The following is a 115,343-nucleotide window of genomic DNA, read 5'->3' as shown; positions in this document are numbered from 1 at the left end:
TTCAGCCAGCGGAATTCGTAAAGTTTACGATGGTCGTCTATTTTGCATCTGTTTGCGGAAAAAGACATAAGGCACTTACAAGTTTCAGAAAAGAATTATTACCGCAGCTATTACTATTAGGTATGGTATTCTTGCTCATTCTTATGCAGCCGGATTTAGGAACTGCTACTTCTATAGCGATACCTTGTTTCTTTATTTTGCTATGTGCGGGAATCAAGAAACGTCACGTGTTCGCAATCGCTGGAGTGGGTGTGTGTGCTGTTATTTATCTAGCGGTATCTGCTCCTTATCGTTTAGCGCGTATCATGTCTTTTCAAAACCCATTCAGTGACCCGAATGGTAAGGGTTATCAGCTGATTAATGGTTATGAAGCAATCGCTTCTGGAGGTGTGTTTGGCAAAGGTGTGGGAGGGAGTGTTCAGAAACTTGGATTTCTTCCCGAAGCGCATACTGATTTCATTATGGCTGTAATTTTGGAGGAACTGGGAAGTTTGGGGCTGGCTGTAGTGTTCTTCCTTTATTTTGGGCTTTTAATAAAAGGGGTCTCCATAGCTTTGCGAGCAGAGAATCCATACGGAACTTTATTAACGATTGGGTTTTTATTTCAAATTATGGTCCAAGTAGTTTTTAACCTAGGTGCAGTTGCCGGTCTTTTGCCTATCACAGGGATACCTTTGCCTTTTATCAGTTATGGAGGTTCCTCCCTTATTGTGAATTTATTTACGATGGGGATAATTTTGCAGATATCGAGGAATGCCAAGAAAGTCCGCGTTCCTCTCGTGGAAGGAAGGCGTTAAACTATGTTTGTAAAGAAATTGCGGTTGGACGAGCTGGATAAGCCAATCTTAATTATATTATGTTTGTTATGCGGAGTCAGTATCTTATTTATTTTCAGTACACAATCTGGTGGACAATTTGGTGCCCAGAATTTTGCGCTGAAACAATTTATCAATTATGTGGTTGGCTTTACTTTGTTGTTATTGATCAGACTTTTGGATTTGAATCAACTTCGTTTACTAGCTTGGCCATTCTACATCGTTTCAGTTTTGTCGTTATTGTTTCTTACTATTGCACCAGAATCAATTGCTCCTAATATTCTAGGTGCGAAAAGATGGTTTAGTATTCCTTTTTTAGGTTCGATACAGCCGTCAGAGTTTTTCCGAATTAGCTTAATTGTATTGGTGGCAAAATTGATAGCTGATCGCAAAGAAGGGCATAAAAATATACAGGAGGATTTGCTTTTAATAGGCAAAATATTTCTCGTGACGATTCCTCCTAGCTTACTCGTTTACCAGCAGCCAGATACAGGTATGGTAATGCTCTATTTATTTGCGATAGTGGCAATGTTAGGTATGGTAAAGCTTAATAAGATTGTAGTGACAATTGGTATACTTTTACCTTTACTTGCAGTCAGCATAGTTACATGCTTATTCTTATTTAAACCAGAGATTATTTATGAGGACTTAATACCTAAGCTGAAACCCCATCAGCAGGATCGAATCATAGGCTTTCTGGATCCAAGTAACAACAGCAATCAAGCCTTTCAAAGCCGAAGGTCAGTTTTGGCAGTCGGGACAGGAGGTCTGACAGGAAAGGGAATAGAACAAGGAAACGTGTATGTTCCTGAAAAGCATACTGATTTTATCTTTGCTTCTGTAGCGGAAGAGGGAGGATTTCTGACGGGTGCTGCTGTAATTTTACTCTTTTTCCTGCTTATTTCTCGGGTTCTGGAGGTGGGTTCAAAGAGTAATGATCCCTTGGGAACGATTATCTGTGCTGGCTTGGCATTGAGTCTTACTATACAAATAGTTCAAAACATTGGCATGGTAGAGGGAATGTTACCGGTCAAAGGAATTGCCCTTCCTTTTTTGACATATGGAGGGAGCTCTCTATTTTCAAATATGATCCTGCTTGGAATCATTATGTCTGTTCGAAATACATATGCCCATCAGTTCTTTGGGAATACAGAGAAAGCTATATAAAGAAAGAAAAGTTTTAATCCTAAAAGGAACACCTCCAAAATAGGGGGTGTTCCTTTTAGGGTGGGACTTCCGGCCTGCGTGCAGAACCCTCCTGTTATACATTCTTGTTTATGACAATAGAGAGTTTATAGTTGGCATACTGATTCAATGCTTCCAAAAATGCATTCATCGTTTCATTCGACTGAAATTTGCATTCCAGAAGGTAGCAGCCATCCCCGCTTATTTTGTAGTTCTGAATAATACTTTCTTTTTGTGTATCTGCAAAGGAAAGGTAAGGCCTGTGATTCGTATTTTGTGTAAAGATGGTTATAAACGCATGTATGTAAAATCCCATTTTAACGTCATTAATTCTTATTGTATAAGCTTCAATGATTCCGCTATCTTCCAATTTTGCTACTCTGGCCGAAGCAGCAGGACTGGTCAAATGGACTTTTTCTCCTAATTCCTTCATGGTAATACGACTATTCTTGGACAGTTCCTCCAGGATTTGCAAATCCGTGTGGTCTAACATGGTTTAACTCCTTTCATAAATAAAGTCATCCAGCAAAAAGACTTTATTTAGAGTATGTATCTGCAGGTAGGTCATTATATAGAATATTTATAGAGCTAAGATAAGTACAAAAAGAGGAGAGGACTTTTTATGAAAATAACGCAAATCCGTAATGCAACAATCGTAGTTGAATATGCAGGCAAAAAGTTTTTAATAGATCCTATGTTAGCACACAAAGGTGCATTTCCGCCTTTTCCAAATTCACTTAGGCAGGATCAAAAGAATCCCCTAGTGAGCTTGCCGCTTTCTATCGATAGTATCATACAGGATATCGATGCAGTTATTGTGACGCACCTTCATCTGGATCATTGGGATGATGCAGCTAAAGAGGCGTTACCCAAAAAGATTAAGGTATTCTCCCAAAACGAAGAAGATGCAGAAGCGATACGAAAAGCTGGTTTTGAGAATGTTGAAGTACTTACGAATGAAACTGTCTTTGAGGGTATCCAGTTAATTAAAACAAATGGTGAACACGGCAGGGGAGAAATATTGAAGATGGCCGGGCTTGTTTGCGGCGTTGTGTTTAAGCATGAAAGTGAACAAACCTTATATGTTGCAGGCGATACAGTCTGGTACGAGGAAGTTGGAAATACAATTGATAACCATAAGCCAGAGGTTATAGTGGTGAACGCTGGGGATAATCAATTTTTAGAGGGCGGATCTCTGGTAATGGGGAAAGAAGACGTTCATGAAGTTTACAAAGCAGCCAGCAATGCAAAGATTATTGCAGTGCATATGGAAGCGGTCAATCATTGGACATTGTCTAGGGAAGAATTGAGAAACTTTTGTCATGAAAAAGGTATGGAGACAAATGTGTTCGTACCGAATGATGGCGACTCATATACGTTCTAAAGTGCATAGATTAAAAAAGGAGAACAGCTCAGCTGTTCTCCTTTCATTTATATTACTGAGCTAGGTAACCGCCATCTACTACAAGTGTTTCACCAGTTACGAAGTCGTTTTCAGTCAGGAAAACGATAGCGTGTGCGATTTCATCCGCTTTGCCAAGACGGCCAATTGGGTGTTTCGCTACAAGTCCGTCATAGAAGTCGCCAAGAGCTTCTTTGTTCACCATTCCTGATTCAACGAATCCTGGGTTTACAGCGTTTACGCGAATGCCTTTATCGCCATATTCCACAGCAAGGGATTTAGTCAATGTGTTAACAGCACCTTTGCTGGCATTGTAAGAGAAAGCGCCAGGCTGTGCAACGAAGCCTAGAACAGAAGACGTATTGATGATGACACCGCCGCCTGATTTCAGCATTTCCTGGATAGCGTACTTGGAAGCCAGGAAGATACCATCTTGGTTGATCGCGATTACTTTACGGTAATCTTCGTAAGATAGCTCGTGTGTTGCGCCCATGCCACCGATACCTGCATTGTTTACAAGGATATCAACTTGACCATAGTGTGCTACTGTTTGGTCAATCAAATTTTTAATAGAATCTTCTTCAGCAGCGTTGAACTCAATGAATAGAACGTCTCCGCCAGCTGCTTTCAGTCTGTCAGTTTCTCTTTGTCCTGCTTCAGCGTTATAGTCTGCAATGACTACTTTACCACCTTTATTTACATAAGCTTCAGCAGTCGCCAGACCAATACCGGATGCTGCTCCTGTAACGATTGCTACTTTTCCTTCGATTGTTGACATATACGTTACCCCCAGTTTGTTTAGGTAAATTATCCTACAACTTTATGATGAACTTTTGGACTATATAAGTCAAGGAATTGACACATTATTAGCATTTTTTTCATATTAAAAGAGGAGTTGTCCGATAGACACTCCTCTTTTAATATCTCAACTATTTTACATACTTATACACAATTGCTTCGTGCGGTCTTAACATATTCCGATTATCCACATGTGGATAATTGCTAATGACACAATGCTTGTTATCCCAATCATCCACACAAGCCCTGGGGATATCGTAGTGTGCTTCTTCATCCGTCATATTCAGCAGAATAACCCATTCCTCATCAGCCAGCCTGCGTATATACCCAAAGATTTGCTCGTGGTCGTTAAGGATAATCTCAAACTCTCCATATACCATGATGGAATTTTCTTTACGCAACCGAATTAGTTTTCGATAAAACTGCAGAACAGAATCTGGATTATCAACGCCTGATTGTACATTGATTTCCTTGTAATTCGGATTGACCGGAAGCCAAGGAGAACCTGTTGTAAATCCTGCGTGATCAGATGTGTCCCACTGCATTGGGGTTCTTGCATGGTCACGTGTCTTCTCCTGTATCCGATCCATAATTTTCGTTTCAGACTCACCTTGCTCGTTCACTTTCAAATCGTAATAGCTTAGTGCTTCCTGGTCATCAATCGCATCAACAGAATCGAAATGCGGATAGTTGGTCATACCAAGTTCTTCTCCCTGAAAGATGAACGGCGTTCCGCGCAAAGTATGCAGCATTGTAGCTAACAGCTTTGCGGATGGAATCCGATATTCTCCATCATCTGCAAAGGTAGAAACCATCCGCGGTGCATCATGGTGGCTAAGGTATAAGCCGAACCATCCACCGCCGTCGCCGACATCCTTCTGCCATTTGCGTAGTACCTCTCGGAAATCATGTACAGTCCAATCCTTACTCTTGTATTTATCTTCATCCTGATCAGCAAGCTCAGATGCTTCAGCTGACAATACCATATCCAACTCTTCCCGTTCAGGCTTTGTATACCGAAGTACATCGTGATTATGTACGGCAGAAGTTTCACCTGCTGTGAAGAATTCAAAATCCTTTTTCAGCTCTTTGTTCATCTCATGCAGATAGTCGTGGATGTGCGGACCGTTTTTAAAGTATTCTTCACCTTTAGCCTGCAAGGTCTCTTGATCAGAATCTGGGTAACGCCGATCCTTTGAGATGACATTAACTGCATCAATACGGAAGCCGTCTATTCCTTTTTCCAGCCAGAAACGCATAATATCATATATTTCTTGGCGGACTCGCGGGTTATCCCAATTTAGATCAGGCTGTTTATCACTGTACAGATGCAAATAATATTCTTCTGTCTGCTCGTTCCACGTCCAAACAGGACGTCCAAGATGGGAGCGCCAATTCGAAGGTGGGGAGCCATCAGGATTTCCTTGTTCCCAAATATAATAATCATGATAAGGGTTATCCTTGGAGGATCTCGCTTGCTGGAACCATTCGTGCTCAATGGAGGTATGATTCGGGACAATATCGAGTACAAGTTTGATGCCGCGACGATGAAACTCTGCCAGTAAGATATCAAATTGTTCCATTGTCCCGTACTCTGGCTGAATAGCCCTGAAATCCTTTACATCATAGCCGTGGTCGACATCCGCAGATACATAGATTGGCGGAAGCCAAACAGTATCCACTCCGAGATATTCCAAGTAGTCAATCTTCTCTAATATACCGCCAAAATCACCAATTCCGTCTCCATTGCTGTCTTTAAAGCTACGGGTATATAATTCGTAGATAACACTTTCTTTCCAGTACTTCTTCTCCATCTGATCACCTGTCCTCCAAAATTTACATGTAGGACTATTCCCTTACTAGGGATAAATGAAAACCGCCTCGCTTAGAGAAAGCAAGGCGGTTAAGCATCAGCTGCGAATCTTCTTGATGATGTAATAATTATATGCTGCAGTGATCCCTGCTGAAACGAAAGGGGAGATTTCAAGCTTTATTTTCATGGATAGTTTCATTGCCTTATCCTCCCTTTAGAATCGGTAGAAGTTATTAAAAAGAGTTCACACGATATGCTGAGCTATTTCGATTATTCTTTAGGCTCGACTTTAGTCACAGCTTGCTTCTTTACTCTGCGATACAGTAATAATCCAGCCAGTCCATAAACTAATCCAAGTACAACGAAAGCAATTCCTAAGTAAAATTTATCACTAGCCCAAATCATCACACCAATTCCTGCGAGGATACAGAGTATACCAAGGAAAAGTATATAAAGGGCATTCTTTTTCAGCATAAGTAAAAGTCCTCCTAAGCGGTGTTGAACTCGTACTATTATAACAGAAAAGCCAGATCATTTTGATGCGTAATCTATTAAACTGGAAGCCATTCCGATAAAAGTGGAACTAAGACATATTGCTGGGGGAGACAGCATGCTGAGTTTGGTTCCATTAAAGATTGAACGGGTAGGTATCATCCTGATAACGGTTTTCCTGTTCTCCCAATCGAAAGCGTTTCGACGGCTTATTCTGCATAACCAATCAATGAAAGAAAAACTTCTTTTGTTGCTTATTTTCGGATTCCTTGGAGTTTTGAGCAACTATACAGGTGTGGAAATACATGGTGACAGCCGAATGGCCAATACTTGGTTATTGGACATTGAGACGGATAGTGTCATTGCGAATACTCGAATTCTTGGAGTGACGATCGGCGGCTTGCTGGGGGGACCTTTTGTAGGGCTGGGGGTTGGCTTGATTGCTGGGGTGCATCGATTATTCCTGGGAGGATTCACAGCGGAGGCCTGTGCCATCTCAACTGTATTAGCTGGTTTAGCGGCAGATTATTTCGGACGTTGGCCACCTATAGTCTTGTGATGAAGGATGGCTCCAAGGTACCGATGTCAAAGAAGTGAAGGGGCGATTTGGGTTATGAAGGAGCTGTCTGATGCGATTCGATTAAGAGAAGCAGGCAAGCTGGCGGAAGCCAATGAAAGGTTGACTAAACTTGCTTCTGCTTATCCTCATGAAGCGGAAGTGCAATACCAATGTGCGTGGAGCTTTGATGTGCTTGGAGAGGAGACAGCTGCTGTACCTTATTATGAAAGAGCAATTGAACTTGGGTTATCAGTTGATAATAAAGAAGGAGCTTATTTAGGGTTAGGAAGTACATACCGGACACTCGGTCAGTACAAAAAAGCTGAGCAAATTTTGAAAGAAGCAATGAAGCAATTCCCGAAAAATAATGCTTTTCCAGTTTTCTACGCTATGGTGCGATACAATCAGAAAGGGCATGCGGAAGCAATGCGTATTCTTCTCCAATTAATAGCTGAAACAACTTCTGATCAGGATATTTTGGAATATCGAAAAGCAATTTCTTTTTACTCGGATAAGCTGGATATGATTTGGGATAAATAAGTAAAACAGCTCACCCTTCAATTAGGATGAGCTGTTTTATTATTGTGCTGTATAACCGCCATCAACAATCAAGCTGTTACCAGTCATGTAAGAAGAGTCATCGGAAGCTAGGAACAATACAGCTTTCGCCATTTCTTCCGCTTGACCAAGACGCTTCATTGGTGTCATCGTGGAAAGTACCGCTTTGTCATCTTCCGGGATGATTGGTGTGTCAATGAAGCCAGGGCATAGTGCGTTTACACGGATATTTTTGTCCGCATACTCAAGTGCAAGAGAACGTGTAAGGTTCACGACACCGCCTTTAGCTGCATTATATGCTGCGGATCCAGGTGAGCCGACCCAGCCATACATGGATGCTGTGTTTACGATATTGCCGCTGCCATTCAAAAGCATAACGCGAAGGGCTTCGCGGGCAACTAAGAATACACCATCCAAGTCAACGTTTACGGTGTTGCGCCATTCAGCATAATCCAATTCATGTGAAGGATGCACACGTCCGATTCCTGCGTTATTGAACACAATATCAACTTTGCCGAAAGCAGTAACAGCTTGTTTGAACAAATCAGCTACTTCGTTTTCGCTTGTGATATTTGTTTTGATGAAGATTGCTTCAGTACCATTGGACTTCAGCTCTTCCTCCACCATTTTTCCTTTTTCTTCGTTCAAGTCGACTAATACGAGCTTAGCGCCCTCTGCTGCAAAAAGACGAGCTGTAGCAGCGCCAATCCCTGATGCTCCCCCTGTGATTAGTGCAACTTTATTTTCTAATTTCCCCATTCTTGTTTCCCCCAGTATAATGGAATTAAATCGGTAACAATTTAATTGTAATACTTTGGACACATTTCTCAATCAGTAGCTGAATAGCGGATGTCTAATTATTAGACAGGTAATCCAATAATGTCTGACTAAGGGGGGATTTTTTTATGGAACATGAACAAGATTCGACATCCAGACGGCGCAATCGGACAAAAGAGCACTTTCGTAAGGCGTTGATCGAGCTGATTAAGAAAAAGGGGTATCATGCGGTCACAGTGAAAGATATCGTCGAAGAAGCAGCTTACAACCGCAGTACATTCTATTTTCATTATCAAGATAAAATAGAGTTGGCAGAGGATCTGCTCGATAAGATGTTTACAGGCCTTGAAGATGCTGCGGGAATGATGTACACACCAGGGAGAAAAACATCTACAAAAGATATAGATGTCCCTTCCTTTTCGCTTATAGCATATATTTATGAGAACAAGAGCTTTTTTGAATTAATTAAATATGAAGACACACTGCCGGGCATGCATACCCGCTTCCCGAATGCTATTAAGAACATTTATGAAAAACAATTTGAATTTGAGACAATTAATGGAATGCACGTGAATATGAACTATTTCAAGATTTATACGGGATATGGATTCTACGGACTTGTCCGCAACTTGATAGCAGAAGATTTTCAAATACCTGAAGAACAATTCACAAAGGATGTTATCGAGTTATCACAAACGCATATCCAATCTTTTAAATACATTGGTCGTTAATAAAATAAGACAAGCTCAACCTGGAGGTTGAGCTTGTCTTATTTACTCTCATGATAATGCACATTAAGTGGAGCATATTACACAGGTTTATTTTCTTCTTGTTCTGCTTTCCACCATAGGGCATCCTCTGGATTCTCAACAGCTTCTTTGTATTCAGACTTCGTAGCAACTGTTGGATAAGATCCTTTTAGGGATTTACCCGACGTGCTCTTGAATAAGAATAGGATAACAAGGAAACCGATGATGCTTACGATGGTTAAATACCAGCCAGGAGCTAAGTTATTCCCTGTTTGGTGTACAAGCCATGTGGAAACCAATGGTGTCGTACCACCGAAAATGGAAACCGAGACGTTAAATGTGACAGATAATGTTCGATAGCGTATATCGGTATAGAACATTGTTGGTAATGAACCAGGAATGGAGCCTTCATATGTTGCAAGGAGCACACCCAGAATAAGAATACCTAACGAAATAAACACTAAACCATTCAAGTTCACTAAATAAAAAGCAAGCGCGGAAAGAAGCGTTAATCCGCCTAATCCAATTAAGAAGACAGTTTTATTCCCGATTTTATCACTGAGTCTGCCGAACAGTAATGTAAGTGGCACCATTATGACCATGACCAGCGTAATCAATACAGTACCTGTAGTGCTGGATAGGCCGATGATTTCATCCAAGTAGGAAGGCATGTACGATAACAGCATATAGTTTGTAACGTTAAAGAATGCTACAGCTACGAAACAAACAATGATATCTTTTTTATGATTTTTCAGTATGGACAGGAAGCCTTCTTCCTCTTGTTCCTGCCCTTCGTTGGCAGAAAGTTCATTTTCAAAAATAGGTGATTCCTCTAAGCTCTTTCTCAGATACAATCCGATAAGTCCAAGCGGTAAACCAAGCAAGAACGGGATTCTCCATCCCCAAGAAGCCATCTGCTCATCCGATAAAGCGATAAAAAGGATGCTGGCAACAAGTGAAGCCAATATATACCCTGTCAATGTACCGATTTCCAATCCGCTTCCCAGGATATTACGCTTGTTATCTGGAGACGATTCGGCGATATACACCATTGCACCAGCGTATTCACCACCGGTTGAGAAACCTTGGATAATTCTGGCGACTAACAACAGTATCGGTGCCCATATCCCGATTTGTTCATAAGTAGGCAGTAACCCGATTAGCAATGTGGAAAAGGCCATTAAGATTATGGTGGTGGTTAAAACGACTTTTCTTCCTGCCCTATCCCCGATCTTACCAAAAATAATGCCGCCTAAAGGACGCATTAAAAAGGCAATTGCAAAGGTCGCAAAAGTAAACACTAATTTTAGCTCGTCATTTTGAACTGCAGTAAAAAAGTTTTGGCTAATAATAACTGCTAAGTAGGAATATAAACCAAAATCGAACCATTCCATTGCGTTTCCTACCCCGGTAGCAAACACACTTTTCTTCGCCGTTTGAATATCAACAACGTTAATTTTCTTCTTGTTAAATTTCATTTTTGTCAACTCCATGGTATACGGTTATACAAGGACAACAAATACAGTTAAACTGGCTTCAAAATCACTGCATCACCCTATGGGAACCAGGGGAAGAACCAGCATAGCTGTCATATGAGGAAAATGTATCTAACTGTAAACACCTATACTTTTTGATTTAAGGTTGATCCATTGTTTGTTTACATGTATTGTGCACAAATGCTTTTTAACCATACTGATACAGATTTAAAAAATGTAATTAAAAAAGCTTTCAAACAGTATTTGAAAGGTTTTTGATTCAGACGAGTTAAGTTGTATCAACCTTAATAGACCATCAAGCAAAGGAGAGTACATACATTCCTCCTTTCCTTCTGCACATATTTCCATCTAATCAATAAATACACAGCCATGGTTATCATCTCAACTAATGATGACCCCTTGTATTACCTCTATTATTTAACTCATATCAAATACCCTAACAAACCATGGATTAAACATAAAATATTTTGCTTTTGACGATTTTTATGAAATATCCAATTTGTAACACGGTGTACTTCTCTTATTTTTTTCTATATAATACCGACATGCAATATATGTATGCTATATACATATTGCAGCTTCTATCAGGTGCGATGTCAGCATTTGTACAAGAAGCAAAACGGGTAAAAAAGAGGGGCCGCAGGATGAAATTCAGCGAATTTGAAGCAGGACAGCGCTACGAAACGAAAAGCATCAAGCTTTCTAAAGAAGACATTATTGAATTTGCCAAGGTGTACGATCCGCAATACATGCATATAGACGAAGAAAAGGCGAAACGGGGACGCTTCGGCAACTTAATTGCGTCAGGTATGCAAACAATGAGCGCATCCTTTAAATTGTGGGTGGAAGAGGGCATTTACGGAGAGCACGTTGTGGCTGGAACGGGAATGAATAATATCCAATTCATTAAGCCTGTTTTTCCGGACGATGAGCTTCGTGTTGTTGTTGAAGTAATCGATACAGTCCCAAAACGTCGCGGCAATGGTATAGTGACGGTACAGCTAAGCACGTTCAATCAAGATGAAGTAAAAGTGTTTCAAGCAGAACTTAGCGCACTTATTGATAATTAAGAGAAGGAGGCATCTATAGATGCCTCTTTTTTAGCTTCCGCTTATTTCATTAACAGCTTTCTCGAAGCAGATATTCACCGTCCGCTGTTTGGAACGGGTCCGATGGATGACACCAGCAGGTATAGTGAATAAATCTCCAGGCTGTAAGCTGATTGTTTTTTCTTCCAGATCGATGTATAGCTTTCCTTCGAGAACAAAGAACGCTTCATCACAATCATCATGCTTATGCCAATGATAGTCACCGTCAATGACAGCAAGGCGCACGACGTGATCATTCACTTCACTAACGATTTTATTCGCATATGACGCAGAATTATTCGTCAGGTCAAGCAAACGCAGCAGCTCGAGCTGTCCGATTTGTTCAGCTGAGGAAGTAGAGCGAAATTCGGAGTGAAGCAGGCTGAAGAGAAGCACATCCTGAAACTTCCCGTCCCACTTCCGACCTTGGCGAATGGTGCCCTCCTGGCGGAAGCCCGCACGTCTGACCAAGCGCTGAGAAGCGATATTGTCGGCGTTGACTTTGACCTCAAGCCGATTCAGCTGCAGCCTGTCAAAGCCGATGTGGAGAAGCTCCTGCAGGGCTGCCGTCATGAAGCCTTGGCGCCAAAAGGTACTGCTGAGCTCGAATTCGATTTCGCCTGTTTCATGCAGGAAGTTCAAGCGTTTAAATCCGCAAGTACCGATGATGGACAAGTCATCGTGCTGTCGAATTGTATACCGGCTTGTGTGTTTCGTTTGTTCCAGCTGTTTGATTCTGGTTCTCGCTTCTGATAATGATTGTAAGATAGGATAACGCGTCCACTTCGTAACTGCAGCGTCTGACCAGATTGGCAGCAATGCGTGGGCATCTTCCTCGGAAATCGGCTTTAGTAAGACTAATTTTTGAGACATATGCTCCTCCTTATAGTGATACTTCTGCCGTTTCTTGTTGTGTGTTTCGGTGTATTAAGATTGTAAAGAAAGCTTATAGTAGTAGATAGCCAAATCGTCTTGTCCGGTTTCTGTAAAATAAGCGGCCAGTTCACTTGCATAGGTCCGTACATTGAACTTATCGCCTTGTTCCAGAAAGAATGCAATTCCTTCTGTCCAAACTGTTTCAAAATTGGCGCGATCAACAAACTTCTTGTGCAGCATGGCAAATTCCCACTTAAATATGTCGTCCTTCTCGGTGATGCTCAGCTGGAAGCCCTCCTGATAGGCTTCCACTGCCTTGTCATGTTGTCCAGTTTTCCAGTATGAGCTTGCCAAGAGGAATAAAGTCTTCAAATAGGCAGGATAAGTCCGATATTTCCGGGCAGCTGTTAAATATGGAATAGCTGCTAAAGGCATTTGCTGTACAGCATATAAGTATCCGATATTATGCTGAATCAAAGCAGCCAGGGCGCCTTCCTTTTCAAAATCTGTATGAGAAAGGGCATCATTCAAGGTGTTCTCTGCATGCGTGAACTCTTTCTGATCAATAAGGTTCAGCCCTCGCATCAAAAGACTGCGTGCAAGCAGATACCGGTAATCGGGGTGTTTTTCGAATACTTTCACAGCATATTCCGTATGTAAAACAGAAAGAGAGGAAATATCCAAGTAGAAATAGGTCATCGCTTTGCGGAAGTGGAAATCACCTTGTTCCACTTCATCGTCAATAGAGGAGAGATATTCCTCTGCCTGTTCAAACGAAGCAAGTGCACACATATATTCCTTTTCTTCTCCTAGACGCATTCCTTCTGCAAGATGATAATAATAATGTAATGCTGGTACAAAAGCATGCTTATATTTGCCTGCTTCCTCATGAAAATGTTTACTTTTCTTCAAATCTGAAACCAATACATGAAATCTGCAGGAGAGCAGTAAATAAACGATGTAAAGCAAATCCTGCTGCTTCAATTCCTCTACCCGTTCTGACAGTTCATGATACATATCCGATGCTTCCTGCCGCTTCCCAAGCCGGATATGCATATACCAATCCTTCATAGCCGCCGTCAAATCCTGATCTATTACGAGTAAACTACTATCCATACGCGTCCCCTTTATCGTCGTCTTTCGTTATATTTTACCATTTCCGTCGAAATTTGTAGATGAAGATGCATTAAAATGTAAATTACAAGAAGATTACATATCGAAAGAAAGGGGAAAGTATGTACAATATCTCAGGAAGAGCGTGTATAATACTGCTATAGATAGAGACGAAAAATTCACAGTAAGGTGATGAGTGACATAGCAAGCATGGAAGAATTGCAGCAGGAAAATGAACAGCTGAAGAAGAAACTTGCAGAATATGAGGGAATGATCAAGGATTTATCGGCACCGATGATTCCATCTATCGTACCGAATACGATACTTGTTCCGCTGACTGGTACATTTTCTGTGGAGCGTTTCACATATATACAAGATAAAATTGTAAACAGTGTCGTTAATGTGGATGCAGACACAGTCATTATTGATCTTACCGGCATCAATTACTTGGATATAGATACAATAGGCTACAGGGAACTTAGTGCCAATATAAAGAATCTGACAGAGGCGCTGAAGCTGATGGGCGTCGAAACCATATTCGTCGGCTTCTCAGCTAAATTGGTACAAAAGCTTGTCCTTTCCAATTCGGGATTCCAAGGATTCAAGTCGTATTCCACCTTCCGCGCAGGCCTTAAAAGCTTGTTGAAGCAAAAGGGTATGGAGATTAAGGAAATTGATAAATAAGCCAGCGTAGAGCTCTCGCAAATCTGAGGGCTCTTTTTCTATACTTTTCCATTATATTGACAGATTTCTTACAGTTGCTTTATCAAGGTCGTAATAGGAGCTTAACCGCTTACTTTCTATCTTATTTTTTTGATATAATGCGAGGTAATCAAAGGTATTTATAAAGTAAGGTGATGATCATAAAAAAACTGAAGAACATCCTATTCTTCCTGCTTGGAACCATTTTCTTGGGCTTTGGAATCGCAGGGATCGTTTTGCCGGTACTGCCTGGCGGCCCGTTCTTGATGGCAGCAACATTCTGTTATGCAAAAAGCTCCAAACGAATTGATGATTGGTTTAAAAGCACCACTTTCTATACAAAATATGTACTTGCAATCAAAGAAAACAAAGGGATGACCCTCAAAGAAAAAATCCGCATCAATATAATCGCGGATGCTTTCATCCTGTTTTCTGTATTATATATTGATATATGGCTAGTGAAGATTGTGTTGATTATACTTGGTCTGATAAAGCATTATTATTTCATAAAGAAAATTAAAACGATTAAGCCAGAGGAAGTTAGCGGCGTTAAGAATCGCGCATAGCGTTTATAGATAAAGAGAAGGACCGTTTTCAATGGAAAACGGTCCTTCTTATTTTATCTTGTTCCCGACCGCTATCCATCTGCCATCTATATCTTCAAAAACAAACTCCTTATTACCATAGTCGGTCACCATTAAAGGGCGGACAATGTTAATTCTTTTCTCTGCGAACTCCTGCAGCATGGCTGCCTGCTTTTCCGTGATGAAATACGCATCATATCCGTAGCCATACTGTATACGGTTTGGGAAGATTTTATCCAGAACAGACTGCGTCAAAATGAGTTCGATGGTATCACGGTACAAGCATATATGCGGTTCTGCACTATTAAGATAAGGAACAGACTGGAATCCTAATTTTTCATAAAAAGCTGCAGTTTCCATTATGTCAGGACATGGGAAAATCTGCAGGACATGTGAAAAGGATGCTTGTGTCATGAGGACACACCAGCAGGATAAACAAGTTTAGTTTGAAGTAATGTGTGTTTGATATGTAAGGTATTCATGTTCTTTCCTCCTTCATTTATCTATACGCTTTTTTCTGTTTCTTTTCCTTCTGCTTTATCTGTATAAGAGTGATTTTCAAATAACAACCTTTTCCATATATATTTCGTATAAACGCTATCAGAGCCAAAGGAGGATAAGTATGGCAAACGCGTTACTCATAATTGGTGGTATTGCAATCATAAATGGTGGAATATTTACGGGTGCTCTAACTAGTGGTCCAGCAGCGTGCGAACTATCATACCGAGACGAAGGAAGATAGATTGTTGCGGTTTAAGAACGGAAGAATTGGTTGGAGTGCTGGTGATAATCTTGGCAATATTTCCTTATTGGCATCTATGCCGTTTCAATCAAAAGCAGAGATGAAGAAGTTTAGGAGGATTTAAACTTATATTATGCTCGGATTCTTTATCACAGCTGTTTTAATTTATACTGTACCCGTAGCTTTCTTGTTTTAAATAAGATGGATCGGTCTCAAGCAGCGGGCTACAATGTATTGAACGGTGTTCAAACTATTATCATGCTTGTACTTGGACTTATCATCATGGTGACTGCTGTCCGTAATTGGCTGCAAAATTGGAATCGACCAGATGTAGCGTTGAGAAGAGAGTCTGTATAAAAGGGGAAAGACCGGTCATTCATACCGGTCTTTTTGTTTATAAAAAAATATTGGGAAAAGCCTGTTGACAGATGAAATTAATTTGATATATAATTATCTCGAATTCGAGATAAAAAACCACTTCTAGTAAGCGCCTATTTTTTTAGCCTAATGTCTCGAATTCGAAATAAATGGTTGGATGATATTTTTTTAATCATATATCTCGAATTCGAGGTAAGTGGCGTAGGGCGATTTAAAGGGTTAGTGAAAGAGCGGAGAGCGGCAAGTAACATTCTTCCAAACAACCAGATTACCAAAAATGAAATGGATGAAAGCAAAGACCAGAAAACCAAGAGGATATCAAAGACCTGTTAGTGAATTTGTTAGTTATGAATAGAAAAAAAGGAGTGAACAGAAATGACAAAACAAACGCAAGGAATTCACCACATTACAGCAATTGTTGGCCATCCACAGGAAAATACAGATTTCTATGCTGGTATATTAGGGCTTCGCCTCGTGAAAAAAACTGTGAACTTCGATGATCCAGGCACATACCACCTTTACTTTGGAGATGGAAAAGGGAAGCCAGGCACGATCATTACCTTCTTTCCTTGGCCGAACGCATACCAGGGCAGAATCGGCGACGGTCAAGTGGGCGTTACATCTTATGTAGTACCAAAAGGCGCACTTTCTTTCTGGGAAAACAGACTGGCGAAGTTTGATATTGCTTTTGAGAGAACGGAACGCTTTGGCGAGACATATTTGCAGTTTGATGATGTACACGGATTGCATTTGGAAATCGTGGAAAGAGAAGAAGGGGAAACGAATACATGGACGTTTGGCGAAGTGACAGCGGAAGTTGCAATCAAAGGGTTCGGCGGAGCTACACTTTATTCTAAGCGCCCTGGTGCAACAGGACAGCTTCTCGAGCAAATGGGCTTGGAGAAAGTTGGAGAAGAAGGCGAGTATGTCCGCTTCCGTGCAGCTGGTGACATCGGGAACGTAATCGATATCAAACAGACAACAAGCGGAAGAAGCCAAATGGGAGTTGGAACTGTACACCACATCGCATGGCGTGCGAGTGACGATCAAGATCAGCTTGATTGGAGCAGCTACGTAGACAGCTTGGGTTATGGCGTTACACCTGTCCAGGACCGGAACTATTTCAATGCCATCTACTTCCGCGAGCATGGCGAAATCCTCTTTGAGATCGCAACAGATCCTCCAGGATTCGCGATTGACGAAGCACAGGAAGCGATGGGTGAAAAATTGATGCTGCCTGCGCAATACGAGCAGCACAGAGGGAAAATTGAAAATCACGTCCTGCCGTTTGAAGTAAGAGAATTGGATTAAGACTGCAGAGGAGAAAAATCAAATGAGCTTTCTAACTAAACTATTCGGAAAAACAAAGGAGAATGAAACAATGGAAAACGTTAAATTAGCAGTAGTGTATTACAGCATGGGCGGCACGAACTATCAGATGGCAAAATGGGCAGAAGAAGCAGCAAAAGAAGCTGGCGCAGAAGTAAAAGTACTGCAAGTACAAGAACTCGCACCACAATCCGTCATTGACGCTAACCCAGCATGGAAAGCACAAACTGAAGCAACGAAAGATGTACCTGTCGCATCTTCTGCAGATTTGGAATGGGCTGACGCTATCATCTTCAGCGTACCGACACGCTTCGGCAACATGCCATCTCAGATGAAGCAATTCCTTGACCTTCAAGGAGGTCTATGGGCAAATGGCAAAACAATCAACAAAGTAGTCAGTGCCATGACATCTGCACAAAACCCGCACGGCGGACAAGAAGCAACATTGCTTTCCCTATACACATCTATGATGCACTGGGGAGCAATCATTGCAACACCTGGCTACACGGATCCTGTATTGTTCGCAGCTGGAGGAAACCCTTACGGCACAAGCGTAACAGTTGGCCAGGACGGAAAAATGATTGAAGATGTAGAAGCAGCTGTAAAGCATCAGGCTAAGCGTACAGTGTCTGTTGCAGAGTGGGTTAAAAAAGGAAATCAATAATTAGGAAAGGGACACTTCGCTTAATGAAGTGTCCTCTTTTATTATCATTATTTGCTAATTTCCACACCCATTTGTCTTCTAGCCTGATCGAGTATCTCGATTGTGATAATTGAATTTTCCCATGTATTGATAGATGACTGTTGTTTATTATTTTGGATAAGCTGAATGAACTCAGCGATTTCGTAGTACATAGGGTCATATTTTTGCAGTCTGCTTATGTCTTCACTAGTTCCGTCCGGATAATGTATTTCAGCTTTCTTTGGACTGGAGATATGGTGAATGACAATCGTACCTTTTTCGCCGATAATTTCAGTAGGAAGATAGGAGTTCGTGATGCAGGAGAACATGACACTCGCTTTGACTTCTCCATAGTCAAGCAGCATATGCCCTTGTCCATCGACACCCGATTCCAAAAGGGTGCCAGTCGCTTGTATAGATGTTGGTCTGCCGAACAGCGCAACCAATGGTGCAATGGTGTATACACCAAGATCCATTAAAGCCCCGCCAGACAATGCTGGATTGAACAGATTTGGCAGTGATCCGTTTTTCAAATCATCGTAGAACGTTGAGTAACGGCAGCTTGAAGAAAAATAGGAGCGTACAGGACCGATTTTATGCAGATGTTCTTTAACTGCTAAGAAGTTCGGCATAAAGGTGGATTTCATCGCTTCCATGAGAACGACACCTTCCTGTTCTGCCTTTTTGATCATATGTGATACTTCCATGCTGTTGGAGGCAAAAGGCTTTTCGCAAAGTACATGCTTGCCATTTTCCATAAATAATAAAGCCTGTTCCGCATGTAAAGCATTGGGGCTGGCTATGTAGACGGCGTCTATTTCCTTATGCTCAGCCATCTCGCTGATATCGCTAAAAGCGAGTTGAAGCTGATGCTTCTCCATAAATGCTTGTCCTTTTTCTTTCGACCGGGAATACACTGCTGTGATGTTGAAATCCTCATGCTGTTTACCAGCTGCAATGAATCTCTCCGTAATCCAATTTGTCCCGACAATACCGAATCTTATCATGCGTCCACATCCTTTTTAGGGCGGTATACTATTTCTCTTATAAGACAATATTACTTCATATCCGTGTGAAATAGCAGAGAGATCTTTGACTAGAGTGACGGTCGAACAAATTTTAGGCCCTTATAAGGAATTAAATGAGAGGTTAGGGTGACTTATATTGAAAATCACAGCAGCAGTTACACATGCACAAGGAGAAGATTTCAAGATAGAGGAAGTTGACTTGCAGGAGCCAAAAGCCAATGAAGTATTGATCAAAGTTGTGGCTTCTGGTGTTTGTCATACAGATGCAGTAGCAAGAGATGCAGGGTTATCACCTTTTCCAGTAGTACTAGGCCATGAAGGATCCGGTATTATTGAGAACGTGGGGAGTGGTGTACGCAATTTTGAGCCTGGTGACCATGTGGTTTTATCATTCGCATCATGCGGTGAATGTGAAAATTGCTTATCTGCACACCCGGCAGCTTGTGTCCGATTCAATGAATTGAATTTTGATGGCAAGATGGAGGACCATACACATCGTCTGAGCCAGCATGACCATGTGGTTTCTACATTTTTCGGGCAATCTTCCTTTGGTACATATGCCATTGTGAATGAGCGTAATGTTGTCAAAGTAGACAAGGATGTTGATCTGGCACTGCTTGGACCGCTTGGCTGCGGAATTCAAACAGGGAGCGGTACCGTGTTGAATAAATTGAAACCAGAATTCGGTTCAACAATCGCCATTTATGGCTGCGGAGCAGTTGGTCTAAGTGCTGTCATGGCAGCAAAAATTGCTGGGTGTGAGCGAATCATTGCTGTGGATGTACATGACAGGCGATTGGAGTTAGCGAAAGAATTAGGCGCTACAGATGTATACAATGGCTCAAAAGTGGATGTAGTCAAGGAAATCAAGGCTATTACAAACGGCGGAACCAACTATGCGATTGATACAACCGGTGTACCTCCAGTTGTCCGCCAGTCCTTACATGCACTTCGTCCGCTTGGAATAAGTGCTGTCGTAGGGGTGACCCCAACAATGGAGATAGATGTGCACAATGACATCATGGCTGAAGGAAAAGCAATGATTGGTGTCATTGAAGGAGACGCGGTACCGAAACTGTTCATTCCAAAACTGATCGATTACTATAAGAAGGGATTATTCCCATTCGACAGGCTGGTGAAGTTCTACGAGTTTGACCAAATCAACGAAGCATTTGCTGACTCTAAAGCTGGCGTTGCATTGAAACCGGTGTTGAAGATTGGCTGAAGAATTCCTTCTGAGAGTCAAAGTTCATTAAGTAGGTTGGAATGATAAACAAAGAACGGACATCTGTTTCATATGATGTCCGTTCTTTCACTCAATATGGTGCCAGCTTCTTTTAATGCTTAATTATCTTTTAGTAGAAATACTGCGCTGCCAAGATCGGTTGGCTTTTCTGTAGTAACATGATGATTTGCATATCCGACTAAGCTACTTATCACAATAGTACCCATCAGTACCAAAGAAAAAATAACCTTCTTCAAACAAATCCTCCTCTTCTCAAGTAAGAGTCAACAGATAGTATTTCATTGCAAGATCATGCTGGTTCTTATCTGCATAGTATTGAGCTAGTTCTTTCGAAAAAAGCCTGACATTATAAGTATCCTCTATTCTTTGAAAATAATTTATCCCCTCCTGCCAGACTATTTCAAAATTCAGCCTGTCTTCATATTTTTTATGCAGCATTGCGAATTCCCACATCTTTGTCATATTATTTTCTTCAATGCTGGCTTGAAATCCTTCTTTATAAGCTTCTATAGCTTTCGAGGGTTGATTTGTTTTCCAATAACAATCGGTTAATAAATATAGAATCTTTAATTGGATACGTTTTTGATTCCCTTGCAGTGCTGCATGAAGATAGGAAATCGCTACTGCTGGCAAACCGCGTTTCACATAAAGCACGCCAAGGTTAAGATTTGTAGAGGAGATAAAATTTTGATTTTTGTTCTTCTTAAAAATTGTTAACGCCTTGAGAAGAGTTTTTTTGGCTAAGTCGTAGTTGAGTTGATCTACGTAATTCATTCCCTGCAGCATCTGTGTCCGTGCCAGCAGGAACTCCAGTCGTTTAGAAGTTTTAAATACCTTGGCAGCTCTTGCGCAATGAAGAACAGACAGATTGGTAATATCGAGAAAATAGTAGGTCATGGCTTTCCGAAGGTGGAATTCACCTATTGCTATAGGATCCTCTAGCTGTTCAATGTAAGCCTCAGCTTCCTCATAATACTGAAGTGCTTTTTGGTAATTCCCTCCATCATAGAATAAAATGCCTTTTGCCAAGTGCAGAAAATACCAGTGGATATCACGGAAGTGGTCTTTGTGTGCTTTTGCATTATCAAGCGATATAGCGCTATTTACAGCATCTTTATGCATTAGGTAATAGCGGCTCTCAAACAGGTAATATGTGATAAGCGTCTCGTCATCAAACTCGTTAAGATGTTTCTTAAGCTCTAGATGGATCGAGGCAGCGGCGTCTTTTTTATCCAGTTGTATACTAACGGACAAATTATCCATTAGAGCTGCAAAATCGAGGTGATCCGAGAGATTCCGTCCCATACTGAAAGCTCCTTTAAAATAATATTATCGAATATAATTCTACCATTTTATGTCGTTTATTGGATTGGAGGACTTGGGGGATGAAGGAAATATTATGTAAGGTTAAAGTATTTCATATCCTGGTGAAGAAATAAAGGTACATATAACTTAGGAAAAGCTCTCCTTTTTAGGAGAGCTTTCATTATACTGACATGATTATTCCGCTTTACCATGCAACAGAAAATGCAGAACGATGAGAAATAAGCCGATTATCCCTGCAATGATTGGAAACCATAGAGAACCTGTATGGTAGTACCCTTGCATCACGTCTTCTTCAAACAATATAACTTCATGTGGAAAAGCCCTAGAGAACAAATCAACGAAAAAGAACATAACAAATGATATGGTAATGAAGATGATTCCAGAAATAAAGTACATGGATTTGAATCCTCCCTTTTGGCGTCTGTGCGTCAGAATTCCGCATAAGCATGCCCATTGAATTAGAGCGCTACTTAGTATGAAGATTGTCATAATTTATGAATAAGATTTAGTAAATCGGACAGCTATTCCTTCATAAAAATACTATATTTTTTTTATGTAAAAGCTTGTTTTGGAAAACAGATAAATTTGTATTTTGATAGAATCTTATAAGAATCGGCGCCTTTCCTGCAGGAGGCGTCGTTTTGTGTTAGCCTATTTAATCAAATCTTTACAAGAAACGTAATTAGAGAAAACCTAGGTTTGTTACATTTATATTAGGGTACAAAGAAGTGATAAAACTGCTTATGTATGTTAATTATTTTAGACCAACACCTCCAATACTGAAATCAACTTCGATTTGGTAAAGCCCTGCAGAACATCTGTAATGATGCGGACAGCATTTGAATCTTCATCATTATACATTTTATGGGAATACCTGTGAAATTCATTCTGGAATTCTGAGTTCTAAAAAACGTTAGGGATTAGATGAAAATGATTATTTAAGATGACAATCAGGCTATTATTCTAAAGATGCGGGGTGTAGTATGATCAAAGATACGTTAGAAATTTTAAGTCAGTTCATTTTCTACATAGGATTATTATTTACACTGGTATTCGTTTACAAAGTTGTCTACATAATTGTTGCCTTTAAGGCAAGAAGAAGCAAGAATTCAGGAGATAAAGAGATGCCTCTCCGTAAATATGCTTTCCTGATCCCAGCTCGAAATGAAGAACTTGTTATCGGGCAGTTGATTCAAAGTATAAAAAACCAGAATTACCCGAAGGAATTGTATGATATCTTTGTCATTGCTGACAACTGTACGGATAATACAGCTCAGATTGCCAGGGAAGCCGGAGCAATCGTCGCGGAACGCTTTAATGATCAGCTGGTTGGGAAGGGATATGCGCTGAAGCATATGCTGAACATCATTGAAAGGGATCATCCATCTAACAATTACGATGGATACTTTGTTTTTGATGCTGACAATCTTCTTGATGAGAATTACATATTTGAAATGAACAAAACATTTAATCAAGGGTACAGGGTCATTACAAGTTATCGAAATTCCAAAAACTATGATCAGAATTGGATTACGTCTGGATATGCGCTTTGGTTTTTGTATGAAGCGGAGTTCCTTAACCGTCCGAGGATGTTTCTTAACACAAGTTGCGCCGTTTCGGGAACAGGGTTTCTAGTAAATGCGGATGTCTTTAAAGAGAATGGCGGCTGGGTTCATCATCTGCTGACGGAAGATATCGAATTCACGGTCGCTCAAATTATCAAAGGTGAAAAGATTGGGTATTGCAGCAGCGCAGTATTTTATGACGAACAGCCTTCTACATTCAGTCAGTCATGGAAACAGCGGTTGCGTTGGGCAAAGGGCTTTTACCAGGTATTCATGAAATACGGTAAAGAACTGTCCTATGGCATGTTCCGCGGAAAGGGAAATAGATTTTCATGCTTTGATATGATGATGACGGTTCTCCCAATAGTGATTGTGTCTATTCTCTGCCTAATTGGTAATGTATTGATACTTTTACTCGTATCATTAGAAGGAAAAGGATTGTTCCAAACCTATCTAGCAGGGGGAGCTTTAGGGGTTCTGTGGGTATATGGATTGCTATTTACGCTTGGTCTTATTACAACCATAATGGAGTGGGATAAGATTCGTTGTCCGAACTGGAAAAAAATCGCTTATCTATTCACATTCCCACTCTTTCTGTTTACCTATCTGCCAATTTCCATCGTGGCGTTGTTCAAGAAAATTGAATGGAAACCAATTCCGCATACAGTTGTGAAATCTCTTGATGATCTGCGTCAACGGTCTTGATTTAAATGCAGAAAATAAAGTCTCAAACTGAATAATGGATACAAAAATCCCCCTCCATTTTTTGATAGAGGGGGATTTGGTTTTTCCACTTACTTAATTGCTTTGCTTACTTTTAACTTTTTCCCTTTAACTGTTGTATTCTCCATGGCTTGTAAAACGATGGAGCCCTTTCCATTCAGAATATCAACATATGACATTTGATCCTGGATGGTTATGATGCCGATATCCTCTGCTGTAACTCCAGGGATTTTTGCGATCGTTCCAACAAAGTCAACCGCACGAATTTTCTTCTTTTTACCACCGTTAAAATGGAGTTTCATGATATCTTGATTGATTCGGGCGGTTTTATTATTTTTCACAATGCGTCTGCTGCTAAGTTTTTCTTCAAAAGCAGCTTTTCCTGCAACAACTTCTGGTTTACTAGGAGCTTCTGCAGCAGGTAAGTCGAAGCCAATATACCGCTCAACTGCATGGATGAATTTCCCTTCATAAGGAGTTGAAAACGTGATGGCTTTTCCTTTGTTTCCGGCGCGGCCGGTTCTGCCAGTCCGGTGTACATAGGCCTCCTTTTCCATTGGAACATCATAGTTGATGACAAGTTTTACATTATCAATATCAATACCTCTTGCAGCTACATCGGTGGCCACCAAATAGCGGAATTTCCCCAATTTGAAACCTTCCATAACAGCAAACCGGTCTTCTTGTTCAAGTCCTCCATGCAGTCTCTCACAAGGATATCCAGCTTCATTCAGCTCGCTATAAACAGTCTCCACATGTTCTTTTGTCCGGCAGAAAATCATGCAGCTATCTGGATTTTCAACAACTGTGACATCTTTTAGAAGGGAAAGCTTATCTTCTTCTCTTACTTCAATTAAAGAATGTTCAATGGTATCGGCAGTCACTCCTGTAGATGCAATCTCAATGCGAGCAGGATCTTTCATATATTTAAGGCAAAGATTTTCAATATCCCTCGGGAAGGTAGCAGAAAAGACCATTGTTACCCGTTCTGAAGGCAATTTTTTTATAATCGCCTCCACTTCTTCGATGAACCCTTTATTCAGCATCTCATCAGCTTCATCGATAATAAGGTACTTTATTTGATCCAAAGCTAGGGTTTCTCTTTCAATATGGTCCATGACCCGTCCAGGTGTACCAACGACTACGTGCGTTTTTTGATTCAATTCATCCTTTTGTTTCTTAAAAGGTTCTTTACCATAGACGGCAACTGCTTTGATGCGTTTAAACCTTCCGATATTCGTGATATCTTCGCGGACTTGAACCGCAAGCTCCCTAGTTGGTGTAAGAATTAAAGCCTGTGGTTTTTTCTCTTCCCAGACAACCATCTCAGAAACGGGAATGCCAAAAGATGCCGTCTTGCCGCTTCCGGTTTGCGCTTTTACGAGAAGATCCTTATTTTCCAATGCTAAAGGAATGACTTCACTTTGTACTTCAGTTGGAGTTTCGTATTTTAACACAGTTAGAGCTCTTTTTATTTCTTCACTTACATGATAATCCGTAAAACTGCTTTTACTCATTATTTGACCTCGTTTTTTGTTTTTTCATCATGTGTATAGTATTTTTTTTAATAAATAATATATGCATTATCTGAATAGGCTTTATTATACTTGAAAAGTGCGGGAAGAATTGCTTTTATATCAAGTTTTTAAATAGTTACAGAATAGAAATGTTATCAACTTGTTCTGCGAGTTTATGTGGCAGAAGTATACTGTGCTTACTCCAAGTACTTTTTGCATAAGGAAGTAATACGTGTATAATATTTTTTAATAAAAGAAATGGGGGAGAGCAAGTGGTACAATCTATCAATACAAAAGTCGATTTAGTTGTTGATGCAACCTCACATAGAATGTCTGAATATGGAAAGATCATGATCGGAGATAAGGGGTTTGAATTCTACAATAATCGGGATGCACGCAAGTTTATCCAGATTCCTTGGGAAGAAGTAGACCTAGTGATTGCTTCTGTCCTGCTGAAAGGGAAATGGATTCCGCGGTATGCCATCAAAACGAAACGGAATGGAACATATACTTTTTCTTCTAAGGATCCAAAGAGAGTTTTCCGGGCAATTCGTGAGTACATCGATCCGAATCATATGGTAAAATCATTAGGTTTCTTTGATGTCATCAAGCGCGGTGTAAAGAGTAAGGTGAAAAAGTAGGCATATTTTAATTTGTTACCTGGTAGAAATGAACTAAATTTTTGAGTTTTGAGTCTTGTAAGGAAAAAAACGGTGTGCTACAATATTTTTGGAAGCTCACTAAAGAACTCAAGTGCTTTATTTTTTTAAACATAATTAAAGCGCTTGCAAAATAAAATTAAATAGCCATCGCAATTATTTTTACGTGTTACTGATTCGATCAGGCATGAGTAAAAAAGTTTCGATTAAAGCGAAGAAGGGGTCCTTCTATACCTATGCCTTCCTTTAATCTGCTTTTTACTCATGCCTTTTTTATTCTCATTTGTCGAAAATGTAACCATCTTAGATGAGCTGCCATTTTTCTGTAAGCTTTCACAATACTACTAAATAGGAGGTAAAAAGATGGTAGGAATTATCATTGCCACACATGGTGAATTCGCCACTGGTATCCTGCAATCCGGGACGATGATCTTCGGAGAACAGAAAAATGTAGAAGCTGTTACATTGATGCCTAGTGAAGGACCTGCTGATGTAAAGTTAAAAATGGAAAAAGCGATTGCCTCTTTCGACAATCCGGAAGAAGTATTATTCTTAGTCGATCTTTGGGGCGGCACGCCGTTCAACCAAGCTAATAACTTGATTGAAGGACACGAGGATAAATGGGCGATTGTTGCTGGTCTGAACCTAGCAATGCTGATTGAAGCTTTTGCATCGCGTTTCTCCATGGAAACTGCGCATGAGATTGCATCAAAAATTCTAAGCACTGCAAGAGAAGCGGTTCAAGTAAAACCGGAAGCATTAGAACCAGCAGCTCCTGCTGCAGCTGCTGCGGCAGGGCCATCCAATACGGGTGCTCCGGGTACATTCAAATACGTATTGGCACGGATCGATACGCGTTTGCTTCACGGTCAGGTAGCGACTGCTTGGACAAAGAATACAAATCCTACACGTATCATCGTCGTATCTGATGAGGTAGCAAAGGATGATCTTCGTAAGAAATTGATCCAGCAGGCTGCTCCTTCAGGTGTAAAGGCGCACGTTGTTCCGATTAATAAAATGATCGAGCTTGCAAAGGATGATCAGCACTTTGGCGGTCAGCGCGCACTGCTTCTTTTCGAGAACCCGCAGGATGCGCTAAGAGCAGTAGAAGGCGGCGTTCCACTCGACACAATCAATGTTGGTTCGATGGCACACTCACCTGGTAAAGTGCAGCCGAATAAGGTTCTTGCCTTCAGCCAGGACGATATCGATACGTTTGCGAAGCTGAAAGAAAAGGGTCTCAAATTCGATGTGCGTAAAGTGCCGGGCGATTCAAAAGGCAATATGGACGACATTTTGAAAAGGGCCCAAGCGGAATTAAACAAACAAAGGTAATCCTGACTATCAGACAAAAAGGAGGATGAATGATCATGGATTTGACGATGATTCAAATCATATTAGTTGTTATCGTGGCATTTTTAGCCGGTGTCGAAGGAATCTTAGATGAATTCCACTTCCACCAGCCAATCATTGCTTGTACGTTAATCGGCTTGGTTACAGGAGAAGTAGTTCCATGTCTTATACTGGGCGGAACCCTTCAGCTGATCGCTTTAGGCTGGGCAAACATTGGGGCGGCTGTAGCACCGGATGCTGCTTTGGCGTCGGTTGCATCTGCAATTATCTTAGTTTTAGGTGGTCAAGGTGAAGAAGGTGTTACTTCTGCAATCGCGATTGCAGTTCCACTTGCAGTTGCAGGTTTGCTTTTGACAATCATCGTTCGTACGCTGGCGACGGGTATTGTGCATCTGATGGATGCGGCAGCGAAGGAAGGTAACTTCAGAAAAATTGATATGTGGCATATCATCGCAATCATTATGCAGGGTCTGCGTATTGCGATCCCGGCTGCATTGATTGTAGCGATTGGCGCAGCACCGGTTAGGGACTTGCTTACAGCGATGCCAGCTTGGCTGACAGACGGTTTGGCAGTCGGCGGAGGAATGGTAGTAGCGGTTGGTTATGCAATGGTTATCAACATGATGGCGACAAGAGAAGTATGGCCATTCTTCGCGATTGGTTTTGTATTGGCTACAATCCCGTCCATCACACTTTTGGGTCTTGGCGGTATCGGTGTAGCACTTGCACTTATTTATCTAGCACTTACGAAACAAGGCGGTTCAGGTGGTGGCGGTAACGGAAACACTGGTGATCCGCTAGGCAAAATCATCGATGACTATTAAAAAGGAGGAGGAGAAAAAATGGCTGAACAATTGAAGTTATCCAAAAAAGATCGCGTTGCTATTTGGTGGCGTTCCACTTTCATTCAAGGCTCCTGGAACTACGAGCGTATGCAAAACGGCGGCTGGGCATTTTCCATGATTCCCGCAATCAAAAGATTATATAAAACGAAAGAAGACCGTGCTGCAGCATTGCAGCGTCACTTGGAATTTTTCAATACACATCCATACGTTGCTTCACCGATCATCGGGGTAACGTTAGCGCTTGAAGAAGAACGTGCTAATGGTGCACCAGTTGATGACAAAGCTATTCAAGGTGTTAAAGTCGGAATGATGGGACCACTTGCTGGTATCGGTGATCCAACCTTCTGGTTCACAGTGAAACCGATCCTTGGTGCATTGGCTGCTTCTCTTGCTTTGACTGGTAACATTCTCGGCCCGATTCTTTACTTTGTTTTATGGAACCTCATTCGTATGGGATTCACTTGGTATACACAGGAGCTTGGCTACAAAGCGGGTTCCAAGATTACCGAAGATTTATCTGGCGGCTTGCTGCAGGATATAACCAAGGGCGCCTCGATACTCGGGATGTTCATATTAGGGTCACTGGTAAACCGATGGGTTTCCGTCGCGTTCGCACCAACTGTATCGGAAGTTCAGCTCGACGAAGGTGCTTATATTGATTGGGATGAACTACCAGAAGGCTCGGAAGGCATCAGGACGGCTCTGGAACAGCAAGCCGCCGGGCGATCATTAAGCGATACAAGTGTAACGACCTTACAAGATAACTTGGACAGCTTGATTCCTGGTTTGGCTGGACTATTGATCACATTGCTTTGCATGTGGCTGCTTAGAAAGAAAGTTTCCCCGATTGTCATGATCCTTGGATTGTTCGCAATCGGTATTGGCTTCCATGCAATCGGCTTAATGTAAGAAGTAATTCTATATGAAATAGAGAAGTACCTCCTGGTATGATGAACTTATCCATCCCAGGGGGTGCTTTTTCATACGACAACGTGGAAGTAGTCGCAGAAAGTCCGTCGCTTAAAGTTGATCTCGTACATAACATTACATTTTAGGAGGCTGCTAATGCTTACTATCGGTTATATCGGAAACGGAAAAAGCACAAACAGATATCATCTGCCATTCGTACTGCAAAGAGAAAATATAAAGGTAAAGACGATTTATCGAAGAAATCCGGATCGTGACAATTGGGATAAGATTGCAGGGGTGAATTATACTTCTGATTTGGATGAACTACTAAGCGACAAAGACATTCAACTCATTGTAATTTGCACAAAACATGACAGCCATTACGAATACGCAAAAGCTGTATTGGAACATAACAAACACTGTTTAGTCGAAAAGCCTTTTATGGAAACCTCGGAACAAGCAAAAGAAATATTTGCATTGGCTAAAGAGAAGGGATTGCTTGTGCAGGCGTATCAAAACAGACGATTTGACAGTGACTTCTTAACCGTTCAAAAGGTTATTGAGGAAGGGAAATTGGGGGACTTGCTGGAAGTGGAAATGCATTATGACTACTATCGCCCCGAAGTACCCGAGTCTGCTCATTCCTTTGATCCAGCTGAGTCCTATTTATATGGACATGGCTGCCACACATTAGATCAGGTTATCAGCTATTTCGGCAAGCCAGATCATGTCCATTATGATGTAAGACAATTATTGGGACAGGGAAGAATGAACGATTACTTTGATTTGGATTTATATTACGGCACACTAAAGGTATCGGTAAAATCCAGTTACTTCAGACTGAAAGAAAGACCAAGCTTTGTTGTTTATGGCAAAAAGGGAAGCTTTGTGAAACAAACAAAAGACCGTCAGGAAGAACATCTAAAGCTATTTTATATGCCGGATAACAAGGATTTTGGTGTCGATACATTAGACCATTATGGTGTAATGACTTATATCGATGAAGACGGTACAATCCACGAAGAAAAAGTGAAATCTGTAGATGGGGATTATGGCAGGGTCTATGACGACTTATATGAAGCTGTCATAAATGGTAAAGATAAAACCATTACGGATGAACAGACTGTGCTGCAGATGGAGATGCTGGAGACTGGGGTTAAGGACTTACAGTAAAATATACGCTTCAAGTTCAAAAGTGCCCGATACCCACGTAAATGAGTGGGTATCGGGCACTTTTATTTTTAATATTCTTTTTTTGTTTCAGCGATTTACGATTGATTTAGTATCCAAAGAAAGGAATCATTTTATTTGCTGCTTTTCCCTTTGGCTTTTTCTACTACATATCCGTCCATCAATTCCGCCTTAAGTTTTCCTTTATTCACACTGAACTTATATCCGCCAGCTTTCAGTTCGAATACTGCCACCTTAATGCCAGAGCGTTCCTCATTCCCTTTGTAAGTAACACCCGGAATATTCTTCGCAACTGAGATATCGTCAACTGGCAAATAAAGTGTCGCGGAAGTATTTGCTGGAACAACCGCTTCATAAGACTTCAATTTTCCATCGTCAGATTTCCAATTGGAAACTACTTTTCCATAATAAGAGTCGAAATCTGATTTTACGCTATCAATACGTTTTTGATCATTATACTTTTCGCCTGTATCCATGGTCGGCTGCAATATAATGTGTTTGAAGCCTGGATTTTGCTCATCCTTTTGTATACCTGCCATATATTCCACCATCCATTCGACTACGGAGCCGTAGGCGTAATGGTTGAAGGAGTTCATACCAGCATCATCAAAGCCGTACTCGCTTGTATATGCATTCCAACGTTCCCAAGTGGTAGTTCCACCAAGTTTGACATGGTTCAGCCAGGAAGGCATATTATCTTGCAGTAAAATATCGTAGGCTTTAGTAGAAAGTTGATTTTCTGTAAGCACCGGTAATAACTCATTTACACCCAGGAACCCTGTAGAGAGTGTGTTTTCACCAGCATTGTATCTTTCAGAGCGGTTTTCATTAGCGATATTTTTCAAGAGATTTTCGATGAACTTCTGTTTTTGCTCTTCGGAGTCATACATTCCCATTTTAAGTGCCCAAATGATACTTGTCTGGGAATTGTCTTTGAATAGTTCAATCAAGAAACCGCGATTGAAGTTGTCAGCACTGACAGAAAGGAGATTATCGTTTTCATCCACGTATTTCTCCGTTGCCAAATCAATGACACGCTGTGACTCTTCCGTGTACATTTCTGCATCATTGGTTTCACCAAGCAGTGTAGCAATCTCCGCCATCCTCTGAGCATCCAGTGCTTGATACATGGCACTCATGAACTGTGGAGCAGTCCCTTCCATGGCAACCCAATCGCCGTAAGTAGCTTTCATGCCGTCAGTCATGACATTCTCCATGTACTTCTGCATTATCTCGTAGGTTTCTTCCAAAACAGTAATGTCGCCAGTGTGCATGTAAATGTCCCATGGCAGTGTAATAATAACATCCGACCAGCCTGCGTTTGTAGTGGTAGCTTTGTTAATGGTCGGAAGATAATCTGCAATATAACCATCATTGTTCTTAGCATAATCCTTGAGTATATCCAAGTAATTGTTCAAGAAAGCAACGGAGTCAAAATTGTAAAGAGCAGTATCACCAAATACTTGTATGTCACCTGTCCAGCCTAAGCGCTCTGACCGTCCAGGCGTATCGGTAGGTATCGATAAGAAGTTACCTTTTTGTCCCCAAAGAGCATTCTGGAACAATTTATTAACATTTTCATTATTCGTTTTAATCGATAAAGTATGATCGGTCGATGACGTGATTGGCTGTCCGTAGACATCATGTATAACGATGTCATCAGTTGCCGTGATTTCGAGATACTGGAAGCCATGGAACGTGAAACTTGGAAGGTAATTCTGTACTCGCTTATCATTCAAGGTATAGTGGTCTGTATACCAGTCTTGATCTTTCTCCCTACCGCGAGTAAGACCTGCCCAATAAAGTGTTCCTTTGGGCCCGTCACTTCCAAAACTGCTTTTTTCGTGATCTCTTCCATCGTTAAGCATCTCAGCACCGCGCATGCTGACCGTCGTGCCGTCAGCCCCGGAGACGGATATACCTGGAACACCAGCTATATTTTGACCCAGATTCACTATGAGCGTTTTTCCTTTCGGGAGTTTTATATCCTTTGTCGGATCAACTTTTTTGCGTTTTACTTCACCTAGTTTCAATTCTTCGTTGGAATAATCAATATCGTTCGGATCAAAAATGAATGTGTCTTTATTTGGTGCAGGCTGTATCCTGTTTTCTTTCAGCATATAAGCAGCACCTTCACTGCTAGCCACAAGATCTCCCTTATAATCAAACTCGGTTACCTCACTCCAGTCAGAATCGTCAAATCCAGTATTATCCCAACCAGCTACATTTTCCTCCAGACGGGCATCATAATTTTCGCCGATAAAGAAATCATTAAGCTTAATCGGGCCTTCTGTGGATACTTTCCATTCATCTTGATTGGAAGTGATAACTTCTTGCTTCCCGTTCTTATAGGTAATAACAAGTTTTGAGAGAAGCGCTAGTTCTTTCTCTAAATCATCACCGATTTCATTGTAAATATTTCCGCCGCCATTACTGCCCGCCTGTCCGCCGTACCAGCCAGTACCGACCTTAACCCCTAAAGCCACGCTGTTTCCTTTCATATAGTCTGTAACATCATAAGACTGATAATTAACGTAACTGTGGTAGTCAGTCCAACCCGGGTTAAATGTATCGTTCAGTTTTGTACCATCTTCTTTCGTAACCATTACTTCTTTCCCGTTAATATAAGCTTCATATGCACCTAATGAAGTGATATATAAACGAGCCGATTCAATCTTTCCTTTTCCTTTTAAATCTTTCTCTGTTCGGAACATAGGCATGGAGGTTAGTTCATCCTCGTACTGTACGGGTTTGCCTAGAAAATTCTTTTGGTAAGCCGTTGCACCGCTCAGTACTAGAGCGCCTTTATCATCTGGCTCATCTCCATTGAACTCTGTTATCGGCTCTTCCTTCTTATCCACAGTCACAGCTACATCCTTAAAGCTCGCCTTTTGTGCTGGAGTATTTCTGGATGCAGAGCTCGCTGTCAGGGCAATATATGGTCCTTCGATTGCGTAGGTTTTACGAATTGTATTTACCAAAGCTCCATTGATGTAGGTTTTGATGGATTTTGAGTTTGCTGAGACTTCCAAATCAAAGCTTTCCTTCAAAGCAATCTTATCTTTCAAATCAACCGTGCCAATCTGTTTTGTCACCCCATCTTTTGTTACGCTTTGTGTCAGATTGGTACCATTAAAGCTCCATACAAGCCCGTTTGTTTTGTTTTTCATTCCCCAATTCAGTGTGAAACCACCTTCTTCTATTGTTGCATTTAGGGAGGCACCTACATTTTCTTTAAAGTAGTCCTTAGCTTCCTGTTTATGATAGATCCAGTCTGCACTGCCAAAGTCTGTTCCGGTTTCGAAATAAGCAGATTTTGATTGCACCTTCTTACCATTGGAAAGAGTCACTTCAACAGACCAGGTATAGCGTGATTCCAAATCAAGTTCTGAACCGCTATAGGAGATACCAACCGATTTTGTATCGTTTACAATGCCGCTATCCCATACTTTTTTGCCCTTTTTGTCCTTTACATTAATCTGATACGCTTTTTGCTCCAAGCCTACAATGTTGGAAGAGAGCAGCCAGCTAAACCGGATCCCTTCTAATTCCACTCCTATCGGATTTTCTTGGTAATTTGTCTTTAAGTTATTAATTGCTGTTTCTTCCTTGATCTTTTTGGCACTGGTAATATGAGCAGGAGTGATAGATGTTAATAAGAAAGTGAACATGATCAAAAAATATATTGCGATACGTGATGATCTTTTAGCTCTCAATATACAACCTCCTCTTTTTGGGGGACGCTAACTACTCATCGAAATCAGGACTCAACAAGGAAATAGCTTACTGTATTATCACCAACCCCCTCCGTGAATGCGCTTTCATAAAGAATATCTAAATCCATGACTTATTTGAAGGTGACGTTTTTCATGTTAGGGAGATGATATTCAGATATTCTTTTATGGTCAATTCAGTAGTGTCTAGTTACTCTCCTTTGGATTCAATCCTTAAAGAATTGTTTCCTCATAAAAGCAGATAATAAGTCCATACATCACTTTATTGAGGAGAAAATCATGCAGAAAAAAGGTAAAGGTTTGTCTGCTACACAGTTAACGATGATGGCTTTGGGGAGTGTCATAGGAGGTTCCTTTTTCCTTGGTTCGTCGGTAGCCATCCGAGCAGCGGGACCTTCCATTATCATTGCTTATATTTTGGCTGGGGTGCTCGTTTACTTTATATTGTTCGCTTTGTCAGAGATGACGGTAGCCAATCCCTCGATGGGGTCATTCAGCACCTTTGCAGCCCAGAACCTTGGGCAAGGAGCGGGATTTGTGGTCGGCTGGCTATATTGGACGGGCACGATACTGTCTATGTCCAGTGAAGCTACCGCCATCAGTATTTTGTTTCGGCAGTGGTTCCCCAATGTATCCATTGCGTTGCTGGGAGGATCCGTTATTATAGGCGTCACGCTTATCAATTTATTGGGTGCCGATAAGCTCGGTAAGCTGGAAAGTGCGCTTTCTGGTGTGAAAATATTTGCCATCATCTTCTTTATCATTACAGCCATTGTATTGATATTTGGATGGCTTCCAGGATCAGGACCTGTTGGGACCGGGGCGCTGGCGGATGAGCCGCTGCTGGCCGGAGGCATCAGCGGTCTTGCTGGAAGTATGCTGCTGATCGTGTTTGCTTATGCGGGCTTTGAGATAATCGGGCTTGCTGCTTCGGAAGCGGAGAATCCACGTGAAACAATTCCAAAAGCCATCCGGTATACGGTTTTTTCTTTAGTTGGCCTGTATGTTCTCTATGCTGCTGTCTTGCTGCCGCTGATTCCTACTGCTTCTTTGAACGAAAATACGAGTCCGATGGTTGCGTCACTTAATCGCTGGGGCATTGGCTGGGCAGGTACTGCTATCAACATTGTCCTTATTTCGGCTATTCTATCGGCGATGCTTGCTGCAATTTTTGGACTGGGCAGAATGATTCGATCCCTTACGGAGGAAAGACACGCGCCAAGCTGGCTAAGGGATAAAGGGGATGTCCCTTATCGCGGAATTTTGTTTTCCGGATTGGCCATGCTGCTAGGACTGGGATTTGGTCTTCTATTTCCGAGAGCTTATTTGGTGTTAATCAGCACCGGCGGTTTTGCGTTGATCTTCACTTACGCTGTCATTATGGCAAGCCATATCCGCCACCGCAAAAAGCATGGCTGCCCACCGAATGGCATCTGTCAAATGCCGGGGTTTCCCTTTAATTCCTGGATAGCACTGATAAGCATGATCATTGTCTTGCTTTGTATGCCATTTGTTCCAGGACAGGAAACGGGCTTGATTTCAGGGGTTGTCATGGTTGTATTTTATACGCTTATCTATTTGGCTGTAAGGTCCCGTATTCGCGGCAAAGCCGATCAAAAAGGGCATTTTGGTCCGCCATTGCAGAACCCGGTCACGGAATTTTCCGAGGAACTGACTACGGATGAAGAGGGAAAAGAAAAGGATTAAGGTAGAGTGGATCCCCTGTTAAAGAATAGTTCGCTGAATCAGCACCAAGATCAAAAAGCTTAAACTACAATTAGGACAGTAGTTTAAGCTTTTTCTTCTTTTGCAACAGACTATTAAAACCTGCTGCCTGAGGCTATTCCCTTTGGAGCTATCCTTTCAATTTCTGCAAGGTCTGCGTCTGTTAGCGATACTTCCAACGCACCAATGTTTTCTTTCACGCGTTCTAACCGTTTGGTTCCTGGAATAGGTACGATTTGGTCCCCTTGCGCAAGCAGCCATGCTAATGCAAGCTGTGCAGTGGTGCACCCTTTTTTCGCAGCCAACTTCTCGATATTTGCTGCTGCTTTTACATTCTTCGTAAAATTATCCCCTTGGAAACGGGTGTACATATGGTGCGGATAGCTTTCCGAAAGATCCTCTATTTTTTGAATGTTGCCTGTCAGAAATCCTCTGCCCAGGGGACTGTATGGTACGAAACCAATTCCTAGTTCTTTTAATAAAGGTAATATTTCGTCTTCCACGTCTCTGCTCCATAATGAATATTCGGTTTGTACAGCAGTGATTGGATGTACGGCATGGGCGCGGCGGATCATGTCTGCCGAAGCTTCACAGAGGCCTATATAACGTATTTTGCCCTGCTTAACCAAATCAGCCAGCGTGCCAACGGTTTCTTCTATAGGCGTATTGGGGTCATGTCTATGCTGATAATAAAGATCAATATAGTCGGTTCCTAAGCTGTACAGACTGGCATCGACAGATTTTTTTATATAAGCCGGATCACCCTTATGCCCTTGGCTATGGGTGATTCCGAACTTTGTTGCAATCACAGCTTCCGCACGGCGGCCCTTTAGTGCCTTGCCTAAAAGTTTCTCATTATCTCCAAACCGATGCTGCTGAAAACCTTCATTTCCGTATAAGTCTGCTGTATCAAACAGCGTGACCCCATTTTCCAAGGCACCTCTGATGGTATCGATAGTGGCTTGATTATCAGGCATTGTCATAGCTCCAAGCCCGATAGCTGATACTTCCAAACCTTCGTTTCCAAGTTTTCGTTTCAGTATTGAATGATTGCTAATCATGAACAAATCCTCCTTTTACTGGCGGGTATGCTACAATATTACATAATAAAAATGGTGATAACCACGGCATGTTCATACTAGTAATATCACTAATAGTTTAAGGAATATGAAGAGCTGGAGGAGGTTTGAGATCAATGCAAGCTACAATACACTCGAAGGTATTTGGTGACTATTTGAAGTCGCGAAGAGAGCGTATGCAGCCTAATAAAGCGGGCATTCAAACAAGTTCAGGAAGACGGAGGACACCAGGACTTCGCAGGGAAGAAGTGGCATATCTAAGTAATATTAGTGTGACGTATTATACATGGCTTGAACAGGGGAAAGACATTCATCCATCCCGAGACGTTTTATTAAACATAAGTCAGGCGTTGCAGTTGAATCCTGAAGAGAAGGAGCATCTCTTTAACCTTGCGTATAATGAGGAATTAGCTCTGCCAATTGATAAGCAATATAATAGTTCCTTGCAAGCCACTGTAGACGAGCTGCCTTTTCCATCGTTTATAACTGATCAGCGTTCCAAAATTCATTTTTGGAACAAAGAAGTGGAAAAAAGAATCTTTCCATTTTCCTCCTATCAAGAGCGGCATATAATGGCATTGCTGTTTTTGGAAAAAAGCTTTCGGGATCGTATTCAAAATTATGAAGAATTCTCAGCCTATTCCGTTGCAGTCTGGCGAAATATTTATGACCGTTTTCCAGAAGATAAAATCCTAAACCAGCTACTCGAAAAGCTGACAAAGCAAAGCGGTACGTTCCGGACTCTATGGGAACAGCATCATATCCAGCAAAAGAAGGTTAGTTTTATCACCATAAAGGATGAAGAAGACCAGATAAACCAGTATCGCATTCATTCTTCCTCGCGAGTAGATGGAGATGAAGATTTAAACTGGTGTATGTATATACCTGTTTCTTAAATTTAGAATCGCATAAAAACGCCCAGATAAAATCGCCTTTCTAACTAAGCATTTTATCTGGGTATTTTTCTATGATAAGAGAGTGCCTGCTTAGACTAGCGATATAAAAACACGCTAAACTTTTCATTGTTGCTGATGGTAGCAAGCAGTACATCTTTTACTTCAGTTTGATATGCCCTTTTTAATTGCGACACAACCCACGCTTCATCCTTATTGGTTTCTTTCAGTTCTTCATAAACAATTTTCCCATCTTTAATAACTGTTCGCGGCAGATAAAAAGGCTTCATGTTTATTTGCATCGTATCTGGTGTGACAGGCTCATATTTAGGATCCAGAAAGAACGATATTCTTCCTTCGGCTTCCCAAAGCGCTAAAGCCACTTTTTTTATATCCACTACTTTTCCTTTTCGTAATTCCTCTAGCAGAACGTCAATCGATATTCTCGCATGACGTAAGCCTTTGTAGAGAATTTCTCCGTCCCGTACTATTGGAATAGGCTTGTGATTGATCAATTTTCGAAACCAAGGCCATCTTAAAATAAGAAAAATCCCTGCCAGGTATAAGAGCACCAATACAATAGTTGTAACGATGGAGCCCTTGAGTCCAAGTTCTTCATCGGATAAAGGGTGGGCAATAATATTTCCTACAACTAATGCAATAACAAAATCAAGAAGCCTTAGCTGCGATATGGAACGCTGACCAAGCACTTTAGCCACAATCAATAAAAAGATAAACGAAACGACTGCTCGAAGCACCCATTCAAAAGTTGTAAGTGTTTGCTGGCTTTGAAAAAAATCCAAGTAAGGCACATCCTTTCTCAATGATAATGAGTCTATTATTTCCCGCTCCATCTCTTGGTATCCTTGTAGTCAATAAAAGTGCTGGAGTAGTTCTTCTGCATTGTGTATTTATAATTCTGAAACAAAACTGTGCATGTGTTTTTATTACAGTTTTTTTGGATTTATAATTATCCTCGTAAAAATGTTGACGCTTACATTTTTATGATCTATACTGAAGTCAGTTAAATAAAACCATTAGACATGTGACTGGTAATGCAGGCAGGATCTAATTCGGCAAGTTGTTTTCATTTGCCGTATTAGGTCCTTTTTTGTTTTCTTTCTACCCGTCGCATCGAGAAAGAGAGGGTTAGGAATGGATTACAAACAAATCGCAACAGACGTTTTGCAGCATATCGGGGGCAAGGAGAATATCGCGCATCTCGGGCACTGCTCGACGCGTCTGCGTTTCTCGCTCGTCGATAACAAAAAGGTAGATATAAAGGCGCTGGAAAGTACAGCAGGTGTCATCGCTGTCCGAATGACAGCGCAATGCCAGGTTGTGATCGGCAATGATGTGGTCGAAGTTTACAATGAACTGCAGAAGCTTGTTGGAGATGTTGGCGGGGAAGAAGCAGCTGGTCAGCCAAAAGAGAAGAAGAAAATCGGCGCTACCATTCTTGATTTCATCGTTGGCGTATTCCAGCCGTTAGTGCCAGCTATTGCTGGCGGAGGTATCCTGAAGTCACTCTTACTCTTGCTTGCGTTGATGGGAGTCCTGGAAACAGAAAGCCAGACGTATCAGATTTTGAACATGGTCGGAGATGCACCATTGTACTTCCTGCCATTGCTAGTAGCAGTAACTACGGCTAACAAACTGAAGGTCAACCCGCTTGTCGCGTTATCTGCAGTTGGTGCCCTTATTTTGCCGAACATGACAACGATGCTGACAGAAGGCGCACAGCTGTTTTCATTCAATCTGCAAAATATCGCATATGCGTATCAAGTATTCCCGGCCATTTTAACAGTCCTGTTCTATGCACAGATGGAAAAGCTGTTCACACGCTTCTCGCCGAAGCCGATCCGGATATTCTTTGTACCGATGATGTCCTTAGTAATCACAGTGCCGATTGCACTGCTGCTGCTCGGTCCCGCTGGTTATACATTCGGTCAAGGCTTCGCTGCTGTCATTCTTTGGGTGTATGAATATGTTGGCTGGCTTGCAGTTGCGTTGCTAGCTTGTGTGCTGCCGTTCATGGTTGCCATGGGAATGCACAAAGCATTGCTGCCTTACGCACTGACTACACTGGGTGGAACTGGTCGTGAAGCACTTTATATGCCGGCTTCTCTTGCGCATAACATCGCAGAAAGCGGCGCTTGCTTTGCCATCGCGTTGCGTACGAAAGACAAACGGCTTCGTACGACTGCAGTCTCTGCCGGTATCTCGGCATTCTTTGGAATCACAGAGCCCGCATTGTACGGTGTTACTTTACAAAACAAAAAGGTACTCGCGAGTGTTATGATAGGAGCATTCACAGGCGGTACATTTGTCGGTATCGTTGGATTGCAGGCATTCGTTATCGTTGGTCCAGGGCTTGCCAGCATGAGTATGTTCCTATCTGAAGATTTGCCGCGTAACATGCTGTACGCAGCAATCGGATTCGTACTTTCATTCGCTGTAGCCTTCATCGCTGCATTCATCCTTGGCAAAGACAAAGAACAAGTGCAGCCAGAGGAAGAGAAGTTTGCTGAGAAAATCGGCACAGGTGAGACTTTTACCAGCCCAGTAGCAGGTAAAATGATACCGTTATCACAAGTGCAGGACGAAGTGTTTTCTTCCAAAGCAATGGGTGATGGGATAGCAGTTGTTCCTTCAAAAGGTGAGCTGTACGCACCGGTAGACGGCGAAATCTCGATGATCTTTGAAACAAGCCATGCACTTGGCATGAAAACAGAGACAGGTGCAGAAATATTGTTCCACGTGGGACTAAACACAGTTCAGCTCGGCGGTGAGCACTTCACACCGCAGGTCAAAGTCGGAGATCAGGTAAAAGCAGGCGATGTGCTGCTTACATTCGATCTCGATAAAATCAAAGCAGCCGGCTTTGATCCAGTCACACTCGCAATCATCACCAATACCGACAAATATGATGTTCAAATAACCAAACAAGAAAACGTTACCCGTCAGGATAAGCTGATGGTCATTACCCAACTAGGAGGCTGAAACAGATGACATTTTCAAAAGATTTCTTATGGGGCGGCGCCATTGCCGCCAATCAGGCAGAGGGCGCTTGGAATGTAGACGGCAGAGGCATGAGCGTTGCGGATGTAGCGAGCTACCGTTCCGACCTGAGTCTTGATGATTACGAAGGCCATGTAGCAATTAGTTCTGATGTTGTCCAAAAAGCAATGGACGATCCGAGTGATAAATATTATCCAAAACGCCGCGGTATCGATTTCTACCATCATTATAAGGAAGATTTGGCGCTATTCGCTGAAATGGGCTTTAAAGCATTGCGTGTCTCCATCGCCTGGAGCCGTATTTTTCCAACAGGAGAAGAGCAGGAGCCAAACGAAAAAGGTCTGGAATTCTATGACAACCTGTTCAAGGAAATGAAAAAGCATAATATAGAGCCGATTGTGACGCTGTCCCACTATGAAATGCCTTTGGCACTCAGCGTGAAATACAACGGCTGGGTGGAGCGTAAAGTGATTGATGACTTTGTCCGTTTTTCTAATGTTTGCTTCCATCGCTATAAGGATTATGTAAAGTATTGGCTTACGTTCAACGAAATCGACAGCATCAACCGCCATCCGTTCACAACAGCTGGCATCATTCCAGACAAGTGTCCAGAAGGCAAGGAAGAAGAACAGGTATATCAAGCGCTGCATCACCAGTTCGTCGCATCAGCGCTAGTGACAAAAGACTGTCACGAAATCATTCCCGGCAGCCAGGTTGGCTGTATGCTCACAAAGCTTACAACATATCCAAACACTTGTAAGCCAGAAGATGTGGAAATCACGCTCAAGAAGAACTTGCAGAACTACTTCTATGCTGATGTACAGGTATTTGGAGAATATCCGCGTCTGACATTGAAGAAGCTGGAGCGTAAAGGCATCCACATTCAAATGGAAGAAGGCGACTTGGAGATTCTGAAAGAGAATACAGTCGATTATCTTTCCTTCAGCTACTACATGTCCCTGACAGAGTCAGTAGAAGATGGCCTGGAGAAGACTGCTGGTAACACAGTAAGAGGAGTGAAGAATCCTTATCTTCCGGCTACAGATTGGGGCTGGCAGATCGACCCGATTGGATTGAAGATCAGTTTGCTGGAGCTGTATGATCGTTATAGACTGCCACTGATCATCGTTGAAAACGGCATGGGCGCCAAGGACGAAGTCGAAAGCGACGGCAGTATTCATGATGACTACCGGGTCAACTACTTCCGTGAGCATTTCCGTCAAATGAAGGAAGCCGTTGAAGAAGGTGTTGAGCTGTTCGGCTACACAAGCTGGGGCCCGATTGATATCGTCAGTGCCGGCACATCGCAAATGTCGAAGCGCTATGGCTTCATCTATGTTGACCAGGACGACGACGGCAACGGCACGCTTGAACGCAAGCGTAAGGACTCCTTCTATTGGTACAAAAAAGTAATTGAAAGCAATGGGGAAGACCTAGACTGATAGATACATCGCAGAGGATAGGTGAAGCCGATGATTAAGATCAAAAAAGTGCTCAATTCCAGCGTTGTGCTGGTAGAGGGCGAGGAGAAACAAGAATATATCCTATTCGGCAAGGGAATCGGCTATGGTCAAAAGGCTGGCAGCGTCATCAAAGAGGATCAAGCTGACCAGACTTTCATGCCCATTGAAAATGCCAAGGCCAAGGAATTCCTGCGTCTGCTGGACTCCATCCCGCAAGCGTTCATCGACCTGACGCAGCAAATTGTCCAGCACGCTGAGCAGCAGCTCGGCACCAAGCTGAACACCGGTATTTATTTCACACTCATGGACCATCTGCATTTCGCGGTCGAACGTTATAAAAAGAATATCAATATCACGAATCGCGTGTTCTGGGAAATCAAGAATTTCTACCAGGAGGAATTTGAGGTCGGCACGTACGCCCTGAACCTGATCAACAAGCAGTTCGAGATCGAGCTGCCAAAAGAGGAAGCAGCCAATATCGCGTTCCACTTGATCAATGCCCAAGGCGAAAAGCAGGAATCGAATGACGGGATGAAATATGCCAAAATGATCGGCGGCATCGTAAACCTCGTCCGCTACGCCCTGCAAATCAAAATGGACACCAACAACATCCATTACGGCCGCTTCATTACGCATGTGAAATTTTTTGTTGAGCGCTTCTACGCAGACAGCATGCTCGACGATCCTGAAAATCTATTGTTCGAACAAATTGCGAACCTGTATCCACAAGCCATGGACATCGCCTTTAAGATCGAGAACTACATCTCACAGGTACACGGCAGTATGCTGCCGAAGGAAGAGCTTGCGTATTTGGCAGTGCATATCCATCGATTGGCCTCTTATCAGCAGTTGAAATGAAAACAGCCCCTTCTGTGAGAGCAGAGTGGGGCTGTTTGTTTACTTCTTATATTTATTACGCTGCTAGTAGATAACCTACATAGCAAATGGAGAGTGCCAATACATGAATAAAACAATAGGCTTATTACTACTGCAACTATAAGGCAGGTTAGTGGAGGAAGATACAATTTTCCAAGGAGGAGAAATCCTTATAAGTAAAGAATTCATAGGTACAACAGTTAGTAGGCTATTAAGGTAAAAGGGATGACAGATAAAACGCTTAAATAAGTGAGATTTTTGCGGAGGTTAATTTTTATTTAAAGGGAGAGAGTGAGAGATGACCGAGAATTATCTAGAAGAAATACACTATTTCAGGATTCCAGTTACTGACCTTGAACAATCCATAACATGGTATACAGATATTTTAGATTTCCAACTACGGTTTAATCAAGGAGATTTGGCGGTATTGGCACTTAAATCAGGACCTCTATATGTTTTAGTAAAAGCAGATCCTGAGACAAGAGGGCATTTTACAATAAATGGGCAACCTGAATTTTCAGTTGGATTTACCACAAGAAGAATTAGAGAATTCCACTCATATTTAACCACAAAAGATGTTCACGTAGAACCGATTCAAGAGGACAAAGGCCATAACTTCTTTTATTTTTACGATCCAAGTAAGAACAAACTCCAAGTACACAACTAAACAAATCCCACTAACAGTCTTCTAAAACTCTGCAACATTATATAAGAAGATCCAAATTATGTCATTGATTGAGTATAGTGTCCTTATTTATTAGTGGTAATCCTTATATCTTTGAGGTCTCGGTTTAAGGGGGGATGGGTAAAGTTTAGTAGTAATTTAACCTTCCTAACCAGATTTCAACTTTGAAGCTAGAACTCTTATCGAAGGTTTATCTAAATTTTCTAGGTGGTAAGCTTATTAAGCAGCTATTAATTTATGTTAGATTTATACTATTCATTTGTTTGATGCAGGACCACTTTCAACTTATGAAATACTCTTAAACTACAGGTGGGATAAAGTGAAAAAACTAATTATGGCAGGTGCTAGCCTTGCAGTCATTCCGGCTTTATTATTAGCGGGCTGTTCGCAGGAAGCTTCACAAGACCAAGAGCCGAAGTCAAAAGAAAAGTCAGAAGTGAGCTCAGATGAGCAGGCAGCAAGTTCTCCGCAGCCAAGCTATCAAGCTATTGAACCTTCTGAGGCAGCCCAACCGCTGCAAAGTCATTATACGGAAACGCAGCTGGCGGAAATGCCAAAAACAGAAGCGCATGGAGATGACACGGCCAGAAGCGTTCCTTTAGGTCAAACCTTGGAAAAAAGAACGGAAGATAAAACAGATGGACCGCTTCAGAAAAATAGAATCGTTTCTTATTATGGACATCCTGATTCTACTAGCATGGGAATCCTGGGAGAGTACAGCCCGGAAGACCTAATGGAGAAATTGAAGGATCAAACCAAGGCTTATTCCGAATTGGATCCGGAGAGACCGGCTATTCCAGCAATTGAATTGATCGCAACGGTCGCCCAGCGAAATCCTGGAGAGGATGGGCTTTATATGCACCCGACAGCGGATGAGGATATTGAAACATACGCGAAGTTAGCCGAAGAGAATGATGCTTTGCTGATTTTGGATGTCCAACTGGGTCGAGACAACATTATGAATCAAGTAAAATCATTGGAGAAATATTTGAAATTGCCTTATGTCCACTTAGCAATTGATACGGAATTTCATGTGAAAGAGGGACAAGTTCCTGGAGAAGATTTGGGACATGTTGATGGCGAGAATGTACAGGAAGCGATTGATTATGTTTCAAATCTAGTATCTGAGAATGATCTTCCTGATAAGGTGGTAGTCGTCCACCAATTTGCAGACATCATTATCAACAATAAAGAAGCTATCCATCCTACAGAAAACGTGGAAGTGGTGCTGAACAATGACGGCCATGGCATTGCAGCTTTAAAACGATCAGGTTATCATCAGCTTGTACATAATCAGTCTATCCAATATGGTGGATTCAAGGTGTTTTATCAAAAAGACGAACCGGTCATGACACCGGAAGAAGTTCTGGAACTAGATCCTGCACCTGCGTTTGTTAATTACCAATAAGGTTCACAGCAAGCCATATCATAAGTAAGGTGGATAAACATATGCTGAAAGAAGTCTGTGTCGAGAATTTTACGAATGTCCCCGGAGTCATTGCTAAAGGTGCTGAGCGAATTGAACTGTGTGACAACCTTGCTGCAGGAGGTACCACAGTAAGTCATGGCGTAGCAAATATGACGATTACTTATTGCCACGATAAAAACATCAAAGTTATGAGTATGGTAAGACCAAGAGGCGGCAATTTTGTTTTTAGTAAAGAAGAAGTAGGCATGATGAAGCGGGATATAGTTCATTTAAGAGAATTAGGAACTGACGGCGTGGTGCTAGGTTGCCTAAATGACACTGGCTGGATTGATGAAGGCGCTATGATCACTTTACTGGATGCAGCAAAAGGGCTGGAAGTAACCTTTCATATGGCATTTGACCATATAAGTCCTGAAAATCAGCTTAAAGCAATTGATTGGCTCGTGGAAAACGGCGTGCATCGAATCCTTACCCATGGAGGTCCGCTAGACACTAAAATCGAAGATAACTTACTCAGGTTGAAGGAATACATCGATTATGCAAATGGCAGAATCGTTATCCTTCCTGGTGGAGGGATTTCTAGTAAAAACCTACACTTCATCACATCTGAGCTAGATTGCACAGAAGTGCACGGTACGAAAATAGTTGATTGAAAAAGCAGCCCCTCCGGTGAAGGCCGGGGGGCTGTTTCTTTCATTTTATAGCATCGGGAAAAATCTAGATTTCCCCGATTATAACCCGAACCGCCTCTTCCAAATCCTTAACTGACCAAGAAGGCAGCTTTGGATTATTTAATGCCAATTCATGATGTGCTGGTATATGCACGAATCCTGACATCATATCCAGCTTATTTGTTTCGATATGATGTCTGACGGTGTACATCGTTTGGTTGCACAAATAAGTACCGGCGGTGTTAGAAATCTTAGCAGGAAGATTATGTTCCAGCAGTTTTGCTGTCATATTTTTAATTGGCAACGTCGAGAAGTAGGCATCAGGTGCATCTTCTAGTATCTTTTGCCCGTCATACTGATTTCCGCTATTATCAGGTTCCCCGTCCATGCAGTTTATCGCGATTCTCTCTGGGGTGATTCTATTTCTGCCAGCTGCCAGTCCTAAAGAAATGACAGCAGAAGGCTGGTATTCGTCGATATGTTCTATGATAACGCTGGACGTTTTTTTGAAATCTACTGGAAGCACCTTGCCGATTATTTTGTTCCCATTTATCGTTTCTCCGTCCAAGCTGCGTACAATCACTTCTGTAGGATTTGATTTCATCCCTAAAAAAGCTTCAAATCCTGTGAGTAAGATGTTCAAATCTAATTCTCCTTTTTATTTCAAATACTGATCGAACCAGTTCGTTATTTCAGTAAGACGAATAATACGCAAACCAGGATCTCCGCTTCGGGACAGCTCGTGATTTGATTCAGGGAAACGTACAAAACGTGTAGGTTTCTTTTGCTGCTTTAATGCGATATACAACTGTTCGGCTTGCTCAATCGGACAGCGATAATCATTTTCGCTATGCAAGATGAGCAGCGGCGTTTGTACATCCTTCACATAGCGGAGCGGAGAAATTCGCCACAGCTCTTCGGGATCCTCCATAACAGTCGTTTTGTGCTCCCATTCGGTAAAGAAGTAGCCGATATCACTCACACCATAGAAGCTGAGCCAGTTACTAATCGAGCGCTGTGTAACTGCCGCTTTGAACTTGTTCGTATGGCCGACAATCCAGTTCGTCATGAAGCCGCCATAGCTGCCGCCAGTAACACCTAAGCGGGAAGAATCAATCCAGCCATGATTCTCCAAAGCATAATCTACCGCGACCATCACGTCATCATAGTCAATGCCTCCATAGTCACCGCGCACTGCATCGACAAACTGCTGCCCATAGCCATGACTTCCTCTTGGGTTCATGTATAGGACACCATAGCCTTTGCCAGCAAGAACTTGAAACTCGTGCATGAAAGCATGACTGTACATCGCATGCGGGCCGCCATGAATTTCTAAGACAAGCGGATACGTTTCGCCTTCCTGGAAGCCAACTGGTTTCATGATCCAGCCTTGCAGTTCGGTTCCATCATTCGCTTTAAAATGAAAATCCTCTGGAACCGATAATGTTTTCGTTTGCAGCAAGTGCTCGTTCACAGCTGTTAAACGCTGCTCATCACTGCCTGACAAGGTCGACACAAACAAGTCGCCAGGAATAGCGGCTGATTGACTGACGGCGTACACAAACCGCTCCTGATGCTTATCTGTACTGAATGCATAAACCTGGCGTTTCCCGCCAATAACTTTGGTGACGTTTTTATCCAACGTAACTTGATATAAGCTAGTGGATCCTAGTTCGCTTGCTAAGAAGAATAAGGCATCATTTGTCTTGCTCCAGACGGCGCCAGCACTTGCAGCTCCTGTACCCATATCATTAATCGCAACATCATTGCACTCCACATCCCATTCACTCGTTAAACAGGAGAGTTCCTTTGTTGCAAGATCCAGGGTCCATACTCTCGTGAGGGTGGATCCTTTGTATTCCAAATCATCCCCCAGCAGGGATAGCTTTGTTCCATCAGGAGAGTAGTTTGGTGTGTAAAATACTTTGTCGCTGCTCGTAAGTTTTTCTGTGCGCTTCGTTGTTAAATCCAACTGATAGATATCTGAGAAGAATGTCTGTTCCGGATCCTCCGAACGATTGGCGCTATATGCAACATGCATGGCATCTGGAGAAAATGCCGGTGAATGATGGTTATATTGCCCATCTGTTAGTAAGGAGGCTGTACCTGTTTCCAACTCTATCAATACGAGATGATCGAAGGTTTCGTCTGAAAAGCCTTTTGCATCCGACTTGTAAACCAATTTCTCGGTGATAAATGGCTTTAATTTTTTCTCTGTCTTTTCCTCTTTAGTTTCCTTATCTTCCAAATCGTCTGAAGCTGTTAAAGGTACGGTAACGATAAGCTTCTTGCCGTCTGGTGACAAAACGGGCTCCGAAGCACCTCGTTTAAAATTGGTAACCTGACTTGCTTCTCCACCGTTAAAAGCAATTTTCCAAATCTGCTGCTTCCCAGAGCGATTAGACGTAAAGAATATAACCTGTCCATCAGATGACCATCTCGGCTGTACGTCGGAATAACTACCTTGGGTGAATGGAGTGATTTCCTTTGAATCCATGTCCATCAGGAATAGATTTGATTGATATTTCTCCTTCTCGTTGATAATTTTTTTAACAAAAACAACCGATTTTCCATCAGGTGATAGCTGCGGATCGGATAAGAATGAAAATTCGAATAAATCTTGTGCTGTTAGACCGTTTGCTGTCATAATTTGCTGCCTCCTGTCCCGGGACATCTATTTATTTGTCGTGTTATAGGACAAGTTTTTCGTTGTCATGCACTAAAGTAGGGCAGGACAACGAAGAAACCTGTCATGTTTTCTTATACTAATTCGCCGTTTATATAGGTTTGTACTGCTTTGTTTCTCAAATCAAAAGGGTTGCCGCTCCAGAGAACAAAGTCAGCATCCTTGCCAGCTTCAACAGAACCAACTCGATCGTCTACGCCAAGATGCTTCGCCGCATTTAGCGTAATGGCTTTAAGAGCTTCTTTTTCCGGCAACCCGTATTTGACAGCTAAAATAGCACTTGTCATCAAATGCTCAATCGCAATGACAGGGTGATCGGTCGTGATGGAAAATGGTACAGATTCTTCTGCTAATGCCAGCAGTGTAATTCCAGCCTTTATCAGCAAGCTCTATTTTGGAGCGAGCTGTCATGGTTGGTCCTACCGATACACGGATAGCTTGTTTGGCAATGAACGGCGCGATCTGATGTCCTTCGGTACAATGCTCAATCGTTAAATCAATATCAAATTCCTTTTTTAATCGTAGTACAGTGACAATATCATCAGCGCGGTGGGCATGGACGCGAAGAGGTATTTCTTTATTCAATACCTTTTCGATATGCTCTAATCCAAGGTTTCTAGCTGCTTTACCAGCTTTGCGATCTTCCATATAAGTTTGTGCCTCAATAAATTTTTCACGAAGAATGGCTGCGATTCCCATTCTAGTTGTCGGCATTCTTCCTTTATCACCGTGGAACCGTTTTGGATTTTCACCTGTTGCAGCTTTCAGACCGGAAGGATTGCGGATGACCATTTCATCCACGATTGTGCCTGTTGTTTTTAACACACACATTTCTCCGCCAATGACATTGGCACTGCCCGGCATCACTTGGACTGTCGTAACACCAGAACGTCTGGCATCCTCAAAGCCTCGATCCAGTGGATTTATCCCATCGATTGCGCGTACCTGCGGCGTTGCTGCTGCACTTGTTTCATTGAAGTCATGTCCTTCTTTTCCGATTCCTTCTTCATGCACACCCAAATGGGTATGGACATCAATTAATCCCGGGGTGAAGTATGTACCGCTCGCATCGATAATTTCATAGTCCTCAGGGATGCTGGATGCTCCGATAGAAGTGAATTTTCCATCCTTTATCAAAATGGTTGTATCGCTTAACAGATACATTTGTTATGGCCTTCATGGGATTACCCTCCCTAAAAATATAAACTATTATATCTATTCTGAAAACTCGAATTAGAATTCTGTGTTCGGCAGTGCCCTTACATTGATAGTAAGGCATCTTATAAGTGCTGTAAATATTAATACTATCTTAGGCCACAATTTAGTATTCGATATAAAAGGAGAGTATCTCCATCATTCTTCATAAAACACTGTGTAAACTCCGCCAATCAGCTATATAATGACAGATAGAGACAAATTGGACGGAAAGAAGGCAAACAAATGAAAATCACCATCATCAGCGTCGGTAAACTAAAGGAAAAATACCTCAAACAAGGCATAGAGGAATACACCAAACGCCTCGGCGCCTACGCCAAAGTCGACCTAGTCGAAGTACCCGACGAAAAAGCCCCGGAGAACCTGAGCGAAGCAGACATGCAAATCGTCAAACAAAAAGAAGGCGACCGCATCCTGTCGAAAATCGTCCCCGACGACTACGTCATTTCCCTGGAAATAAAAGGCCAAATGATCACATCCGAACAACTTGCGTCGAAAATTGACAGCCTGGCGACGTATGGGAAGAGTAAGGTTGTGTTTGTAATTGGTGGATCTTTGGGCTTGAGCGAGGAAGTCATGCAGCGGAGTGATTATGCGTTATCGTTCTCGAAGATGACATTTCCGCATCAGTTGATGAAATTGGTGTTGGTGGAGCAGGTTTATAGGGCGTTTCGGATTATTAAGGGCGAGCCTTATCATAAATAGAGGCTAAATTTTTGAAGATAGACTGGATATTCTCTATTAGGATTAGTGGGCAGTTCCATGGAAGAGATTAATGATAAATATGGTCATTTAACAACGGTAGAATTAAAGTAATGGAACAGCCACTTTTACAGTAAATCTAAATGTTAACATATTGTTAACGCAACCCCATAAAAAAGGTAAACCCACGTTAAGCATGTTACTGCCAACGATATCTAAACTTTGATTAACTGCTTTTTATGCCCCCTTTCAACGATATTCCATACTAATAAATTATGTGCGGCTTGATGTGATAGCCAACACACTCCTTATATAAGGGTATTAAAGTTTATGTACTCCATAGAGCATTTTAACTGAAGCTCCTCATTAGTTGGGCAAACTTGTGGGGAGCTTCTTTTTTTGATTTTGTGTAAGATGGTATTATAAATATAAATCCGTAGGAATACTTTGGGATTTCCGGTGTAAAGTTCCATTAAATATATTAGAACCCCATTATGTGGTTGAAAATATGATAAGAAGTGAGCGATATTATTATGTACCTTTACAACATGGTAAATAATTTTGTTCCATTATGTGGGGATTATCGCAACTGGTAATTAAAAGTGAAATAGCTCAGTTTACTTATACCCGTCAAGACGGTGCTAAGAGGGAGAAAGTAGTTAAGCCAGTTTCTATTATGTTTTCAGAATACTCTTTATCTGATTGCTTACATGGGAGATGGAAGTAAGGATTTACCTACTATCTTTCGCATAGATAGGATTACAAATTTAAAGGAAAAAAAGCAGTATTTAACATTTCTTATAAGGGCAATTTAATGATAGGGAATTTCGTAAACGAGTAAAGTGTATGTATTCTTGTGAATTAAAAAGAATTACTTTTGATTTTAAGGGGCCTTAATTAGAAGCTGTGTTAGATAGATTACAAACATTGAAAATTATAGTCCCGAAGATTTTACAATGACAACGGATTTAAACTGACGACAGCTGCTTTGGGAAGATTAGAGCATGTATTTATAGAGGCAAGCAGTGAAAGCAACTTCAGTAATTGACGCTACGTCAGGAGTGTCTATGAAAGATCGTTAAATCTGCAGGCTAGTCGGTTAAGTCATAAGGAACAATTTATAGAAGCAGATTTAACTGAGATTACTTTAGAAGAGATCGAAAGGGTGTAACGGAATGAAAAGTTTAAAGAGACTGCTTGGAAGCGCTTTTGCAGCATTTAATTTCATCTTTCCGATGGATTGTGTATCTTCTGCTCATCTTTACACCAATAATGATTATGGCTATGAAGTTAATAACCCAACATGACATGTGCTATTTTATATATTAATGGTTGATTTGTTCTTATAGCAGACTTGCATTCGTATGTATCTATAATAGCTTAGGAAGTCATCAAAGGTCCACTGGTGGGCTTCTTTTTTTCGTCTTAATTTAAAAACCTGGCAAGTATTCTGTTCAAGATAAGGACAATTTTTTCGATTATTAATATTTTTATATGTTTTGAAACTGGTTTTTTTAACTAAAAAATCCATGATATATGATATAAATACCAGAACAAGCTATCCAAACTAGTCGAAATGTATTATTATAGGTAATTGGGACTGATTGGTTAGAATTCTTTGAAATGTATTAGGTATAAAGTTTCTTGATGTGCAGAGTATTAATACTTATTTTTTTCGTTGTTTTTTCTATATGAAGAAATGGAAGGGGATGTTTTAAGAGCTGAAACCTTTTGGGATAAGAAGGGAAGCGAGGTAGTCTGCTAGTCTTATGGAATACTTTTGTATAAATATAAATCAAAGGTTACTAACCTATAGTAGTTTAAGCAATATACATAATTAATTAACCGTCAACGCAGGTTTTCTGAAAGGAAGCATAGTCGCATGAAGAAATATTTACCCTTAGCACTTATGTCATTTTTATTAATCATACTCGCTGCTTGTGGAAAAGATAAGTACGAGATTGATAAGGAATTAAGCGTAGAATTCAATGGTTTTAATGAACACGGAGAAGTGAGTGTCAGCCTTGATGAAGGAGAATTGTATGATAAATTGGCTGAAATGAAAGAAATTGATGATGATACTGACATCAGCGGTATGTATGACCTAGACTCTCTTGTTTCAGATTTAGAAGTAGAAGCAAAACCGGATACCGATTTAAAAAACGGCGATAAAGTTGAACTTGAATTGAAATATGATGAAGACAACCCCTTGGATATCGCTTTTAAACTGAAAGAACCAAAAGTAGAAGTTGAAGGATTGGAATCTATTAAAAAGTTATCAAAAGAAGATGTCTTTGATGGAGTTAAACTACAATATGAAGGAGTTTCTCCTTACTTAGAAGCAACGATAGACAGCTCATCCAGTGAAGTGGGATCAGGGTTCACTTATTTCATTCCGGACGGACCATTTAAAAGTGGGGAAGAAATCGAAATAACGGCTGAAGCAAGCCCTGACTTATTATCATATGGATATGAAGCAGATGATGATAAATTCAGTAAGAAAGTAAAAGTTCCTAGTGAGAAGAAATATGTTGGGAAATGGGAAGATCTAAATAAAGATGATCAGCAATATATTTTAGACGAAGTTCAGGATAATGTAACTGCAAACGTTGATCCGGAAATTCAAGATAGCTCTGTATACGACAAAGGGGAGTACGTCACTCGTGGCGATACCATTGAAAGTATTGAGAAATCGAAGAAGGATGAACAATACATTTTGTTTGCTAAAAAAGGTAATTCTACTGTAAGTACAGATGGAATAAATGCCTTATGTTTTATTTATAAGAATAAAGTGACGTTTGGAGAGAATACCTATACTGATGGTTATGATAACCAAACAAAAGATTACTTCTCCGCTATCGCAGTAGAGAATTTAATTATCGATAAGGATGGAAATCTTGACAAAGATGAGGTAAGTATTGATGTTTTAACAGATACAGACTTAGATAAAGCTGCTCTCAAAAATAAAATATTAGATACAAGAAAAGATGAATATACTGTGACTGATTTTAGCACAGAGAGTAAGAAATGAAAAATAGTAAATTACACTACGGCTTTTCCTCGATTTTATATTGTGGAAAGCCGTTTTGTTTTGGGGAAATCTATTTACCTGTTGTTTTAAATAAAACTAAACATATAATACCTCATTATAGAGAAAGAGGAGGTTTAATAATCTTTTTTGGTAGTAGGGCTAATGAGCGGCAACTAAATCTATGTTAGAGTTATAAGGTGATTTTTCATGGTCTGATGAAATGTCTTTAACAACAGGTGGGATAAAATAAAAGTAATAAAAGTAGGAGCTTGCCTGGCAATCATACCGGCTCTATTATTGGCAGGGTGTACGCAATCGGCAACCTCAGAAATTGAGGAGCCAGAGTAAAAGGAAGAGTCGGCGCATACCTCTGAGAAGCAGAACGATGCGATGAAAGAGGAAGCGAAGAATCCTAATGAACCGAGTTATCAAACGATTGAACCTTCTGATGCGGCTCAGCCGCTGAAAAGCAATTATTCAAGTAAGTAGCAGGCGGAGATGCCATTGACAGAAACGGCACGGAGATTCAACGGAAAGAAGCTAGAAGCGTACTGCTAGGTCAGACCTTGGAAAAAGGGACAGAAGACCAAACAGAGGGCCTGCTGAAGAATAATAGAATCGTTTCCTATTATGGTAATCCGCATTTAAATAACATGGGGATATTAGGAGAGTATAGTCCGGAAGATCTGTTGGAGAAATTGAAAGACCAAACCAAAGAGTAATTGGACCCCAAGAGACCAGCTATTGAATTGATCGCAACCGTTGCCCAGCGGAATTCTGGTGAAGATGGTCTTTATATGCATCCGACATCAGATGCAGATATTGAGAGATATGCAGAGCTAGCTAAAGAAAACGATGCCCTGATCATATTGGATGTCCAATTGGGTCGGGACACTATCATGAATTATGTAAAATCATTAGAGAAATATTTGAAATTGCCCTATGTCCATTTAGCTATGTTTTAGAAGGTCAAGTTCCGGGAGAGGATCTAGGGCATGTCGATGGGGAGAAGGTGCAAGAAGTCATCGATTATGTATTGAATTTAACATCTGAAAAGGAGCTTCCTGACAAGGTTGTCATCGTCCACCAATTGGAAGCCATCCAACCGACAAAGAACGTAGAAGTGTTATTGAATAATGATGGCCACGGCATTGCAGCGTTAAAAGGATTAGGTTATCACTAGCTTGTACATAATCAGCCGATTCAGTACGGTGGATTCAAGGTATTCTACAATAAGAACGAACCTGTGATGACCCCGGATGAAGTTTTGGAGTTGGATCTAGTCCGGCTTTTGTGAATTACCAGTGATAATTCAGCGGACTTGTAGTAGTTTGTTTGCTGCTTGTAATAAGGGGGGCATAGCCCCCGCTGGTAATCAAAGGTATCAAAAATTAAAAAGCCTAAATCAAAAGATTTAGGCTTGAAATTAAATTATTATTTCCTATAAACATATTCTACAGGGTATTCCGAGAAGCTTTGTCTCCAAGTATCAACGACTCCATGTAGTTTATCTTTGTAATTTTCATCATTCGTATAAAAACGCAGTACAGTGCTTCCATCCGGGTTGCTTATAAGATTACCGATATAATAGTTGTTAAAGGGATCCTTTACAATAATGCCTTCCATAAGCGTATACATACCTCGAACAGCACCTTCTATCACCATTGTGTCCTCAAGGCCATATTTATCACTTGCTTCACTGACCAGCTGCATGTTTTCAACCAAATCAGCATAATCGTTTCCTAATATACTTTGGATATCAGCATCACTTTTCTCCTCTAGAATACCTAGAGATGACAATGTGCTGGCAGGTGTACTTGCGGCTGCTTCAGTGTTATTATACTCGCCTGAAAAGAAAGTGCCTATTCCGCCCAGTTGGGAACACTCCTGTGTTTCATCAACTTGTATGGACTCATCATTCAATGTTAAATCCAATTGACATTTACTTTCACTATCAGTAAATGTAGCAGATTTACCAGATGCTGTAGCTGTTCCTTCTGTACTGCCCGTATGTGAACCGCTCGTTACTTCAATATTAAGGTCAAAAGTTTCTCCATCATAATTGGAAATATTTAAAGTTCCTGAATTAGGTCCAAGAACACGTTTCCATTCTCCATTCCAGCCAATGCTAGCAAGTTCCTTCTTCTTCTCTTCTTCTTTCTTCTTAGCTTCTTCCTGCTTTGCTTTTTCCTTTACTTCTTTATAATTAGAAATGATTACTGGGAAAATAATCGTATTTTCTCTTCCATCAATCATTTTGGTAATCGTTATTGTTGTTTTTTCTTTTTTTGGTAGTTCTAACGCCGTAATGGATATTCCTTTTTTGGTTTTCTTCACATCGACAACATTTGCAACTGATGCAGAAACTTCTACATCTTTCATATTTGCCTGAACAATCTTATTTTCTTTTTCTAACAAGTCTTGTTCATTCACTTGTAGTTTTAAAACTTTCTCTTCACCAGCATCCATAGTTTGATCTTTTATAGGTACAAATCCATCAATAAATCTGCAAGAATCACTTTTTTGTTCAGTTCCAAAGTGTGCTTCACCAAAAACCCATCTCGCTACAGTTTTCCCTAAAACATTCATCTTAGCTGAACCTTGCATAAATAGACTTTCCTCTAATTTAGCGCAAGCGTATTTTCCGAATTTTGGGTCGACACCAGCTATGGCTTCACCACTTAGGCTGGCGCCAGTAAATGCTTCCAGTCCGCCGCCAACTACTCCAAATCCAGTGAGCATGATATCAGCTGCCGGTCCGATTTGTCCATCAGCTTTTCCGCTGCCTTTTAATCCGATATTGAATTCTGCTTCTTGTGTTTTATAGGTTGTGTCTACTTTATTATGTTCATAAACAAAACCTGAAACATCTTCATAAGTCATATAAAGAGTGGTTTCTAATCCGCTCTCAAGCGTATAGTTGAAACGAATCATTAGATTCCCTTCAATCATCAGTCCGGGAACTGATGTTGGAATTTTTAATTTCGCAATTTTGAATGAATCATCAATCGGGAGATCATCATCATCCGTCTCCTTTATTGCCGACACTTTAAGGTCAGATTCTATTTTACCTGTAGTAGCTAGTTTAAAACGGTGTAATATCCCTAGTGGACTAATGTCTGTGTGGACCTCTGGGCTAAACATCGTAACTGTTCCGTCGATACCCAATGGATTTTTGCCTAACGGAAATTCTGAGAATTTTAATTGAAGTCCTTTACTTAAGTCAACGCTTATGCCATTTGGAGTCTTTACAAACTCTGCATTCTCTTTCTTACCAGCAGATGCCGAAGCAACCATTGTAGACGGAGGTAAAGAAGCAAGAGATTCTATAGTGACTCCTTCGACGTTTTCATTTAAAGTAATATTATCTTCTGTAATCGGATAGGTCTTATTTACATCCAAATCTTTATATATTTCATCAAACTCAGGTTCCTCTACATTTACAATATAACTGCCCACTTCTGAATCTACTTTTGTGATTTTCAGAGCCTGACCATCTGGGTAATCCTTTGTTGGAATAATAATGATGTCATCTTTAGCTAAATCTACATCTTTATCTATTTTAAGTACATCTTCGCCAGTGAATTCAAATTGTTCTTTTTTCAGTTTCTTAATATCTGGATTAAGTACTCCTTCTTCTACTTCATCCCGAATAGTGATGAAATGCATTTCATAGCTATGGCTTACATTTTCACCCGTCACTTTTTTTACGTCATCCGTTATATGCAGCTCATATCGGGTACCTTTATTATATCCATCTGAAGGGGGGGTGATCAATAAGCTTCTTCCGCCATCCGATAATTCATAACTTACTTTGACTTTAGTCTTTTCTTCATCCATTACATAAATGTTTTCATCGGTAAGCGATTGTTCATCTAAGGCAGGTTCAAATTTATATTCCCAAATCTTATCGAGGGGTACATCTGTTTGAACCTCCATAGCTTCCTCCAAATTAATAGTTTCTTCTGTTTTTGTTTCTTCTTCTGTAAGACCAGTTGCTGCAGCTTCTTCAGTTTTGTTGAATTTCCCAACAAGAAAGTAGCCAGCACCTCCTAATATTAATAAGGACAAAACTACTATTAAGATTTTTTTCATTTCTCCAAACTCTCCTATGTATTTATTACGTACTAGAAAATTATAATAGTTGGGTTTCTCTTTGTGTAAAAAAATTGTATTTATTATTAATTTTTTCTTATAATCCAAGTTTTGTAGGGTGAATTTGAAAAAAATTAAGGATATCTAGCTAGCTATAATCAGAATAGAAAGAGATAGGATAATTAATTGCTCTTTTCCTCATCAATATCATCGCGAAAGCCTTTGATCAGGCAGGTCTTCCAAGTGGTGTATTGAACGTGATTCTTACTGAAGTTCCTGAAATAGGGGATATGATGATCGAACATCCGTATTCCAAGTTCATCAGCTTCACAGGATCAACACCTGTCGGCCGTCACATCGGGCGTACAGCTGGGGGATTATTGAAGCCAGTAGCATTAGAACTGGGAGGTAACGCCCCGTTTGTTGTCCTGGAGGACGCAGATGTTAACCAAGCGGTGAAAGCAGCTGTCTTCGGTAAGTTCCTGCACCAAGGTCAAATCTGTATGATGATCAACCGAATCATTGTGCATGAAAAGCTATACGATGCATTTGTGGAGAAATTCGTGGCACATGCGAATACATTGCCGATAGGCAACCCAACAGATAAATCCGTCATCATCGGTCCAATGATCAATGAACAACAGCTTCAAAAAGCACTATCCTTCATGGCCCAGGCGAAGGAAGATAATATTGAAGTATTGCTGGAAGGGAAACGCGAAGGAAATATCCTAACACCAACTATTTTCGGAAACGTTCCGCCTGACAGCAGCCTAGCTCAATCCGAACTATTCTCTCCAATCGCATCTATCATTAAAGCAGCATCTGATGAAGAAGCCATGGAGATTGCCAATAACTCAGAATTCGGTCTAAACTCTGCAATCTTTACTGGGGACCTAGCTAAAGGTGAACAGCTGGCAGCTACATTGGAGTTTGGAATGTCACATATGAATGAACAGACTGTAAACGCAGTTGAAAACGCACCATTTGGCGGAGTGAAAAGCTCCGGAATGGGCCGCTTCGGTAATCCTTGGATTATTGAGGAGTTTACGGAGAACGCAGTGGGTTTCGGTACAGGTGGAGACGAGGGAGTTTCCTTTCTGAAATTAAAAATCACTCAGCGACATCGCTGAGTGATTTTTTTATATATGGAAGTCTCCATTGTTGAATCAATTAAAATCATATTTTATTTCACAATACACTTTATCCCAACATAAGCTAGATATCACTCGAGTGTGGAAAGATATTTTTCTAAGTGCTTTTTCCCAGAATTACTCTTGGGCATCAGACTAAGATGCTTATATTTCCATATAGTTTTTCTTTCGTGAGGGTCTATATTTGAGAGATCATCATAATTAAAATCAATATTGAATTTTCCAACCTTATCAAAAAACAGCGTGAAATTTGTCCAGGACTCTTGATCCTTATTTTTAAAGGCATTCCAAAGTTCCTGAATAAAATCAACTAATCGATGCCATTTTCCAGTGTATTCGAGCTCACTAACTGTAAATAGTTCAGATATTTCATGACTGTATATAGGGGTATCTCTGCCTTCCGGATAATAATAAAAGTAAGCAGTCTGAGATCCTTCAACAACCTTACCGTATAAGTAGACTTTAGCCCATTCTTCTAGAATAGTCTCAACAACAACCCTTGCTATTTGCTGATAGAGTACATCCAAATTTAGTTACCTTCTTTATAAAGATTTCCAAGAAACTCATCTATGTTATTCGCTAAGAAATACATATTACTCATATCCTCATTATCTTCCTGTTCGTTCTCATGATCCCAAAAATATATTTTATCGTAATAAGGTTCATTAGTGCCTAGACATATTACGTTGCCACCAGGATCATTTGCAATTGGTACAAATCCTGTTGGTAATCTATATTCATATATGTCGATGTAATCAGACAAATCACTTTCGTCATCACCAATTCCATAGAAATGGTCTAGAACACTAACACCTTTTTCATCTGATATTTTATATAAACTAGGTTCTGGATATCCGCCATTCCAATTAAGTAGAAAACCTTTGTATCTTTCAGTTAGATTAACATTATATTCAGTTTCAAAGTTTTTGATCTCTTCTAAGGAAATTCTCTCATTAGAATCTACAAATTTAACCATATGGACAACTCCTAATTACTTATTTTTAGTAACGTTTGATACACCGCCAGAATGAGTAATCTCCGCATGTATTTTTGATTTAACTAATATCATTGTTTTAATCACTTATTTTTGGTTTACATGTGACTTAGAATGAGGTTGACAGGGTTTTGGACAGATTCCATACGCAAGGAACTTTGTGATGGAGAACCCGAATAGGGTGCGAGTGTGTTATACAAGACGACTATATGTAAAATAACGGTCTAATCATTGCAAAATGGTTCTTGATTATAAGATTATAAGTAAAGTTTGCCAATGCCTGGGATTATAAGAACGGAGACAAGAGGGGGACTAAAAAGAACACCATTACTGATTAATTCATCAATTGCAACCGCTAAGGTGAACTGTTATTAATAAATGAAATAAATAGGAGACCTTTTTAAAGGTCTCCTTAATTTCCTTCTAAAAATCTTCTTCCCACGCTTCTATTGCATCCGATAACCTCTGGGATAAAAACTCATAAAAATTTTCTGCCGTATTATAGTCGTCAAGCCCTCCTTGCTTATTCCATGCAATGACTGGGCACTCACCATTTTTCATGTTGCTAGTATCTAAACAATAGCCATATTCATCTATATCTTCAATTACTATTAATTTTCCTTTCATTCCTAGATCCCTATAATTCTCTGTTTCAATAACAACTGTAGCAATATTAGACTTAGCCACTCCTAAAATATCCACACCATATAAACCACCAGACCCATAATTATTTAAAAACCACTTATAACTTTCTGGTAACTTTAACTCTAGAGTATCTTGAATATAATCAATCTGTCTTTCATCTACTCCTCCTGTAAAATCATCCGGTTCCATATATTTTTTAATAAAATCGGTTAATTCCTCTTTATTCATTTAAAATTTCTCCTTTTAAAATTCACCTTTATCTATTTGTTTAGCTCTCCATCTCCAATATTTCGATCTGAAGTTTTCGTATTGTTTTTTTAATACATATATTAACTTGAAGCATGCAGATTTTAGTATTTAGAAGTGAAATGGAGGAGTGGGTAAATAATGCAAGAAATTGAGACTGTAAGTATTGTTTTTGAGAACGTGGACTATTGACATATCAGGTTCCAGATTCCAAACACTTTCCTGTACTAATCTTCGAGAAAAGGCACAAAATCATGCCGGAAGAGAGGTGTTTGAGTGTGATGAAATACTGATGGATATCTCGTATCTAGATGCTGCAGAATTAAATTACGAGCCTTCAGAGGAAGAATATCCTTTGGGAATGTCTACTAATAATCCGGTAAGTAATAAAGTGGTCGATAGACCGCATATATTGGGTCGGCTCTTACGTTTCAATGATATAGCTTATATTGAACTGTGTGCAAAAACGAGAATACCAAAACTATATATGTACCTTGGAGCGGAAATGACTATTACAATGATAATATGAATCTGGAAGTGTTGGATGGTGTTATTCGGATTGGGATAAAAAACCACATTATTTAGATGTGAAATTAGGGTCATATTGAAGCCTGTGGTATTGGAATGGAGAGGTAAGTCTAAGCTCTGCCATTCATCTTCACTGTAAACAAAGACAAAGGTGTATAGCTAGCAGCTACACATGTGAATAATCAGACTCTAAACGCAGGGGGCTGTGCAGGTGGATACGAGGGAGTTTACCTTCTGATTTGATTTAAATATGCTCAGCAAGTGTATCGCTGAGCACTTTATTATTATATAAACTATTTCTTACTTAACTAGGAATGCCCTTGAAAGGATCCATCCATTCAAACCATAGGACGACTGAATTTTATAGTAACGGTAGCTCTTTGACTTTATATAGCTTAGCATCTCTTCACTATTCTCGTAATCCATGGGCCAATAATAATCTTTTCCTTTATCCAGAATCTCTTTATTATCTGTATAAAAAGTGTCCACTTCATCTTCTATTATGTCTAGTATCAAACTATGAGGAAGTTGCTCTTCGAAATGAAATGCAAAAACATTCTCAAATAGCAAGTCACTATATTGACCATCATCGTCTATTATTTTTATTGTTAGTTTTGAGTATTCAAAGTCTACATTATAACTAAGTATTCTACTATCATGGATACTGTTCATTTATAATTTACCTACTCTAGCGTATCAAAAATCTAAAAAATAAAAAATAGTACTTGTTATAGTTAAACAAGAACCCAATCCTGCGAATCAAGGTTATCTGTTTTCATAGCCCAATAATCCTTGAGTACTAAATCATCTTTGTTTTCATCATTCATATTTTCCAACTTAATAAATCCAGCAATGGAGTCGTGAGCTATAAGATATAGAAACTCATCTTCTAGAGTTAACTTAATTGCTGCGTCGCAAGTTGTATCCCAATGATGGTCACTGTTATGCCAAGTTGAATTATCTCGGATGATGCTGATACTGTTTATTATCTTGTTTATCTTTTTAATGGTGTATTCGTTGTCTATAGTTTCTATCTTTTGTATAACAAAGTGTGGGTAGTCATCATCATCGCTTGCTGTGATAGTTTTATTGCTAATTAATAATAATTTTTGAGTTTCGGTTTCTAATGCAATATGTAGAGCAAAATCTCCTGCATCTTCAACATAGATGTTTAATAGTTTTTTACCCTTTAATTTATTCAATATATTTATGTGTTCCTCATCTATCGTACATTTTATTTTAAAGTGCATACTATATCTTCCTTAATTCTCAGTGTTTATTTGGTTCTAATTTGATCTAAAGAGGTATCACACAGATCTCATCCCATCTACACCGCAAATTCTTCTAATGAGAATCTAGAGATTTAAGGTGTGCACACTTTCGATCGGGTAATCATTTTCCTGAAAATTTAATGCCTCTAGAAAATTAATTTTTATCTCTAGGATCATTGATAATTTTTCTGTTGATTTAACCAAGTCTTTCTTTTACTTATAAAAAAAACGAATAGAGGGCATTTTTATATGTGCTGATTAACCGGGGTATTGTGCAATGATTCCTATAAAAATAATATATTTGTCTAAATCGAGAGTGCGTATGGATATTATTTGATTTAAACAAGGTATACTCTGCTTAATCGTGCAACTTAAAATATCTCGATAGGTTATTCAGATATATATCGTAATCCTCGTCTTTACATTTGTTCATAATATTATCTAGAGATAATTGCACGTTTCTAATATTAAAATCTTTCATCAAAAGATAGCCATGTCCTATTTCTATATCAATTTTATCCAATACTTTATTTAATCTTTTTGGGCTAATAACACTAAAGGTAAGCATATCTGACGCTGCTGGTATATCCTGTTCTCCTACGTCAATTTCAAAAGAAACGAAAAAATCGTCCGTATCCTCACCCCAATCTTCAATATCTTTAACTATAGATTTGATTTCTAACATCTTGTGTTCCGCCTCGTATGGTTTCTCGAATGACCTTGGCTTGATGTTCAAATATAAGTGGATTATTTATCATCTAGAGTCCATTAGTGTATCAAATCTCTAGTTCTTCCCATAATTCATGGATACCCTTATTTTCTATTTTTCCTTCTTTAAACAAATCCCCTGAAGTTTTGAAAGTCTGTGAGTAACTATCTTGAACTCTCGTTAAATGAAAACCTTCTTTATTTCTGCTAATCCAATAACTTTCGTTTTTGTAGTAAAATTGAAACTCTTCACCCATTGCTACTCTTTGTGTGAATTCTTCAAAATCCAATATTAACACTCCTTTATTATCTTTCGAATGTCCCATCACTGTTCCATTTGAAAATATGTTCATGAGGCCATTCAGGGTGAGTTTTGGCATTACCATGATTAGTATAATCAACATCTCTAAGAGCTCTGCCATCTGATCCATAAAATCTTCTGGTTTTTATTTCTCCTGTCTTTTTATCAATAATATCTACGGACGAATTTGGCTCTCCTTTAAATGGATTAGGAACGGAAGTCGTGGTAGAGTGCTTGGGACTAGGTGTTACATCAATAGATTTACCTTTATTTGATTTTAAAGTTTGTTTAGGGATATCGGCCTTTCCATTAGTAGCATCTTTAGCTTTATTGTTAGTCTGTAGATGATTCTTCCCTTTACCACCATCTACCTTCTTAGCAAGAAATCCACCATTCTTCAACAAGACCGGCTTAATGTATTTCTCTCCAAACTGGAAGGCTTGTTGTCCGGGATTAGGAGGAGTTAGAAGAGAGAGTCCAGCTTTAAATCTTTTCGATTTAGGGGCTTTTGAATTTAATATTGTACGAATATCATCAAGGCCTTTTTTAACTCCAAATTTAAATTCCGATTTTATGCCTTTTCCCCAAGGAATTATAAATGCTGCTGCTAATCCCCTTTGCCACCAAGAAGATTCTGGATCAAATAGGGTAACGAAATCTTCAGTGAAATAATTCACTGTGTCTTTCCATGCGGGACCTAGTATATCCATTACGATATTTGTTTCATCAGACGGCTGACTTGCTCTAGGGTTAGGGATTTTACCAACGAATTCAAAACGGGGACCATCTTGAGTAGGGTACTCTCGGATAATCCTGCCGTCTTTTAGTGTATGATAACTTCCATTCCACTCGTTATAGTAATCCATAACAGATTCTGTAGTTTTGACAAATGGAAACAAAGAGTTGAATTCGTCTTGTGTAATTTCAGCCTTCTCACCAGTCGCAAGAGCATTTCTGCCTCTTGCCATCATTTTAAACTCGTTATGATAAGAGAAAAAACCACTGTTAAATTGGCTTACATTGAAATTGTCTACAGTAATATTATCCTTGTCAATCGCACTCTTCAGCTTAGACACATACGTTTTCAGCTGCTGTATATCGTCCTCAGACTTATCTAGATTGCTGGTAGCATTCGAGTCCATTTTGTACATATTATCTACTGTCTTGTTAATTCTCTTTTTTGCCTCAGCAACGGAATCTAGGAATGTGTCATCTTTTACATGTGATACGGATGCAAGATCACTTACATTATTAAGCTGTTGATTAATCATGTAAGTTGTAGCAGATAGACTGTCTTGTGCTTTTTGCATTTTAATGGTCAATTCGCCTTCTAAGAACTCCTGACGGATAAAGCCATTTTCATTCGGTTCGAAGGAGAGAACTTGCTTATTAACGGTGCCTAATGCTTCTTCATATTGTATCAAAAAGCTGTTCATGAACTCGAGGAAAGGCTTGTGTGCTTCATCATAGAAGGAGCGGATGGATTCGGCGGTATTGCCTTCAAATCCATCGTGAAGTGTCGTAACGCCATTGAGGGCTTGTTTGACCTGTTCGACGCTTTCCTTTGTTTGTTTGATAAACTTCTTTGTGCTTTCAATCTGCTGCTGGATGTCTTGTACGTCTAAATTTTTAATTTTCTTCACCACCTGATATATCCGTTAGCTGTTCCTTACTTGTAATTATAATAAAGGAAAATACTGGTGAAAGGGGAAATGGCAAAAACGCATCCTTTTTACCAGAACTAAAGATTCGTTTTTTGGAAAAACACTACAGAAGTCTTAGGGGCTATAAGATGGTTATATATTGGTGATAAAGCTAAGAGGAAGGATCAATCTGAAGAGACTTCTTATTACTATGAGCTTAATAAAAAATTAGCCATCCTCAAGTATGAGGATGGCTAATTCTATTAAGATATCTGCTCCTTAGCATCTACTTCCTTCTCACCACTGCCCATCTTCGCATAAATATTAGCCAGAATGGAACCAGAAATATTATGCCAAACACTAAAGATAGCGCTAGGTACAGCGGCAAGCGGGGAGAAGTGCGCCGTTGCGAGCTGGGCGCCCAGACCTGAGTTTTGCATTCCTACCTCGATGGATGTTGTTTTGACCTTGGACAGATCCATTCGCAGAAGCTTGGCAAAGGTGAATCCGAGCAGGTAGCCGAGTACATTATGCAGGATGACTACACCGAAGATTGCCAGTCCAGTCTGTGCAATCTGCTGCTGGCTATTGGATACGACAGCAGCTACGATACCGATTATAGCTATTGCTGAGACAAGCGGCAGTACCTTGATGCTTGCTGTAGCTTGTCTGTTGAAGAAGCGTTTCACTAATAAACCCAAGACAATCGGAATGATGACAACATTCACGATGGATATAAATAAGGAGACAGGGCTGACTTCAATCCATTCGCTTGCGAATAAAAGAATAAGTGCAGGTGTTACGATTGGTGCGAGTACGGTTGTGACTGCTGTGGCTGTCACGGATAATGGCACATCACCTTTGGCTAGGAAGGTCATGACATTAGAAGATGTTCCGCCAGGGCAGCATCCTACGAGAATGACGCCGACAGCAACTTCGGGAGGTAATTGCAGTCCTTTTGCCAAAGCAAAGGCAAGCAGCGGCATGATCAAAAATTGTCCGGCTACTACGACGAATACTTCAAAAGGCCGTTTCACAACTCCTTTAAAATCACTCGCAGACAGAGTTAGTCCCATACCAAACATAATGATTCCGAGCAGCGGGGTAATAAGCGGAACAATCCATGTAAAACCTGCCGGCAGCATAAAAGCTACTACCGCAAATAAAATGACCCAATACGCAAATGTACTTCCGACAAACTGACTAAATCGCTCTAACGTTTTCATCATCCACCTCTTCATTCACTGTTTGTGAGATTGTATTACACATCTGAATAAATTTCAATATTTAAATTTTTCAGATATATAAAAGGAGATATGAATTAGTTAGAGTGACAATGATCTTCCGCTTGGATAATTAATGAAATTAATGCTATAGGTGATTGTTTCCAATTTGTTTTTCTCTATTAACTCTCAAAGCTAAATGGAAGATATCTGGTATAATGTATGGGTATAAGTATTCATTGAGTATAAAGAAATATATGAGAATAGTAGTAACTGGTTATGGGCTATTGATCCTAATATATGCAATGGAATCTCTTCATTTCTATTGTACGAAGAAGAACATGATACAAAAAATTCAATCCAAATGCGGATTTCAAGCAGTTAGGAGTTAGTCAGTATGGTTATTGGTATAGTAATATGTGCCATTGGTTTGCTGCCATTGTTTTTAGCGTTGAGCATAAGCAAAGTTTACAATGAAACAAAGTTGTCGGTAGGGATGATCATTTGCATGATCTTGATCACAATTTGGCAGTTGGATGTTGGGGTTCTTTATTTTAAGGACGTCTTGTCAGAGGATAGGGTTCTATTCCTGTTCAAGCTGTTTCATGCAGGGGCGATTTTTATCCTTCCCACGGTATTGTATATGGTCTACTGGATCATCAATAATCAGCCATCCGTAACGAAAAAGACGAATTGGCTCACGAAAATGTCGTATGCACTTTTTACAAAAAAAGCACTTATTGGCTTCACAATATGGAGTATGGTGGTTTACTTCATAAGTTGGACGAACTTAGGCGTAACTGGGTTAGGCGTTTCCAATGAAAGATTTGCTGGTAATCACTATTTTCCTGAGTATGGACCGCTATTATGGGTCTATTTCCTGCACGTGGCTGCTATTGTATTTTTCTTGTTAGTTGTCTGTGTATTCTCGCTGAGGATTCGGAACTCGCATTTTAAAAACTTCCTTATGGGTTTTTCATTCAACACATTGCTGCTGATTGTACTGGGAGCTCTAAACTTCATTCCGTTAACTGGTCTTCTGACAAGCAGCATTGGTGTCATCCTATTTTCGGTGGGAAGCATACATATCTTCGTTAAATTCAATGTGGATTTGAAAATACATTCTTATGAATTAATGGAAAAACAGAAAAAACTAGACTATACAGGTCAGCTGACTGGCAGCCTGATTCATGAAGTAAAGAACACAAACGCGATTATTAAAAGTTTCTCAAGGCTGCTCAACAATAGCGGCGACTTAACGGAAAGTGATAAGCAAACGTTGGAGATGATAAGCAGATCATCTGAACATCTGGATCAACTGACAGATAATTATAATGCGTATATGAAGGCCTCTGCATTAGCCTTTAAAACAGAGGATCTTGTGGAAATAATCGAAGAGTCTATCGAATTTTCAGCTGGGATGCTCCAAGAAAACAAAGTGGAGCTGCAGTTCGCAAATACATATTCGCCTCTGAATGTTTATCTGAATAGGACAAACTTGAAACAAGTCTTTATCAATCTGATCAAAAATAGTGTTGAGGCAATGCCGGAAGACAAGCCGGTAAAGAAGATATCTATCAGCACAGAGATTGATGATAAAAATATCATCATTCACTTTAAGGACACTGGTAAGGGCATACCTCAGGAAAACTGGGTGAGTGTATTTGATCCATTCATCTCAATAGGAAATAAAAAGCGCGGGATGGGATTGGGTCTCCCCTTCGTGAAGAAAATGATGATCGAACACTTAGGAGATATACATATAGTTGAAAGCTCACCAAGTGGCACCCATTTCAAGCTGGAAATACCGCAAGAAGGAATGCTGAATGGTGGTAACTATCAAAAACCAATCGAATATCGATTCGATAATCCTTAAGTAGGATTTTCCATTTTGATAGTATGAAAGAGAAGCTCAACATTGTAATGTTGAGCTTTTTTATTATTATTTGCATATGAATATGCTGATTGAGTCCGCCACTAAACAGATGGACATCTGATATAATATATGGGCATAAGTTATGAAGGGATATATGAGAATAGTAGCTAAAATCATGGTTTTATAGCTCCTGATTCGTCTAACGGAATCCACATTACTTTATACAAAAGAACATAGTCAAATCCATGATGTGGATTTCAGCAGTTAGGGGTTAGCCGATATGATTATTGGTATATTGATATGTGCCATTGGGTTACTGCCATTGTTTTTAGCGTTGAGCATAGGCAAAGTTTATAATGAAACAAAACTGTCGACAGGAATGATCATTTATATGATCCTGATCACCATTTGGCAGTTGGATATCGGAGTTCTTTATTTTAAGGATGTTCTGTCAGAAGATACAATTCTATTTCTGTTTAAGCTGTTTCGTGCTGGGCCGACGTTCGGTCTCCCGATTGTATTATATGTAGCGTACCGGATTATCAAAGACCAACCATCCATGGTGAAAAAGGCGAATTGGCTGACGAATGTTTCGTATGCTCTTTTCACCAAGAAAGCACTGATTGGCTTCACGATATGGAGTGCCATCGTATATGTGATAAATTGGACGGACTTAGGAATAGAAGGATTGACTGTTACGCAGGAAAGGTATACGGATGTATACTATTTTCCGGATTACGGGCCGCTATTTTGGGTGTATTTTATACACATGGCTATCGTTGTCTTTTTCTTAATCGTTATGCCTGTTTTGTCAATGAGAATACGGAACTCACACTTCAAGAGCTTCCTAATGGGATTTTCCTTCAATGCATTGCTGCTGGTCATACCTGGAATTTTAAACTTTTTTCCTTTGACTGGCGTTCTTACCAGCAGTATTGGTGTAATTTTATTTTCGGTGGCAAACATGCACATTTTTGTTAAGTTGAATGTAGAATTAAAGGTTCATTCCCATGCATTAATGGAAAAACAGAAAAAACTGGACTACACGGGTCATTTGACTGGCAGTTTAATTCATGAAGTAAGGAACACAAACTCTATTATTAAAGGTTTCTCAAGCATGATGGACAAAAATGGATCCCTGGACGATGGAGATAAACGGAAACTGAAAATGATAGGTGATGCATCGGACCATTTAGAGCAGCTGACAGATAATTATAGGGCGTACATGAAGTCATCCGCATTGCTGTATAAAACAGATGATCTTGCGAAAATAATCCAAGAGTCTATCGAATTTACAGTCGGGATGCTCCAGGAAAACAAGGTGGAGTTGGAATTCACAAATATATATTCACCACTGAATGTTTATCTGAATCGGACAAACTTAAAACAAGTTTTTATAAATTTGATCAAAAATAGCGTGGAAGCAATACCGGATAATAGGACAGAAAAGAAGATAACAATCAGCACAGAGATTAATGATAGGAATATCATCATACACTTTATTGACACTGGGATAGGTATACGGCCTGAGGACTGGTTGAGTGTATTTGATCCCTTTATATCATTAGGAGAGAAAGAGCGAGGAATGGGATTAGGCCTAGCCTTTGTGAAGAAGACGATGATCGAACACCTGGGGGATATCAATATAGTAGACAGTTCACCGAATGGTACGCATTTCAAGCTCGAAATACCACAAGAAGGAATGCTGAACGGCGGTAACTACTCGAAATCAATTCAATAAATAAAAAAAGAAGCTCAACATTTTGGCGTTGAGCTTCTTTTTTTAACTGCATCTAAATATACGAAATCCCAGGTTTTCTTTATGCTGCTGCATGATTTCTTCATGCTCTTCCAATATCTCTAGCAAACCATCATCGATAGTTTCTGATAGGGAGTAATCAGCAGCATGCTGTTCATCGACTTTGACCAATCCTGGCTGATATTTTGTTACATCTATTCGTTGAAATCCAGCATCTCTAAAAGCGGTCAGCCATTCCTCCTCCGTAAATAATTGTGGGAAGCGATAAAAATCTACAATGTGAGACCGTTCTTCTTCAGAAAGAGGCTGCTCCAATACAGTTTCGATTGCGAACAATCTGCCGTTTTGCTTCAGCACTCTTTTGATCTCAGGAATTGTCGCGCTAACTCTGGTAAAGGAAATGACCGATTCGGAGAGGACAATATCAAACTGTTTATCCGGGTAGGGGGGGTTCTCTATGTCGCCAACCTTGGTATCAATCGGTAACCCCAAACTGGAGAATCTTTGGTGTGCTTTATCCACCATGGTGCTGTTGTTGTCTAAGGCACTAACACTGCAGCCGTAGTGCTGCTGCAGGTAAGCGGCCGTTTGTCCTGTGCCGCAGCCTGCGTCCAGAAGCGTCGTTTCTTTATTGATTTTCTCTTCTGCTAAAATTTTCTTCGTTAACTGCAGTCCGCCGGGATGTGCACCGCCTACTCCGAATAGTGCCAGACAATCAAGATATGTGTACTTCAAACGTAACCCCTGCCTTTGTATGACATCATTTTAATATGCTATGAATACAGAAATGTTTTGTGCCATTAGCTATCTTGCTGAATAAATTGGTATTGATAGGGGGAGGAAAATGAGCGTAATCAGAACGGATGAATGGCTGCTTGAGCATTATGAGGATCCGATTGCACTATGCGAAAAGCTGACAGGACTTTTTGCTGACGCTTCTGCCGAAGAAATATATGATTACTTTATACGGCACGGCATGTACCGTCCATTAAAGAAGAAGCGTAAACAGCTGGAGGAAAAGGTGTGGGAGGTCGTGCAAGAGGACGAGGCTTTCCTGAAAAAGGAGTGGGACGGTCCGGATATTCCAATCTATATTTTTCCTTCGGATGACCGTAATAAATGGATCCAAACACAATTGGGAGGGAAATCTGGTCTGGCATTCAAGGATAAGCTTTTTTTATTTGTCTCCCCTAAAAATACGGAGGAAGAGATACAAGCAATCTTTACGCACGAGTATAACCATGTGTGCCGGCTGAATCGCTTTGATAAAAGGGAAGAGATGTACACCTTACTGGATACCATCGTATTAGAGGGGTTAGCTGAAAATGCTGTTAGGGAGAGGTTGGGGGAAGAACTGACTGCAGGCTGGGCATCCTTTTATCCGGATAAGAAACTAGAAAAAATGTGGTCCGATTATATTGTTCCGGAGCAGCAGCTTTTGCGCAAGGATTATGAATATCAAGCTATCTTGTTTGGTCACCGCGAATATCCAAAGATGTTAGGTTATTGCATGGGCTATTATGTAGTCAAAAACTATATGGAAAGACAAAGCTTATCGGCCAAAGAGCTGCTGGCTGTCGAAGCTAGTGTGATTGCCGGAGATATGTAATATATGGACATGATAAAGCCCGGCTGCACCAATTCCAGGCTTTTTCATGCTGTCATACCCATTGGGTAATCAAATTTATATGGAATACTGCTAAATAGTCAGATCCAGAAGAGAGAAAGCAAGGCTATTCCTGCGATGGCTCCAAAAGCTACTCCAAAACCAAAGCCAAAGCCGCGGCCAAAACTGCGACCATAACCGCCGCCATACCCATTTCCGTAGCCTCCGTAACCGAAGCCTCCTAGATTTCTGGAGCGGCCCATAGGCTGCAAATATACACGATCCCGGTCTACACGCTGGATGATCCCTCTATGGACTTTTCCGTCATGGCAACGGATTTCAACTGCTTTACCGCTATATTTTTGGCATAATGAACGATATTGTCCAACTGACATATCTTCACCTCCATTATTTTAGGATACAGGGTATTATATGTCCTAAATAAAATATCGAAGGGTACAAGTATCTTAGGGGTTTAGCGGAATCTTGGTGAATAGCGTACAAAATGCTGAAATGGTGGTGGCATAAGATATGACGAGCCTGGAGACAAAATTAGGATTTGACAAAAAATCCAACAAGGAATAGAATAATCACTATTCAACGGAATCTAAATAACTTAATAATAAAGCTATGAATGCTATGGATCACACTATAGCAGGAGCAGCTTCTGGAGAGACCGCCATTTGCGCGGCGCCGAAGGGTTCACAATCTCAGGCAAACGGACAGAAGAGTATCGGATATGTATTTGGGTTATGCTGCGCGCGTATAACCAATAGTATTTGTTATTCTTGTGATCAAGAGATTGGAGAGCCTCCAATCTCTTTTTTTATTGGGTTGAATTGAAGGAGGAGCTAGAGTTGGCACAACAAGAATTAAAGAGGGACTTATCCAATAGACATGTGCAGCTGATCGCCATTGGCGGTACGATTGGTACCGGATTATTTTTAGGTTCCGGAAAAGCGATCCAGCTGGCAGGGCCTTCTATCATCTTTGCTTATATAATTGTAGGTATAGCACTGTTTTTCGTGATGCGAGCGCTAGGGGAGCTGCTGTTATCGAAAGCAGGCTATCAATCTATTACAGACATTGCCGAAGATTATCTTGGACCTTGGGCATCGTTTGTGACAGGGTGGACGTATTGGTTTTGCTGGATCATGACAGCGATGGCGGATGTAATTGCTGTCGGGGTGTACGTGAATTATTGGTTTGATATCCCGCAATGGATTCCTGCACTTATTTGTGTCGTCGTTTTATTAGGGCTTAATCTATTGACGGTTAAGCTATTCGGGGAATTGGAGTTTTGGTTTGCATTAATCAAGGTAGTGACGATTCTTGCCCTAATTGGTATAGGAATTGTTCTGTTGGTGATCGGATTCCAGACAGATGCAGGAACCGTTTCGGTTACGAATCTGTGGGAGCATGGCGGACTGTTTCCAAATGGAATCTCCGGCTTCTTGTTAGCCTTCCAAATGGTCGTCTTTGCGTATGTCGGAGTGGAACTAATCGGGGTGTCAGCAGCCGAAACAGCTAACCCAGCTAAGAACATCCCATCAGCAATCAATAAAATACCTTTACGGATTCTATTTTTCTATGTTGGAGCACTACTAATCCTATTAATGATAAACCCATGGACTGAGCTGAATGCAGCCGAAAGTCCATTCGTTAAGACATTTAGTCTAGTAGGAATCCCGATTGCTGCAGGCATTATCAACTTCGTCGTATTAACATCAGCAGCATCTGCAGGGAATAGCGGCATGTTTTCCACAAGCCGCACCTTATATAATCTAAGTAAGCAAGACCAGGGACCAGCCCAGCTTGCTAAACTGAACAAAAAACACGTCCCTGCGAACGCTTTATGGCTATCAGCCATTGTCGTATCAGTGGGAGCACTCTTAAGCAAACTCATTCCAGAACAAGCCTTTGGAATTGTCACAAGCATTAGTGCAATCTGCTTTATCTGGGTTTGGAGCATCATTCTTATCTGTCATATTAAATATAAGAAAACACGTCCAGAATTGCAGAAGAAATCAACATTTAAGGCACCGTTTACGCCGTTTGTGAACTATGCTGTGCTGGCGTTGTTTGCGGGAGTTCTTGTTATTATGTTGGTGGCGGATGAGACGCGGCCGGCATTGCTGTTGACTCCGGTGTGGTTTGTTTTGTTGTTTGGGTTGTATTGGGGGAGTAAGAGAAACAGAATGCCTAAGTAGTGGTTAAAATAACTGCAGAAAAACTTAAGGAGTCATTACTAGTGAGCACCAAAAAGGAGTCCATAAAGGGGCTTCTTTTGTGTTCGGGGTTAAAACGCTGTTTTTCCCGGAAATACACCACCTTCTCTTACCAAATAAATAGCCATTCTTTTGTGCAGCACGATCGAAATAGAATTTAGATGGAATATCTTCATCTGGTAACCCTAACAGCTCCGAAAATTGCCTAGTTGATTTTTTTACCTTAATCTTAACTATAACCATTTCATTTGGTCCCAATCTGTAGATAACAGATTCACTATCCTCATAATCCTTTAATAATAAAACGTATGATGCTATTATAAAGCCCCATGTAGCTTCTATCACAGAAACGTATTTATAGTATGTTTATTTTTATAGGCAATATGATAATGAAAAAGCACCCATTGCTTAATACGCAATCAGGTGCTTTCGTTGAATATATTCAAAAAAATTACTGAACTGGGCCCATAAATTCGGTGATGATAAGAATATGTTCCTTCAATTTGACCTTTTTTAAATTCTCTACTTTTTCTGTACCACCTAAACCTAGTAGAGGGGTGTAACCGAAACATTCATCGTATTCTGGTGCTTCATATTTTTCTAGAGCTTCTGGATAGGGGAGCCATTCTAAGGCCCTTTGTTTGAATGCATCTTCTTCTAAAAATTTTAGAAACAATGTATATTTCGAAGCTAATACTTTTGTTTTACCTTTTCGATAATTAACCATTACTATATAAGACTCTTGGTTTTCATCCTTTTCAAAAAGTATAATATCACCCATGGATGTAGTGAAAATGGGTATAGTTCCCCTGTTGCGTATATAAGTGTCTTTAACTAAAGTGCTATATTCATCAGGATTTATTATCTTAAAAAAACCGTTCATAAAAGTTCCATATCCAAATGTTTTCCAGACTTCAATCAATTCTCTTGGAAGCAGATCCATATATTTAATGATGGTAGCCACATCCACCTTACTGAGTCTTTTAAAATCGTTGAGTATGCTCAATTAGAATCCTCCAGTATATTGCTCTTCTTCTAGCTAGTATATAAGTAGTTTGTTGTGATAAGGAACCCTCAACAATCTCGGTAGTATCTTTTTAATAAGAAGGAGTGATTATCTTGATAGCTCATCATCTAAATCTTTGATTTCTTCCAAAATCTCATTTAGCCGGTTGATATTTTTGATAAATTCCTCATACGATATTTCCTCAAACTGTGTTACTCCTTCAGCGTATGGGTCACTATCAAATATTTTTACTGAAGCGCCAGATTTGGTTAAGTCATCAATCAATGATTTGAGTTCTTGCAGTTTGTCTGGATCGTCGCCATCTGTTTCCGCAAGGTAATTATTGTTTTGAATTTTATTCTTAACTTCAGTAAATCCTAAACCACTATATTTTTTTATTGCGCTCAGGTATCTTGCAGATGGGTTTGCAGAAGCAATGGTTATAGCAATAATGCTCATTAAAAGTAACCTCCATTCAAGATTTCTTCCGTAGTTAGTGGAGGAAATGGAGTTATTTATTTTTACTGAATGTTTATAAACTTCTTGAGAAGAATTTAATCGTACTCTATCCATACTCTTTCGCTAGATGATTCTATGAACTTAATTATTTCTTGGACTAATTCTGGGAGTATACCTTTTATATTTTCTGATTGTTCAACTTTATTTAAATCAAATTGCTTTAGCTGTCTTATGGTTAAAGATATATCAGGGATCATCCATGGAGAGTCATCATACCATCCTTCGTGATTAAAATATTCCTTTAGTATCCCTTCTTTTTCAAGTTCTGTATCCAATAATGAGTCTAGGATAATTTCAAAGTAACCATTCCATATAATGTATTTATGACAATCATTGAAGAAAACAAGTTTAGGTTCGCCTTCAAATTCATCATAATACTTATTATTTATCATTTAAAATCAATTCCTCTAATGTTCTATTGTATTTATAATTATGGTTAAGGTTTTACTTAATCTAGTTTAGGAATGGCTAAAATATTATCCTTTTATTAGGACTCCTTATTAACGGTGTCTTGTTCCAGGTGATGAATAGTTCCAATAATAATCATCTAAAATACAGAATGAAGTCTGATACTTCAATTAATTGTTTTTTTAATCTCTTCAAACCAAATGTCAAAGCGTTCTTCAGGTAACAGATCATCTGGTTCTGAAAATGATTGATCGTAATTATATTTTGCTGTTAGACTATTCTTTTTAACATTGTAATGCATCTTTATTTCAGCTGGCATATCTATTCCATAATCTTTACATTTTTGGTATATTTCCTCTAAATTCTTGATACCAATATCTAAAACAGCTTCTTGTCTATTGTCAGATGTATCATAAAAATAGCCTTTTTTAGTAGATGTAACTGGTTCATTAAGCTCATTCTTTAATACCACAGAGCCATCAATCTTATAAAAAACATCAAATGTGAAAATCTCTGGTTCATATGAGCAGAACATATAAATATCCTCTGCTTGGTTGTTAACATATTCAAGGCAAATTGCCACTATATCTGCTTGTAATTCAGAAAGGTGATCTTCAAATTTCTTCATAAGGAGAATCCTCCTTCAATGTGAGTTCAGTAAAGATGATCTTTGAAAACAACCCCCAGTGAAAAATAGAGGCTATATCTTATATTTATCTAAAACTGCCAACAATCCTTAATTAAACTTAGCTTCTATATAAACAACAATATCTAGGTAACCTAACTCAGTTTGTATAAAATGTAATGTCTCGACTTTCAAACAAATCCGCATAAGGAACTATGATATCATCTAAGCTTAAAATTAAAGTTGACTACAGATTATCCTTTATTTCAAGGTTTTTTAAGCCGTCAATAAAATCCCTGAAACTATCAGCGATTTTATACGTATTTTCTTCCTCTCCTGACTGTGGAAAGTAAAAGGAATGATCCCATTAATAAACACCATAGTTTTCATTATCAGTTATTAGAACTATTAGGCCTGAACCTGGATCGTCTCCTATTATTAAACTGCCGGGTACCATATCTTCTTCTAACTCGTCATGGCATGCTCTTAAATCAAAGGTCTTTTTGACATCGATGCCATATAAGACATCTAAAGAGATATCTTGGTTTAAATCTTCAACAAAAAAGCGACTATACCTTATCTTAGCTGTCCCGCCGTTATAGTCGTTTAGAAATTCATTGTAATCATTCGGAAGTTGAAATCCCAAATATTCTTCTAATTCTTCTATTGATTCTATTGTTGCTCTTCCAAAAGCGTTTATATTCAGATATCCTCACTCCCATTTAATCTTTCTTTTTCTTAGCTAACGACATAAGCCATATGCCTGCAAAAGATACATAGTTAAGTTGTTACTCAGTGAATACCTCATGGCATATGAATAAAACCATACATTTGAGGTTATAGAAGGGTGCAAAGCCTCTCTTGGTTAATCGAAGTATTTAATGTTGGTTAATAGTAAAATTAAAAAACTTCTTAATTAGATTCAATACAGGTTATTAAAGAACTCAGAAAAGTCATCAGCTAAGATGAACATATTGTCCATTTTGTCTTCTGGTTCAAAATCGTGCATCCATAAATATATCTTACCGTTAAATTCTTTGTTTACACCAAGTAAGATTTCATTACCACTTGGATCATTTGCTATTGAGAGAAATCCTTCTGGGATTTCATGTCTCCAATACCATAAAACTTATTAACTAAACTCTCTCCTTCTTATTCCGGGATTTTGAAGAAAGATTCTTCAGGATAGCCTCCATTGTATTTCAATAAAAAGTCTTTATATTGGTTGGACAAAGTGAGGATGTATTCTTGTTCAAGTCTACTTATATCTTCAAGAGTGATAGGGTCGTTTGTATTTCTCATACTAGTCATGTTAACTCACCTCTAAAGTTACTTGATTTAAATTGGAATAGTACTACTTGCAATTGTTCTTGTAATTTCATATTTGTCTAATGAGATACGGCCAGCATTGTTATTGATGCCTTGTTGCATGGAGTGTATTGGGAGAGAAGGTAAAAAGGAAAGTTAACATATTAAGGACCGTTAAGACCTAATGGCATATGTCATTAGGTCTTTTAAAAAGAAGGGCATTCTGATCTTAGTTTAAAACTGAATTTACACTCTGTTCAAAACGGTTAGCATTCTTTGCCTTTATAGCGTTTAATTGTGAAATTATAACTTTCTGTATATCGCTATCTAAAGTAGGTATTATTTTTTTTGTAGGTTTCTCGAGATGGTTCATGGTTTAATATCCGATTTTGAATAATCTTTAACCATTCCTGTGCATGTGGAAGCATTACAAAAAGAATTTGCTAGTATGTTTAAAGATGATACTGAACCAACAATATTATCATATGACTCAATCGCATGAATTAACCCAAACATTACTTCATCATTCTCAGTGTCATCGTCAAATCCTTGGCATAGAAAAGTAATGCGATTTCCGTCTTTCATTTTTAAAATATTTTCTATTGCCTTTTCAAATTTCTCTACTTCTTGATCATCTCTTAATAGACGATTATCTTTTAGATTTTGCAGTTCGACTAAGATATCCAAACTAACCTTCCTCCAACTTTTCATCTATTATTAAAGAAACAGCCCTCTGTTTATAAAAGGGCTGTCAACTTTTCTATTTTATATATTCGGATTCCCATTTTTCCTGTTTTTCAACAGGGCTAATCTCAGAAAGGTCATCATATCCATAATTGATTTTCATTTTTCCGTTGCTATCTAAGATGTAAGTCAAGTGACTCCACGAGTCTTGTTCTTGTTGTGAAAATTCTAGCCATAAGTTTGTAAAGCATGTATATAATTCATTTTCTAATCGATCAAAGTCATCTTCGTCTATGTTAAATATATCTATTATATCAAGGCTATAAATTGGTTTAGATTTATTTTCAGGATAGTAATAGAAAAATACTTTTTTATAACCTTCTCTGTACTCAGCATATAAGTATATTTTATCCCATTCTTCAGGTATCATATCAACTAAAGTGTTTGCAATTTGTTGGTACATCAATTCCATGTTTTTTGTTTCCAATTTTATTTACCTCCCTTAATAATTGGTTAATCTTTCCGAATATTTCTTCCCCTCTATTGAGTAGTTTATCTTAAATTCAGTTGGTCGGGCAGAAGTTCCTTCGAATAATGGTTTAATTTTAACTTTTACCTCTTTACCTTCTGTTAATGCTTTTTTCCAAGCATTTTCAAGGGCTTTGTAATCTCCTCTGTTTAATTTAGAGTCCATAGGAACTAAATTATCAATATTCCCTGATCCTTTAAAAATACTTGCAATTAAATGGCCTCCGTCATCCTTAGGCTTTCTATCCTCTTTTGCGACATTTCTTTGGGCATAATTATTACGTTTTGCTTTACCTAATGTAAGATTAGCTTCTACATCTTTTATTCTCCCATTGCCGTCAGTTTGATATTTATACCCCTCTTTGTTTGTGTATTCAATATCAGCTTTTAAGGCCTTTTTTCCATTCACTCTTGTAAATTGATCTCCATATTCAACTTTCGTAATAGCTTTAGAAGAGCTATTAAAGTTAATGTCTTTTGATTCTTTTTTAACAACAGAACTACTGTCTATTATCTTATTAAGAGATTTTATACCATCAGAAACAAATCCGCTGCCCTCATCAATTATTTTCACAGGTTTCCCTACAGGAAGAAACATAGCTAATGCAAATGCTTTTTCTCCTTTAGTCGCTTCAGGATTCAAAACAGTAGCAAGATCCTCCGTAAAGAAATCCCAAACTCCACCTACAGCGCCATAGACAAACTCTTCTGTATCTGAAAGCGGTTTGGAACGTGGTTCTGGGATCTTATCAACAAATTCATATGACTCACCGGTATCATGCATGTAATGACGGATGATTCGTCCATCTTTCAGCGTGTGATAAGTACCATCCCACTCGTAATATTCATCTATCACATTCTTTTCGTTCTTAATATATGGATAAAGCTTGTTAAATTCCTCAGCTGTTATCGCCGCTGAATCACCAGTCGCAAGAGCATTCCTGCCTTTTGCCATCAGCTTGAACTCGTTATGATAAGAGAAAAACTCACTGTTAAATTGGGTTATATTAAAATTGTCTACAGTAATATTATTCTTATCAATCGCACTCCTCAGCTTAGACACATACGTTTTCATCTGCTGAATATCATCCTCGGACTTATCCAGCTTGCTTGTAGCATTCGAGTCCATTTCGTACATATTATCAACTGTTTTGCTGATTTTCTTTTTTGCATCGGCGATGGATTCTAGGAATACGCTATCTTTTACATGTGATACGGATGCTAGATCACTGACACTATTAAGCTGCTGATTGATTGCGTCAGTTGTAGCTGATAGGCTGTCCTGTGCTTTCTGCATTTTATTGGTCAGTTCGCCTTCTAAAAACTCCTGGCGGATAAAGCCGCTTTCGTTCGGTTCGAAGGAGAGGACTTGATCACTGACGCTGCATAGTGCTTTTTCATATTGTACCAAAAAGCTTTCCATGAATTCGAGGAAGGGCTTGTGTGCTTCTTCATAGAAGGAGCGGATGGAATCTGCGGTGTTTCCTGCGAATCCATTATGAAGGGTTGTAATGCCGTTAAGAGCCTGCTTGACTTGTTCGACGTTTTCTTTTGTTTTGCTGATGAATTCCTTTGTACTGTCAACTTGCTGCTGGATGTCTCGAACATCTAGATTTTTAATATTGTTCACCACCTGATTTTTCCGTTAGCTATTATCCTAGTTTGATTATAATAAAGGAAAATTTTGGTGTAAGGGGAAACAGGAAAAACACATCTATATTACCAGCGATCTAAGATGGTTTTGGGTAATGAGTCCTTAAGATTGACCATTTCGCAATGAACAAAGGACACGTAAAAAACACTTTTGTTTGATAGTTTGTATAAAAATAAGCTATCAAACAAAAGAGAGGTTCTACTAATCACTATTATGTTTAGTCTAGAGAAAAACGACATGAATAAGATGTTTATAGAACTTGCAATAATGAATTCCAATCCGGAATACAATCTAGTAACCAGAAATAGAAAAACAATTACTATAGGAGATATAGAAACTACATTTGCTAAAGCGCAATCCTATAAAATGAGACGTATGCTCATCAAAAATGACCGTAAGTATATTGGAATCGTCGATTTTAGAATGAAAAATCCTTTAGACAATACACCCTGGATAGAGTCATTTGTCATTCATAAGAAGTTTCATGGTTCAAATATTTCAAAGCAAGCTTATGAATACTTTGAACGTATGTTACGCCGACAAACGAATACATGCCGGCTTGCGGTTTATAAAAGAAATAAATCAGCTGTTTGTTTTTGGGGGAAGATGGGCTATACGCCATATGAAATGAAAGTGCGCGAGGGGAAGGTATGCCTTTTAATGGAGAAGCAATACTAAATCCTGCACCCAATATGAATGATGAAATACAAAGAAAAAGGATTGATCTACTTAGATCAATCCTTTTTTTGCTTTGGAAAATCAATATGCACGAGCAAACCAAACTGTATGTTTTGCTTCTTTACCGCAATGCAGGCAAGTATTTTTAGTTGCTGGCGGGTTGAACGGAATGTTCCGTGTAGTGAATTTCGTTTCTTCTTTTACGCCTTCTTCACAAGTGTCATCTCCGCACCAGCCTGCAAGGACCCAGCCAGGAATATGGCCGTTTTGTTCTGACTCTGCCAGGTGCTGTTTCAGTTGTTCCATAGTATCGATATGCGTATAGGAATGCTCCGCACGGAATGCTTTTGCTTTCTCGAATAGTCGAGTTTGCATCGTTTCAAGTTCTTTTTGAATGTTCTCGACTACAGATTCTAAAGCTACGGCTGCTTTTTCATCTGCATCGCGAGCTTTCATCAAAGCTTGATTATTATCCAAATCACGTGGTCCTAGTTCAATGCGTACTGGGACACCTTTTAGCTCCCATTCGTTGAATTTAAAGCCTGGTGATTGATCTGAATCATCGAGACGAACACGGATGCCTTGTGCTTTTAGAGCTGCATAGATTTCGTCTAGCTTCTCCATGATGGCAGGGTTCTTCTTCCATGGACCAACTGGAATCAACACAACTTGCGTCGGTGCTATTCTTGGTGGCAAAACAAGTCCTTGCTCATCACCATGAACCATGATGACAGAACCAATCAGACGAGTGGATGTACCCCATGATGTTGTATGCACGTGTGTGTGCTTGTTCTCTTTGTTCAGATATTTGATATCAAATGCTTCCGCAAATTTTGTTCCTAAGTAATGGGAGGTACCAGCTTGTACGGCTTTTCCATCCTTCATCATTGCTTCGATAGAGAAGGTGTCGACTGCCCCGGCAAAGCGTTCAGATGGCGTTTTTTGTCCATCGTAAACAGGAATCGCGAGCAATTCTTCGACGACTTGTTTGTAGATATCGAGCATTTGCATCGTTTCTTTGCGTGCATCTTCTTCATCCACATGAGCCGTATGGCCTTCCTGCCATAGGAATTCCGACGTTCGGATAAATGGCAGAGTTTTCTTCTCCCAGCGGAATACATTCGCCCACTGATTGATTAATACAGGAAGATCACGATAGCTCTTAATCCAGTTAGAGTACAAATGACCAATCATTGTTTCGGATGTTGGTCGCAATGCAAGCCGCTCTTCTAATTGTTCACCAGCAGCTTCAGTCACCCAAGGAAGCTCTGGAGAGAAGCCTTCGATATGATCCTTTTCCTTTTGGAAGAAAGATTCAGGAATGAGCATAGGGAAGTAGGCATTACGGTGACCAGTTTCTTTGAACCGCTTATCCATCTCTTCTTTAATATGCTCCCAGATTTCATAGCCATCTGGCTTGAATGCAATACTGCCGCGAACTGGCGTGTAATCAATTAAATCAGCTTTTTGAATCGTATCAATATACCATTTTGTAAAATCGTTCGTCTTTTGGGACATTGTTTTTCCTCCTTAAATATAAAAAGCATAGAGAGTCCAGAAAGGACGTCTCTATGCTTAACAGACGTGGTACCACCTTAGTTCAACTTAATATCAACTATTAAGTCCTCTATACGTTTGTAACGAAACGACTCGGTTAGTTTTTATCTAACATCTCCGTGGCAGGTTTCAATAAGAAGGGGTGATATAGCTCTCAGCCAAGGCTATATTTTCTGTTTCACAATCCTTATTTACTTGGTCACATCATTGATTGCTTATTTATAATTTAATATAGCAAGTTGTTAGCGGGAATTCAATAAGAAGTGAAGGACATATAAACATACACCATATTATTCGTAATGTACCATATCATAGGGATAATAAGGAGTATCTTTAAGTGATGAATCATCCAATTCCAAAATCTTCACAATGGCTCCACTTTCAAAACTCCAATAACCACTGAAAATATCTTCTTTACTTTTGTGTGTATCATGCCAACCAGTATCATTATGTCCCTGATACCATTCGTTAACTAAGTATTCTCTTAATAATTCTAGCGATTCCTCCTTGGTGGGAGAATTAATGACGCTGAATAGTTTTTTATATGGTCCATAATGAATAAAACTATTATTGGTTCCTAACGCTTCTTTATTGTGTCTCAGTAGAAATTTGAATAAGTAGTCCTTTATGCCATCTTCGTTTACCATTCTGTCTATTTCCTGCAATTCAGTTTGTGGGACTTCTAACATAATTCCTGTTGAAATCATCCATAGCATCTCCACGTAACCACTTTCAGAGTCCCATACTTTTTTCAGACTGTTAAGGACACGAGGATAGAACTTCCTTAAATCCTCTAATGGAGCACCAGCAGAATAGAGTGCGTTAAAAACATTAAAATAGAAACCTGTTATGCTGCGCAAGCCTGATTGGACACCTCTATCGTTTTCTCCGCGTTCTGCTATTACTTTATTAACTACTGTTTCAAATTTATCTATTCGAGCACATTCTTCTTTTAGATATTTCTTGAAATAACCCTGGCTTTTAAGATTTGATCTCATTATGCAACATTCCTTTTATGTAGTTACACGCTATTGTTAGTTAGTTCCTAGAGGTGACATGTCTCAAAGTAATTAAGGGAGAGAAATTAGCAGATTCACTATTCTTCAAGTAGAGGATTATGATAATCGTTAAAACTATCCAAATAAGCATGAACACCGCCATTACTTTGAATTATTTTATAATCTCATTACTTATCAATATTTCAGAGGCTGTTTTATAGCTTTGATATAAGAGAGGGAGTACACCCTGTTTTAGGTCATGCTCTTCTTCAAGGATATGAATTTCCTTATCAATCTGCTTTATGGCTCATCTTTGCATTCTCCTGTATTTAGCTCCTATGAAAGTAGTCTTACCCCTACCTGAGGAGAGAACCTCACTTGTAATCTATCTTGGGTATCTACTTGTACCAACATATTTCCTTCCGTTTTTCTTAAACTAGTAACATTTGCAAAATCTCCTGTAAAAACAATTAGGTCATTATAAATAATCGATAAACTAATAGATTGCTTGTATACATCTAAACTTAGGATGACCTTGAAATTACGATTATCTTTGTAAGTATAAATTAATCCTCCGGCATCTATATTTCCAAATATACATACAGGTTCAGACTGAAAAAGTTCAAGGAGATCATCTTCGTTATACTTTATAAAACTCATTTAAATCACCAACATTCAAAAGAATTAATGTTTTCCCGATACAATATATCGCTGTTCTTTAAAGAGGAATTCATAAAACAAATTTATTAATCTCGTTATATTCTCATTTTTAGTGTGCTTGGACGGGTTATATCCGTCTAGAGGCGTTAAATAATTAATAAAGTAATCCATGTCTTCTGGATAATTGAAATCAGCATATGCTTCTGAAACCTTGACTAATAACTCCTCACGATCGTCTTGATATGCCTTTTTTATTAGTGAAAGTACACTAAGTCGCCATTTCCTTACTTCAAATTGACAGGCCATGTTATTTAAATTTAAATCAGAAAGTTCCTTCAGTAGATTCTCGAAATCTATATTGCTTCTATGCATGGCTAGCTGAATAATATTAGTATCATCTGTTTCTGAATAATTGGTTAGAAATTCAACTGCATAATCAGAAATGTCATCTTCCTTTAGTAGATGTAGTTTATATCCCACATACAATGTACCCCAGTCAATATGTATGTTGTTTTGTTTAAAAAAGTCTAAAGAAATATGCATTCTAATCTCCTTTTTAAGTCGTCATGAAAGGTAGAAGATATGAAATTGAAGAGGATAAAAGTGATAATAAAAGCTAAGTGCTTGTCTTTTTCATTAAAATTTAACAGGAGTAAATCCTAAAAGAAATTCAAATAATACTTATCGTTATCTTGAATTTTAGATAAAAATGAAGTGAGAGAATCAGCAACCTTCAGTTCGCCACAGTAGATGGGGTTTTTGTTGTTTTGTGTTAATTCAATTGACATTAATGCTGATTCATTTCCCTCAAAGAATATCAATTTATTAACTTCGAGCCCATCATATAATTCAATATCTGGGTAAAACTCATAATCATTTAACCTTAATCGAAAATCTCTTATTGAAAAAGGATCCATAATACGGTTGATATTATATTCGGAGCCCTTAATAAATCCATAACCAACTTCAAGATAAAAATTCACTAATTCAATTGGAAGTTTCAAGTTTAAATTCTTTTCAACCTCGTGTATTTCGCTGATTGTAACAGGATAAAACCTATTGCCATCTTTATTAATTAAATAACTATAGCTGCTCAAAGTATATTACCTCGCTTCAAAATTATGAAATAGGACCCAAAACTTGAGAGCTTAAATATATATGCTCCCTAAACTTGACTCTCTTTAAGTTTTCAACAGTCTCTGATCCACCTAACCCGAGGAGGGGGACATTAGCATAACATTCATCAAAAAGAGGTATACCGTGTATTGTAATAGCTTGAGGATAAGGAAGCCAATCCAATTCCTCAACAAGAAAAATCTTATCATTCAAGTCGTCTAAGAAAAAATCAAAACCTGCTGCAATAATATCAACTCTATTTTTTCGGAAATTCAACAAGTTTAAATATCTGTTTTTTTCCCAGACGATAACATCGCCCATAGAGGTTACGAATAATGGAATGGCTTCTTGGTGACGAATATATACCTCCTCGATAAGATCGTTTAATCTGTGCGGATTTATTATTTTTATATAACCCTGTAATGCACTGCCAAAGCCATACTCTTTCCAGATATTAATAACTTGTGTTGGAATTATATCTTTATATTCATCAATTACAGAGGGCGATACTGCCTCTTCTAAGATAAAGTCGCTGAGAATTTGTATTTTGTTTTGCATCTTTCACCTCGATTGAGAGAATTACACTTAGGTTGTGGTAGATCCTTTTTGGGGGGAACTAAAAATCCCCTCTTATAATACGGATTGGATTGCCGTATATAATAACGAATCGAATGAGTCATACATTTCCATCACTGTGCCTGAGGGCTTGTCTAGCTCGACATAAGCATTACTCTCCAAGTCTAAACAATACCAAGCAATACTAGAATCAGCGAAAAAGATATATTGTTTTTGCTCCTTATTTTCGCGCCAAATCTCATTCGTACTTATAAAACCATCTAACTCATCTGTGTTGGTGAGTAGATAATCATCTACTCCATATATCACTAGTCCATTGAAATCCAGTCCGTTTACTTGCTTTAGAAAAGTAATATAGGAATATGGTAGGGTACTGTCGCCGAGTTTTCGAATTGCTTCGTTCTTCAGCGCAGCTATCTCCACATCTGATGCTGCTCTTCTGAGAGGTTCCTCATATTTGAATTCTATATTTTGTATCGAATTCAGTAATTCAGGCCAATTGAACATTTCTAAAGTTTCTCCTTTCAGCAAAGGGGAGTTGCTTTCCCTCAGTTATTAATTACTTCGTTTACTGCTTCACTAAACCTTTCAGGATCTTCATCCTTTATTTCAATTAAAAACCCTCTGATATTGGTAGCTATGTCAGTGTCTATTTGATATAGGACTTCACGGTAAATTAATCTTACTTGCGGATGATTTAGAATCCTATAATGTAGAATTTCAATCCATTCTGTCGCTTGTTTAGTTATTTTGGATATAGATTTGGCGATGAGTGTAAGTCCTTCTTTTACATTATTTCTATATAGGTGCTCTATTACGTGAACTAAACTAAACATAATATCAAACTGATGTGTGTTGTCGTCAAAAGCCAGACATAGATCTTGAATGACAGAGATATCATCTAGTTCATGTACTTTAGATAGGGACACTTCAAATTTATGAATCTCTGTTTCATTTTCCATTAGACGATTATTTTGTAGGACGCTCAGGTGAGTTCTGATATCCATTTGATTATCCTTTCTATGTGTGGAGTACTTTGATTTATTAGCTATGCTTCCCAATAGATTTCCTATTTTTTATTCTATCAGCACGTGGTGGATATTGATTAATTTTCATAGAATCGGGAATTGATTTCTATCTTACACGTTCTTCGAGGTGAGTCTATGTTAAATCCGATGGCACATTCGCTTAATAAGCTGCGCATAAATTATGATTTTAAGAAGGAGGATGTTATAGAAACTAAAAAAGAGTATAAAAAAGGAGATATCATCATAACGAAGAGCGTCAGTTTTAATGGGTTTCTTGGACATGTTGGTATTTTTGTAAGTCCAACTCATATCCTGCATACCTCAAGGTGGATAGGTTATCCTTTTCCGAAGTTGATTACAGTTGATAGTTTTAGAAAGAGATACAAAAAGAATATTGTCATAAGACCTAATTCCCCGTTGATTGGAGGAAAGGCTGCAGATATTGCACTGGAGCGTTTTTATAATAAGAACATTGGTTACAAGATTTCCAGGAACCCTAAACTTACGAAGAATAGTACGTACTGCAGCGAATTAGTTTGGTACGCTTATTACAAAGCCGGATTAGAGTTCAAGATCTTTAATTCAAATTATTTCAAAGACGGCAGCTGGGTATCTCCTGGTTCGAAAGACTTTATCTATCCGTATGACTTTGCCAATCCGATTTATGTTAAATATAATGGATTCAGCTTTATACAAATTACATGATAAACTCCTGCCCATTGCGAATATATGAATCCAAGGAGACGTTTTTCTTCCCGTTCATATAGTAGTAATAAAGCTTATCGTCCTCTTTGATAGCCACTGCAACCAATACCTTTTTGTTCCCTTTTAAAAATGAAGTGAAAGGTTTTATATAAAGGATAGTATTCCTTTCGTACCCCTCATTTTGAAGGTGAATGTAGACAATTCGCTTAATATATAATCTCCTTAGAAGATAATAACCTATTAATAATAGTGCAAATGAGACTGTTGTTGGCATATGCATTCTCTCCTGAGCTGCTAGTAAATTGCTGTATTGAAACCTAAAAATTGTAATTATATTTTACCCTGGGCTATGTAATGAAAAACATTTTTCAGTTATAGACTCTGATTCAAGTGGTTTCTCCGTATACAGCAACTAAAAACTAATTCCATCCTTTCAGGTAATACAGTTTTATAGCTACAAAAATATAAACATGCACCCAGTTTCCAATAACGAATACACTATAAACGTTAAATTGGATATAATTATGGGGGAGAAGTTCATGTACTATCGAGGATTTCCTAATAATGTTCCAAATCACAACACTTATATATCACCGGAGGATGCTTATCTTAGACAGCAAAATTACAATTACAATCCATCCTTTGGATATGTGTAACACAACAATCAGCCAAAGAAATGTTATACACAAAGAGAAGTAGAATTGATGCGGAATGAACGAAGCCTTTGGGAAGAGCATGTTGCTTGGACTAGAATGGCTATTATCAGCCTTACTTTTAATTTGCCGGATGTTAATTTTGTGTTAGCACGTCTATTAAAAAATGCTGAGGATATGGGGAATATGTTCCGCCCTATTTATGGTGAGAATGCGGCAAACATGTATGCCGCTTTAATTAAAGAGCATCTCTTAATAGGGGCAGATCTTGTGAAGGCAGCGATAGCAGGCAACACACAGGCTGCAAATGAAGCAGAAAGAAAATGGTATGAAAACGCGGATAAAATCGCTGTTTTCCTTAACAGTGTGAATAGATTTTTGCCAGTAGAACAGGTGAGAGAAATGTTTTATCAGCATTTAGCTCTCACTAAGCAGGAAGCTATGTATATGATCAACAAGGATTACGAAAAGGACATTGCAGTCTATGACCAAATAGAAAAACAAGCAAGGGAAATGGCTGATATGATATCGGATGCAATGATCAGGCTATATCCAGATTTAAGAGGGTAAACGCAGATTTCGATAAGTACTGAAGTGACTGAATTACAGTCGCTTTTTTTAATTTTTAACCCCAAGAAAAAGGCTTTATCTTATATTGGAATCCAAATTCTACCAATCCCACATTTTACAATTTTAATTCTGAGAAATATAGCCGATATATGTTAAGCCACTGTAAACGGGAAAGTGCATCATAATCGCATTCGCAGCTGATTTCACGATAGTAGTGGTTAGAAAACATCAGGAGGGTGACGAATGAAAGTCATCAATCGTCTTAAGCTTGGCACAAAGATTAATTTACTTGTGCTGACAGTTGTTCTACTTTTCGCTGGAATTATCTCTTATGTGGTCATGAATAATATGACACATGGAATGAAAGGAATAGCATTAGAAAAAGCAAAATCAGATCTGCAGCTTGCAGAAGAGTATATTAATGCGGTTCATCCCGGTTCCTGGGAAATCAGAGATGGTGTGCTGTACAAAGGCGAGACCAAAATGAACGACAACTATGAACTTGTAGATCGGATAGGGGAATTGACGGGGGATACCGTAACGATCTTTAAACAGGATACTCGTGTTGCTACGAATGTAATGACGGACGGGGAGCGCGCTGTTGGTACGCAGGTGTCAGCTGAAGTGAAGGAAGCAGTTATTGATAAGGAGGAGACCTATTATGGAGAAGCCGAGGTAGTCGGAAACAGCTACCAAACGGCCTATTCACCAATTAAAAATGACCAGGGAGAAGTTGTTGGCATATGGTATGTCGGAGCTTCGGATAGTATGGTTGAATCAAGTATTGCAGATTTTACGAAAATATTCGTTATTGTCTTGGTCATCATTGTGATCTTAGCAATCGTAACGGTGTTGTTCTTCACCCGGGGCATTAAGAAGAGATTGAGCCGTATTTCGCAGGCAATGCGCAATGCGGGGAAAGGGGACTTTTCTTCCGTGGTGGAAGATAGGTCAGACGATGAAATCGGGCAGCTGTCTGTGAACTTAAGTGAGATGCGAGAGAATCTTGCTGATTTGATGAAGTCGATTGCAGAGACATCCGATCAAGTCGCGGCTTCATCCGAGGAATTGACTGCAAGTGCAGAAGAAAGCTCCAGATCTGCCGAACTGATAGCCGCTGCCACTCAAACAGCAGCCCATGGAACAGAGCTCACCATGCACAATGTGGAAGAAGTAGTAATGTCTGTTGAGCAGATGCAAGTGCGTGTAAAAGAGGCGCAAAAGAACGGGCAATCGATCCTGACGCTGTCAGCTGCTGCCTCCCGTAATTCGGAGGATGGAACAGAAGCAGTGCGATCTGTTGTAAAACAGATGAGTGAAATCAATAACTCCGTCACCGAAATTGGCTTATTCGTAAATGGATTAGATAAGAAATCGAAAGAAATCGGGACAATCGTCAATTTGATAAGAGATATTTCGAACCAAACGAATCTACTTGCGCTGAATGCGGCAATTGAAGCAGCCAGAGCTGGTGAACAAGGCAAAGGCTTTGCTGTGGTTGCGGATGAGATAAGGAAACTGGCGGAACAATCAGCCCATTCCAGTGAGTTGATTGCATCTCTCATCACGGATATCCAAACCGAAACAGATAGAGCCGTTACGGCCATGCAGCACGGTGCTGTGAACGTGGAAGAAGGCATCAGAAAAACGGAAAACGTCAACGATTCATTCCAGTCGATCAAACAAGCTATTGATCAAGTGACAAACAATGTGCAGGAGGTCTCTCAAACAATTGAAGGAGTCTCTGCCGGAAGTAAGAGCATTGTAGAAGTAATGGACAAGGTCAAAATGACTGCGCGTGAAAACGCCGAATCAAATGAAACGAATGCAGCGGCATCGCAGCAGCAATCAGCCGCCATGGAAGAGATCTCTGCATCATCGGAAGCTCTATCCGGGATGGCGCTGGATTTACAAGCAGCACTGGCGAAATTTAAACTTTAAAGGAAAAGCCTCCTGTTTACAGGAGGCTGTTTTTTATTCTCGAGCATGGAATAAGATCAGAAATTGACCAAACTTTCCCGTATACTGGTGTTAAGGAATATGTGAAAATCGTGAGAAAGAAGTGAAAAAATGAATGAATCGATACTGCTAGTCGAAGACGATACGCAGATTAATGAGATGGTCGCTTCTCATTTGCGGAGAGAAGGTTATGAGGTTTTCGCCGCATTTGATGGTCAGGAAGCGTTGGATTTATTTGCGCGGGAAAGTGTAGATCTGATGATTCTTGATTTGATGCTTCCTGCTTATAATGGGTTGGATATTGTCCAGCTGATCAGGCGTGAGAGCATGCTGCCGATTCTGATTATGTCGGCGAAGGACAGTGATGTGGATAAGGCGCTGGGGCTTGGGTTTGGTGCCGACGACTACATAGGGAAGCCTTTTTCGCTCATTGAATTAACTGCGAGGGTGAAGGCGGCGCTGCGGCGGTCGAAGCAATATAGCATGCTGCATGAAGAAAAGGAACAAGTTGTTAGCGTACATGATTTACGTATTGATCTGAATAACTTCACTGTCAGCAAAAAAGGGAAGACTATTAACCTGACAGCGAAGGAATTCCAGATCTTGTGCTTGCTTGCAACAAGTCCGAATCAAGTATTCACAAAGGGGCAGCTGTTTGAAAGTGTGTGGAAGGAAGCATATTACGGAGATGATAATGTCATTAACGTTCATATCCGCAGATTACGAGAGAAAATCGAGGATGATGCGTCTGCTCCAAGGTATATAAAAACAATATGGGGAATCGGCTACAAGATGGAGTTGCATACATGATCTATATTGTTGTTTTTTTGATGGTGTGCATAGGGAGTTTGCTGTTTCTGCATCTCAGGACGAAGAGGAAAATGAGCAGCCACCTGCAGTATATGACCAAAAAACTCAAAGCTATCACTGAAAAAGATTCTGCTGAGCGACTATTGTTAGTGACGAATGAGCAGGAGCTGCGGGATTTGCTGAACGAGATTAATAGTTTGCTGGATTATCATCAGGAATCCATGGCAGATCTGGCCCGTCTGCGGATATCGACTAATCGGATGCTTTCAAATGTTTCTCATGATTTGAAAACACCGCTTACTGTTATTTCTGGATATATTGAGACGATACAGCATGATAAGCAGTTTAGTGCCGAAGAGCGAGAATTGCTTTTGGCCAAAGTGCAAGTAAAGGTCATGGAGGTTGCGGGATTAATCAACACCTTCTTTGACTTGGCAAAGCTGGAATCAGAAGATTGGCAGCTGGAAATGGGGCGGATACAGCTGAACGAAGTTTGCCGAAAAACGATTCTTGGCTATTACGATACCTTAACGAGTAAGGGATTTGCTGTACATATTGATTTGCCAGAGGAGTCGGTACATATAGAAGCAGATTCGGCTGCGCTCACACGGATTTTGGAAAATCTATTGTCTAATAGCATTCGTTACGGGAAGGACGGGAAAACCGTTGGCATGGCCCTGCGTCAGGATAAAGAGAACGTCTACATAGAGGTGTGGGACAAAGGAAGAGGAATACAGGAAAGCGATAAAGATCGGATCTTCGAGCGGCTTTATACAGCGGATGATGCGAGAACCTCCGCGGCACAGGGCAGCGGCCTTGGATTAGTGATCGCCAAGCGCTTGACGGAGCAGATGCAGGGACAAATCCATTTCACCAGTATACCGAATGTGAAAACCACCTTTACACTCACATTCCCGAAGCCTAAATTGGAGGATTACGCCAAACTTAAGAAAGTTGTAAGGATTCCGTAAGTGGAATGACAGTTTCCTTTGCTAAAGTGAAGGAAATCAACGAAAAGGGGTTAGCGTATGACATATGCTATCAGAACGCATCAGCTGACAAAGGGGTACCGGGGGAAGGATGTTGTTTCCAATGTCAGTATGAATGTAAAGCGCGGCGAAATATATGGTTTTCTTGGTCCGAATGGTGCGGGGAAAACAACCATCATGAAAATGATGACCAGTCTTATAAAGCCAACTGGCGGGGACATAGAGGTGCTTGGTACAAGGCTGCAAGCCAATTCACATGAAGTACTTAAACGGATTGGCTGCATCATTGAATATCCTATCTTTTACGATAAGCTTTCAGCCAGAAAGAATTTGGAAATCTATTGTGAATACATGGGCTACTACAAGAAGGATGCTATCTCGGAAGCATTGGCACTAGTGAATTTGAAGAATGTGGAGGATGTACCGGTAAGAGAGTTTTCACTTGGCATGAAGCAAAGACTGGGCATTGCAAGAGCGATCGTGACCAAGCCGGAGCTATTGATCTTGGATGAGCCAGTGAATGGCTTGGATCCAATCGGCATGCAGGAGCTGCGGGATTTATTCTATAAGCTCAGCAGACAGTACGGCATCACGCTGTTGATCTCCAGTCATATTCTCGGAGAAATCGAGCAAATTGCTGATACAATCGGGATCATACGAGAAGGCAGGTTGATCGAAGAAACAGCCATGGCTGAAATCCGCGGCAATCACACAGAGCATATCGAGCTCTCGGTATCCGACTACCCAAAAGCGGCTTATGTATTGGAGCATGAATTGCATGCGAATAACTTCCAAGTGAGGGAAGAAGAAGGTCTTATCAACGTTTACGATCCTGCAATTTCACAGAACGATATAATACTGGCGATGGTTCGCAATGGTGTTGAAATAGGAAAGATCAATAATAAAAATCTCTCGCTTGAGGGCTATTTCCTGCAACGGATGGAAGGGAGCAAGAAACATGCTTAATCTGATGAAGTTAGAAATGAAGAGGATGAACTTCCTTACGATAGGTGTGACGTTCCTGCTCATTAATGCGGGTATTCTTGGTATTCTGCTGCTGCTTGGAGTCGATGCGGAAATAACCGCTGAGTCTATTGCCGGTGCAGACGAAATTATGATGTTTATTGAGATTATGGCGGTAGCTGCATTCGTCATTTATGCTTCCGTTCTGCTATCTAACATGATTATTGAGGAATTTAAAAGTAAAACGATAACCGTTTTGTTCACGACACCGGTTAGTCGAAGACAATTGCTTTTGGCTAAAGTCATCGTCATAAGCTTATTAACTTTTGTGTTGTTTCTTGTGTCGGTATATTTGCTGGCGATTCTTTTCAGCCTGCTGAATAACTTTTACGGGATCTTGTGGTTTTCATTCCCGGTAAATCTCCTATGGGAAAACACGGTGCATCTGTTGGTGACTGGAGTTGCGGTGGCAGGAATGGCACTTATTCCGCTGTTTTTCGGGATGATGAAATATTCTGTACCAGCAACAATCACATCCTCTATCTTGATCATTGCTATTTTATCGTCTTCGATCAATAGTGATGGCACGAATTTGTTTTCTTTCACTGCAGTGCCAGTTGCACTTGGAATTCTTGGATTCATTATTGCCTATCTCGTTATTAGTAAGGCAGTGAAGAAAGATTTCTAAGTTTGGCAGAGGGCGATAAAATAGTAACGGCATCCCTTACAAAAGGATGCCGTTTTTTTATGGGCACCTTTCAATCATGAATAATATAAGTTCACATTTATATCCTGATCATGGTTACCGAACCCCTGGCCGAATAGCGTCAGTCCTCCAACATGGTTAGCATCAGGCTCAACTGCAAGCTTAATTTCGATAAGATGATGCGATTCAAGTTCTAGATCCTCAATAGTCACGTCAGACAAAAACTCTCCGTCAATATGAGTAGAACCGTGGTTGATTCGCAGGTGCTTCAGCAGGCCGTATTGGCTGTTTGTATCCTCCCACCAGTCCGGTGTATAGAAACCTCTCACATCCGAGAAGTTCCCTGGACATGTCCATGTGCCAACTTTGATGTTGTTTATATAAAAGCTGATATCGCTCGGCCATACATTATTGGAGCCGGGAAATTCAGATGCTATTTCCAAGCTTATTTCGAGCATCTCTGGTTTTTCACTCTTCCTTAATAGATTCGGCACTTTATATACCACATAGCCCGAAGAGAGCCACAGTAAAGAAGCATCCATTCGTTCGCCGTCCATGAAGTATTTTGGGTCATCAAGCCTGCCAATTATCTTTTCAGTGCTTGCTAGTCCGCAGGTTGGCTGGACGGAATAATCTGTATAGTGGCCAAGTTTTAAATGGGTCATCCTGTTTTCAAATTTCGAATAGATTTTCTTCGGCAGCTTGATTTCGATATTATCCACATTCAGTTGGATTATCTTCTGCTGGCCTGATTTACCGATTGTCTTTGAAGATGTAACTAATTGAGCTTGCTCCAGTTTTTGGATATGCCGGGTAACAATCGCACTGCTGATTTCAAGTTTGGCAGCAAGCTGACTGATATTCAAATCCTCAATTGAAAGCAATTCAAGTATTTTTAAGCGTGTTTCGCTTGCTAAACACTCGTAGACATTTAATGATTTTTGACTAAGATCAAGCTGCATGAACTGTAACCTCCGACTGCTTTTTTTCTAATTGTCCTGTTTGTTGCGTGAAAAGACAATTGGTGTTTTTATATTTTATTTATTTCAAGTTAACGAATGACTCGCTAAGGGTTATCATAATGGCTTTTTTTATTGATTAAGGTTTATCATTGTATGTTATTAACTAAAAAGACAATTAAATTACATGTTGACAACAGTAGTTATGTAATCAATAATACAAATTGTAAGCACTTTCATTATAACTTAATTAACCAATTAGTTAAAGTGTAAAGGGAGTGATAAAAAGGTTATTCTGCAGCCTTCCGCTTTTATCTTCGTTCCGAAATATCTTTAAGACCCTTGTCACTGAATAGAACAAGATAGCAGGCTAAAGGTAATGCATCATGATCATTCATTATGGTAACGCTTACATTGAAATCTGATTAGCTTCAAGGGGAGATCAAAATCAGAAAACGATTCGGTATAAAAATAGTGGTGATTGCGATAGCTGTTGTTGTTATTGCAGTCATAGGCATAAGGAGCTTTCTTTCGATGATACAGGAAAAGGAAATGTCCTATACCAATCCAATACAAGGGATAACGAATATTGGGGATCCGTTTGTGTTAAAGGACGAGGATTCAGATAAGTATTATATGTATGCTACCTCGGCTGCCTCGATAGGTTTTCGAGTATGGCAGTCTGACGATATGGTCGACTGGGAAGAAGAAGGGCTGGCATTTGATAATACGGAGCAGGAGAAGCAATGGGCAACCGGTGACTTTTGGGCGCCTGAAGTGATCAAGCACGGTGACCAGTATATGATGACGTACAGTGCCCGCAATAAGGATGGCAGCTTGCGAATCGCTTTAGCTTCAAGCTCTGATCCGCTAGGTCCGTTTACAGATACGAATGCGGATATCATTCAAGAAGAAGGCTCTTATATAGATGGTCATATTTTTATCGATGATGGAACTCCGTATTTATATTATGTGAAAGACTGCTCGGAAAACATCATAGACGGAAATCATGTCAGTCAAATATTCGTACAGGAGATGACGGAGGATCTGACAGCGTTAAAAGGAGACCCTCAATTATTGTTGCAGCCGGATCAAGAATGGGAAGGACTCCAGGATGACTATCAATGGAATGAAGGACCGTTTGTGCTGAAGGAAGAGGATAAATATTATCTCATGTACTCGTCGAATTACTTTGCAAGTGCGGATTATGCTGTCGGATATGCAGTTGCGGATAATCCAAGGGGTCCTTTTAAAAAGGCGGAAGAAAATCCGGTTCTGGCTAAGGACTTGGAAAACGGAATATCTGGTCCAGGGCATAACAGCGTGACTGTCGGTCCTGACGGAGAGACTTTGTATGCTGTATATCACACGCATACATACCCTGACGCTCCAAGCGGAGACCGGCAGATGAGTATCGATAAGCTGCGTTTTGAGGATGGAAAATTAATCATTGATGGGCCTTCTTATAAAGAACAGAAAATAAGTCTAGGGAGAGAATAGGATGAAGAATTTCAAATTGATCCTTATGTTGATTGTGACAGCTTCTTTGTTTCTGAGTGCCTGCAGCAGTGAGGAGTCATCAGGAAGCAGTTCTAATGAGATCCTTCTATGGAGCAGTACTACTGGACCTGATGGTGACCTTATCAAAAAGAATATCGATCAATACAACGAGACAGATCCGGAATTTAAAGTGAAGCTTGTTTCTATGGAGGGCGGCGTATTTAATAACAAACTATCGACAGTCACCCGCTCTGGTAAGGGGGTTCCGGATATTGCACTGATTGCATCCGAATCGGTATCGACGTTCCAATCGCAGGAAATGCTCGAACCTTGGAATCAATATATCGACGGAACGGATGTAAAACAAGAAAACTACTTAGAGGAAGCTTGGAATGTTGGAAATGTCGATGGTGATCAATTCGGCCTTCCGGCGACAATGGGCAGCTGGGTTATGTACTATAACAAAGATTTGGTTGATAAGTATGCCCCGGGTGCAGTTGATGACGGCATCGTGACATACGAAGAAATCGAAGAGGCAGGTGCGGCAGCGAAAGCAGATGGTATCTACTCTTATGGCTTCTCATGGGCAATGCAGAACTTCAGCAATCTGTACTATCAGATGGGTGGGAAGTTCTCTGAAAATGGCGAACCGACCATTAACAATGACACAGCTGTTGCAGCAATGGAACAGTTTAAAAGTCTGCATGATGAAGGCTATATGCCAAAAAATGGTGAGGACGTAAACAAACTCTTCAATAACGGCAAATTGATCTTCCTTCCAGAAGGTACATGGATGTTGTCACAAATGGAAAAGATTACAGACTTTGAGTGGGGTCAGACATTTACACCGCAATATGATGCGAACAATGTTATCCAAGGAAGTGGTGCTGATCAGTTCGCTATGTTCAAGAGCAGGGAGCGTTCCGAAGAGAAAATTAAAGGTACTGTAGCATTCATTGAATGGCTGCAGACGAATCAATTGGAATGGATTAAATCAGGGGCAAATCCGACAGCTTTAGGAATGCTTGAAGATAAAGAGTACCTCGAAATGCCACAATCCTTCCTGTTGAAAACACCAGAAGCCCGCGATGCTGTCACGATTATTACAGAGCCTGGTACTTCTTATATCTTTGCAGAAATCGATAATTCCGGCTGGGATATGATTCAGGGCAAGGTAGAAATTGAAGACCAATTAGAAAAGATACAACAAATAGTAAATGACAAGATGAGTCAATAAGCAAACATTGGAGCGGAAGAAGATAAGAATTCTCCGCTCCTCTCTATATCGGGGTGAAAATACATGGCAACTGTAGCGGAGAGAAAGATTGGCAAAGAGCAGACGGTAAAGAAGAAGAAGCTGAATCTCTGGCCGGCATTATTCGTCGGACCCCACATGCTCATTTTTATTATTTTCTTTCTGATTCCTTCTGTTTTTGGCGTTTATATTTCATTTACCAAATGGGATTTATTTTCGAGTCCTGAGTTTGTTGGCTTAGAAAACTATAAGACGATCTTATTCGATGCGGAATCGAGCTTTTCTGCACAATTTTACAACGGCTTGGAAAATACATTTATCTTTGTGCTTCTCACGGTCCCATTTTGTATCATTGTTCCGTTACTGATTTCGTTGGCCTTATCCGCGCGTCCGAGATTGAACAAGATGTTTCAGTCGCTGTTTTATCTGCCTTCGCTATTCGCTATTTCAGCTGTGATGATTATCTGGCAGTTTCTCTTCAGTGTGACCTATGGTCCTCTGGCAAACTATTTAAATATAACGACGAATATGCTCGATAATCAACCGAATGCTTGGATTGCTTTGGTGCTTGTCACTGTCTGGTGGACAATCGGCGGAAATATGGTCATTTACTTAGCGGCGCTGAACGGGGTGCCCAAGGATTTGATGGAAGCTGCGGATTTGGATGGAGCGGGTGCATTCAAGAAGTTCATCAAAGTGACCTTGCCGAGCATAAAATATCAGATTTTATTTACGCTGGTGATGACGACTATTGCGCAATTCAATGTATACGGACAGCCATTGATGTTGACAGGCGGAGGTCCAAGTGATTCGACACACGTCCTGCTTATGTACATTCAGCAAAATGCTTTTGGCTCCGGTATGTCGATTGCTGGTATCTCCTCTGCAATGGCAGTGCTGCTCGGCGTTTGTATCATGGTTGTTTCTGCTGTTCAATTCTATCTGCTTAGAGATCGGGATTAGAGGTGCGTACACATGAAAGGAACTAATAAGACTAAAATCATCGCGTTCATCTTTTTATTAGTGATGGCTGTGCTGTGGGTGTTTCCGTTGATCTGGGCTGTATTCACTTCTTTCAAATCTGAAGCAGAAATCACGAATGCGGCGGTAAGCTTTTTGCCGATCCATTGGACTGTGAGCAACTACAGCGAATTACTCTTTTATAATGCTTCTACACCGGTAATGAAATGGTTCCTGAACTCACTGATTATCGCAGTCGGACATACCTTGCTGGTGCTGGTGGTTGTTTCGCTTGCGGCTTATGGATACACAAGGCTTCAGTTCAAGGGGCGGGATCTGTTATTCGGGATGCTGCTGGCATCCATGATGTTTCCTGCTGTTGTGAATCTGATTCCTTTGTACAGTATTGTCGACTCCATCGGGTGGGTGAACAACCTGCTGGCTGTCATTGTCCCAGGGGCAGCTGGGGTATTTAATATCTTCCTTGTGCGGCAATTTGTCTTAGGGATACCTAAAACATTCGATGAGTCGGCCAAGATAGACGGTGCCAGTGAATTCCAGATTTTCTACCTGATCATCCTGCCGCTCATACGACCTGTATTAACAGTTGTGGCATTGTTCAGTTTCACTGGAGCCTGGAATGATTTTCTATGGCCGTCCATTGTATTGAATGATATCGATAAGCTGCCGATTACACCAGGGCTGCAGCTGCTGCAAGGGCAATACATGACATATCCGGGAATCGGAACAGCGGGTGCATTGATTGCTTTGGTTCCGACCTTCCTGCTGTACCTGTTTGCGCAGCGGTATTTCATGCAGTCTATGTCTCTGTCATCAGGTGTGAAAGGATAGGGTAATAGGAGGGGAAGCAATGAGCAGGTCGATGGAAAGAAAATTACTTTATGTTGTCAGCGGGTGGCAATTGCTCACAGGGTTCATCACCATATTCTTTTACGCCTCCTATTGGAAGATGCAGGGAGGTGATACAGGATTGGAGCAGAACGGGTTCCAATCCTGGTTCGATAACCTTTATATTTTCTCGGTTACATATGGTCTCTTTTTTGTAGTGATTGCTGTGTTGAATATTATTTTCGCTAGGAAGCTGTTGTGTGATAATACGCTTCAATATAAACTGCCTGTCTATTGGATTGGATTAGCTGCTGTTTGCTACTTTTTGTCTGATTACATCAGTCTGATGCTTCTGCTGATAGTTGCTGTCATGGCTTTGGCCAAAAACAAACCTATTAAACTGCAGGCAGATAAATAAATCTTGGTTGAGTGAGGGGAGCAGAAAGATGAACAGAACGGAATATCCCAGACCACAATTACAAAGAAAAGAATGGATGAACTTAAACGGTGAGTGGGAGTTTGCATTTGATGATAGGAATGCAGGTTTGAAGGAAAAGTGGTTCCAAGCGGGGCATGTATTTAACCGAAAGATCAATGTGCCCTTCGCTTATCAAACGGAATTGAGCGGTATTGGGGATACAGCCTTTCATGATCATGTCTGGTATAGACGCGATTTTACCCTTCCTGAAAACTGGGATGGCAAGCGAGTCATTCTTCACTTTGGAGCAGTGGATTACCGTGCTTGGATATATATTAATGGACAGTATGCCGGATTCCATGAAGGCGGACATGTCTCTTTTTCCTTGGATATTACCGATAACTTGACCTGGGAAAAGGAGACAGTTGTCGTACGAGTAGAGGACCCCTCAACGGATGAGACAATCCCGAGAGGCAAGCAATTTTGGCAGGAACAATCAGATGCTATTTGGTACACGCGTACAACTGGTATTTGGCAGACAGTATGGCTTGAGCCTGTTGCGTTAACACATATTTCTAAACTGCGTATGACACCGGACATCGACCGCGGCGATATTATTGTGGAGTACGATGTGACGGGTGAATATGTGCAGAAGAAAGTTGAGATTGAGATTTCTTATAAAGGTGAAAGAATAGCCAAGGATACAGTCGAGCTGATTGATGCTTATAATAAGCGCGCAATCAATCTTTATAATCAGCGTATATTCCGGACTAATTTCCATCATATCGGCTGGAACTGGTCTCCGGAAAACCCTAACTTATTCGATATCCGCATCATCTTGAAATATGACAATCATGTATTAGATGAAATAGAGTCCTACTTCGGTATGCGGAAGGTGCATCAAGAAAATGGTATGGTTTATCTCAACAATAAACCTTATTACCAAAAGCTAGTACTTGATCAAGGATATTGGCCGGAGGGGCTGCTGACGGCGCCTAGTGATGAGCACTTGAAAAGGGATATAGAACTAGCTTTGGAGATGGGGTTTAATGGCTGTCGAAAGCATCAAAAAGTAGAAGATCCGCGTTTCTTATATTGGGCGGATAAGTTAGGATTCCTGGTTTGGGGAGAGTGTGCAGCCTTCCCGTCTTACAGTGAAGAAGCTGCAGGTAGGCTATCAAAGGAATGGATTGAAATTATAGAGCGTGATTATAATCATCCGTCTATCGTGGCTTGGGTTCCCGTTAACGAAAGCTGGGGCGTGCCTTTCATCAAGAGCAACAAGCAGCAGCAGCATCACTCGCTGGCGATGTATCATCTTATTCATTCCTTGGATCCAACTCGATTGGTTATTTCCAATGATGGCTGGGAGCTGACAAGGTCCGATATCTGTGCGATTCATAACTATAATCATGGTTCCGGTGAGGAAAAGGCAAAATATCAACTATTCAAAAACTCGTTGGCGACGAAGGAATCTATACTGCATGCACAACCAGCACTCCGCGGTATCTATGCTGACGGTTTCGAGCATCAAGGGGAACCGATTCTGCTGACTGAATTCGGTGGTGTTGGATACAAAGTTGGTGAAGACAGCGGCTGGGGATATACATCTGTTAAAAGTGAAAAAGAGTTTGTAGAGGATTACAGAAGAATAATGGAAGCTGTTTATAGTTCCGATATCCTGCATGGGTATTGTTATACACAATTGACAGATGTAGAGCAGGAAATCAATGGATTGTTGACATACAATCGAGAGCCAAAATGTGATTTAAAGATTATCAAAGAAATTAATGACACATGGCACGATATTGTAGTGAAGGTCTAAATCTGTTGCAGGGAATGGTAGCTTTTACTAAAGATAGATTGGGAGAAGTTATTGACTTTCTTCAAAATTATTGTAATAATATCTTTAATTTGATACTGGTACCTTTAATTCAGTCCCGTGAGGCTGACAAGGACATTCGGAAACTATGCGGAGTAATGGGTTAGCTATACCCTTATATTCTCATGTTTAAAGAGGCTTCCTGTCAGTGATGGCAGGAAGCCTCTTTCTTTTTTCCTCGGTACCAGTTTTAGTCTAACTAAAACAGGAGGAATAACAATGGAACAGAAAAAGATAGATCATGATTTTTCTTTAAGGGAAGTGCCGATATCTCATCGAAATGGTTTTTGGAGAATGCTCATGGTTATGCTTGGGTTTACCTTCTTCTCCGCGAGTATGATAGCAGGAGGAACTTTAGGTCTAGGGTTATCCATGACGCAATTCATCTGGATTGTATTAGCGGGAAATTTGATTTTAGGTGCGTATACAGGTGGGCTTGCGTATATTTCGGCTAAAACAGGCCTCTCCACGCATTTGCTAACACGCTATGCATTTGGTGAAAAAGGGTCTTATGTATCTTCTTTTCTGTTGAGTGCTACACAAATCGGCTGGTTCGGTGTCGGAGTGGCAATGTTCGCTGTACCAGTTCAAAAGGTGACCGGAATTGATACTACTGTATTGATTGTTATTTTTGGATTATTGATGACAGCTACAGCTTTCTTCGGAATGAAAGCTTTAACGATTTTAAGCTTTATCGCAGTTCCGGCAATAATTGTCCTAGGCGGATATTCAGCCTTTGGGGCAGTGAACGATATTGGCGGGATGGATTTGCTTATGCAGCATAAGCCAACTGAAGTGCTCGGTGTAGCGGCAGCACTAACAATCGGTGTCGGATCGTTCATCAGCGGAGGAACGTTAACACCTGACTTCACTCGATTCGCGAAGAGCCCAAAAGTGGGTGTCTCTACAACAGTTATCGCATTTCTTATAGGAAATTCACTTATGTTTGCGTTCGGTGCAATTGGCGCAATCGTTACAGGTCAGTCGGATATTTCAGAAGTTATGTTTATGCAAGGGCTAATAATACCTGCGATTATCGTCTTAGGCTTGAATATTTGGACGACAAACGATAACGCGATCTATGCTGCAAGTCTGGGAATCTCTAACATTACTAAAATCAAGAAAAACAAAGTGGTTATCGTAAATGGTATTGTCGGCACAATCATGGCTATGTGGTTATATAACAATTTTACAGGTTTTCTTACAACGCTAGGGTCTGTCTTACCGCCTATCGGTGCTATCTTGATTGCTGACTACTTCATTGTACGCCGCGGGAAGTATCCAGCATTTGACACGATGACATTCAAAGTAGTTAACTGGAATGCAATGATCGCCTGGGCGATCGGAGCTGGTGCAGCGAAGTTTCTGCCTGGTATCCCGCCATTGAACGGATTGATTGGTGCGGCGGTAGTATATGTGGTTCTTTCAGTCATTACAGCAAAAGCAGCTGAAGCGAAACTAAATCTAAATGTGGAAAAGGTGACAGAATCATGATTATTACAAACGCGAAACTAAGAAATAGAGAAGGCCTCTGGCAAATACAAATCACAGAAGGTAAGATCGAACGAATTGCACCATCGATCGAAGCAAGCCGAGACGAGCAAATCATGGATGTGCAGGGGAACCTGGTACTGCCGCCATTTATTGAACCGCATATCCACCTGGATACGACGCTGACAGCAGGCGAGCCAAACTGGAATGAAAGCGGGACGTTGTTTGAAGGAATTCAGCGCTGGGCGGAACGGAAAGAGCTGCTCACGCTGGAGGATGTAAAAACACGGGCCAAGCAAGCATTGAAATGGCAGATTGCACAAGGTATCCAGCATGTGCGTACGCATGTCGATGTGACAGATCCAGAATTAACAGCTTTAAAGGCATTGCTTGAAGTAAAAGAAGAGATGGCATCTTATGTTGATTTACAGCTAGTTGCTTTCCCACAGGAAGGAATTTTATCGTATCCAAATGGGGAGGAACTGCTGGAAGAATCACTTCGCATGGGAGCAGATGTTGTCGGCGGCATCCCGCATTACGAGTTTACGAGAGAATATGGCGTAGAGTCCTTGCAGACAGCTTTTAAATTAGCGCAAAAATACGATCGTCTCGTTGATATCCATTGTGATGAAATCGACGATGAACAATCCCGTTTTGTCGAAGTAGTAGCAGCAGAAGCGCATCGCTACGGCATGGGCGAACGAGTGACAGCCAGCCATACAACAGCTATGGGCTCCTATAACGATGCCTACACTTCCAAGCTATTCCGTCTTTTGAAGCTATCCAATATCAACATGGTAGCCAATCCATTAGTCAATATCCATCTTCAAGGACGCTTTGACACATATCCGAAACGAAGAGGGATCACCAGAGTGAAAGAGCTCCAAGAAGCAGGAATCAACGTCTGCTTTGGCCATGACGACATCTTTGACCCATGGTATCCGCTAGGAACAGGCAACATGCTGCAAGTACTGCACATGGGAATCCACGTCACACAGCTGATGGGCTACGACCAAATCGTAAATAGCATCGACATGATCACAGCAAACAGCGCAAGAACACTGCATATCGAAGACAAGTACGGCATTGAAGAAGGAAAGCCAGCCAACTTGATCGTACTGGAAGCAGAGAATGAATACGAAGCAATTCGGAAGCAAGCTGCTGTTCTGTATTCTGTCCGGAATGGTGAGGTTATTGCGGAGACGAAGCCGAGGGATACGAAATTGACTCTTGGTGAAGTTGCTGAAAAAGTTACATTTGATAAATAAATAAATAAATAAGTAAGTAAATAAAAGCCTTCCTTTCTGTACTGCAAGGGAAGGCTTTTGAGTTTGGAGAGGCAGAAAAACGTTGTACGAAAAAATATTATAGGCTCCCGCTTTCACTTTTAGTCATCAAGGAATCAGTTCTCTTTTGTCTAACCCAGAACCTCATCGTATTCTTACCAGGTAGAACAGTTGCTGAGTTTAAGAAGAGATAAAATGTAAACAAAAAAGTGAAAACGAACAGTATGAATAGGCTCCCGTATCTAATGAATCCAACTACGCCTCCGGCTATTAAATATAGAAATACTGGAGAGATAATGAGTAGTAAACCGATTCTCTTTAATGATTTGGGTACAACCCACATCGTACAATAGTAGAGATTATCGTGTAATCCTAACTGTCTCATTAATGAGCGTTTACTGGTTTTACTAACTGTAAAGCGGAAGTATAGAGCTGATGAAAGCAGAAGGAATACAATGAAGCCTGCTAACAACGGAGGCAAATCGATTTCAAACATGTAAGCAAGTGGTCCTAAAAAGTTGGCAATCGCCATGGAGGTGCCAGCATAAGCAAAACTAGCGCCACCTTTATCTGGGTTAATATGTTTTATAGTTTGCAACTGATGCGCAGATTCTGCACTGATTTTTATTGCTCTTTTAGGAACCATCCAGTAAATGAAAGGTAAGAAATATACAAGGAAATATGGCTTATCCCTATCCAAGATATAATAATCCTCATCTATCTTTATGAGGTTATACCTAAAATTTTTTTTAAGGTGAAGAACTTCGGAATTCATAGTATGATCTCCTTATCTCTTGAGAATCATTGATCTATAAAACGCTCTTATCTCATAAAATCGCACCTTAATTTATTTCTGTTAGAAAGTTAAGAAAAGATAAATTAAAAGACTCGAGTGACAGAACAAAGCACCAAGATAAATGAAATGATCTTGATGCTTTGACTATTTTTGTGTTATGTCAATGGACCGCTAACAACACCTTTTTTAATATCATTCTCCTCAAGCCACTGCGTATACAAGGAATGGAAACGTTCCTCATCACTATCTCTAAATCCTTCAAAGATAACTTCATCAATATTTTCTTCATTAAAGTAGAGGACACTATCTGCCACCAGTCCTTGGGGATAAACACAAGCAGAGTAATCAAACATTTTTTGTTCTCCGTCTAGTTCTATGATAGGACCGCGGTTTAAAATCATTAGTTTACTTGTTCCTTCATTTAGGTAGACTATTGAGCCGATAGGTAGCATACATATTCCTCCTTAATTTTTATGCATGAGTCTTAGGATCCTCAGATTCATAATCAACTTATATTATTTTACAATGATCTTAATAGTATTTCTTCCATGCGGAATTGTTAATATATTAAAGAATAACAACATAAAGAAGAATACGATGTAGGTAACTAAAATAATTATATTTCCTGAAACAATAAAAGCAAACATAGCTCCTATAGCTATTAGCATTGTAAATAAGATCATTAAAGTAAAAGAGAATAATTTTTTAAGAGGGTTTGGAAAAACATATACATTTAAATAGTTAGTATTATTATCTAGATCTAAATCCAAATTCTTATGAATAGATTTCTTATTTTGTATACCTATAAGAAATCTAAAATAAATTAACAATATGGCAAATAATATAACAACTAAACTAGCAACAAAATGAGTTATTGAAATAGAAAAGTAATCTGTAATAAGTCGTAATAAGCTTGCTAGAGTCATTGATATTCCAACGGCAAAGAGACTTAATTTGCCGTTTTTTGTATCTTTATTAGGTATTGTCTGCAGAAGTTTAGCAGATTCCTCACTAATTTGATGAATTTTTTTTGGAAATGCCCAATATAAAAATGGTAAAAGATAAACGAGAAGATATGGTTTATCTTTATCAATGATATAAAACTTATTCTCTATCTTAATAAGCTGATATCTAAAATTCTTTAATATAATAAATACCTCTGAATTCATTCTTAGTTCCAACCCCAATTTATTGGATTTAGAGATTCTATACCTGATTTAATAGCTTCTCCTGTTTTATTAACTGTATTACTTACACTCGTTCCGAAGTCATTCAGCTTATCACCTACATAATCAACTCCCTCATCTATTTTATTTCCGACATAATTTAATCCATCTTGTAACCCTAAAAAGTTTTCATCATAGGCCCAATTGAAGAAGTGTCCTGCTAACGCACCTACTGCCATAGTGCCCAGAACAGCCCAACCTGCAGGATTAGAAACTCCTAAAAATGTTAATGCTCCTGTTGTGAATGCCTGCGCTGCGACTCCAGTTCCTAGACTAAATGCAAGAGAAGATACATTATGAGTAATGGCTTCACCAAAAGTCTTATCTTTTTTTATCCACATATCCTCAATAAAACCATAACCAGCATTTAAGTAAGGTAGCGCCCTTCCTAATGCATTGCCACTGCGAGCTAGCTTACTGCCAAGAGTGAACTTATTGTTAATTTTATTGGCTCTACCTCTAGCAGTTCTAGTTCCTCCTCCTACAGCCCCTGATGAAATATCTCTAACTAATCTTACGCTATCGGAAAAAGCGGATTTTCCTAAGTATATACCTCTTTGTTCAAGTGCATTGGCAACACCATCCTTAGCAACATCCAAGCCGATTTTGTCCCAGTTTTTGTTCGTGTATTCTATAAATGTATCGGTCTTCTCTTCATCAGATCCGTTCTTCTTGCTAGCTGTAATCAGAATGTCGTTATATTCTTTTCTACTTATATCACCTTGCTGAAGACTCTTGTACGCATGCTGAAGGATAGCGAGAGCACCTTCATCCATCCCTTTTTCAGCCCTTTTCGTTGCAGCAGCAATCGCAGCCATAGGAAGATACTCAATATTATCCTCCGTGATCTCAATATTTCCATTCCCATAACTTTGCTGAATGACATTCTTATAAGCATCTATATCCTGCAGGGAGGCCATATCGAATTCACTGATCGATATAGTGCCGCTGCTTAATCCGGTGGTCATTTCGGACAGATACTTTTTCATTGTATCCAGATCACTTTGTGTTTCCTGCAGCTTTGATGCGTGTTTGCTGTCGAGTTCGCTAAGATCCTTAATGACATCGTCTATCTGGCGTTTGCCGTTTTCAACATTTGTCTCAAAGTTGGAGTAGCTGATTTTTGTTACATATGTAATATCTGCCACACCCGATAAAACGGAATTGATGTTCTCTGAGACACTGGAGATCTTGGATTTTGCTTGATCGAGTCCAGGATGCAGCTCATTGTCCAAGAAGTCTTCACTTACATAACCCTGATGACTGGGTTCGAAGGATTGGACATCGCTTTTCATGTTCTCCAGTCTGTTTTTGTAGTCTTCCATGGATTGAAGCAGGAAGGTGATGAAGGGGGTATGGATTTCGTTGTAAAAGGATCGGATGGCAGTGCCTGTTTCTCCTTTTAGAGTGTCTTCTAAGCTATAGAGGTTCCTCACTTTTTGCTGCAGGTTTGATAGCTGTTCCGAAAGCGCGTCTAGATCTATCTTGGACGTTTCTGTGCCTTTGTGAATCTCCTTGACTGCGAACTCTTTCAACGTACTTCCTCCTCACTTGTTTATTTTAAAGCAATGTTATCACCAAGTGCTCGGTCCAATTCGACTAGTTCCTGTACGGCTGTCTCTGTTGCAGCTATGTTATCTTGAAACAGAGTGATGAACTGATTGAGAAGGTTTTCGTATTCTTGCTTGATTTCGTTATAAATATCACTCATGCGCATATTTTTATTGCCGTCCATCGTTTCGCCGAGCTGTTTTTGCAATGCTTGCAGGGCATCACTCATTTCTTGGATACCTTTTTGAGCCTCGGCTTGGTTTATTTTTATTTCTCCGCTCATGGAAGGGCTCCTTTCCATAAAAACTGTTAATTTCACCCTAACGAATTCAATTTCCATTTTGTAGAGTATTAAGTACCTTTTTCCTTGGGTATTTTCTCATCGTGTCTAGGGAAATAGTTATATTTGCTCGTATCAGTGCTTTTTACGCTAACTGAGTACCCGTTTTGTTGGATGTATATGCCAAATAATTACATAATTTTGATTTAAATGGTTCTGGTCGGGGAAATGTTGTGTAACTGTAATTCCGGATACTATACATATGTCCTAACTTTATGACAGCTGTACTTTATTTATTGAGGAGGAACATGGATGGAATTTTTAAAAGTTTGTAATAGATACCCTCGCCGATAGATTCAAATTGCGTCGAAGCTAAATGCGGGCTGTCTCCTAAATCCACAACCTTTTTACCAGTACAATTCGGTCGTATTTTGGAAAAACAAGGCAGAAGTCTTACAGATTTTTTTCTGGAAATCCTTTACTGTAGTAGTGATGAAGTTTTTGTGCGGTGTGATGTAAAGCAAGGAGGATGATTGGAATGTCGTTAGCTTCCATAGATAGTCAAATCCGCAGTATGAATAGTTCAATCAATGGGTTGCGTGGGCAAGTGCTTCAAAAGCAAGAAGAAGTGCAGCGCCTTGAACGTGCGATCACGGAAATATCTGGCCTGCAAGGAGATTATGAAGAAAGCAGGAAATATTGGCATGATATCGATTTGACAGCGCAGACATGGAAGGGGGAGCTTGCTGATAAATTTGATGCTTTCCGTAATGGAGAGCTGTCGGCTAGCTTTAAAGATGTGGCTCAAAATGAGGTGCAGCGTGTTCTGGAAGCGTTAGAACAGGCGAAGGGCATGCTTGTTGCGGAGATCGATTCATGTCAGATGCAGATGGCGACAAAACAAAATTCATTAGAACGACTTCGCGCAGATCGGAAGAAGGAGCTGCAGTCATGAGTGAAATCAGATTAAAAGCAGATCATGTTCAGCAGAAATTGACGAATCTCCAAAACTCCCTTACTGATTTCCAATCTGGAAAACTAGATAGAGGCAGCGGCCGGGAGATGCTTGATGTACAGGCGAAAATCAATGATATCAATTTATCGCTGAATAGTCTCATACAAGAATATCAGGACATGGCAGTGCAGCATGTGGATGCGAGCAAAGATGCTGTCGATTCGCTGGAGAAAACGGAACAGGCAGTGGCGAAAGTAATTGATGCATTTACAATAGGGTAAGGAGCGATCATGGTATGGCGATTCAGGTGAAGCGCAATACAGGCATGATGGGTGGTTTAGCTAAGGTTGCGTTGCTAGTAGATGGACAGCATGCAGCCAAGCTTGGGAATGATGAAGCTGCTACTGTCAGCCTTGGTGAGGAGGCTGTAAAGCTTAAGGCCAAGCAGTGGTTCTTTGGCAGCAAGGAACTGGAGGTAGTCAATGATGCTAGTGTGGAGGTAAGAATCAATATGATTGCAATGCTTCTTCTCCTGGCTGCGATCTTATGCTTATTCCTTGGTGTCATGATTGCGCCAATTATTACTGTAGTGGCAGTCATTCTCTTTCTTGTCTGTATAATCTATAGTACGAAAAATTGGTTCCAATTAATAAAAGTTAAATAGAAAAATACGAATCTCTAAAGCTAGTGAGTACCTTTGAAGTACAAGATCACTGGCTTTTATTATTTTAGTATATCTTTCCTCCTGTATTCCATCAGTTCTTATATTACCTATGGCATGTTTCTGTATTTTTCTTATTAGTAGCTTTGGCGCATTTTAAGAGAGGGTCGTTGATACAGATGCAATTCATATTAGAATGAAGAAAGATAAGTGGATATAAATGGTTTTTTCGGTAGCTTGCAGAAAACAAAGAAGCGAATCCTGAGGCAGAAAGGACTGGGAAGATGGCTTTTTTATGGTTCAAGACAGACACGGAAGCAAAAAGAGACGACTACTTTAAGCTCTACAACAAGCTGGAAGAAGCAAAAGCAGAACATGACAAGCTGGTAAGCGAGGCGGAGTCTTATTTTTCTTCTTATAAAGGGAGTGTCCCGTGTATGGCGGAAGATGCTATTCCGAGTAATGACTTCATACCGGCGCAGGAACGGCTTGATAAAAAGCTGACGGATTACTTGGATAACGAGAAGGAGTATCGCAGTAAGCTCGTAACAGCGAGTGATCGGGCATACGAAAGATATCTTCATTATAAGAATAAAGCGATTGAAGAAGCGAAGGAGGACTAAGCTATGGCGAAGGATGTGATCATCAATCAAGCAGAATTGGAAACAGCCAAATCATCTGCAGCAAAGCTGAAGGAATCACTTGATAATACGTATGCACAAGGAGAAGCTCTGCTTTCTCTCGTGCAAGGATCCAATTGGGAAGGAAAGTCACGTGACAGCTTCCTTGCTTACTTGGAGCTGCTGCTTCAGTATCACGCCGATCTTAAGGATGCCGCCTCTTTGCAGAAGAAAGCGCTGGATAATATAGAGAACTACCAATCTGATTTTCAAAACCATAATTTGGTGAAGGAAGTGAAGAGCCTATGACACAGCCAGATAGGGATACCTTCCATGTGACCGAGCTCTATTTACTCGCTGCGGCGTTTGATGCGGAGGCTTTGTTTGGCTTGCCGGATAAAAAGATCTATCAGCTGCAGGGAGAAGAACCTTGGAGTCGGGCGCATAAACGCTTGAATCAGAAAGGCATTTTCACAGAGGAAGGCAAGCTGACAAACTCGGGTGCTGTGATTATTAAAACATTGTACGAATACTTCTTCAGCCAAAAATATGTGCGGATCAATAACCTTATGTTCGCGTTTCGGGAGAAGCAAGCGGAAGAAGTAATCATTCTTGTGGAGACAGCGGAGAAGGAGTACAAAATCTATGTGATGGCCAAGCCGCTTGTACTGAAATTGCTTAGTGAGAAAGTACCGCTTCTGAATCGTGAACCTGCCGAAGGAGAAAAACATTTCCTGCGGCGAGAGCTGCCGGCTGAGGAAAGGGCAACAATCAACGAGCTTGGTGTAACGAATGATATCGCAAATATAGAACTTTTCCATCCCCGGGTGAAGCCGCAGGTCGCAAGCAACCCGGACCATTATCAGCAATGGCTTGTCCTCTCGGAAGATGACAAGCTGATTATGATTGATACGACCGAGAAGCAGTATTATCATGCAAGTCAATATTGGTTTATGAAGGTATTATTTGATGCATTGGACTTCCCATATCGACAGAAAGAGGGGGTTAGATAGATGGCGACTAGTGGGAAAATCACGATTGATCCGATAGAAATCACAGATATGTATAAGCAGCTCATGGCTATTATGGAAGATCTGCAGTCGAATGCCGTGCCTGCAATCGAGACGATAAAAAACACGAAATTTTATCAAGAAGGAAAAGCGATGGAAGCAATTGAAGCTTATCCTGAAGCGAATGATAAATTCATGGAATTGCAAGATCACTATGCACGCATCTCCTCCTTGGTGATTGAAACGCTGAACACGATGATCGAGACAGATGAAGCAATTGCCCTGAAAATCATCGATGCATTGGAGGTGTAAAACGTGGATGTAAAATACCGAAGCAGCCAATGGGATAAGACGAAAGATAGTCTGCGTAACTTGATTGGCCTGGGTGTCTGGGGCAAAGGCATGATCGATACGATGAAAGACATCACGGACAACTTGGACGAAGCAAGCGAAAAGGTGGCAAAGTATGATTCCGACGGAGTTGTCTCGTTCTCTTATACAAGCGATAAAGATAAATACCAGCGATTGTTCGAGGACTTTAAAGTCCTGGAGGATTACAGTGGAAGTGTCGGCGATATAGTAGAAGATACAATCGATCAGCCCTTCTATGAAGATATTGATGCCTTTGTCCAGAAAGTGCGAGATTCTTCCATCTCCAACTACACGACCTCGAACCATATCGGTGCAACGGAGACAATACCTATCTCTTATTATGGTTCCTATCAAGAATACGAAACAGAGAAAACAGAAATCACCATCGATGATATACTGAGCGGAGACAACTATTATGCTGATCAAATCAAGGCTTCTTTTGAGGAATGGAAAGTACAGAACCCGGATGAAGACATCAGCTACGAAGATTATCGAACAGCTGCCGTCAACACAAGAGCCTTTGAATATGAGTCCATTGAGGACGGGCAGTTTACAAAAGAGTTTTGGGTGAATATTGCAGCCCTCGTCGTCATCGTTGGCGTAACCGTTGTATGTCCGCCAGCTGGTGCTGTACTAGGAGCTGCTTATGCAACGGTAGAGATGGGAAGTGCTATTTCTGGTCAGGACTGGGCTTCAGGACGGGAGCTGGACACTTCGGAACGATGGACGAGGGGTTTACTTGCGCCGCTTGATGTTCTGCCAATAGGTAATGCGGTGACCAGTTTTGGTGGTGCAGCACGTACGACAAGCAAAGTAATTGATGTAGGGCAGTCAGCGAGTAAAGTGAATAGAACCAATACGGCGGTACAGCAAGCCGACAATGTTATTGAACTGAAAATACCTGCAGATAGACTGGCGAGAACATCTAATGTGGATAGTGCCGCTGGTCAAGCGGATAATGTTGTTAGTTTGGCTGATTATGCTAATAGACAGACGGCTAATCGACTTCGTAATAGTCAGTGGGCTGTTAAGGAGCAGGATAAAATTCAGGAGCTGCAGATGGCTGCTGGTGCAGAGCACTTGTCGGCTGGGAATAAAATGGCGGGTAATAGTGGGCCAATGATGATGAGGAATGATGGAGTCGGACCTGGTGGTGTAGGACCAGTAAGAGGTTCTGGAGAAAGTGTGAGTAGTGTTAGTAAGACTGACAGTGGTTCTTTACATGCAGGAAGTATAAGGGCATCTAGTGAAACCCAGCCGATTATTAAATATAAAGAAGGTTATCATGTTGAACATCTGACAGGGGAGATTAAGAAATGTACCGACCGCAGAGGTGTTAGTGGAGGACATAACTACTCTGAGTTTAAAAAGTTCTTCGAAACAAATGGAAAATATAAATTAGAAGAGATTCAGAAATTCGCTCATCCAGAAATCGATGGTATCTATGATCTAGAGTATAGAATGCTTGTAGAGATAAAAGATTATCGTGGCATAGGGACTGGTGAATATAAATATATACCTAAAGAAAATAGAGATCCGCTCAAGAAAACTATTTACGATCCAGCTATTATATCAGACGAAGATATAGTTAGGTATGGCAAAGAAGCCATAGAAGAAGGAATCAAAAAAGGTCAAGTGGATGAGTTGATAGATCAAAATAAAAGTATGGTCAGTGGAACTGCCAGTAACGGATTGAAATTTGAAGGTATTAAGAATCTTGAGACAGGCGAGATAGATAACTTTTGGCCTGTATTGGAATGGAGTGAACGTTGAACGTATGCAAAATCGCCAAGATGATTACCAATTAATAATGGATAGATTCAAAGAAAGTGGTCGAACTAAAAGCTTTGTTACTGCTGTTCTAGCTCGATTTGCTGTGGATTATGACTTCCTGAAGATATTGAATGGTTTTTGTAATGAAAATGTATTAAGAAGAGATACAATTGGAGTTATTTATTCCGATGAGTATGATGAATATGACGAGGGTTATTTCGGAGAAGATAGAGTACTATTCTATTTTGGTGTCGATGAAGATTGGTATGATATTTTAACCTATGATGAATTATGTGAATACTTACAAGTGGTTTGTGAAATTTATGCTGACATTCACGAAGACAAAGCTAAGGAAGTATATGAGTACATGGATAAAATCAAGAAGAAATATGGAGTGATGTAAAAACCGCTTCTGATTATAATTGATTGTCTGTGTCTCGATACGGATATTTTAAATCACAGTTCTACAAGGAAGGGTATTATACATTTGGTTAAGAGAAGAATTCTGTGATTACGAACTAAAATTTATGATGCATTGTCACTTGATAACTAATATAACGATAATAAAGTGCCATATAATGAATTGCTGATTTCTTGAAAGCTCATCCACATTGAAGTATGAATTGGATGAGCTTTTTCTACTTAGCTGTACATTTTTCGAATAACAGGGTTAATTTGAAGATATTGATGCCTTTGTTCAGAAAGTACGCGATTCTTCCATTTCCAACTACACGACCTCGAACCATATCGGTGCGACACAAACGATACCTATCTCTTATTACGGCTCCTATCAGGAATACGAAACGGAGAAAACA

115 protein-coding genes, 5 pseudogenes, 1 riboswitch and 1 other annotated feature (1 of these 122 running past the window's edge) are annotated in these 115,343 nt (G+C 40.1%); of the genes and pseudogenes, 62 read left to right on the top strand and 58 right to left on the bottom strand.

The genetic code is table 11. The annotated features are described in order from the left end of the window. On the top strand, window positions 1-797 hold the 3' portion of the coding sequence (gene ftsW / locus SFC25_RS01360; RefSeq protein ID WP_411213553.1) for a putative lipid II flippase FtsW. 334 nt of this gene lie to the left of the window's left edge; the window shows 797 of its 1,131 coding nt (coding positions 335-1,131); its start codon lies off the left edge, out of view; its stop codon occupies window positions 795-797. A 3-nt stretch (window positions 798-800) separates the two neighbouring features. Further along, window positions 801-1,982, top strand: a complete 1,182-nt coding sequence (locus SFC25_RS01355) for an FtsW/RodA/SpoVE family cell cycle protein (RefSeq protein ID WP_411213552.1) — start codon at window positions 801-803, stop codon at window positions 1,980-1,982. A 94-nt stretch (window positions 1,983-2,076) separates the two neighbouring features. Here SFC25_RS01355 and SFC25_RS01350 read toward each other — a convergent pair whose 3' ends face one another. Then, window positions 2,077-2,493 carry an Lrp/AsnC family transcriptional regulator gene (locus SFC25_RS01350; protein WP_411213551.1) on the bottom strand — a complete coding sequence of 139 codons (417 nt, stop codon included), beginning with the start codon at window positions 2,491-2,493 and terminating at the stop codon, window positions 2,077-2,079. A gap of 129 nt (window positions 2,494-2,622) precedes the next feature. Between SFC25_RS01350 and SFC25_RS01345 the strand changes: the two genes are divergently transcribed. Further along, window positions 2,623-3,384 (top strand): MBL fold metallo-hydrolase, encoded by a 762-nt coding sequence (locus SFC25_RS01345; protein ID WP_411213550.1) that lies wholly within the window; start codon window positions 2,623-2,625, stop codon window positions 3,382-3,384. 52 nt (window positions 3,385-3,436) lie between these two features. On the opposite strand, the gene SFC25_RS01340 is transcribed toward SFC25_RS01345, so the two are convergent. The 3 genes from SFC25_RS01340 to SFC25_RS01330 form a co-directional block, all read right to left on the bottom strand. Then, window positions 3,437-4,180 carry an SDR family NAD(P)-dependent oxidoreductase gene (locus tag SFC25_RS01340; protein WP_411213549.1) on the bottom strand — a complete coding sequence of 248 codons (744 nt, stop codon included), beginning with the start codon at window positions 4,178-4,180 and terminating at the stop codon, window positions 3,437-3,439. Window positions 4,181-4,331: 151 nt separating this feature from the next. Beyond that, window positions 4,332-6,014, bottom strand: coding sequence for a glycoside hydrolase family 13 protein (locus SFC25_RS01335; protein ID WP_411213548.1), 1,683 nt, complete (start codon window positions 6,012-6,014; stop codon window positions 4,332-4,334). 269 nt (window positions 6,015-6,283) lie between these two features. Then, a complete protein-coding gene (locus SFC25_RS01330) occupies window positions 6,284-6,487 on the bottom strand; it encodes a hypothetical protein (RefSeq protein WP_411213547.1) in 204 nt (67 codons plus the stop codon). Between the two features lie 136 nt (window positions 6,488-6,623). Between SFC25_RS01330 and SFC25_RS01325 the strand changes: the two genes are divergently transcribed. Both SFC25_RS01325 and SFC25_RS01320 read left to right on the top strand, forming a co-directional pair. Beyond that, complete coding sequence (locus SFC25_RS01325) at window positions 6,624-7,064, top strand: LytS/YhcK type 5TM receptor domain-containing protein (protein ID WP_411213546.1); 441 nt, start codon at window positions 6,624-6,626, stop codon at window positions 7,062-7,064. A gap of 54 nt (window positions 7,065-7,118) precedes the next feature. Beyond that, complete coding sequence (locus SFC25_RS01320; RefSeq protein WP_411213545.1) at window positions 7,119-7,604, top strand: tetratricopeptide repeat protein; 486 nt, start codon at window positions 7,119-7,121, stop codon at window positions 7,602-7,604. Between the two features lie 39 nt (window positions 7,605-7,643). Here SFC25_RS01320 and SFC25_RS01315 read toward each other — a convergent pair whose 3' ends face one another. Further along, on the bottom strand, window positions 7,644-8,381 hold the full coding sequence (locus tag SFC25_RS01315) for an SDR family NAD(P)-dependent oxidoreductase (protein ID WP_411213544.1): 738 nt from the start codon (window positions 8,379-8,381) through the stop codon (window positions 7,644-7,646). Window positions 8,382-8,527: 146 nt separating this feature from the next. Here SFC25_RS01315 and SFC25_RS01310 point away from each other — a divergent pair, with 146 nt between their 5' ends. Then, window positions 8,528-9,130 carry a TetR/AcrR family transcriptional regulator gene (locus SFC25_RS01310; protein ID WP_411213543.1) on the top strand — a complete coding sequence of 201 codons (603 nt, stop codon included), beginning with the start codon at window positions 8,528-8,530 and terminating at the stop codon, window positions 9,128-9,130. A gap of 77 nt (window positions 9,131-9,207) precedes the next feature. On the opposite strand, the gene SFC25_RS01305 is transcribed toward SFC25_RS01310, so the two are convergent. Further along, window positions 9,208-10,626 carry an MFS transporter gene (locus SFC25_RS01305; RefSeq protein ID WP_411213542.1) on the bottom strand — a complete coding sequence of 473 codons (1,419 nt, stop codon included), beginning with the start codon at window positions 10,624-10,626 and terminating at the stop codon, window positions 9,208-9,210. A gap of 662 nt (window positions 10,627-11,288) precedes the next feature. Here SFC25_RS01305 and SFC25_RS01300 point away from each other — a divergent pair. Further along, the gene (locus tag SFC25_RS01300; RefSeq protein WP_411213541.1) at window positions 11,289-11,714 is read left to right on the top strand and encodes a MaoC family dehydratase; all 426 of its coding nucleotides are present in this window, start codon (window positions 11,289-11,291) and stop codon (window positions 11,712-11,714) included. A gap of 30 nt (window positions 11,715-11,744) precedes the next feature. Here SFC25_RS01300 and SFC25_RS01295 read toward each other — a convergent pair whose 3' ends face one another. Together SFC25_RS01295 and SFC25_RS01290 are read right to left on the bottom strand one after the other, a co-directional pair. Continuing rightward, entirely contained in the window at window positions 11,745-12,605 is an 861-nt protein-coding gene (locus SFC25_RS01295; RefSeq protein WP_411213540.1) for a GNAT family N-acetyltransferase, read from the bottom strand. Window positions 12,606-12,659: 54 nt separating this feature from the next. Continuing rightward, window positions 12,660-13,724: a response regulator aspartate phosphatase gene (locus SFC25_RS01290; protein WP_411213539.1), complete on the bottom strand. Its 1,065-nt coding sequence runs from the start codon at window positions 13,722-13,724 to the stop codon at window positions 12,660-12,662. Between the two features lie 189 nt (window positions 13,725-13,913). Between SFC25_RS01290 and SFC25_RS01285 the strand changes: the two genes are divergently transcribed. Both SFC25_RS01285 and SFC25_RS01280 read left to right on the top strand, forming a co-directional pair. Continuing rightward, window positions 13,914-14,405, top strand: coding sequence for an STAS domain-containing protein (locus tag SFC25_RS01285; protein WP_411213538.1), 492 nt, complete (start codon window positions 13,914-13,916; stop codon window positions 14,403-14,405). Between the two features lie 173 nt (window positions 14,406-14,578). After that, window positions 14,579-14,989: a YbaN family protein gene (locus SFC25_RS01280; RefSeq protein WP_411213537.1), complete on the top strand. Its 411-nt coding sequence runs from the start codon at window positions 14,579-14,581 to the stop codon at window positions 14,987-14,989. A 48-nt stretch (window positions 14,990-15,037) separates the two neighbouring features. Here the strand turns inward: SFC25_RS01280 and SFC25_RS01275 are convergent, their stop codons facing one another. Beyond that, window positions 15,038-15,421, bottom strand: a complete 384-nt coding sequence (locus SFC25_RS01275) for a VOC family protein (RefSeq protein WP_411213536.1) — start codon at window positions 15,419-15,421, stop codon at window positions 15,038-15,040. A 562-nt stretch (window positions 15,422-15,983) separates the two neighbouring features. Here SFC25_RS01275 and SFC25_RS01270 point away from each other — a divergent pair. From SFC25_RS01270 to wrbA, 3 genes are all read left to right on the top strand, one after another. Next, on the top strand, window positions 15,984-16,106 hold the full coding sequence (locus SFC25_RS01270) for a hypothetical protein (RefSeq protein ID WP_411213535.1): 123 nt from the start codon (window positions 15,984-15,986) through the stop codon (window positions 16,104-16,106). 396 nt (window positions 16,107-16,502) lie between these two features. After that, the gene (locus SFC25_RS01265; protein ID WP_411213534.1) at window positions 16,503-17,438 is read left to right on the top strand and encodes a ring-cleaving dioxygenase; all 936 of its coding nucleotides are present in this window, start codon (window positions 16,503-16,505) and stop codon (window positions 17,436-17,438) included. A gap of 70 nt (window positions 17,439-17,508) precedes the next feature. Then, complete coding sequence (wrbA, locus tag SFC25_RS01260) at window positions 17,509-18,120, top strand: NAD(P)H:quinone oxidoreductase (protein WP_093880963.1); 612 nt, start codon at window positions 17,509-17,511, stop codon at window positions 18,118-18,120. A 47-nt stretch (window positions 18,121-18,167) separates the two neighbouring features. Here the strand turns inward: wrbA and SFC25_RS01255 are convergent, their stop codons facing one another. After that, window positions 18,168-19,145: a Gfo/Idh/MocA family protein gene (locus tag SFC25_RS01255; protein ID WP_411213533.1), complete on the bottom strand. Its 978-nt coding sequence runs from the start codon at window positions 19,143-19,145 to the stop codon at window positions 18,168-18,170. 157 nt (window positions 19,146-19,302) lie between these two features. Between SFC25_RS01255 and SFC25_RS01250 the strand changes: the two genes are divergently transcribed. Continuing rightward, the gene (locus SFC25_RS01250) at window positions 19,303-20,391 is read left to right on the top strand and encodes an NAD(P)-dependent alcohol dehydrogenase (RefSeq protein WP_411213532.1); all 1,089 of its coding nucleotides are present in this window, start codon (window positions 19,303-19,305) and stop codon (window positions 20,389-20,391) included. Between the two features lie 119 nt (window positions 20,392-20,510). Here the strand turns inward: SFC25_RS01250 and SFC25_RS01245 are convergent, their stop codons facing one another. From SFC25_RS01245 to SFC25_RS01235, 3 genes are all read right to left on the bottom strand, one after another. Next, on the bottom strand, window positions 20,511-20,648 hold the full coding sequence (locus SFC25_RS01245) for a hypothetical protein (protein ID WP_411213531.1): 138 nt from the start codon (window positions 20,646-20,648) through the stop codon (window positions 20,511-20,513). A 16-nt stretch (window positions 20,649-20,664) separates the two neighbouring features. Continuing rightward, window positions 20,665-21,717: a tetratricopeptide repeat protein gene (locus SFC25_RS01240; protein WP_411213530.1), complete on the bottom strand. Its 1,053-nt coding sequence runs from the start codon at window positions 21,715-21,717 to the stop codon at window positions 20,665-20,667. A gap of 195 nt (window positions 21,718-21,912) precedes the next feature. Continuing rightward, entirely contained in the window at window positions 21,913-22,134 is a 222-nt protein-coding gene (locus SFC25_RS01235; RefSeq protein ID WP_411213529.1) for a hypothetical protein, read from the bottom strand. A gap of 728 nt (window positions 22,135-22,862) precedes the next feature. Between SFC25_RS01235 and SFC25_RS01230 the strand changes: the two genes are divergently transcribed. Further along, window positions 22,863-24,008, top strand: a complete 1,146-nt coding sequence (locus SFC25_RS01230) for a glycosyltransferase family 2 protein (protein WP_411213528.1) — start codon at window positions 22,863-22,865, stop codon at window positions 24,006-24,008. Window positions 24,009-24,097: 89 nt separating this feature from the next. Here the strand turns inward: SFC25_RS01230 and SFC25_RS01225 are convergent, their stop codons facing one another. Then, window positions 24,098-25,543, bottom strand: coding sequence for a DEAD/DEAH box helicase (locus tag SFC25_RS01225; protein ID WP_411213527.1), 1,446 nt, complete (start codon window positions 25,541-25,543; stop codon window positions 24,098-24,100). A gap of 272 nt (window positions 25,544-25,815) precedes the next feature. Between SFC25_RS01225 and SFC25_RS01220 the strand changes: the two genes are divergently transcribed. From SFC25_RS01220 to SFC25_RS01200, 5 genes are all read left to right on the top strand, one after another. Next, window positions 25,816-26,184 (top strand): DUF956 family protein, encoded by a 369-nt coding sequence (locus SFC25_RS01220; RefSeq protein ID WP_411213526.1) that lies wholly within the window; start codon window positions 25,816-25,818, stop codon window positions 26,182-26,184. Between the two features lie 381 nt (window positions 26,185-26,565). Beyond that, a complete protein-coding gene (locus SFC25_RS01215) occupies window positions 26,566-27,537 on the top strand; it encodes a mannose/fructose/sorbose PTS transporter subunit IIA (RefSeq protein WP_411213525.1) in 972 nt (323 codons plus the stop codon). 41 nt (window positions 27,538-27,578) lie between these two features. Beyond that, complete coding sequence (locus tag SFC25_RS01210) at window positions 27,579-28,379, top strand: PTS mannose/fructose/sorbose transporter subunit IIC (protein WP_245840394.1); 801 nt, start codon at window positions 27,579-27,581, stop codon at window positions 28,377-28,379. 18 nt (window positions 28,380-28,397) lie between these two features. Continuing rightward, a complete protein-coding gene (locus SFC25_RS01205) occupies window positions 28,398-29,309 on the top strand; it encodes a PTS system mannose/fructose/sorbose family transporter subunit IID (RefSeq protein ID WP_411213524.1) in 912 nt (303 codons plus the stop codon). Between the two features lie 156 nt (window positions 29,310-29,465). Then, entirely contained in the window at window positions 29,466-30,482 is a 1,017-nt protein-coding gene (locus tag SFC25_RS01200; RefSeq protein ID WP_411213523.1) for an oxidoreductase, read from the top strand. Between the two features lie 131 nt (window positions 30,483-30,613). On the opposite strand, the gene SFC25_RS01195 is transcribed toward SFC25_RS01200, so the two are convergent. After that, on the bottom strand, window positions 30,614-34,216 hold the full coding sequence (locus SFC25_RS01195; protein ID WP_411213522.1) for a family 78 glycoside hydrolase catalytic domain: 3,603 nt from the start codon (window positions 34,214-34,216) through the stop codon (window positions 30,614-30,616). 297 nt (window positions 34,217-34,513) lie between these two features. Between SFC25_RS01195 and SFC25_RS01190 the strand changes: the two genes are divergently transcribed. After that, the gene (locus SFC25_RS01190; RefSeq protein ID WP_411213521.1) at window positions 34,514-35,941 is read left to right on the top strand and encodes an amino acid permease; all 1,428 of its coding nucleotides are present in this window, start codon (window positions 34,514-34,516) and stop codon (window positions 35,939-35,941) included. Between the two features lie 113 nt (window positions 35,942-36,054). Here SFC25_RS01190 and SFC25_RS01185 read toward each other — a convergent pair whose 3' ends face one another. After that, on the bottom strand, window positions 36,055-37,002 hold the full coding sequence (locus tag SFC25_RS01185) for an aldo/keto reductase (protein WP_486389258.1): 948 nt from the start codon (window positions 37,000-37,002) through the stop codon (window positions 36,055-36,057). A 152-nt stretch (window positions 37,003-37,154) separates the two neighbouring features. Here SFC25_RS01185 and SFC25_RS01180 point away from each other — a divergent pair, with 152 nt between their 5' ends. Further along, a complete protein-coding gene (locus SFC25_RS01180) occupies window positions 37,155-37,934 on the top strand; it encodes an MmyB family transcriptional regulator (protein ID WP_411213517.1) in 780 nt (259 codons plus the stop codon). A 95-nt stretch (window positions 37,935-38,029) separates the two neighbouring features. Here the strand turns inward: SFC25_RS01180 and SFC25_RS01175 are convergent, their stop codons facing one another. Next, window positions 38,030-38,734, bottom strand: coding sequence for a DUF421 domain-containing protein (locus SFC25_RS01175; protein ID WP_411213762.1), 705 nt, complete (start codon window positions 38,732-38,734; stop codon window positions 38,030-38,032). Between the two features lie 352 nt (window positions 38,735-39,086). Between SFC25_RS01175 and SFC25_RS01170 the strand changes: the two genes are divergently transcribed. From SFC25_RS01170 to SFC25_RS01145, 6 genes are all read left to right on the top strand, one after another. Continuing rightward, window positions 39,087-40,934, top strand: a complete 1,848-nt coding sequence (locus SFC25_RS01170; RefSeq protein WP_411213516.1) for a beta-glucoside-specific PTS transporter subunit IIABC — start codon at window positions 39,087-39,089, stop codon at window positions 40,932-40,934. Between the two features lie 5 nt (window positions 40,935-40,939). Next, window positions 40,940-42,394, top strand: a complete 1,455-nt coding sequence (locus SFC25_RS01165) for a glycoside hydrolase family 1 protein (RefSeq protein WP_411213514.1) — start codon at window positions 40,940-40,942, stop codon at window positions 42,392-42,394. Window positions 42,395-42,424: 30 nt separating this feature from the next. Further along, complete coding sequence (locus SFC25_RS01160) at window positions 42,425-43,273, top strand: PRD domain-containing protein (protein WP_411213513.1); 849 nt, start codon at window positions 42,425-42,427, stop codon at window positions 43,271-43,273. Window positions 43,274-43,589: 316 nt separating this feature from the next. Then, a complete protein-coding gene (locus tag SFC25_RS01155; RefSeq protein ID WP_411213512.1) occupies window positions 43,590-43,958 on the top strand; it encodes a VOC family protein in 369 nt (122 codons plus the stop codon). 337 nt (window positions 43,959-44,295) lie between these two features. Continuing rightward, the gene (locus SFC25_RS01150; RefSeq protein WP_411213511.1) at window positions 44,296-45,384 is read left to right on the top strand and encodes a hypothetical protein; all 1,089 of its coding nucleotides are present in this window, start codon (window positions 44,296-44,298) and stop codon (window positions 45,382-45,384) included. A gap of 41 nt (window positions 45,385-45,425) precedes the next feature. Next, on the top strand, window positions 45,426-46,058 hold the full coding sequence (locus SFC25_RS01145; RefSeq protein WP_411213510.1) for a copper homeostasis protein CutC: 633 nt from the start codon (window positions 45,426-45,428) through the stop codon (window positions 46,056-46,058). Between the two features lie 64 nt (window positions 46,059-46,122). Here the strand turns inward: SFC25_RS01145 and SFC25_RS01140 are convergent, their stop codons facing one another. From SFC25_RS01140 to SFC25_RS01130, 3 genes and pseudogenes are all read right to left on the bottom strand, one after another. Beyond that, entirely contained in the window at window positions 46,123-46,719 is a 597-nt protein-coding gene (locus SFC25_RS01140; RefSeq protein WP_411213509.1) for a pyroglutamyl-peptidase I, read from the bottom strand. A 15-nt stretch (window positions 46,720-46,734) separates the two neighbouring features. Beyond that, window positions 46,735-48,723 (bottom strand): S9 family peptidase, encoded by a 1,989-nt coding sequence (locus tag SFC25_RS01135; protein ID WP_411213507.1) that lies wholly within the window; start codon window positions 48,721-48,723, stop codon window positions 46,735-46,737. Between the two features lie 113 nt (window positions 48,724-48,836). Next, window positions 48,837-49,926: pseudogene (locus SFC25_RS01130) on the bottom strand (amidohydrolase). Between the two features lie 276 nt (window positions 49,927-50,202). Between SFC25_RS01130 and rlmH the strand changes: the two are divergent. The 5 genes and pseudogenes from rlmH to SFC25_RS01105 all read left to right on the top strand — a co-directional run bounded on the left by rlmH (window position 50,203) and on the right by SFC25_RS01105 (window position 54,893). After that, window positions 50,203-50,682: a 23S rRNA (pseudouridine(1915)-N(3))-methyltransferase RlmH gene (gene rlmH, locus SFC25_RS01125; protein ID WP_411213505.1), complete on the top strand. Its 480-nt coding sequence runs from the start codon at window positions 50,203-50,205 to the stop codon at window positions 50,680-50,682. 1,057 nt (window positions 50,683-51,739) lie between these two features. Next, window positions 51,740-51,850: pseudogene (locus SFC25_RS01120) on the top strand (hypothetical protein); the annotation flags it as partial. Window positions 51,851-52,561: 711 nt separating this feature from the next. Continuing rightward, window positions 52,562-53,710, top strand: a complete 1,149-nt coding sequence (locus tag SFC25_RS01115) for a hypothetical protein (protein ID WP_411213503.1) — start codon at window positions 52,562-52,564, stop codon at window positions 53,708-53,710. Between the two features lie 722 nt (window positions 53,711-54,432). Next, entirely contained in the window at window positions 54,433-54,675 is a 243-nt protein-coding gene (locus SFC25_RS01110) for a hypothetical protein (protein WP_411213502.1), read from the top strand. Between the two features lie 47 nt (window positions 54,676-54,722). Further along, window positions 54,723-54,893 (top strand): hypothetical protein, encoded by a 171-nt coding sequence (locus SFC25_RS01105; protein WP_411213501.1) that lies wholly within the window; start codon window positions 54,723-54,725, stop codon window positions 54,891-54,893. Between the two features lie 251 nt (window positions 54,894-55,144). Here the strand turns inward: SFC25_RS01105 and SFC25_RS01100 are convergent, their stop codons facing one another. Further along, window positions 55,145-57,805 (bottom strand): Ig-like domain-containing protein, encoded by a 2,661-nt coding sequence (locus SFC25_RS01100; RefSeq protein WP_411213500.1) that lies wholly within the window; start codon window positions 57,803-57,805, stop codon window positions 55,145-55,147. 206 nt (window positions 57,806-58,011) lie between these two features. Here SFC25_RS01100 and SFC25_RS01095 point away from each other — a divergent pair. Then, window positions 58,012-58,906 (top strand): annotated as a pseudogene (locus SFC25_RS01095) (aldehyde dehydrogenase family protein); the annotation flags it as partial. Window positions 58,907-59,027: 121 nt separating this feature from the next. Here the strand turns inward: SFC25_RS01095 and SFC25_RS01090 are convergent. From SFC25_RS01090 to SFC25_RS01050, 9 genes are all read right to left on the bottom strand, one after another. Further along, window positions 59,028-59,483, bottom strand: a complete 456-nt coding sequence (locus SFC25_RS01090) for an antitoxin YezG family protein (protein WP_411213498.1) — start codon at window positions 59,481-59,483, stop codon at window positions 59,028-59,030. Window positions 59,484-59,485: 2 nt separating this feature from the next. Then, on the bottom strand, window positions 59,486-59,932 hold the full coding sequence (locus SFC25_RS01085; protein WP_411213496.1) for an SMI1/KNR4 family protein: 447 nt from the start codon (window positions 59,930-59,932) through the stop codon (window positions 59,486-59,488). 441 nt (window positions 59,933-60,373) lie between these two features. Beyond that, a complete protein-coding gene (locus SFC25_RS01075) occupies window positions 60,374-60,823 on the bottom strand; it encodes an SMI1/KNR4 family protein (protein ID WP_411213495.1) in 450 nt (149 codons plus the stop codon). Between the two features lie 15 nt (window positions 60,824-60,838). Then, on the bottom strand, window positions 60,839-60,925 hold the full coding sequence (locus SFC25_RS18265) for a hypothetical protein (protein ID WP_486389257.1): 87 nt from the start codon (window positions 60,923-60,925) through the stop codon (window positions 60,839-60,841). 1,178 nt (window positions 60,926-62,103) lie between these two features. Continuing rightward, a complete protein-coding gene (locus SFC25_RS01070; protein ID WP_411213494.1) occupies window positions 62,104-62,619 on the bottom strand; it encodes a hypothetical protein in 516 nt (171 codons plus the stop codon). Window positions 62,620-62,998: 379 nt separating this feature from the next. Next, window positions 62,999-63,325, bottom strand: a complete 327-nt coding sequence (locus SFC25_RS01065) for an Imm8 family immunity protein (RefSeq protein ID WP_411213493.1) — start codon at window positions 63,323-63,325, stop codon at window positions 62,999-63,001. A gap of 91 nt (window positions 63,326-63,416) precedes the next feature. After that, window positions 63,417-63,647: a hypothetical protein gene (locus SFC25_RS01060; RefSeq protein ID WP_411213760.1), complete on the bottom strand. Its 231-nt coding sequence runs from the start codon at window positions 63,645-63,647 to the stop codon at window positions 63,417-63,419. A 7-nt stretch (window positions 63,648-63,654) separates the two neighbouring features. Further along, window positions 63,655-65,295: a ribonuclease YeeF family protein gene (locus SFC25_RS01055; RefSeq protein WP_411213492.1), complete on the bottom strand. Its 1,641-nt coding sequence runs from the start codon at window positions 65,293-65,295 to the stop codon at window positions 63,655-63,657. Window positions 65,296-65,555: 260 nt separating this feature from the next. Continuing rightward, a complete protein-coding gene (locus SFC25_RS01050) occupies window positions 65,556-66,518 on the bottom strand; it encodes a bile acid:sodium symporter family protein (RefSeq protein WP_411213759.1) in 963 nt (320 codons plus the stop codon). 394 nt (window positions 66,519-66,912) lie between these two features. On the opposite strand from SFC25_RS01050, the gene SFC25_RS01045 reads away from it, so the two are divergent. Then, complete coding sequence (locus SFC25_RS01045; RefSeq protein ID WP_411213491.1) at window positions 66,913-68,391, top strand: ATP-binding protein; 1,479 nt, start codon at window positions 66,913-66,915, stop codon at window positions 68,389-68,391. 280 nt (window positions 68,392-68,671) lie between these two features. Next, window positions 68,672-70,132, top strand: a complete 1,461-nt coding sequence (locus SFC25_RS01040) for a sensor histidine kinase (protein WP_411213490.1) — start codon at window positions 68,672-68,674, stop codon at window positions 70,130-70,132. A gap of 42 nt (window positions 70,133-70,174) precedes the next feature. On the opposite strand, the gene SFC25_RS01035 is transcribed toward SFC25_RS01040, so the two are convergent. Further along, a complete protein-coding gene (locus tag SFC25_RS01035) occupies window positions 70,175-70,885 on the bottom strand; it encodes a class I SAM-dependent methyltransferase (RefSeq protein ID WP_411213489.1) in 711 nt (236 codons plus the stop codon). 109 nt (window positions 70,886-70,994) lie between these two features. Between SFC25_RS01035 and SFC25_RS01030 the strand changes: the two genes are divergently transcribed. After that, window positions 70,995-71,759, top strand: coding sequence for a DUF2268 domain-containing putative Zn-dependent protease (locus SFC25_RS01030; protein WP_411213487.1), 765 nt, complete (start codon window positions 70,995-70,997; stop codon window positions 71,757-71,759). A 98-nt stretch (window positions 71,760-71,857) separates the two neighbouring features. Here the strand turns inward: SFC25_RS01030 and SFC25_RS01025 are convergent, their stop codons facing one another. Next, window positions 71,858-72,151 (bottom strand): hypothetical protein, encoded by a 294-nt coding sequence (locus SFC25_RS01025; protein ID WP_411213486.1) that lies wholly within the window; start codon window positions 72,149-72,151, stop codon window positions 71,858-71,860. Between the two features lie 262 nt (window positions 72,152-72,413). Beyond that, window positions 72,414-72,492: riboswitch (glycine riboswitch) on the top strand. 121 nt (window positions 72,493-72,613) lie between these two features. Here SFC25_RS01025 and SFC25_RS01020 point away from each other — a divergent pair. Beyond that, window positions 72,614-73,966 (top strand): amino acid permease, encoded by a 1,353-nt coding sequence (locus SFC25_RS01020; protein ID WP_411213484.1) that lies wholly within the window; start codon window positions 72,614-72,616, stop codon window positions 73,964-73,966. Between the two features lie 89 nt (window positions 73,967-74,055). On the opposite strand, the pseudogene SFC25_RS01015 reads toward SFC25_RS01020, so the two are convergent. The 11 genes and pseudogenes from SFC25_RS01015 to SFC25_RS00965 form a co-directional block, all read right to left on the bottom strand. Continuing rightward, window positions 74,056-74,302 (bottom strand): annotated as a pseudogene (locus SFC25_RS01015) (hypothetical protein). Window positions 74,303-74,435: 133 nt separating this feature from the next. Further along, on the bottom strand, window positions 74,436-74,990 hold the full coding sequence (locus SFC25_RS01010) for a T6SS immunity protein Tdi1 domain-containing protein (protein ID WP_411213483.1): 555 nt from the start codon (window positions 74,988-74,990) through the stop codon (window positions 74,436-74,438). 108 nt (window positions 74,991-75,098) lie between these two features. Then, complete coding sequence (locus SFC25_RS01005; RefSeq protein ID WP_411213482.1) at window positions 75,099-75,449, bottom strand: hypothetical protein; 351 nt, start codon at window positions 75,447-75,449, stop codon at window positions 75,099-75,101. Between the two features lie 95 nt (window positions 75,450-75,544). Beyond that, entirely contained in the window at window positions 75,545-75,901 is a 357-nt protein-coding gene (locus SFC25_RS01000; protein ID WP_411213481.1) for a hypothetical protein, read from the bottom strand. Window positions 75,902-76,083: 182 nt separating this feature from the next. Beyond that, window positions 76,084-76,545, bottom strand: coding sequence for a resuscitation-promoting factor Rpf1 domain-containing protein (locus tag SFC25_RS00995; RefSeq protein WP_411213480.1), 462 nt, complete (start codon window positions 76,543-76,545; stop codon window positions 76,084-76,086). Between the two features lie 244 nt (window positions 76,546-76,789). Next, window positions 76,790-77,248, bottom strand: a pseudogene (locus tag SFC25_RS00990) (SMI1/KNR4 family protein). 216 nt (window positions 77,249-77,464) lie between these two features. Further along, window positions 77,465-77,599: a hypothetical protein gene (locus tag SFC25_RS00985; protein ID WP_411213758.1), complete on the bottom strand. Its 135-nt coding sequence runs from the start codon at window positions 77,597-77,599 to the stop codon at window positions 77,465-77,467. Between the two features lie 95 nt (window positions 77,600-77,694). Then, the gene (locus SFC25_RS00980; protein ID WP_411213757.1) at window positions 77,695-77,844 is read right to left on the bottom strand and encodes an SMI1/KNR4 family protein; all 150 of its coding nucleotides are present in this window, start codon (window positions 77,842-77,844) and stop codon (window positions 77,695-77,697) included. A gap of 375 nt (window positions 77,845-78,219) precedes the next feature. After that, entirely contained in the window at window positions 78,220-78,537 is a 318-nt protein-coding gene (locus tag SFC25_RS00975; protein WP_411213478.1) for an Imm30 family immunity protein, read from the bottom strand. 73 nt (window positions 78,538-78,610) lie between these two features. Continuing rightward, window positions 78,611-79,021 carry an immunity protein YezG family protein gene (locus SFC25_RS00970; RefSeq protein WP_411213476.1) on the bottom strand — a complete coding sequence of 137 codons (411 nt, stop codon included), beginning with the start codon at window positions 79,019-79,021 and terminating at the stop codon, window positions 78,611-78,613. A gap of 15 nt (window positions 79,022-79,036) precedes the next feature. Beyond that, complete coding sequence (locus SFC25_RS00965) at window positions 79,037-80,695, bottom strand: T7SS effector LXG polymorphic toxin (RefSeq protein ID WP_411213475.1); 1,659 nt, start codon at window positions 80,693-80,695, stop codon at window positions 79,037-79,039. 258 nt (window positions 80,696-80,953) lie between these two features. Here SFC25_RS00965 and SFC25_RS00960 point away from each other — a divergent pair, with 258 nt between their 5' ends. After that, a complete protein-coding gene (locus SFC25_RS00960; RefSeq protein WP_411213474.1) occupies window positions 80,954-81,394 on the top strand; it encodes a GNAT family N-acetyltransferase in 441 nt (146 codons plus the stop codon). A gap of 81 nt (window positions 81,395-81,475) precedes the next feature. On the opposite strand, the gene proS is transcribed toward SFC25_RS00960, so the two are convergent. The 8 genes from proS to SFC25_RS00920 form a co-directional block, all read right to left on the bottom strand. Continuing rightward, on the bottom strand, window positions 81,476-82,912 hold the full coding sequence (gene proS / locus SFC25_RS00955) for a proline--tRNA ligase (protein ID WP_411213472.1): 1,437 nt from the start codon (window positions 82,910-82,912) through the stop codon (window positions 81,476-81,478). 38 nt (window positions 82,913-82,950) lie between these two features. Next, window positions 82,951-83,168, bottom strand: a binding site (T-box leader). A 73-nt stretch (window positions 83,169-83,241) separates the two neighbouring features. Continuing rightward, window positions 83,242-83,949 carry a PoNi-like cognate immunity protein gene (locus SFC25_RS00950; protein WP_411213471.1) on the bottom strand — a complete coding sequence of 236 codons (708 nt, stop codon included), beginning with the start codon at window positions 83,947-83,949 and terminating at the stop codon, window positions 83,242-83,244. A 336-nt stretch (window positions 83,950-84,285) separates the two neighbouring features. Continuing rightward, window positions 84,286-84,609 (bottom strand): hypothetical protein, encoded by a 324-nt coding sequence (locus SFC25_RS00945; protein ID WP_411213470.1) that lies wholly within the window; start codon window positions 84,607-84,609, stop codon window positions 84,286-84,288. A 24-nt stretch (window positions 84,610-84,633) separates the two neighbouring features. Continuing rightward, a complete protein-coding gene (locus tag SFC25_RS00940; RefSeq protein WP_411213469.1) occupies window positions 84,634-85,152 on the bottom strand; it encodes a DUF2247 family protein in 519 nt (172 codons plus the stop codon). 116 nt (window positions 85,153-85,268) lie between these two features. Then, window positions 85,269-85,706, bottom strand: a complete 438-nt coding sequence (locus tag SFC25_RS00935) for an SMI1/KNR4 family protein (RefSeq protein ID WP_411213468.1) — start codon at window positions 85,704-85,706, stop codon at window positions 85,269-85,271. Between the two features lie 22 nt (window positions 85,707-85,728). Further along, the gene (locus SFC25_RS00930; protein ID WP_411213467.1) at window positions 85,729-86,283 is read right to left on the bottom strand and encodes a T6SS immunity protein Tdi1 domain-containing protein; all 555 of its coding nucleotides are present in this window, start codon (window positions 86,281-86,283) and stop codon (window positions 85,729-85,731) included. 72 nt (window positions 86,284-86,355) lie between these two features. Further along, a complete protein-coding gene (locus SFC25_RS00925) occupies window positions 86,356-86,808 on the bottom strand; it encodes a YrhA family protein (protein WP_411213466.1) in 453 nt (150 codons plus the stop codon). A 41-nt stretch (window positions 86,809-86,849) separates the two neighbouring features. Then, complete coding sequence (locus tag SFC25_RS00920; protein ID WP_411213464.1) at window positions 86,850-87,308, bottom strand: Imm30 family immunity protein; 459 nt, start codon at window positions 87,306-87,308, stop codon at window positions 86,850-86,852. A 156-nt stretch (window positions 87,309-87,464) separates the two neighbouring features. Here SFC25_RS00920 and SFC25_RS00915 point away from each other — a divergent pair, with 156 nt between their 5' ends. Then, complete coding sequence (locus tag SFC25_RS00915) at window positions 87,465-88,034, top strand: hypothetical protein (RefSeq protein WP_411213462.1); 570 nt, start codon at window positions 87,465-87,467, stop codon at window positions 88,032-88,034. On the opposite strand, the gene SFC25_RS00910 is transcribed toward SFC25_RS00915, so the two are convergent. Beyond that, window positions 88,027-88,308: a hypothetical protein gene (locus SFC25_RS00910; protein WP_411213461.1), complete on the bottom strand. Its 282-nt coding sequence runs from the start codon at window positions 88,306-88,308 to the stop codon at window positions 88,027-88,029. The genes SFC25_RS00915 and SFC25_RS00910 overlap by 8 nt on opposite strands. Before the next feature lie 430 nt (window positions 88,309-88,738). Between SFC25_RS00910 and SFC25_RS00905 the strand changes: the two genes are divergently transcribed. The 6 genes from SFC25_RS00905 to SFC25_RS00880 all read left to right on the top strand — a co-directional run bounded on the left by SFC25_RS00905 (window position 88,739) and on the right by SFC25_RS00880 (window position 94,666). After that, entirely contained in the window at window positions 88,739-89,257 is a 519-nt protein-coding gene (locus tag SFC25_RS00905) for an acetylglutamate kinase (protein ID WP_411213460.1), read from the top strand. A gap of 243 nt (window positions 89,258-89,500) precedes the next feature. Then, window positions 89,501-91,198, top strand: coding sequence for a methyl-accepting chemotaxis protein (locus SFC25_RS00900; RefSeq protein ID WP_411213459.1), 1,698 nt, complete (start codon window positions 89,501-89,503; stop codon window positions 91,196-91,198). A gap of 129 nt (window positions 91,199-91,327) precedes the next feature. Then, complete coding sequence (locus SFC25_RS00895; RefSeq protein WP_411213458.1) at window positions 91,328-92,026, top strand: winged helix-turn-helix domain-containing protein; 699 nt, start codon at window positions 91,328-91,330, stop codon at window positions 92,024-92,026. A gap of 71 nt (window positions 92,027-92,097) precedes the next feature. Next, a complete protein-coding gene (locus SFC25_RS00890; protein WP_411213457.1) occupies window positions 92,098-92,997 on the top strand; it encodes a sensor histidine kinase in 900 nt (299 codons plus the stop codon). Between the two features lie 57 nt (window positions 92,998-93,054). Continuing rightward, window positions 93,055-93,981, top strand: coding sequence for an ABC transporter ATP-binding protein (locus SFC25_RS00885; RefSeq protein WP_411213456.1), 927 nt, complete (start codon window positions 93,055-93,057; stop codon window positions 93,979-93,981). Continuing rightward, the gene (locus SFC25_RS00880) at window positions 93,974-94,666 is read left to right on the top strand and encodes an ABC transporter permease (RefSeq protein WP_411213454.1); all 693 of its coding nucleotides are present in this window, start codon (window positions 93,974-93,976) and stop codon (window positions 94,664-94,666) included. The genes SFC25_RS00885 and SFC25_RS00880 overlap by 8 nt, the downstream gene beginning before the upstream one ends. Window positions 94,667-94,740: 74 nt before the next feature. Here SFC25_RS00880 and SFC25_RS00875 read toward each other — a convergent pair whose 3' ends face one another. Next, window positions 94,741-95,646, bottom strand: coding sequence for an ArsR/SmtB family transcription factor (locus tag SFC25_RS00875; protein WP_411213452.1), 906 nt, complete (start codon window positions 95,644-95,646; stop codon window positions 94,741-94,743). A 531-nt stretch (window positions 95,647-96,177) separates the two neighbouring features. On the opposite strand from SFC25_RS00875, the gene SFC25_RS00870 reads away from it, so the two are divergent. From SFC25_RS00870 to SFC25_RS00835, 8 genes are all read left to right on the top strand, one after another. Beyond that, complete coding sequence (locus SFC25_RS00870; protein ID WP_411213451.1) at window positions 96,178-97,143, top strand: glycoside hydrolase family 43 protein; 966 nt, start codon at window positions 96,178-96,180, stop codon at window positions 97,141-97,143. A 1-nt stretch (window position 97,144) separates the two neighbouring features. Further along, window positions 97,145-98,380, top strand: a complete 1,236-nt coding sequence (locus SFC25_RS00865; protein WP_411213449.1) for an extracellular solute-binding protein — start codon at window positions 97,145-97,147, stop codon at window positions 98,378-98,380. Window positions 98,381-98,443: 63 nt separating this feature from the next. After that, complete coding sequence (locus SFC25_RS00860; protein ID WP_411213448.1) at window positions 98,444-99,361, top strand: carbohydrate ABC transporter permease; 918 nt, start codon at window positions 98,444-98,446, stop codon at window positions 99,359-99,361. Between the two features lie 12 nt (window positions 99,362-99,373). After that, the gene (locus SFC25_RS00855) at window positions 99,374-100,210 is read left to right on the top strand and encodes a carbohydrate ABC transporter permease (RefSeq protein ID WP_411213447.1); all 837 of its coding nucleotides are present in this window, start codon (window positions 99,374-99,376) and stop codon (window positions 100,208-100,210) included. 19 nt (window positions 100,211-100,229) lie between these two features. Continuing rightward, on the top strand, window positions 100,230-100,625 hold the full coding sequence (locus SFC25_RS00850; RefSeq protein WP_411213446.1) for a hypothetical protein: 396 nt from the start codon (window positions 100,230-100,232) through the stop codon (window positions 100,623-100,625). A 28-nt stretch (window positions 100,626-100,653) separates the two neighbouring features. After that, window positions 100,654-102,450, top strand: a complete 1,797-nt coding sequence (locus SFC25_RS00845; protein ID WP_411213445.1) for a glycoside hydrolase family 2 protein — start codon at window positions 100,654-100,656, stop codon at window positions 102,448-102,450. A gap of 276 nt (window positions 102,451-102,726) precedes the next feature. Next, window positions 102,727-104,001, top strand: coding sequence for a cytosine permease (codB, locus tag SFC25_RS00840; RefSeq protein ID WP_411213444.1), 1,275 nt, complete (start codon window positions 102,727-102,729; stop codon window positions 103,999-104,001). Next, window positions 103,998-105,266 carry a cytosine deaminase gene (locus SFC25_RS00835; protein WP_411213443.1) on the top strand — a complete coding sequence of 423 codons (1,269 nt, stop codon included), beginning with the start codon at window positions 103,998-104,000 and terminating at the stop codon, window positions 105,264-105,266. The genes codB and SFC25_RS00835 overlap by 4 nt, the downstream gene beginning before the upstream one ends. Before the next feature lie 97 nt (window positions 105,267-105,363). Here the strand turns inward: SFC25_RS00835 and SFC25_RS00830 are convergent, their stop codons facing one another. From SFC25_RS00830 to SFC25_RS00810, 5 genes are all read right to left on the bottom strand, one after another. Beyond that, window positions 105,364-106,059 carry a DUF443 family protein gene (locus SFC25_RS00830; RefSeq protein ID WP_411213442.1) on the bottom strand — a complete coding sequence of 232 codons (696 nt, stop codon included), beginning with the start codon at window positions 106,057-106,059 and terminating at the stop codon, window positions 105,364-105,366. 176 nt (window positions 106,060-106,235) lie between these two features. Continuing rightward, window positions 106,236-106,532, bottom strand: coding sequence for a DUF4176 domain-containing protein (locus SFC25_RS00825; protein WP_411213441.1), 297 nt, complete (start codon window positions 106,530-106,532; stop codon window positions 106,236-106,238). A gap of 63 nt (window positions 106,533-106,595) precedes the next feature. Further along, window positions 106,596-107,249, bottom strand: coding sequence for a DUF443 family protein (locus SFC25_RS00820; RefSeq protein ID WP_411213440.1), 654 nt, complete (start codon window positions 107,247-107,249; stop codon window positions 106,596-106,598). A gap of 2 nt (window positions 107,250-107,251) precedes the next feature. Next, entirely contained in the window at window positions 107,252-108,841 is a 1,590-nt protein-coding gene (locus SFC25_RS00815; RefSeq protein WP_411213439.1) for a ribonuclease YeeF family protein, read from the bottom strand. 20 nt (window positions 108,842-108,861) lie between these two features. Then, the gene (locus tag SFC25_RS00810; RefSeq protein WP_411213438.1) at window positions 108,862-109,140 is read right to left on the bottom strand and encodes a YwqI/YxiC family protein; all 279 of its coding nucleotides are present in this window, start codon (window positions 109,138-109,140) and stop codon (window positions 108,862-108,864) included. A 535-nt stretch (window positions 109,141-109,675) separates the two neighbouring features. Between SFC25_RS00810 and SFC25_RS00805 the strand changes: the two genes are divergently transcribed. From SFC25_RS00805 to cdiI, 9 genes are all read left to right on the top strand, one after another. Then, window positions 109,676-110,092, top strand: coding sequence for a YwqH-like family protein (locus SFC25_RS00805; protein ID WP_411213437.1), 417 nt, complete (start codon window positions 109,676-109,678; stop codon window positions 110,090-110,092). Next, window positions 110,089-110,373 (top strand): YwqI/YxiC family protein, encoded by a 285-nt coding sequence (locus SFC25_RS00800; protein WP_411213436.1) that lies wholly within the window; start codon window positions 110,089-110,091, stop codon window positions 110,371-110,373. The genes SFC25_RS00805 and SFC25_RS00800 overlap by 4 nt, the downstream gene beginning before the upstream one ends. A 14-nt stretch (window positions 110,374-110,387) precedes the next feature. After that, window positions 110,388-110,756 carry a hypothetical protein gene (locus SFC25_RS00795; protein ID WP_411213435.1) on the top strand — a complete coding sequence of 123 codons (369 nt, stop codon included), beginning with the start codon at window positions 110,388-110,390 and terminating at the stop codon, window positions 110,754-110,756. 281 nt (window positions 110,757-111,037) lie between these two features. Beyond that, window positions 111,038-111,376, top strand: coding sequence for a chorismate synthase (locus tag SFC25_RS00790; RefSeq protein ID WP_411213434.1), 339 nt, complete (start codon window positions 111,038-111,040; stop codon window positions 111,374-111,376). Between the two features lie 3 nt (window positions 111,377-111,379). After that, window positions 111,380-111,682: a WXG100 family type VII secretion target gene (locus tag SFC25_RS00785; RefSeq protein WP_411213433.1), complete on the top strand. Its 303-nt coding sequence runs from the start codon at window positions 111,380-111,382 to the stop codon at window positions 111,680-111,682. Beyond that, window positions 111,679-112,386, top strand: a complete 708-nt coding sequence (locus tag SFC25_RS00780; RefSeq protein WP_411213432.1) for a DUF5081 family protein — start codon at window positions 111,679-111,681, stop codon at window positions 112,384-112,386. The genes SFC25_RS00785 and SFC25_RS00780 overlap by 4 nt, the downstream gene beginning before the upstream one ends. Next, window positions 112,387-112,695, top strand: a complete 309-nt coding sequence (locus SFC25_RS00775) for a hypothetical protein (RefSeq protein WP_411213431.1) — start codon at window positions 112,387-112,389, stop codon at window positions 112,693-112,695. A gap of 3 nt (window positions 112,696-112,698) precedes the next feature. Continuing rightward, entirely contained in the window at window positions 112,699-114,528 is a 1,830-nt protein-coding gene (locus SFC25_RS00770) for a CdiA family toxin C-terminal domain-containing protein (protein ID WP_411213430.1), read from the top strand. A 4-nt stretch (window positions 114,529-114,532) separates the two neighbouring features. After that, entirely contained in the window at window positions 114,533-114,931 is a 399-nt protein-coding gene (cdiI, locus tag SFC25_RS00765; RefSeq protein ID WP_411213428.1) for a ribonuclease toxin immunity protein CdiI, read from the top strand. The last annotated feature ends 412 nt before the right edge of the window (window positions 114,932-115,343 follow it).

Source organism: Terribacillus saccharophilus (assembly GCF_046592595.1).
In the GTDB taxonomy this organism is placed as follows: Bacteria; Bacillota; Bacilli; order Bacillales; family Amphibacillaceae; genus Terribacillus; species Terribacillus saccharophilus_C.
This window is presented reverse-complemented; position numbering and strand designations above follow the sequence as displayed.

Coding starts and splice junctions, on each gene's coding strand:
- SFC25_RS01355 (WP_411213552.1), top strand. CDS start 801: ATGTTTGTAAAGAAATTGCGGTTGGACGAGCTGGATAAGCCAATCTTA.
- SFC25_RS01350 (WP_411213551.1), bottom strand. CDS start 2,493: ATGTTAGACCACACGGATTTGCAAATCCTGGAGGAACTGTCCAAGAAT.
- SFC25_RS01345 (WP_411213550.1), top strand. CDS start 2,623: ATGAAAATAACGCAAATCCGTAATGCAACAATCGTAGTTGAATATGCA.
- SFC25_RS01340 (WP_411213549.1), bottom strand. CDS start 4,180: ATGTCAACAATCGAAGGAAAAGTAGCAATCGTTACAGGAGCAGCATCC.
- SFC25_RS01335 (WP_411213548.1), bottom strand. CDS start 6,014: ATGGAGAAGAAGTACTGGAAAGAAAGTGTTATCTACGAATTATATACC.
- SFC25_RS01330 (WP_411213547.1), bottom strand. CDS start 6,487: ATGCTGAAAAAGAATGCCCTTTATATACTTTTCCTTGGTATACTCTGT.
- SFC25_RS01325 (WP_411213546.1), top strand. CDS start 6,624: ATGCTGAGTTTGGTTCCATTAAAGATTGAACGGGTAGGTATCATCCTG.
- SFC25_RS01320 (WP_411213545.1), top strand. CDS start 7,119: ATGAAGGAGCTGTCTGATGCGATTCGATTAAGAGAAGCAGGCAAGCTG.
- SFC25_RS01315 (WP_411213544.1), bottom strand. CDS start 8,381: ATGGGGAAATTAGAAAATAAAGTTGCACTAATCACAGGGGGAGCATCA.
- SFC25_RS01310 (WP_411213543.1), top strand. CDS start 8,528: ATGGAACATGAACAAGATTCGACATCCAGACGGCGCAATCGGACAAAA.
- SFC25_RS01305 (WP_411213542.1), bottom strand. CDS start 10,626: ATGAAATTTAACAAGAAGAAAATTAACGTTGTTGATATTCAAACGGCG.
- SFC25_RS01300 (WP_411213541.1), top strand. CDS start 11,289: ATGAAATTCAGCGAATTTGAAGCAGGACAGCGCTACGAAACGAAAAGC.
- SFC25_RS01295 (WP_411213540.1), bottom strand. CDS start 12,605: ATGTCTCAAAAATTAGTCTTACTAAAGCCGATTTCCGAGGAAGATGCC.
- SFC25_RS01290 (WP_411213539.1), bottom strand. CDS start 13,724: ATGGATAGTAGTTTACTCGTAATAGATCAGGATTTGACGGCGGCTATG.
- SFC25_RS01285 (WP_411213538.1), top strand. CDS start 13,914: ATGAGTGACATAGCAAGCATGGAAGAATTGCAGCAGGAAAATGAACAG.
- SFC25_RS01280 (WP_411213537.1), top strand. CDS start 14,579: ATGATCATAAAAAAACTGAAGAACATCCTATTCTTCCTGCTTGGAACC.
- SFC25_RS01275 (WP_411213536.1), bottom strand. CDS start 15,421: ATGACACAAGCATCCTTTTCACATGTCCTGCAGATTTTCCCATGTCCT.
- SFC25_RS01265 (WP_411213534.1), top strand. CDS start 16,503: ATGACAAAACAAACGCAAGGAATTCACCACATTACAGCAATTGTTGGC.
- wrbA (WP_093880963.1), top strand. CDS start 17,509: ATGGAAAACGTTAAATTAGCAGTAGTGTATTACAGCATGGGCGGCACG.
- SFC25_RS01255 (WP_411213533.1), bottom strand. CDS start 19,145: ATGATAAGATTCGGTATTGTCGGGACAAATTGGATTACGGAGAGATTC.
- SFC25_RS01240 (WP_411213530.1), bottom strand. CDS start 21,717: ATGGGACGGAATCTCTCGGATCACCTCGATTTTGCAGCTCTAATGGAT.
- SFC25_RS01235 (WP_411213529.1), bottom strand. CDS start 22,134: ATGTACTTTATTTCTGGAATCATCTTCATTACCATATCATTTGTTATG.
- SFC25_RS01230 (WP_411213528.1), top strand. CDS start 22,863: ATGCCTCTCCGTAAATATGCTTTCCTGATCCCAGCTCGAAATGAAGAA.
- SFC25_RS01225 (WP_411213527.1), bottom strand. CDS start 25,543: ATGAGTAAAAGCAGTTTTACGGATTATCATGTAAGTGAAGAAATAAAA.
- SFC25_RS01215 (WP_411213525.1), top strand. CDS start 26,566: ATGGTAGGAATTATCATTGCCACACATGGTGAATTCGCCACTGGTATC.
- SFC25_RS01205 (WP_411213524.1), top strand. CDS start 28,398: ATGGCTGAACAATTGAAGTTATCCAAAAAAGATCGCGTTGCTATTTGG.
- SFC25_RS01200 (WP_411213523.1), top strand. CDS start 29,466: ATGCTTACTATCGGTTATATCGGAAACGGAAAAAGCACAAACAGATAT.
- SFC25_RS01190 (WP_411213521.1), top strand. CDS start 34,514: ATGCAGAAAAAAGGTAAAGGTTTGTCTGCTACACAGTTAACGATGATG.
- SFC25_RS01180 (WP_411213517.1), top strand. CDS start 37,155: ATGCAAGCTACAATACACTCGAAGGTATTTGGTGACTATTTGAAGTCG.
- SFC25_RS01170 (WP_411213516.1), top strand. CDS start 39,087: ATGGATTACAAACAAATCGCAACAGACGTTTTGCAGCATATCGGGGGC.
- SFC25_RS01165 (WP_411213514.1), top strand. CDS start 40,940: ATGACATTTTCAAAAGATTTCTTATGGGGCGGCGCCATTGCCGCCAAT.
- SFC25_RS01160 (WP_411213513.1), top strand. CDS start 42,425: ATGATTAAGATCAAAAAAGTGCTCAATTCCAGCGTTGTGCTGGTAGAG.
- SFC25_RS01155 (WP_411213512.1), top strand. CDS start 43,590: ATGACCGAGAATTATCTAGAAGAAATACACTATTTCAGGATTCCAGTT.
- SFC25_RS01145 (WP_411213510.1), top strand. CDS start 45,426: ATGCTGAAAGAAGTCTGTGTCGAGAATTTTACGAATGTCCCCGGAGTC.
- SFC25_RS01135 (WP_411213507.1), bottom strand. CDS start 48,723: ATGACAGCAAACGGTCTAACAGCACAAGATTTATTCGAATTTTCATTC.
- rlmH (WP_411213505.1), top strand. CDS start 50,203: ATGAAAATCACCATCATCAGCGTCGGTAAACTAAAGGAAAAATACCTC.
- SFC25_RS01115 (WP_411213503.1), top strand. CDS start 52,562: ATGAAGAAATATTTACCCTTAGCACTTATGTCATTTTTATTAATCATA.
- SFC25_RS01100 (WP_411213500.1), bottom strand. CDS start 57,805: ATGAAAAAAATCTTAATAGTAGTTTTGTCCTTATTAATATTAGGAGGT.
- SFC25_RS01085 (WP_411213496.1), bottom strand. CDS start 59,932: ATGGTTAAATTTGTAGATTCTAATGAGAGAATTTCCTTAGAAGAGATC.
- SFC25_RS01075 (WP_411213495.1), bottom strand. CDS start 60,823: ATGAATAAAGAGGAATTAACCGATTTTATTAAAAAATATATGGAACCG.
- SFC25_RS01070 (WP_411213494.1), bottom strand. CDS start 62,619: ATGCACTTTAAAATAAAATGTACGATAGATGAGGAACACATAAATATA.
- SFC25_RS01065 (WP_411213493.1), bottom strand. CDS start 63,325: ATGTTAGAAATCAAATCTATAGTTAAAGATATTGAAGATTGGGGTGAG.
- SFC25_RS01050 (WP_411213759.1), bottom strand. CDS start 66,518: ATGAAAACGTTAGAGCGATTTAGTCAGTTTGTCGGAAGTACATTTGCG.
- SFC25_RS01045 (WP_411213491.1), top strand. CDS start 66,913: ATGGTTATTGGTATAGTAATATGTGCCATTGGTTTGCTGCCATTGTTT.
- SFC25_RS01040 (WP_411213490.1), top strand. CDS start 68,672: ATGATTATTGGTATATTGATATGTGCCATTGGGTTACTGCCATTGTTT.
- SFC25_RS01030 (WP_411213487.1), top strand. CDS start 70,995: ATGAGCGTAATCAGAACGGATGAATGGCTGCTTGAGCATTATGAGGAT.
- SFC25_RS01025 (WP_411213486.1), bottom strand. CDS start 72,151: ATGTCAGTTGGACAATATCGTTCATTATGCCAAAAATATAGCGGTAAA.
- SFC25_RS01005 (WP_411213482.1), bottom strand. CDS start 75,449: ATGAGCATTATTGCTATAACCATTGCTTCTGCAAACCCATCTGCAAGA.
- SFC25_RS01000 (WP_411213481.1), bottom strand. CDS start 75,901: ATGATAAATAATAAGTATTATGATGAATTTGAAGGCGAACCTAAACTT.
- SFC25_RS00995 (WP_411213480.1), bottom strand. CDS start 76,545: ATGAAGAAATTTGAAGATCACCTTTCTGAATTACAAGCAGATATAGTG.
- SFC25_RS00980 (WP_411213757.1), bottom strand. CDS start 77,844: ATGAGAAATACAAACGACCCTATCACTCTTGAAGATATAAGTAGACTT.
- SFC25_RS00960 (WP_411213474.1), top strand. CDS start 80,954: ATGAATAAGATGTTTATAGAACTTGCAATAATGAATTCCAATCCGGAA.
- proS (WP_411213472.1), bottom strand. CDS start 82,912: ATGTCCCAAAAGACGAACGATTTTACAAAATGGTATATTGATACGATT.
- SFC25_RS00950 (WP_411213471.1), bottom strand. CDS start 83,949: ATGAGATCAAATCTTAAAAGCCAGGGTTATTTCAAGAAATATCTAAAA.
- SFC25_RS00945 (WP_411213470.1), bottom strand. CDS start 84,609: ATGAGTTTTATAAAGTATAACGAAGATGATCTCCTTGAACTTTTTCAG.
- SFC25_RS00940 (WP_411213469.1), bottom strand. CDS start 85,152: ATGCATATTTCTTTAGACTTTTTTAAACAAAACAACATACATATTGAC.
- SFC25_RS00930 (WP_411213467.1), bottom strand. CDS start 86,283: ATGCAAAACAAAATACAAATTCTCAGCGACTTTATCTTAGAAGAGGCA.
- SFC25_RS00925 (WP_411213466.1), bottom strand. CDS start 86,808: ATGTTCAATTGGCCTGAATTACTGAATTCGATACAAAATATAGAATTC.
- SFC25_RS00920 (WP_411213464.1), bottom strand. CDS start 87,308: ATGGATATCAGAACTCACCTGAGCGTCCTACAAAATAATCGTCTAATG.
- SFC25_RS00915 (WP_411213462.1), top strand. CDS start 87,465: ATGTTAAATCCGATGGCACATTCGCTTAATAAGCTGCGCATAAATTAT.
- SFC25_RS00910 (WP_411213461.1), bottom strand. CDS start 88,308: ATGCCAACAACAGTCTCATTTGCACTATTATTAATAGGTTATTATCTT.
- SFC25_RS00905 (WP_411213460.1), top strand. CDS start 88,739: ATGCGGAATGAACGAAGCCTTTGGGAAGAGCATGTTGCTTGGACTAGA.
- SFC25_RS00900 (WP_411213459.1), top strand. CDS start 89,501: ATGAAAGTCATCAATCGTCTTAAGCTTGGCACAAAGATTAATTTACTT.
- SFC25_RS00895 (WP_411213458.1), top strand. CDS start 91,328: ATGAATGAATCGATACTGCTAGTCGAAGACGATACGCAGATTAATGAG.
- SFC25_RS00890 (WP_411213457.1), top strand. CDS start 92,098: ATGAGCAGCCACCTGCAGTATATGACCAAAAAACTCAAAGCTATCACT.
- SFC25_RS00885 (WP_411213456.1), top strand. CDS start 93,055: ATGACATATGCTATCAGAACGCATCAGCTGACAAAGGGGTACCGGGGG.
- SFC25_RS00880 (WP_411213454.1), top strand. CDS start 93,974: ATGCTTAATCTGATGAAGTTAGAAATGAAGAGGATGAACTTCCTTACG.
- SFC25_RS00875 (WP_411213452.1), bottom strand. CDS start 95,646: ATGCAGCTTGATCTTAGTCAAAAATCATTAAATGTCTACGAGTGTTTA.
- SFC25_RS00870 (WP_411213451.1), top strand. CDS start 96,178: ATGATACAGGAAAAGGAAATGTCCTATACCAATCCAATACAAGGGATA.
- SFC25_RS00865 (WP_411213449.1), top strand. CDS start 97,145: ATGAAGAATTTCAAATTGATCCTTATGTTGATTGTGACAGCTTCTTTG.
- SFC25_RS00860 (WP_411213448.1), top strand. CDS start 98,444: ATGGCAACTGTAGCGGAGAGAAAGATTGGCAAAGAGCAGACGGTAAAG.
- SFC25_RS00855 (WP_411213447.1), top strand. CDS start 99,374: ATGAAAGGAACTAATAAGACTAAAATCATCGCGTTCATCTTTTTATTA.
- SFC25_RS00850 (WP_411213446.1), top strand. CDS start 100,230: ATGAGCAGGTCGATGGAAAGAAAATTACTTTATGTTGTCAGCGGGTGG.
- SFC25_RS00845 (WP_411213445.1), top strand. CDS start 100,654: ATGAACAGAACGGAATATCCCAGACCACAATTACAAAGAAAAGAATGG.
- codB (WP_411213444.1), top strand. CDS start 102,727: ATGGAACAGAAAAAGATAGATCATGATTTTTCTTTAAGGGAAGTGCCG.
- SFC25_RS00835 (WP_411213443.1), top strand. CDS start 103,998: ATGATTATTACAAACGCGAAACTAAGAAATAGAGAAGGCCTCTGGCAA.
- SFC25_RS00830 (WP_411213442.1), bottom strand. CDS start 106,059: ATGAATTCCGAAGTTCTTCACCTTAAAAAAAATTTTAGGTATAACCTC.
- SFC25_RS00825 (WP_411213441.1), bottom strand. CDS start 106,532: ATGCTACCTATCGGCTCAATAGTCTACCTAAATGAAGGAACAAGTAAA.
- SFC25_RS00820 (WP_411213440.1), bottom strand. CDS start 107,249: ATGAATTCAGAGGTATTTATTATATTAAAGAATTTTAGATATCAGCTT.
- SFC25_RS00810 (WP_411213438.1), bottom strand. CDS start 109,140: ATGAGCGGAGAAATAAAAATAAACCAAGCCGAGGCTCAAAAAGGTATC.
- SFC25_RS00805 (WP_411213437.1), top strand. CDS start 109,676: ATGTCGTTAGCTTCCATAGATAGTCAAATCCGCAGTATGAATAGTTCA.
- SFC25_RS00800 (WP_411213436.1), top strand. CDS start 110,089: ATGAGTGAAATCAGATTAAAAGCAGATCATGTTCAGCAGAAATTGACG.
- SFC25_RS00795 (WP_411213435.1), top strand. CDS start 110,388: ATGGCGATTCAGGTGAAGCGCAATACAGGCATGATGGGTGGTTTAGCT.
- SFC25_RS00790 (WP_411213434.1), top strand. CDS start 111,038: ATGGCTTTTTTATGGTTCAAGACAGACACGGAAGCAAAAAGAGACGAC.
- SFC25_RS00785 (WP_411213433.1), top strand. CDS start 111,380: ATGGCGAAGGATGTGATCATCAATCAAGCAGAATTGGAAACAGCCAAA.
- SFC25_RS00780 (WP_411213432.1), top strand. CDS start 111,679: ATGACACAGCCAGATAGGGATACCTTCCATGTGACCGAGCTCTATTTA.
- SFC25_RS00775 (WP_411213431.1), top strand. CDS start 112,387: ATGGCGACTAGTGGGAAAATCACGATTGATCCGATAGAAATCACAGAT.
- cdiI (WP_411213428.1), top strand. CDS start 114,533: ATGCAAAATCGCCAAGATGATTACCAATTAATAATGGATAGATTCAAA.